Annotated in this window: 98 protein-coding genes, 1 tRNA gene, 3 pseudogenes and 1 riboswitch (2 of these 103 running past the window's edge); of the genes and pseudogenes, 45 read left to right on the top strand and 57 right to left on the bottom strand. The window is 65.6% G+C overall.

Features of this window, described 5'->3' with window-relative positions:
- Both MKP08_RS01695 and MKP08_RS01700 read left to right on the top strand, forming a co-directional pair.
- A protein-coding gene (locus tag MKP08_RS01695) for a heavy metal translocating P-type ATPase (protein ID WP_241554630.1) crosses the window boundary here: on the top strand, positions 1–2,015 show its 3' portion. 325 nt of this gene lie to the left of the window's left edge; 2,015 of the gene's 2,340 nt are visible here — the last part of the coding sequence; the start codon falls outside the window, past its left edge; its stop codon occupies positions 2,013–2,015.
- Between the two features lie 29 nt (positions 2,016–2,044).
- A complete protein-coding gene (locus MKP08_RS01700; RefSeq protein ID WP_230279358.1) occupies positions 2,045–2,536 on the top strand; it encodes a hypothetical protein in 492 nt (163 codons plus the stop codon).
- A 17-nt stretch (positions 2,537–2,553) separates the two neighbouring features.
- Here the strand turns inward: MKP08_RS01700 and MKP08_RS01705 are convergent, their stop codons facing one another.
- A complete protein-coding gene (locus MKP08_RS01705) occupies positions 2,554–4,506 on the bottom strand; it encodes a cytochrome c/FTR1 family iron permease (RefSeq protein ID WP_241554631.1) in 1,953 nt (650 codons plus the stop codon).
- A gap of 96 nt (positions 4,507–4,602) precedes the next feature.
- On the bottom strand, positions 4,603–5,220 hold the full coding sequence (locus tag MKP08_RS01710) for a cation transporter (protein WP_241554632.1): 618 nt from the start codon (positions 5,218–5,220) through the stop codon (positions 4,603–4,605).
- A gap of 75 nt (positions 5,221–5,295) precedes the next feature.
- Between MKP08_RS01710 and MKP08_RS01715 the strand changes: the two genes are divergently transcribed.
- Positions 5,296–5,694 (top strand): helix-turn-helix domain-containing protein, encoded by a 399-nt coding sequence (locus tag MKP08_RS01715; protein WP_008603824.1) that lies wholly within the window; start codon positions 5,296–5,298, stop codon positions 5,692–5,694.
- Positions 5,695–5,831: 137 nt separating this feature from the next.
- On the opposite strand, the pseudogene MKP08_RS01725 reads toward MKP08_RS01715, so the two are convergent.
- The 7 genes and pseudogenes from MKP08_RS01725 to MKP08_RS01755 all read right to left on the bottom strand — a co-directional run bounded on the left by MKP08_RS01725 (position 5,832) and on the right by MKP08_RS01755 (position 17,436).
- Positions 5,832–7,225 (bottom strand): annotated as a pseudogene (locus MKP08_RS01725) (aldehyde dehydrogenase family protein).
- A complete protein-coding gene (locus tag MKP08_RS01730; RefSeq protein ID WP_066761537.1) occupies positions 7,222–8,862 on the bottom strand; it encodes an acetolactate synthase large subunit in 1,641 nt (546 codons plus the stop codon). Before MKP08_RS01730 ends, MKP08_RS01725 begins: the two are co-directional and overlap by 4 nt.
- A 92-nt stretch (positions 8,863–8,954) precedes the next feature.
- Positions 8,955–9,353: a hypothetical protein gene (locus tag MKP08_RS01735; RefSeq protein ID WP_241554634.1), complete on the bottom strand. Its 399-nt coding sequence runs from the start codon at positions 9,351–9,353 to the stop codon at positions 8,955–8,957.
- A gap of 99 nt (positions 9,354–9,452) precedes the next feature.
- Positions 9,453–9,797, bottom strand: a pseudogene (locus MKP08_RS01740) (DUF2493 domain-containing protein); the annotation flags it as partial.
- A gap of 323 nt (positions 9,798–10,120) precedes the next feature.
- A complete protein-coding gene (locus tag MKP08_RS01745; protein ID WP_241555501.1) occupies positions 10,121–12,094 on the bottom strand; it encodes a ParB/RepB/Spo0J family partition protein in 1,974 nt (657 codons plus the stop codon).
- Positions 12,095–12,198: 104 nt separating this feature from the next.
- Positions 12,199–16,446 (bottom strand): strawberry notch family protein, encoded by a 4,248-nt coding sequence (locus tag MKP08_RS01750; protein ID WP_241554635.1) that lies wholly within the window; start codon positions 16,444–16,446, stop codon positions 12,199–12,201.
- Positions 16,447–16,521: 75 nt separating this feature from the next.
- Positions 16,522–17,436 carry a toprim domain-containing protein gene (locus MKP08_RS01755; RefSeq protein ID WP_241554636.1) on the bottom strand — a complete coding sequence of 305 codons (915 nt, stop codon included), beginning with the start codon at positions 17,434–17,436 and terminating at the stop codon, positions 16,522–16,524.
- A gap of 138 nt (positions 17,437–17,574) precedes the next feature.
- On the opposite strand from MKP08_RS01755, the gene MKP08_RS01760 reads away from it, so the two are divergent.
- From MKP08_RS01760 to MKP08_RS01770, 3 genes are all read left to right on the top strand, one after another.
- The gene (locus tag MKP08_RS01760) at positions 17,575–18,159 is read left to right on the top strand and encodes a lytic transglycosylase domain-containing protein (RefSeq protein ID WP_089217359.1); all 585 of its coding nucleotides are present in this window, start codon (positions 17,575–17,577) and stop codon (positions 18,157–18,159) included.
- Positions 18,160–18,223: 64 nt separating this feature from the next.
- A complete protein-coding gene (locus tag MKP08_RS01765) occupies positions 18,224–18,775 on the top strand; it encodes a thermonuclease family protein (RefSeq protein WP_241554637.1) in 552 nt (183 codons plus the stop codon).
- Positions 18,766–18,960 (top strand): hypothetical protein, encoded by a 195-nt coding sequence (locus MKP08_RS01770; RefSeq protein WP_241554638.1) that lies wholly within the window; start codon positions 18,766–18,768, stop codon positions 18,958–18,960. The genes MKP08_RS01765 and MKP08_RS01770 overlap by 10 nt, the downstream gene beginning before the upstream one ends.
- Before the next feature lie 136 nt (positions 18,961–19,096).
- On the opposite strand, the gene MKP08_RS01775 is transcribed toward MKP08_RS01770, so the two are convergent.
- Positions 19,097–20,320, bottom strand: coding sequence for an integrase arm-type DNA-binding domain-containing protein (locus tag MKP08_RS01775; protein ID WP_241554639.1), 1,224 nt, complete (start codon positions 20,318–20,320; stop codon positions 19,097–19,099).
- Positions 20,321–20,485: 165 nt separating this feature from the next.
- Positions 20,486–20,572 (bottom strand) — tRNA-Leu (locus MKP08_RS01780).
- Positions 20,573–20,742: 170 nt separating this feature from the next.
- Here MKP08_RS01780 and MKP08_RS01785 point away from each other — a divergent pair.
- A complete protein-coding gene (locus MKP08_RS01785; protein WP_241554640.1) occupies positions 20,743–21,702 on the top strand; it encodes a complex I NDUFA9 subunit family protein in 960 nt (319 codons plus the stop codon).
- A gap of 18 nt (positions 21,703–21,720) precedes the next feature.
- On the opposite strand, the gene MKP08_RS01790 is transcribed toward MKP08_RS01785, so the two are convergent.
- The gene (locus tag MKP08_RS01790) at positions 21,721–22,191 is read right to left on the bottom strand and encodes an NfeD family protein (protein WP_241554641.1); all 471 of its coding nucleotides are present in this window, start codon (positions 22,189–22,191) and stop codon (positions 21,721–21,723) included.
- Positions 22,192–22,206: 15 nt separating this feature from the next.
- Positions 22,207–23,199: an SPFH domain-containing protein gene (locus MKP08_RS01795; RefSeq protein ID WP_241554642.1), complete on the bottom strand. Its 993-nt coding sequence runs from the start codon at positions 23,197–23,199 to the stop codon at positions 22,207–22,209.
- Positions 23,200–23,373: 174 nt separating this feature from the next.
- Between MKP08_RS01795 and MKP08_RS01800 the strand changes: the two genes are divergently transcribed.
- Entirely contained in the window at positions 23,374–24,582 is a 1,209-nt protein-coding gene (locus MKP08_RS01800) for a GGDEF domain-containing protein (RefSeq protein WP_241554643.1), read from the top strand.
- 15 nt (positions 24,583–24,597) lie between these two features.
- Here MKP08_RS01800 and MKP08_RS01805 read toward each other — a convergent pair whose 3' ends face one another.
- From MKP08_RS01805 to MKP08_RS01815, 3 genes are all read right to left on the bottom strand, one after another.
- Positions 24,598–25,506, bottom strand: coding sequence for a dienelactone hydrolase family protein (locus tag MKP08_RS01805; protein ID WP_241554644.1), 909 nt, complete (start codon positions 25,504–25,506; stop codon positions 24,598–24,600).
- A 63-nt stretch (positions 25,507–25,569) separates the two neighbouring features.
- A complete protein-coding gene (gene purU, locus MKP08_RS01810; protein WP_241555502.1) occupies positions 25,570–26,424 on the bottom strand; it encodes a formyltetrahydrofolate deformylase in 855 nt (284 codons plus the stop codon).
- A 5-nt stretch (positions 26,425–26,429) separates the two neighbouring features.
- Positions 26,430–27,446: a nitronate monooxygenase family protein gene (locus MKP08_RS01815; RefSeq protein ID WP_241554645.1), complete on the bottom strand. Its 1,017-nt coding sequence runs from the start codon at positions 27,444–27,446 to the stop codon at positions 26,430–26,432.
- Positions 27,447–27,518: 72 nt separating this feature from the next.
- Here MKP08_RS01815 and MKP08_RS01820 point away from each other — a divergent pair, with 72 nt between their 5' ends.
- Positions 27,519–29,000 (top strand): aldehyde dehydrogenase family protein, encoded by a 1,482-nt coding sequence (locus tag MKP08_RS01820; RefSeq protein WP_241554646.1) that lies wholly within the window; start codon positions 27,519–27,521, stop codon positions 28,998–29,000.
- 52 nt (positions 29,001–29,052) lie between these two features.
- Positions 29,053–30,483: a DUF2252 domain-containing protein gene (locus tag MKP08_RS01825; protein ID WP_241554647.1), complete on the top strand. Its 1,431-nt coding sequence runs from the start codon at positions 29,053–29,055 to the stop codon at positions 30,481–30,483.
- Positions 30,484–30,504: 21 nt separating this feature from the next.
- Here the strand turns inward: MKP08_RS01825 and MKP08_RS01830 are convergent, their stop codons facing one another.
- The 4 genes from MKP08_RS01830 to MKP08_RS01845 all read right to left on the bottom strand — a co-directional run bounded on the left by MKP08_RS01830 (position 30,505) and on the right by MKP08_RS01845 (position 37,448).
- The gene (locus MKP08_RS01830; protein ID WP_241554648.1) at positions 30,505–32,703 is read right to left on the bottom strand and encodes a TonB-dependent siderophore receptor; all 2,199 of its coding nucleotides are present in this window, start codon (positions 32,701–32,703) and stop codon (positions 30,505–30,507) included.
- Positions 32,700–32,924, bottom strand: a complete 225-nt coding sequence (locus MKP08_RS01835) for a hypothetical protein (protein WP_241554649.1) — start codon at positions 32,922–32,924, stop codon at positions 32,700–32,702. Before MKP08_RS01835 ends, MKP08_RS01830 begins: the two co-directional genes overlap by 4 nt.
- On the bottom strand, positions 32,921–34,102 hold the full coding sequence (locus MKP08_RS01840) for a PepSY domain-containing protein (protein ID WP_255750337.1): 1,182 nt from the start codon (positions 34,100–34,102) through the stop codon (positions 32,921–32,923). The genes MKP08_RS01835 and MKP08_RS01840 overlap by 4 nt, the downstream gene beginning before the upstream one ends.
- A 73-nt stretch (positions 34,103–34,175) precedes the next feature.
- On the bottom strand, positions 34,176–37,448 hold the full coding sequence (locus tag MKP08_RS01845) for a type ISP restriction/modification enzyme (RefSeq protein ID WP_241554651.1): 3,273 nt from the start codon (positions 37,446–37,448) through the stop codon (positions 34,176–34,178).
- 89 nt (positions 37,449–37,537) lie between these two features.
- Between MKP08_RS01845 and MKP08_RS01850 the strand changes: the two genes are divergently transcribed.
- Positions 37,538–37,825 carry a hypothetical protein gene (locus tag MKP08_RS01850; RefSeq protein ID WP_256969987.1) on the top strand — a complete coding sequence of 96 codons (288 nt, stop codon included), beginning with the start codon at positions 37,538–37,540 and terminating at the stop codon, positions 37,823–37,825.
- A 261-nt stretch (positions 37,826–38,086) separates the two neighbouring features.
- On the opposite strand, the gene MKP08_RS01855 is transcribed toward MKP08_RS01850, so the two are convergent.
- The gene (locus MKP08_RS01855) at positions 38,087–39,370 is read right to left on the bottom strand and encodes an aspartate kinase (RefSeq protein ID WP_215229743.1); all 1,284 of its coding nucleotides are present in this window, start codon (positions 39,368–39,370) and stop codon (positions 38,087–38,089) included.
- A gap of 73 nt (positions 39,371–39,443) precedes the next feature.
- Between MKP08_RS01855 and ubiG the strand changes: the two genes are divergently transcribed.
- Positions 39,444–40,202 carry a bifunctional 2-polyprenyl-6-hydroxyphenol methylase/3-demethylubiquinol 3-O-methyltransferase UbiG gene (gene ubiG / locus MKP08_RS01860; protein WP_241554653.1) on the top strand — a complete coding sequence of 253 codons (759 nt, stop codon included), beginning with the start codon at positions 39,444–39,446 and terminating at the stop codon, positions 40,200–40,202.
- Between the two features lie 4 nt (positions 40,203–40,206).
- Here the strand turns inward: ubiG and MKP08_RS01865 are convergent, their stop codons facing one another.
- Positions 40,207–41,250 carry a glycerophosphodiester phosphodiesterase gene (locus MKP08_RS01865; RefSeq protein ID WP_373418060.1) on the bottom strand — a complete coding sequence of 348 codons (1,044 nt, stop codon included), beginning with the start codon at positions 41,248–41,250 and terminating at the stop codon, positions 40,207–40,209.
- Positions 41,244–41,588 carry an ArsC family reductase gene (locus MKP08_RS01870; protein ID WP_241554654.1) on the bottom strand — a complete coding sequence of 115 codons (345 nt, stop codon included), beginning with the start codon at positions 41,586–41,588 and terminating at the stop codon, positions 41,244–41,246. Before MKP08_RS01870 ends, MKP08_RS01865 begins: the two co-directional genes overlap by 7 nt.
- A 187-nt stretch (positions 41,589–41,775) precedes the next feature.
- Positions 41,776–41,883: riboswitch (yybP-ykoY riboswitch) on the top strand.
- 91 nt (positions 41,884–41,974) lie between these two features.
- On the opposite strand from MKP08_RS01870, the gene MKP08_RS01875 reads away from it, so the two are divergent.
- A complete protein-coding gene (locus tag MKP08_RS01875) occupies positions 41,975–42,544 on the top strand; it encodes a TMEM165/GDT1 family protein (protein ID WP_241554655.1) in 570 nt (189 codons plus the stop codon).
- 20 nt (positions 42,545–42,564) lie between these two features.
- Here the strand turns inward: MKP08_RS01875 and MKP08_RS01880 are convergent, their stop codons facing one another.
- The 8 genes from MKP08_RS01880 to MKP08_RS01915 form a co-directional block, all read right to left on the bottom strand.
- Positions 42,565–43,401 carry a hypothetical protein gene (locus MKP08_RS01880; RefSeq protein WP_241554656.1) on the bottom strand — a complete coding sequence of 279 codons (837 nt, stop codon included), beginning with the start codon at positions 43,399–43,401 and terminating at the stop codon, positions 42,565–42,567.
- Between the two features lie 69 nt (positions 43,402–43,470).
- Entirely contained in the window at positions 43,471–43,941 is a 471-nt protein-coding gene (gene ruvC / locus MKP08_RS01885) for a crossover junction endodeoxyribonuclease RuvC (protein ID WP_241554657.1), read from the bottom strand.
- A gap of 13 nt (positions 43,942–43,954) precedes the next feature.
- Positions 43,955–44,305 (bottom strand): DUF3147 family protein, encoded by a 351-nt coding sequence (locus MKP08_RS01890; RefSeq protein WP_241554658.1) that lies wholly within the window; start codon positions 44,303–44,305, stop codon positions 43,955–43,957.
- Positions 44,305–45,051 (bottom strand): YebC/PmpR family DNA-binding transcriptional regulator, encoded by a 747-nt coding sequence (locus tag MKP08_RS01895; RefSeq protein WP_241554659.1) that lies wholly within the window; start codon positions 45,049–45,051, stop codon positions 44,305–44,307. Before MKP08_RS01895 ends, MKP08_RS01890 begins: the two co-directional genes overlap by 1 nt.
- 344 nt (positions 45,052–45,395) lie before the next feature.
- Positions 45,396–45,743, bottom strand: a complete 348-nt coding sequence (locus tag MKP08_RS01900; protein WP_306300109.1) for a heavy metal-binding domain-containing protein — start codon at positions 45,741–45,743, stop codon at positions 45,396–45,398.
- 16 nt (positions 45,744–45,759) lie between these two features.
- Entirely contained in the window at positions 45,760–46,575 is an 816-nt protein-coding gene (locus MKP08_RS01905; RefSeq protein WP_241555505.1) for an SDR family oxidoreductase, read from the bottom strand.
- A 152-nt stretch (positions 46,576–46,727) separates the two neighbouring features.
- Positions 46,728–46,964, bottom strand: a complete 237-nt coding sequence (locus MKP08_RS01910; protein ID WP_215227306.1) for a DUF2312 domain-containing protein — start codon at positions 46,962–46,964, stop codon at positions 46,728–46,730.
- Between the two features lie 83 nt (positions 46,965–47,047).
- Positions 47,048–47,362: a DUF1244 domain-containing protein gene (locus MKP08_RS01915; protein WP_241555506.1), complete on the bottom strand. Its 315-nt coding sequence runs from the start codon at positions 47,360–47,362 to the stop codon at positions 47,048–47,050.
- Positions 47,363–47,420: 58 nt separating this feature from the next.
- On the opposite strand from MKP08_RS01915, the gene pyk reads away from it, so the two are divergent.
- Positions 47,421–48,899 (top strand): pyruvate kinase, encoded by a 1,479-nt coding sequence (pyk, locus tag MKP08_RS01920; RefSeq protein WP_215227305.1) that lies wholly within the window; start codon positions 47,421–47,423, stop codon positions 48,897–48,899.
- A 165-nt stretch (positions 48,900–49,064) separates the two neighbouring features.
- Positions 49,065–50,099, top strand: coding sequence for a collagen-binding domain-containing protein (locus tag MKP08_RS01925; protein WP_241554660.1), 1,035 nt, complete (start codon positions 49,065–49,067; stop codon positions 50,097–50,099).
- A gap of 22 nt (positions 50,100–50,121) precedes the next feature.
- Here the strand turns inward: MKP08_RS01925 and MKP08_RS01930 are convergent, their stop codons facing one another.
- From MKP08_RS01930 to rpoB, 4 genes are all read right to left on the bottom strand, one after another.
- On the bottom strand, positions 50,122–51,129 hold the full coding sequence (locus tag MKP08_RS01930) for a histone deacetylase family protein (RefSeq protein ID WP_241554661.1): 1,008 nt from the start codon (positions 51,127–51,129) through the stop codon (positions 50,122–50,124).
- Positions 51,126–52,460: a glutamate--tRNA ligase gene (gene gltX / locus MKP08_RS01935; RefSeq protein WP_241554662.1), complete on the bottom strand. Its 1,335-nt coding sequence runs from the start codon at positions 52,458–52,460 to the stop codon at positions 51,126–51,128. Before gltX ends, MKP08_RS01930 begins: the two co-directional genes overlap by 4 nt.
- Positions 52,461–52,706: 246 nt before the next feature.
- Positions 52,707–57,050: a DNA-directed RNA polymerase subunit beta' gene (rpoC, locus tag MKP08_RS01940; RefSeq protein WP_241554663.1), complete on the bottom strand. Its 4,344-nt coding sequence runs from the start codon at positions 57,048–57,050 to the stop codon at positions 52,707–52,709.
- A 68-nt stretch (positions 57,051–57,118) separates the two neighbouring features.
- Positions 57,119–61,285, bottom strand: a complete 4,167-nt coding sequence (gene rpoB, locus MKP08_RS01945) for a DNA-directed RNA polymerase subunit beta (protein WP_241554664.1) — start codon at positions 61,283–61,285, stop codon at positions 57,119–57,121.
- Positions 61,286–61,703: 418 nt separating this feature from the next.
- Between rpoB and MKP08_RS01950 the strand changes: the two genes are divergently transcribed.
- From MKP08_RS01950 to MKP08_RS14380, 7 genes are all read left to right on the top strand, one after another.
- Entirely contained in the window at positions 61,704–61,829 is a 126-nt protein-coding gene (locus MKP08_RS01950) for a hypothetical protein (protein ID WP_255750338.1), read from the top strand.
- A gap of 36 nt (positions 61,830–61,865) precedes the next feature.
- Positions 61,866–62,420 (top strand): DUF2975 domain-containing protein, encoded by a 555-nt coding sequence (locus MKP08_RS01955; protein ID WP_241554665.1) that lies wholly within the window; start codon positions 61,866–61,868, stop codon positions 62,418–62,420.
- Positions 62,420–62,650 (top strand): helix-turn-helix transcriptional regulator, encoded by a 231-nt coding sequence (locus MKP08_RS01960; RefSeq protein ID WP_215227298.1) that lies wholly within the window; start codon positions 62,420–62,422, stop codon positions 62,648–62,650. The genes MKP08_RS01955 and MKP08_RS01960 overlap by 1 nt, the downstream gene beginning before the upstream one ends.
- A 96-nt stretch (positions 62,651–62,746) precedes the next feature.
- Positions 62,747–63,001 (top strand): hypothetical protein, encoded by a 255-nt coding sequence (locus MKP08_RS01965; protein WP_215227297.1) that lies wholly within the window; start codon positions 62,747–62,749, stop codon positions 62,999–63,001.
- A gap of 416 nt (positions 63,002–63,417) precedes the next feature.
- A complete protein-coding gene (rplJ, locus tag MKP08_RS01970) occupies positions 63,418–63,933 on the top strand; it encodes a 50S ribosomal protein L10 (protein ID WP_215227296.1) in 516 nt (171 codons plus the stop codon).
- Between the two features lie 72 nt (positions 63,934–64,005).
- The gene (rplL, locus tag MKP08_RS01975) at positions 64,006–64,380 is read left to right on the top strand and encodes a 50S ribosomal protein L7/L12 (RefSeq protein WP_215227295.1); all 375 of its coding nucleotides are present in this window, start codon (positions 64,006–64,008) and stop codon (positions 64,378–64,380) included.
- A gap of 258 nt (positions 64,381–64,638) precedes the next feature.
- Positions 64,639–65,661, top strand: coding sequence for a PAS domain-containing sensor histidine kinase (locus MKP08_RS14380; protein WP_255750537.1), 1,023 nt, complete (start codon positions 64,639–64,641; stop codon positions 65,659–65,661).
- 340 nt (positions 65,662–66,001) lie between these two features.
- Here MKP08_RS14380 and MKP08_RS01985 read toward each other — a convergent pair whose 3' ends face one another.
- Together MKP08_RS01985 and MKP08_RS01990 are read right to left on the bottom strand one after the other, a co-directional pair.
- Entirely contained in the window at positions 66,002–67,744 is a 1,743-nt protein-coding gene (locus MKP08_RS01985) for a cation:proton antiporter (protein WP_241554667.1), read from the bottom strand.
- Between the two features lie 81 nt (positions 67,745–67,825).
- Complete coding sequence (locus MKP08_RS01990) at positions 67,826–69,427, bottom strand: alkaline phosphatase family protein (RefSeq protein ID WP_241554668.1); 1,602 nt, start codon at positions 69,425–69,427, stop codon at positions 67,826–67,828.
- A 23-nt stretch (positions 69,428–69,450) separates the two neighbouring features.
- On the opposite strand from MKP08_RS01990, the gene MKP08_RS01995 reads away from it, so the two are divergent.
- Positions 69,451–70,350, top strand: coding sequence for a GNAT family N-acetyltransferase (locus MKP08_RS01995; RefSeq protein WP_241554669.1), 900 nt, complete (start codon positions 69,451–69,453; stop codon positions 70,348–70,350).
- On the opposite strand, the pseudogene MKP08_RS14385 reads toward MKP08_RS01995, so the two are convergent.
- Positions 70,320–70,445: pseudogene (locus MKP08_RS14385) on the bottom strand (PEPxxWA-CTERM sorting domain-containing protein); the annotation flags it as partial. The gene MKP08_RS01995 and the pseudogene MKP08_RS14385 overlap by 31 nt on opposite strands.
- Positions 70,446–70,863: 418 nt before the next feature.
- Positions 70,864–71,394: a PEPxxWA-CTERM sorting domain-containing protein gene (locus MKP08_RS02005; protein WP_241554671.1), complete on the bottom strand. Its 531-nt coding sequence runs from the start codon at positions 71,392–71,394 to the stop codon at positions 70,864–70,866.
- A 310-nt stretch (positions 71,395–71,704) separates the two neighbouring features.
- Between MKP08_RS02005 and MKP08_RS02010 the strand changes: the two genes are divergently transcribed.
- The 5 genes from MKP08_RS02010 to MKP08_RS02030 all read left to right on the top strand — a co-directional run bounded on the left by MKP08_RS02010 (position 71,705) and on the right by MKP08_RS02030 (position 77,097).
- Entirely contained in the window at positions 71,705–73,114 is a 1,410-nt protein-coding gene (locus MKP08_RS02010; protein ID WP_241554672.1) for an MATE family efflux transporter, read from the top strand.
- Positions 73,115–73,252: 138 nt separating this feature from the next.
- Positions 73,253–73,540, top strand: coding sequence for a co-chaperone GroES (groES, locus tag MKP08_RS02015; protein WP_215227287.1), 288 nt, complete (start codon positions 73,253–73,255; stop codon positions 73,538–73,540).
- A gap of 56 nt (positions 73,541–73,596) precedes the next feature.
- Complete coding sequence (gene groL / locus MKP08_RS02020; RefSeq protein ID WP_215227286.1) at positions 73,597–75,249, top strand: chaperonin GroEL; 1,653 nt, start codon at positions 73,597–73,599, stop codon at positions 75,247–75,249.
- A gap of 164 nt (positions 75,250–75,413) precedes the next feature.
- Positions 75,414–75,821 carry a host attachment protein gene (locus MKP08_RS02025; RefSeq protein ID WP_241554673.1) on the top strand — a complete coding sequence of 136 codons (408 nt, stop codon included), beginning with the start codon at positions 75,414–75,416 and terminating at the stop codon, positions 75,819–75,821.
- A 262-nt stretch (positions 75,822–76,083) separates the two neighbouring features.
- The gene (locus tag MKP08_RS02030; RefSeq protein WP_241554674.1) at positions 76,084–77,097 is read left to right on the top strand and encodes a serine hydrolase; all 1,014 of its coding nucleotides are present in this window, start codon (positions 76,084–76,086) and stop codon (positions 77,095–77,097) included.
- A gap of 131 nt (positions 77,098–77,228) precedes the next feature.
- On the opposite strand, the gene MKP08_RS02035 is transcribed toward MKP08_RS02030, so the two are convergent.
- Positions 77,229–77,501, bottom strand: a complete 273-nt coding sequence (locus tag MKP08_RS02035; protein ID WP_215227283.1) for a hypothetical protein — start codon at positions 77,499–77,501, stop codon at positions 77,229–77,231.
- A 209-nt stretch (positions 77,502–77,710) separates the two neighbouring features.
- On the opposite strand from MKP08_RS02035, the gene polA reads away from it, so the two are divergent.
- From polA to MKP08_RS02050, 3 genes are read left to right on the top strand one after another with little or no spacing between them, the layout of a single operon-like run.
- The gene (gene polA / locus MKP08_RS02040; RefSeq protein ID WP_241554675.1) at positions 77,711–80,590 is read left to right on the top strand and encodes a DNA polymerase I; all 2,880 of its coding nucleotides are present in this window, start codon (positions 77,711–77,713) and stop codon (positions 80,588–80,590) included.
- A gap of 20 nt (positions 80,591–80,610) precedes the next feature.
- Positions 80,611–81,888, top strand: a complete 1,278-nt coding sequence (locus MKP08_RS02045) for a sensor histidine kinase (protein WP_241554676.1) — start codon at positions 80,611–80,613, stop codon at positions 81,886–81,888.
- Between the two features lie 32 nt (positions 81,889–81,920).
- Positions 81,921–83,006 (top strand): mechanosensitive ion channel family protein, encoded by a 1,086-nt coding sequence (locus tag MKP08_RS02050; protein WP_241554677.1) that lies wholly within the window; start codon positions 81,921–81,923, stop codon positions 83,004–83,006.
- A 27-nt stretch (positions 83,007–83,033) separates the two neighbouring features.
- On the opposite strand, the gene MKP08_RS02055 is transcribed toward MKP08_RS02050, so the two are convergent.
- Positions 83,034–85,340, bottom strand: coding sequence for a CDC48 family AAA ATPase (locus tag MKP08_RS02055; RefSeq protein ID WP_241554678.1), 2,307 nt, complete (start codon positions 85,338–85,340; stop codon positions 83,034–83,036).
- 465 nt (positions 85,341–85,805) lie between these two features.
- Here MKP08_RS02055 and MKP08_RS02060 point away from each other — a divergent pair, with 465 nt between their 5' ends.
- The 7 genes from MKP08_RS02060 to MKP08_RS02090 are packed head-to-tail and all read left to right on the top strand — an operon-like array spanning position 85,806 to position 91,667.
- On the top strand, positions 85,806–86,528 hold the full coding sequence (locus MKP08_RS02060) for a CoA transferase subunit A (protein WP_241554679.1): 723 nt from the start codon (positions 85,806–85,808) through the stop codon (positions 86,526–86,528).
- A complete protein-coding gene (locus MKP08_RS02065; RefSeq protein ID WP_241554680.1) occupies positions 86,525–87,526 on the top strand; it encodes a 5'-nucleotidase, lipoprotein e(P4) family in 1,002 nt (333 codons plus the stop codon). The genes MKP08_RS02060 and MKP08_RS02065 overlap by 4 nt, the downstream gene beginning before the upstream one ends.
- The gene (locus MKP08_RS02070) at positions 87,523–88,371 is read left to right on the top strand and encodes a hypothetical protein (protein ID WP_241554681.1); all 849 of its coding nucleotides are present in this window, start codon (positions 87,523–87,525) and stop codon (positions 88,369–88,371) included. The genes MKP08_RS02065 and MKP08_RS02070 overlap by 4 nt, the downstream gene beginning before the upstream one ends.
- Positions 88,372–88,374: 3 nt before the next feature.
- Positions 88,375–89,025 (top strand): CoA transferase subunit B, encoded by a 651-nt coding sequence (locus tag MKP08_RS02075; protein WP_215227277.1) that lies wholly within the window; start codon positions 88,375–88,377, stop codon positions 89,023–89,025.
- Positions 89,025–89,924, top strand: coding sequence for an alpha/beta hydrolase (locus MKP08_RS02080; protein WP_241554682.1), 900 nt, complete (start codon positions 89,025–89,027; stop codon positions 89,922–89,924). The genes MKP08_RS02075 and MKP08_RS02080 overlap by 1 nt, the downstream gene beginning before the upstream one ends.
- Positions 89,921–91,078: a CaiB/BaiF CoA-transferase family protein gene (locus MKP08_RS02085; RefSeq protein ID WP_241554683.1), complete on the top strand. Its 1,158-nt coding sequence runs from the start codon at positions 89,921–89,923 to the stop codon at positions 91,076–91,078. Before MKP08_RS02080 ends, MKP08_RS02085 begins: the two co-directional genes overlap by 4 nt.
- A 25-nt stretch (positions 91,079–91,103) precedes the next feature.
- Positions 91,104–91,667, top strand: a complete 564-nt coding sequence (locus tag MKP08_RS02090) for a DUF1993 domain-containing protein (protein WP_241554684.1) — start codon at positions 91,104–91,106, stop codon at positions 91,665–91,667.
- A 9-nt stretch (positions 91,668–91,676) separates the two neighbouring features.
- Here MKP08_RS02090 and metK read toward each other — a convergent pair whose 3' ends face one another.
- From metK to hisS, 6 genes are all read right to left on the bottom strand, one after another.
- A complete protein-coding gene (metK, locus tag MKP08_RS02095; protein ID WP_241554685.1) occupies positions 91,677–92,897 on the bottom strand; it encodes a methionine adenosyltransferase in 1,221 nt (406 codons plus the stop codon).
- 46 nt (positions 92,898–92,943) lie between these two features.
- On the bottom strand, positions 92,944–94,518 hold the full coding sequence (lnt, locus tag MKP08_RS02100) for an apolipoprotein N-acyltransferase (RefSeq protein WP_241554686.1): 1,575 nt from the start codon (positions 94,516–94,518) through the stop codon (positions 92,944–92,946).
- A gap of 26 nt (positions 94,519–94,544) precedes the next feature.
- Positions 94,545–95,255 carry a DUF4167 domain-containing protein gene (locus tag MKP08_RS02105; protein ID WP_241554687.1) on the bottom strand — a complete coding sequence of 237 codons (711 nt, stop codon included), beginning with the start codon at positions 95,253–95,255 and terminating at the stop codon, positions 94,545–94,547.
- A gap of 201 nt (positions 95,256–95,456) precedes the next feature.
- Entirely contained in the window at positions 95,457–96,308 is an 852-nt protein-coding gene (prmC, locus tag MKP08_RS02110; protein WP_241554688.1) for a peptide chain release factor N(5)-glutamine methyltransferase, read from the bottom strand.
- A gap of 119 nt (positions 96,309–96,427) precedes the next feature.
- Positions 96,428–97,495 (bottom strand): peptide chain release factor 1, encoded by a 1,068-nt coding sequence (gene prfA, locus MKP08_RS02115; protein ID WP_241554689.1) that lies wholly within the window; start codon positions 97,493–97,495, stop codon positions 96,428–96,430.
- Between the two features lie 85 nt (positions 97,496–97,580).
- Positions 97,581–98,837 (bottom strand): histidine--tRNA ligase, encoded by a 1,257-nt coding sequence (hisS, locus tag MKP08_RS02120; RefSeq protein ID WP_241554690.1) that lies wholly within the window; start codon positions 98,835–98,837, stop codon positions 97,581–97,583.
- A 103-nt stretch (positions 98,838–98,940) separates the two neighbouring features.
- Between hisS and MKP08_RS02125 the strand changes: the two genes are divergently transcribed.
- Both MKP08_RS02125 and ppa read left to right on the top strand, forming a co-directional pair.
- Positions 98,941–100,902 carry a M61 family metallopeptidase gene (locus tag MKP08_RS02125; protein ID WP_241554691.1) on the top strand — a complete coding sequence of 654 codons (1,962 nt, stop codon included), beginning with the start codon at positions 98,941–98,943 and terminating at the stop codon, positions 100,900–100,902.
- 126 nt (positions 100,903–101,028) lie between these two features.
- Positions 101,029–101,577: an inorganic diphosphatase gene (gene ppa / locus MKP08_RS02130; protein WP_215227267.1), complete on the top strand. Its 549-nt coding sequence runs from the start codon at positions 101,029–101,031 to the stop codon at positions 101,575–101,577.
- 20 nt (positions 101,578–101,597) lie between these two features.
- Here ppa and MKP08_RS02135 read toward each other — a convergent pair whose 3' ends face one another.
- Complete coding sequence (locus MKP08_RS02135; protein WP_241554692.1) at positions 101,598–103,004, bottom strand: mechanosensitive ion channel family protein; 1,407 nt, start codon at positions 103,002–103,004, stop codon at positions 101,598–101,600.
- Between the two features lie 38 nt (positions 103,005–103,042).
- A complete protein-coding gene (locus MKP08_RS02140) occupies positions 103,043–103,423 on the bottom strand; it encodes a hypothetical protein (RefSeq protein ID WP_241554693.1) in 381 nt (126 codons plus the stop codon).
- 151 nt (positions 103,424–103,574) lie between these two features.
- Here MKP08_RS02140 and lptB point away from each other — a divergent pair, with 151 nt between their 5' ends.
- From lptB to ctrA, 3 genes are all read left to right on the top strand, one after another.
- Positions 103,575–104,372, top strand: a complete 798-nt coding sequence (gene lptB / locus MKP08_RS02145) for an LPS export ABC transporter ATP-binding protein (RefSeq protein WP_215227264.1) — start codon at positions 103,575–103,577, stop codon at positions 104,370–104,372.
- A 100-nt stretch (positions 104,373–104,472) separates the two neighbouring features.
- Positions 104,473–105,933 carry an RNA polymerase factor sigma-54 gene (gene rpoN, locus MKP08_RS02150; RefSeq protein WP_241554694.1) on the top strand — a complete coding sequence of 487 codons (1,461 nt, stop codon included), beginning with the start codon at positions 104,473–104,475 and terminating at the stop codon, positions 105,931–105,933.
- A gap of 164 nt (positions 105,934–106,097) precedes the next feature.
- A complete protein-coding gene (ctrA, locus tag MKP08_RS02155) occupies positions 106,098–106,793 on the top strand; it encodes a response regulator transcription factor CtrA (RefSeq protein WP_215227262.1) in 696 nt (231 codons plus the stop codon).
- Positions 106,794–106,877: 84 nt separating this feature from the next.
- On the opposite strand, the gene dut is transcribed toward ctrA, so the two are convergent.
- Positions 106,878–107,336, bottom strand: coding sequence for a dUTP diphosphatase (dut, locus tag MKP08_RS02160; RefSeq protein WP_241554695.1), 459 nt, complete (start codon positions 107,334–107,336; stop codon positions 106,878–106,880).
- Entirely contained in the window at positions 107,333–108,583 is a 1,251-nt protein-coding gene (coaBC, locus tag MKP08_RS02165; RefSeq protein WP_241554696.1) for a bifunctional phosphopantothenoylcysteine decarboxylase/phosphopantothenate--cysteine ligase CoaBC, read from the bottom strand. Before coaBC ends, dut begins: the two co-directional genes overlap by 4 nt.
- Positions 108,584–108,672: 89 nt before the next feature.
- Between coaBC and MKP08_RS02170 the strand changes: the two genes are divergently transcribed.
- Positions 108,673–109,089, top strand: a complete 417-nt coding sequence (locus tag MKP08_RS02170) for a DUF4345 family protein (RefSeq protein WP_241554697.1) — start codon at positions 108,673–108,675, stop codon at positions 109,087–109,089.
- Here the strand turns inward: MKP08_RS02170 and ubiB are convergent.
- The 6 genes from ubiB to ftsE all read right to left on the bottom strand — a co-directional run bounded on the left by ubiB (position 109,086) and on the right by ftsE (position 114,464).
- On the bottom strand, positions 109,086–110,651 hold the full coding sequence (gene ubiB, locus MKP08_RS02175; protein ID WP_215227258.1) for a 2-polyprenylphenol 6-hydroxylase: 1,566 nt from the start codon (positions 110,649–110,651) through the stop codon (positions 109,086–109,088). The genes MKP08_RS02170 and ubiB overlap by 4 nt on opposite strands.
- A 110-nt stretch (positions 110,652–110,761) precedes the next feature.
- Complete coding sequence (locus tag MKP08_RS02180; RefSeq protein ID WP_241554698.1) at positions 110,762–111,493, bottom strand: class I SAM-dependent methyltransferase; 732 nt, start codon at positions 111,491–111,493, stop codon at positions 110,762–110,764.
- Positions 111,494–111,551: 58 nt separating this feature from the next.
- Positions 111,552–112,277 carry a 1-acyl-sn-glycerol-3-phosphate acyltransferase gene (locus MKP08_RS02185; protein WP_241554699.1) on the bottom strand — a complete coding sequence of 242 codons (726 nt, stop codon included), beginning with the start codon at positions 112,275–112,277 and terminating at the stop codon, positions 111,552–111,554.
- On the bottom strand, positions 112,235–112,768 hold the full coding sequence (locus tag MKP08_RS02190) for a YdcF family protein (protein ID WP_241554700.1): 534 nt from the start codon (positions 112,766–112,768) through the stop codon (positions 112,235–112,237). Before MKP08_RS02190 ends, MKP08_RS02185 begins: the two co-directional genes overlap by 43 nt.
- Positions 112,765–113,715 (bottom strand): cell division protein, encoded by a 951-nt coding sequence (locus tag MKP08_RS02195; protein ID WP_256969989.1) that lies wholly within the window; start codon positions 113,713–113,715, stop codon positions 112,765–112,767. Before MKP08_RS02195 ends, MKP08_RS02190 begins: the two co-directional genes overlap by 4 nt.
- Positions 113,700–114,464: a cell division ATP-binding protein FtsE gene (gene ftsE, locus MKP08_RS02200; protein ID WP_241554702.1), complete on the bottom strand. Its 765-nt coding sequence runs from the start codon at positions 114,462–114,464 to the stop codon at positions 113,700–113,702. The genes MKP08_RS02195 and ftsE overlap by 16 nt, the downstream gene beginning before the upstream one ends.
- A gap of 141 nt (positions 114,465–114,605) precedes the next feature.
- Here ftsE and MKP08_RS02205 point away from each other — a divergent pair, with 141 nt between their 5' ends.
- Positions 114,606–115,343 carry the 5' portion of a zinc-ribbon domain-containing protein gene (locus tag MKP08_RS02205; RefSeq protein ID WP_241554703.1) on the top strand. 105 nt of this gene lie beyond the right edge of the window, so only the first 738 of its 843 coding nucleotides appear in the window; it begins with the start codon at positions 114,606–114,608; its stop codon lies off the right edge, out of view.

Here is a 115,343-nt window from a genome sequence, read left to right on the forward strand (position 1 = left end):
CCGAACTCGTCGACATGCGGCGAAGGTTCTGGTGGAGCGCGCTCTTCACCCTGCCTCTTTTCGCCTACGCGATGGGCGACATGATCCCGTCGCGACCGTTCGATCAGGTCATCGAACCCGCTTTCGCGCAGTGGTTGCAGCTCCTGCTGGCCACTCCGGTGGTGCTTTGGGGCGGCTGGCCCTTCTTCACCCGGGCGCTGCAATCGGTCCGGACCATGAACCTCAACATGTTCACCCTGATCGGCTTCGGCGTTGCCATCGCTTATCTGTTCAGCCTTGTGGCCACCCTCGCCCCGGACATCTTCCCCGAGGCTTTCCGCGATCATGCGGGCCGGGTCGGCGTCTACTACGAGGCCGCAGCGGTTATCACGACCCTCGTGCTGCTCGGGCAGGTCCTAGAACTCAAGGCGCGCGGTTCGACATCGAGCGCCTTGCGAGCGCTTCTCGAACTCGCACCCCCGACCGCGATGAAGATTTTCGGTCGCGGAGACGAGCGCGAAGTACCGCTCGATGAATTGACGTCTGGGGACCTGCTGCGCGTGCGTCCGGGCGACAAGGTCCCCGTCGATGGCACGCTCGAGGATGGAAGCAGCGCCATCGACGAGTCCATGATCAGTGGCGAACCCATTCCCGTCAAGAAAAGCGCGGGCGATCAGGTAATCGGGGGCACTGTCAACCAGACCGGCAGCTTCACCATGCGCGCGACGCAGGTCGGCGCGGACACCATGCTCTCGAAGATCGTGCAGATGGTGGCGGAGGCGCAGCGCAGCCGGGCACCGATCCAGCGGCTCGCCGACCAAGTCACCGGATGGTTCGTGCCCATCGTCGTCCTTGTCGCTATCGTGAGTTTTGTCGTCTGGGCCATCTGGGGACCGGCACCGGCCCTTGCCTACGCGCTCGTCAACGCGGTCGCCGTTCTGATCATCGCCTGTCCCTGCGCGCTCGGACTGGCGACGCCAATGTCGATCATGACCGGCACCGGCAAGGGAGCCCAGCACGGCATCCTGATCAAGAACGCCGAAGCGCTCGAAACGCTGGAAAAGATCGATACGCTGGTTGTCGACAAGACCGGCACACTGACCCGGGGCAAGCCCGATCTTGTCGACGTAAAACCGCAGTCAGATTTCGACGAGCAGGAGTTGCTGAGCCTTGTCGCTGCCGTTGAGAGAGGAAGCGAGCATCCGCTCGCCCACGCGATCGTGGAAGGGGCTCAAAACCGGGGCGCTGCCATTCTCGACGCTTCCGATATCGAGTCCGTGACCGGCGAAGGCATCCAGGCAAATGTCGACAAGCGCAGGGTCGCGATCGGGAATGAAAAGATGATGGAGCGTATAGGGGCGCTCGAAGAAGGCTGGCGGTCAACGGCGGACGAAGGCCGAAGCCTCGGACAGACGGTGATGTTCGTGGCCGTGGACGGGGCACCGGCAGGCCTTATCGCTGTCGCCGATCCGATCAAGGAAACCAGCCGCACCGCTATTGCCGCGCTGCATGAGCGCAGCATCAAAATCGTAATGCTTACCGGCGACAGCGAAGCCACCGCGCGTGCGGTAGCAAGCCAGGTCGGTATCGACGAAGTCGAAGCGAACGTCTCGCCCGAGGACAAACATCGCAAGATCGAGCAGTTGAAGAGCGAGAGTCGCCGGGTCGCTATGGCCGGCGACGGCATAAACGACGCACCCGCGCTTGCCGCTTCGCATGTCGGCATCGCGATGGGAACGGGTACCGATGTCGCGATCGAAAGCGCGGGCGTGACATTGGTGCGCGGCGACCTGGTCGGCGTTGTTCAGGCGCTCGTCCTGTCTCGGGCCACTATGCGAAACATCAGGCAGAACCTGTTCTTTGCCTTTGCGTATAATGCGCTCGGCATACCGGTCGCAGCAGGTGTCCTCTATCCATGGACCGGGTTGCTTTTGAACCCGATGATCGCGGCCGCAGCGATGAGCCTGTCTTCGGTATCGGTGATCGGCAACGCCCTGCGCCTGCGCGGCCTCGCTCTTCCCAAATTCGATACCTGAGCGATGGGGACGGGACGGAGATCGCAGGAGTGACGAATCAGACGATGCAGGATCAGGACCAAATCTCTGAGGAATCGCGCGAATGGCGCGGTGCTCATCCAGCCCTCTGGATCGCGATATTCGGAATTCTTATCGCATTCGCCTGGGAGATGCTTCAGCTTCCTTTCTACCAGTCGGGAGGTCTGTCGCCTGCCGAGGCAGCACGTCGCTGCGGCCTGGCCTCGTTCGGCGATGCCGGGATCATGGTGGCCGCTTATCTCGGCGCCTCTGTCGGCAGTGGTAAAACGCCGTGGCTCGTAGACTGGCCGATCTCGCGTTTGGTCGTGTTCCTGGGAATCGGCCTGGCCATTACTGCCATGGTCGAAGTGCTGGCTGTCGGTGCCGACTGGGGGTGGTCCTATAGTGCAATCATGCCGCTTGTGCCCGGGACCAAAATCGGCCTGGTACCGATCGTGATGTGGGTCGCGGTTCCCACCGCCACCTTGTGGCTCGCGCGCCGTCTCGGCACCGGACCCCGCTGATCGCAAACCGGGATCTCCTATCCCTCGACAGCTGCCGGCTGCGGTCCCGATGGTGATCGACTTACCCGAAATCCGGCAATCAGGGCCAGCAGCGTGAGCAATTGCGCGCCGATCGTCTCGACAGTCGGGAAGAAGCCGAGTTCGGCGAGGCGCGGCAAGCCGGCGATGAAAGTGGCGGAAAGAACTCCGGCCTCCTGGAAAGCGCCCACGCCCTTGCCCGCGAGAATGACCGCAAGGATCGCAATCAGGATAGCACTGTAGCGGAAGAACTGGGTGATCGGCAGTTTGCGGCTGTAGCGCAGCATGGCCCAAGCAATGAGCGCCAGCAGCGCTACTGCCGACAAGGCACCTAACAGTATGATGCCGCTGCTCTGCGGGTTCCACAGGGCAGCGTAGAACAGGATAGTCTCGAAAGCTTCGCGGTAGACCACGACAAAGGCGAGCCCGAAGAGAAACCATGCCGATCCGCGCGAAAGCGCCTTGCCCATTTTTTCCTGGATATAGCGCCGCCACTCCTCGGCCTGGGATTTGCCGTGCATCCAGATCCCGACCGATACGAGAATGACAGCCGCAAGCAGCGCGCCGATCCCTTCGGTCATCTCGCGGCTCGCCCCGCTGATGCTTACGAAGTAGGTTGCTACGACCCAGGTGGCGACACCTGCGAAAAGAGCAGCGATCCAGCCACCATGGATATAGGGCAATACCTCGGAGCGCTGCGACTTTTTCACAAAGGCGATCATGGCGATCACAACCAGAAGTGCTTCGATCCCCTCGCGCAGCAGGATGGTGAACGCCCCGAGAAAGGTCGAGATTTCGCTGGCCGCCTCAGGAGCCAACGCTCCCTCGGCTCTGGCCAGCAGACTATCGATGCGAGCCCTTAGTTGCTGTAGTTCGGATGGATCCGCACCGGACTCTATTCCGGCCCGAAATTGCCCGAGCGCCTGTTCTACCTCGCGCATCAAACCGCCATCGCGCGTTGCAAGGAGGGCCTCCAGGGGTTCGAACCCGTCGAGATAGGCAGACAGGGCAAGCTGCCGCGCTTCTTCACGGTCGCCAGCCCGATAGGCTGACAGGCTGCGATCGAGCGTATCGCGAACGAAGGCGAGCGAACCTGTGTCATTTGCCTGTCCCACCGCATTGGGATTGGCGCGAAGATAGGCCATGACGGCGAGCGCACGGTCCTCGCCGATCTCCTCGGCCAGACTTTCCGGTGTGAGCGCGGCGAGCGTCTCGAGATCGGGGACAAGCTGGCGTATGCCATCATCTTCCCGCCAGATACGCTCGCCTTTGGCCACATCTTCAAAAGCAATGCTGCCGGCATAGAATGCAAGCGCCCAGCGATCCTCGTCGGATAGCGATGCGAAGCTGGCCATGGACGTTCCTTCAAGCCCCTGCGTGATGACCTGGTAAAGCCCGAACGCACTGCGCTGCCGTGCCCGGTCGATATCGGTAAAGTCTATCGGCGGGGGATCGAGCGCCTGCATTGCGGCCGGTGGCGCACTTCCGGCGGCGCCGTGACACGATGCGCAGTTCTGCGCGAAGAGAGTGCGGGCGCGGACAAGGTCGGGCGCCTGCGAAGGGGCGAGCGGAACCGGGTAGGCTGTCAGCAACGAGGCTGCCAGCGCGCGCGCGAAGCGCCCAACTCGCTCGGCAGGTTCCTTGTTGGCGATCAGAGCTCGCAGCTGGTCCGATCGGCGGATGAGTGCTTGATTGTCTTTAGTGTCCGGAAATGCAGCGACCTGCCGCGCCACGACATCGGAAAACTCCACCATTTCGCGATATTCGAATTCGTCGGCAACACGTCCCTCGGAAACCGCGGAGGCGTAGTCGACCGCGATATAATCGAGCAGACGCCAGGTGGTTCGCACATCGGGTTCTTCCGCGTTCGCGGTGACGGACAGACACAGCGCAAGCGCCAGCAGAATGAGCCGCAGTGCCGGATGGACGGTGGCGGAGACGATGCGATGCATGAGGGGTCTCTATATCTGTTGCAATTAATTCGCAATAGCAGGGTCAAGACGGAAACGTATTTCCCTCAATCCGCAATCGCGGGCATATTCTGGAGTTTAGGTAGAGCGCAGTTCGCCACGTGCCTGTTTGAAGACTTCGGCACTTCCCCACACCGCCAGTCCTGCCATGATGCTCGCCACAACCAGATCGGGCCACGCACGGCCGGTGCCGAAAACGCCAATCGCTGCCGCCAGCACGGCGATATTACCGATCGCGTCGTTGCGCGAACAGATCCACACCGAGCGCATGTTCGCATCGCCCGAGCGATACCGGAACAGCATCGCGGCGACGGCGAGATTTACCGCCAAAGCAAGAGAACCGATGGCGCCCATCGTTCCCGGGTCGGGCGACGCCCCGACAAAAAAACCCCAGATGGCCGAGCCGAGCACCCACAGGCCGAAAGCCAGCATGGTCGCCGCCTTTACGAGAGCCGCACGCGCGCGCCAGACGAGCGCCATGCTCGCTACGCCGAGACTGATAGCATAGTTTGCCGCATCACCGAGAAAGTCGAGCGCGTCGGCCTGCAAGGCGCGCGAATCCGCAGCAATGCCTGCCACGATCTCCACACCGAACATGATTGCATTAAGGCCCAGCGCGATCCACAGAATGCGCCGCCATGTCGGATCGTTGTTGTTTGCACCGCCCTCATCGGGACCGCAGCAGGTCTTTCCCATTTACTCGACTCCTTGCGTCGATCCGCCCTATGCACCTTGTAGTAACTACAAGGTCAAGCCGCAGGAGCCTTTGTCATGAGAATTGGTCAACTTGCCCGGATAACCGGCGTCAAATCCGAAACAATCCGCTTCTACGAGCGCGAAGGTATCCTCGCTGCCCCTCCGCGCACGAAGGCCAATTATCGCGACTATGGACCTGCAGAGGAAGCGCGCCTTAACTTCATACGGCGCGCGCGTGATCTCGGCTTCTCGATGGCACGCATCAGGGAATTGCTCGATCTCTCCGATGATGCCGACCGGTCCTGCGCGGGCATTGACGCTCTGGCCAGAAGCCATCTCGGCGAAGTCGAGCGCAAGATCGCCAGCCTGGAGGCGTTGCGGACGGAGCTTGGGCGCATGATCGCTGCCTGCGAGCAAGACACGGTAGGCGATTGTCGCATCATCGATGCACTTGCCGGTACCACCGAGCCTTGATGCCCGCGCCTCGTGCGCCAGTTCGGTCAGGCTCGCCGATGCACGGCTTTTGTCCGCCGCCCCTAAGAGACTTAACTTCGGGAAAGGCCGACGAGTGCGAAGCTGCCCGTGTCGCCATCCCGGGTCTGTCGAACGGGTTATGATGCTGCTGTCGGCCAGTTCCAGACGGCCATTTTTTCAATGCTCATATCCTCCATCGTGTAGGCGATCCCGCCGACGCCAAGCCCGGAGCGGCGCAGCCCTGCAAAAGGCATCCAGTCGACGCGGAATGCCGTATGGTCGTTCACCATCACCGCCGATCCCGTCAGAGACCTGGTGCAATGATTGGCGATTGACAGCCGATCGCTGAATACAGCGGCCTGAAAGGCGTAAGGCAGGGCATTGGCCTGCTCGATAGCCAGGTCGATATCGTCATAGCCATACACGCAGATCACGGGGCCGAAGATTTCTTCCTGGGATACCTTGGCGCTTTCCGGAGGATCAACAATGACGGTCGGGGAGAAAAGAGTGTCACTCAGACGGCTTCCCCCGCACACCAGGGTGCCTCCTGCTGCGATGGCTTCATCGACCCAGCGTTCGACGCGGTCAACTTCCTCCGTTCGGATCAGGGGTCCGCATTGGTCTCAGCATCGGCGGGATCGCCCACGACCAGCTTTTCGGCAGCTCGCCCTAAGTCATTGGCGAAGTCTTTCAATTCTGCAGCAGGGACGAATACGCGCTGCACGGAAACGCAGACCTGACCCGAATGATAGAACCCGCCTTTTAGCAACGAGGCGATCACTGCTGCGCGCTCCACGCCGCTGTCCACGATTACCGGCGCCGCACCGCCGTGCTCGAGAGCAATGCGGGTTCCCGGCGCCAGCTTCGAGCGAAGCATCCAGCCGATTTTCGCAGAACCGATGAATGAGAAGAACGCCGTGCGCGGATCGGTTACCATTCTTTCGGCGACATTGTTGCTGCACGGAGCGAACCGGCACCAGGCCCCGGGCAGGCCGGCTTCATGGAGAATGCCCACGAAGCTCTGGCATGAAAGAGGCGTTTCCAGCGCAGGCTTGATGAGAACGGGGCACCCGGCTGCTACCGCCGGTCCAACCTGATGGACGATCAGGTTGAGCGGGTGATTGAATGCCGAGATCGCCACGACAGGACCGATCGGCTCGCGGAAGGTATATGCCGTCCTTCCCGCACCCGCTTCTGTCAGGTCCATGGGGATCTCGTGACCGCCGCCATCGCTGAGCGCCTGAACGCACAAGTCGACGCTGTTGATCGCGCGACCGGCTTCCACGCGCGCATCGACCAGGGGTTTGCCGCCCTCCCTGACGATCTGGAGAGCCAGATCCTCGGCTCGTTCGCGCATGATATCCGCAGCCCGCCGGAGGATGGCGACACGCTCGTGCACGGCAAGCCAGCCATGGCGGTCGCGGTGGAGCAACTGCGCTTCATTCAGCCATTCATCGATTTGAGCCCAGCCAACAAGCGGTACTTCTGCAATCGGCGAGCGGTCGAAAGGATTGTGAACGATCGTTTTCATAGCTCACACACCTTTGCGCCGAGTTCATCAATCAGCACCTTCTTGTTTTCGGAATAGTCGACGGGCAGATCGACAAGGTGCACGCCGCCAGCCTCGAATGCGGCGTTCAGGACCGAAACCAGATCCGCACTTCGCTCGACACGGTGGCCGGTCGCTCCATAGCTTTGTGCGTAGGTGACAAAGTCGGGATTGGAAAAGGTCAGGCCGTAGTCCGGAAAGCCAAGCTGGTCCTGCTTCCAGCGGATCATCCCGTATGCTGCATCATTCAGAACGAGAACGACAAGGTTCAGTCCAAGCCTGACGGCCGTTTCCAGTTCCTGCGAGTTCATCATGAACCCGCCATCGCCGCATACCGCGAGCACTCTGCGCCCCGGCGCCAGCATCGCAGCCATCATGGCGGATGGAAGGCCAGCACCCATCGTCGCCAATGCATTGTCGAGCAGGATGGTGCCAGGCTCGTGGGCGATGTAGTTTCTGGCGAACCAGATCTTGTAGATGCCGTTGTCGAGCGCAACGATATCATCGCGCGCCATTACGCTGCGTACGTCGGCAACCACGCGCTGGGGGACCATTGGAAAACGTTCGTCGTCGCTGGTCTCGGAGATGTGCGATGCAATCTCGTGATGCAGGGCGGTATAATAGCTGCGGTCGCACTGCAGCTTGCCATCCAGGCGGTTTCCCAGCCGCTCGACCGATCCGGCGATGTCGCCGATGACCTCGAGCTGCGGGAAGTAGACCTGATCGACTTCGGCTGCCTTGTAATTGATATGGATGACGGTCTGCCCGCCCGGCTCCATGAAGAAGGGCGGCTTCTCCACCACGTCGTGACCGATATTGACGATCAGATCGGCCTTTTCGATTGCGCAGTGAACATAATCGCCCGACGATAGCGCCGCGGTGCCCAGATAGAGCTCGCTATCTTCATCGACCACGCCCTTGCCCATCTGGGTGTCGAAGAAGGGAAAGCCGGTATCAGACACGAATTTGCGCAACGCTTTCGAAGCGCGGCGGCGGTTCGCTCCGGCACCGATCAGGAGCAATGGCCGCTCAGCCGCGATGATGCGCTCGGCCGCTTCGTCGAGCGCAGCATCTCCGGCGACCGCATAACGCCTGTCATGCGGCGGTATGACCGGTTCGATCGTTTCCTCTTCAGCGATATCTTCGGGCAGTTCCAGGAGGACGGCTCCGGGTCTTTCTTCCTGCGCCAGGCGGAAACCTTCGCGAACGAGAGAGGGGATGCGGTTGCCGTTCACAATCTGGGTCGAAGCCTTGCAGAGCGGAGTGAACAGGGAAACGACATCGACGATCTGGAACTGGGCCTGTTTCGATGTCTTTATCGGCTTCTGTCCGGTAATGATGACAAGCGGAAAGGCCCCGAGCGCGGCATAGGCCGCCGGTGTGGTCAGGTTCGTCGCCCCAGGCCCGAGAGTCGCCAGGCACACACCTGCCTTGCCGGTCAGGCGGCCATAGGTCGTCGCCATGAAGCCAGCGCCCTGTTCGTGACGGGCCAGAACCAGCGTGATGGCGGAAGTTCGCAGCGATTCCAGAAGATCCAGGTTTTCTTCGCCTGGAACGGCGAAAACATATTCGACGCCCTCGGCTTCGAGTGCGGCGACCATGAGATCGGATGCTTTCATTCCTTGGTCCTCATTTTACGAGTTGCAGGGCGGTTCATGTCGTGCGCTGTCAAGCTGCTTGCCCACAGCGACCGACCCGATCGCCGCGCTTGTCAATGGTCGTGGTCATGGTTGTGGTGATGGTTCTTCTCGACCTGATGGTCCGGGATCATGTCGGGATCACAGTTCGCCGCGAGACAGGCTTCGAACGTAGCATGGGCGATGGCGTGCTGCGTCTCGAGCATACCGCGAGCCCGCGCCTTCACATCCTCGAAAGCCTGCAGCGAAGATTCGGCAGGAACGATATGCGCCTCAAGCGCGCGATAATGCTCACTGATGCTCCAGACATGGACGTGATGGACGTCGGCCACGCCTTCTGTGTCACGCAGGTCGCTCACAATGCGATCGAACTCGCTTTCGTCCGGCACCGCACCCATCAAGAGCCGCACCGTGCGAGGCAACAAAGTGACGCCCTGCCAGATCACATAGGCAGCAATGACCACACTTTCCAAGAAATCCCTCCTTGAAACGAAAAGGCAATCGACGTCGATTGTCTGAGATGGTCGCCGCAGCCAACCGATCATAGAAATGCTGCGGCGACCAACAGACTATTATCCCTTAGTCTTGGATCGGGACGTGACGGCCCTGCGATCGACCACGGTGATCCGGCGCGTCTTGGCATCGATCACCAGTCGTTCGGTGACGCCATTCCCCGGAAAGGCGACGACGTAACGCGGATTGAGCGAGAGCATCTGTTCGTTGCGCTTGAAGCCGGCGCGGGCACCAAGCCGACGATCGAGCGAATAGGTCAACTGCTGGACTTCGCGGCGCTCGGCCCAGCTCGCTGCCAGACGATCGGCCCCCTTGCCGTCGCCGCCATGGACCAGAAAGAGATCGGGAACCGCATCGCGAACCTTGTCGAGCGTCGCCCAGATATTTTCGGCGTATATCGAGGCCGTCTATCTCGCCCTTCGAGATGGTCGAATGAGGATTGATGATGAGCGCTGTGAGGCGGTTGCAAGGTTGATCGGATTTGAACGCGCCGTCGCGTGCAATAGCCTTCCGGGGTTCAAGAGTCGGAAGGGTTCTTGGGAAGCCAAATGACCAGCATTCTTGCGTGCTCTTCCCCAATCGATGATGTGGACGAAAGGGCAGCTTTGCTACTCGTTCTTTCCCAAACGAGACGGTCAGCAAGTGGCCCAAAATCTTACATTGAAAAGGCGGCCCGTCCCGGAAGGGACGGACCGCCCGCCGAGTGACCTGGACCTGTCAGGAGGGGTCAGGCAGCCTGCTCGGCAATCTCGTCAGTTTCTACTGCGTTGACCGCTTCGTCTTCTTCGTGGTCGGACAATTCGCCTTCTTCGGAACCGGCGAAACGCATGATCGGCGGAACCCAAGCCTGCGCCCGCTTCTTGACCTCAGACTCGCCAATGAAGTTGCCGGAGAAGATGCGCTCGGCAGCGCTCGCCAATTCGGCCTTCTTCGATGCAGCGTAGCGACTGACCAGTTCGGGACCACCGGCAGCATCGAGTGCCTCGAGCGTGCGGGCCTTGGCCACGCGGTCGAAATAGTTGGCCGCCGTGGGACGCCACCAATGCGCGGTCTCGATTTCCAGGAGCGAGCCCAGAGCCTCATGCATAGGTACCGAGCGCTCGCCTTCGCAGGCCAGGCTCGCGACAAGCGTGCGCGAGACGACATGACCAAGCCAGGCCGAGCGCCCCTCGTCGGATAGTGCCCGGAACCTGGCAAACCGCTCAACATCGCTTTCGCCAGAGCGCCAGCTTTCATCGAGCGACCCGGCAAACTCGGCCAAAGCAGCACTCGCGGGCGCATCCTTGGCCTCGAACCCGGTAACCGGGCCGGAAGCAACCGAGCCGACCAGTGTCGACGCTTTCTTGGCGCGCCAGTCATGCCCATCGGCATCGGCGAGCGTGAAGACCAAGAAGTCGAGCGCCAATGCCGGATCGTTGGCGAGATGGATCGCCAGGATGTCGCGGCGCTGCATGGCCAGTTCGTCGAGCAGGCGCTGCGACAGCGAGCTCCCTTTAGTCTTCACCGTTCCAATGTTCTCGACTGCCTCGACCACACCTTCGTCAGCGATGACTTCGGTCTGAGTATAGAACTGCAGGACCAAAGTCGGTTCGCCATTGCGCGAGAGGACGAGGAAAGCTCCAGCCTCGGATTTCAGCTCATCGGCGAGTACTGGCGGCCGATCATTGAGCGCGCACATGGCGCGGTCGATCACCACGAGTTCCTGTTCGGCCTTGGCGACCTCGTCTTCGTCGCTGTCTTCGTCTTCGAGCACTGCGGCGACGCGGTCGTAGTCGGCCTCGAGCTCGCCAAGTTCCTTCGCTTCCTGTTCGGTCATCGGCGCAGGCTCGCATGGCAGACGGCCGAGACCTTCGACGAGGTCATGGCTGACGTAGTTGCCAAGCGTCGGGCGCACCCAGGCAAGGCCATATTCGAGCGCGGCCTTTTCTGCTGCTTCTTCCATGGCTTTGTGCGCGAGGTCTTCGAGCAGCGCGACATCGATCCAGCTCTCGCTGGCATCGTCGTCGAACAGTTCGCGTTCGATCCGCCCACCTGCGGCGAGGTAGGCATCGCGTCCGACGAGAACCGCTCGCGGATCGGAACCGCGCACCGTGGCATCAAGCACCATGCGGCGGATCGTATCAGGCGTGATCTGATACCAGGCATCCTGCAACTCGGCATAGACATGCGCCTGCCGCTCCACGTCGGAGATCGCGCCGTAGGCCTTGGCCATGTCGAGCGTGATCGTGCCTTCGGCGAGTGCTTCGAAGACGCAGGGTGCGAGACTTGCCAAACGCAGGCGTCCTTCGACGAAGCGGACGGTGAGGCCGAAGCGGCGCGCCACGTCTTCGGAGGTAGCCCCCGCCTCGATGATGGAAGCAAAGGCCTGCGCCTCGTCGGCCGGGTTCATCGCCAGACGCTGGAAGTTTTCGGCAAGGCTGGCTTCGCGCACTTCGCTTTCTTCGCCTTCGATGACGAGGCAGGTGACCTCGTGGTTCTCGGGCAAGGCGCCATCTTCGGCCAGCGCCTGCAGTGCAGCGAGCCGGCGACCGCCGGCCTCGACCTCGAACTTGCCGCGCTTTCCTTTGCGCACGACGAGGTTCTGCAGCAGGCCGCGCGCGGCGATGTCTGCCCGCAGCTGGAGGTCGGCCAGCACGTCGCTCGACTTGCGAACGTTGCGCGGGCTCGGGACGAGCTTCTTCAAGGGAATCGACTGGATCATGGGTGTTCTCCTGATGGAATGAAGGCGCAGGTGAGGATCACGAGGCCCACAAGCCCAAAGGGCTCCCTCCACTCTCATTCTGAGATTGGGGTCTGCCCGAGGGATCAGGCGGCAAGCGCGGGGAGAACCGACGAGGCATTCGACACCGGGACGAACAGGCGCGTGCGGTAGCGGATGATCTCGGTGAAGCAGCCTTTGCCCTTGTACCAGTCGAGCCGATCGGGCGAGAACCCGGTCAGTTCAAGCCGCTGTTCGCCGCCGACCAGCGATCGTTTGACGGTCAAGGCATCGTGGCTTGCGAGGCCCAGCGGCTTGCCGCTGGCGATGACGAGGTTGCCGATCTGCTCAGGCGCCGGTCCGGTAAATCCGGAAAGACCAAAGGTCTCGGCGATTGCGGCGAGATCGATATCGAGCACTTCACGCCCAATGATCGACTGGCCGTCCTCGGCAACGAGCCGGGTGACCCGAACATGATCGCCGGGCAGGCGCTTCCAGACCGGGAGCAATAGGCCGGTAGCAAGATGGACGCGCTCGGTCACCGGTGACTTGGCCGCTTCCTCTTCCTCGGCACGCCAGGCCCTCGTGAATGCGGTGACGCCAATTTCTTCCCAATGGCTTTCAGCGAGTGCCTCAAGCGTGCAGTTTGCAGACTTGAGCGGGCGCAGCAGGCGCCGACGTTCGATCACGGCGCCGTCGTCGGCGATGAGCCGTCGGGCCGGAACCGACAGTGCGACCTTGCCCGAGCGCGCATTTCGCATCGGGATCGCGCGCGGGCCGCCGATCTCGTGCATGCGTACGAGGCGCTGCAAGCGTAGAGGCCGAAGGTGCCTCGTTACTTCGAGCGAGACGAGGCGTGTCTCGGCTCCGGTCACGGGGTCGGTGCGGAGAAGTTCGTCGGCAAGGACCGTGAAGCGATCGACCCTGACGGTTTCCAGTCCCTGGTCGAGCGTTCCGGCTTCGCGTGCGGCTTCGATCCGCGCCTCTACCAACCCGAGATATTCGTCGAAGATTCCGTTCTGGAGCGCGATCGGCAGGGCGAGGATGCGGTTGAGCCAGCGCTGGATCGTGGGGAGATTGTCGGTCAGCCCGCCATCGGGGTTTTCGAGCCGGAGGCCGGTGCGCTCGACAAAGTTACTGAAGCTCGTGGCCTCGAGCTTGCCGTCATAGAGCAGCTGGAACCAGCGGCTGAGCGCGTTGCGCGCGTAATCGCTTTCGAGATTGTCGGCCGGGTCGAACAGGTTCTGCCCGCCGGTCTGGCGCTGGCCGCGCGTCAGCGCGCCCAATGCGTCGAGCCTTCGCGCAATGGTCGAGATGAAGCGGCGTTCGCCCTTCACGTCGGTGGTTACCGGCCGGAAGAGCGGGGCCGAGGCCTGGTTGGTGCGGTTGGTACGTCCAAGACCCTGGATAGCGTTGTCGGCGCGCCAGCCCGGCTCGAGCAGGAAATGAACCCGGCGCTGCTGGTTTCGGCAGCCAAGGTCGGCATGGTAGGAGCGCCCCGTCCCGCCCGCATCCGAGAAGACCAGGATGCGCTTGGTCCCTTCCATAAAGCTTTGCGCTTCGGCAACATTGGCGCTGGGGCTACGCCGTTCGAGGCGCTGCTGGCCATCGCGGCCCGATACCAGCCTTCGGGTCCGGCCCGTAACCTCGGCCACAGCCTCGGTTCCGAAATGCTCGATAACCGCATCGAGTGCTGTTGCGATGGGCGGCAGCGCGCAAAGCTGTTCGATCAGCGCATCGCGCGCGGCCACGGCGCGCGGACAGAAGACGGGATTGCCCTCCTCGTCGCTCATTGCCTCAGAGCGGAGATTGCCGTCGTCGTCGGCGAAGACCTGCATCAGGCGCACCGGGAAGCTCTTCGAAAGGTAGTCGATGACATATTCACGCGGGGACAGATCGATATCGAGCGCTTCGCGTTCTTCGTCGGACAGGTCGGCAAGGCGCCGGTCGAGCATGGCCTCGGCGGTCGAGACCAGCTGCACGACAACCGAATGCTCTTCGCCAAGCGCCGCTTCCATCGCGGGGATCAGGCTCGGCAGTTTCATCGAAAGCAGGAGCTGGGCAAAGAAGCGCTGCTTGGTGCCTTCGAAGATCGACAACGCTGCCGCCTTAGCGTTGCGATTGAGCGTATCGCCGCTGTCCTCGTCGACCACGCGGGTTGCTTCGAGCGCCGCTTCGAGATTGCGGTGAATGATTGCCCAGGCCTCGGCATAGGCATCGTAGATCCGTACCTGCGCTTCGGTCAGGCTGTGTTCGAGGATTTCGTACTCGACCCCGGCGAAGGACAGCGCACGGGCAAGGTAGAGGCCCTGGGCCTTGAGGTCGCGGGCGACGAGCTCCATCGCCGCGACGCCGCCAGCGCGGATCTCGGTCATGAACGCCTCGTGGGTCGGAAAAGCGGTCTCGGGTCCCCAGAGACCAAGCCGTGAGGTGTAACCGAGGTTGGCGATATCCGAAGCGCCAGTGGCAGACGCGTAGAGCACGCGGGCGCGCGGGAGATGGTTCTGCAGCCTGAGGCCCGCCATCCCTTGTTCGGAGCCCTTGACCTTGCCGCGGATTGAAGAGCCCCCGAGCGCATTGGCCATGGCGTGGGCTTCGTCGAAAGCGATCACGCCATCGAAATCCTCGCCCGCCCAGGCAAGGATCTGGTCGAGCCGCGTATCCTCGGCGCGGCCCGAGCGCAGCGTCGGATAGGTGACGAAGAGAATGCCTTCGGACATCGTTGCAGGGTGGCCAAGTTTCCAGCGGGAGAGCGGCTGGATGTCGAGCGGCAGCCCACCAAGTGCTTCCCAGTCGCGGCGTGCATCTTCGAGCAGCGCCTCGTTCTTGGTGATCCAGATATGGCGACGCTCGCCGGCGAGCCAGCGGTCCATGATGACCGCGGCGATCTGTCGTCCCTTTCCCGCTCCTGTCCCGTCGCCGAGGAAGAAGCCTTGGCGGTAGGCGTGGCCGTCGTTGGCAAGCTCAAGCGAGGTGCCTTCCTGGCTGACCTTGAATTGACCCGGAAGATCGCGCGCAAATGCCTGGGTAGCGTAGACCAGTGTCTCGCATTGCGCTTCGGACAAGAGGCCATTGGCCTGACAGCCTGCGGGAAGGCGCGGGCGAACGTCCGGCTGGGGCGCCGCGACCGAGCCCATGGCGACCGATTCCACGAGCGGAGTGGGATGGACCGGCGCGCCTTCGAACGTGATGCGACTGGGCCGGTAAGGTAGGTAGATGCCGGTCTGTTCGGGTACCGGCGCGGGGTCGGCCAAGACCGAATAGGCAAGATTGGTCGCATTCGCCCTGGCTGCTGGTGTCGCGGCGAACGGCGCCACCGGCCGAACCGGCGCGCTTTGGGTCGAAGTCTTGCAAACGAGGCGCACTGGCTTGCCGAGCGGCAGGCGATTGATGTTGGCGGAGGTCTGTACGCGCGGCGGAAGCGCAGTGATAAGCTCGTGGAGCGAGATGAGGTCGGCAGTATCTTCGGTGATCGCAGGCGAGGACGCAGTCGGCGTCTTATCGAACACAACCAGACGAACGGCGATCCCCGTCCCTGTCCGACGAAACATCTGCTGCAAGCGGACATTGAGCAGGAGCGATGCTTCGTCCTGTTCCTTGGCGAAGGTTGAAGCGTCGAAGCCTTCGGGCATGATCGCGACTATCCTCGCCCCAGCGGCTGACGCCCGAATTGCACTGCGCAGGTGGCGCTGCGCCGTCTCACCATCCCTGCCGCGTTCCTGGCTGCGGGCGAATGGCGGGTTCATCAGCACGGCCGACGGAACAGGGCCGCGAAGCAGGTCGGCGATCAGTTCCCCGTCATGCGCGGTGATCGGGGCCGCAGCGAAGATGTGGCCTAGGCTGTCTCGTCTTGCCGGATCGATCTCGTTGAGGAGCAGCGAGGCCTTCCGGACGCTGCCCCATAGGGCAAGCGCACCATTGCCGGCGGACGGTTCGAGCAGCGTGTCGTGCGCAGAGATAGCTGCGGCCCCTGCCATCAGCCAGGTCAGCATTGGCGGGGTCGAGAACTGCTGGAGCTCGACCTGTGCCTCGCTGCGAACATGCCGGGGCGGTAAGGCTGCTTTGAGCCAGTCGAACCGCGCTTCGGCTTCGTGCACGTTCGTCGCCAGATCGATCCGTGAGGACTCTCGCAGCCAGAGCAGTGCGCCGATCTCGACCGCGTTGTTGTAGTCATCGATGGTCCAGGCGCTTCCCCAGTCCATGACGCCGGTTTCCTCGGCGAACAGGCCGGCGATATCGGCGCGGGAAAGGTGACGTCCCGAAGCGAGAAGCTCGGCAATCCTGGCGCCGACGGCGTAAGCCAATGGCACTGACGACTGTTGCTCGCCGGCGGGAAACAGGTCTGATTGAAACATGGCGATTCGTCCTCCTGATGAGGGCATCGGGACACGCCCTCTGCCGGATCAGGAATTCGAGAAGCTCTCTCTCCTCTACCGCGCCGCTTTGCGGCGCAGCCATGCTGTAAGTTCATCGTTCCAGTCGGTGTCGCGTGAGTGTGGTTTGCGAACGTGGATCGTCCGCCCATCGCGGGCATAAGCGGCCAGGCCACGCGACGCGGCCAGCTCGCCGCCAGCATCGTGATCGACGAAGAGGTGAAGCTCGGTCACGCTCTCAGGCACGCTGACGAGACCGAAGCGCTCATTACCCAGGGTCGCCCAGACGGGGATGCCGGTGAGGGCATAAGCCGACATCGCGCTCTCGATACCCTCGGCGAGGCCGAGCTTCCCGGATGCCGGAGCGAAGAGGCGGACAGCAGCTTCACCAAGCGCGCCGAGCGCGCGCTTCGGCTTGTCGAAGCCAGCCTTGGTTGAGGCCTCGCTCGACAGGAACGTGCGGTGGATGGCGATCGAGCCCTCGTCGAGGCTGACTGCCGCGATCATGGCGGGCAGAAAGCGAGTGCGTCCCTTCGGACCAAGCGGCGTTCGTGGATGGAAGCGGAGCGCCGGAGATGCGGCGAGGATGCCGCGGCTTTCAAGATATGCCTTTGCCGGACTGGCACGCAGTGGCTGTGCATCGCGCCAGATCCTCAGCGCTACCGCCGAGGGTTTGCGGGTGCTGGTCGATTCGGGTTCGTTGGTGATCGCAGAACCTGAAAAAAGCGCCGGTGCCTCGAAACCTTCACGCGCCAGAGCAGCCAGCACGCTCTGCTGATCGCATCCCGCGAAACAGTGGAAGAGGATGGCCTGTCGGCCGAGCGACACACCGAGTGACGGCGTGCGGTCATCATGCGCGGGGCAACAGGCCATGCCCTTTGTGCCGGACCATTTGCCCCCTCGCGATTCGCAAATGCGACGGGCGGTCTCGGCAAGCGACCGGTTGGGATGAGTTTGGACAGATAGGGACATGCGAGCTCCTCAGCATGCAAAGTGGCCCCCTCATCAGCGTTCCTCTCCTCTCCCGAAGGCAGGCATCCACAGGTTTCCTACAGGCATATGTTCTCTTTATGTTCCATTGTGATTCGAATCAATGGAGCACCACTCGAGATGACCTCTCTCAATTGTCGGACCGCGATAGCGGTCGCCTGCCTGGGGATGATCGCGACCTCCTCCCAGCAAGTCCGCGCCCAGGATTTCACCCTGTTCGAGCACGCGATCGTTCCGCCGAAGACGGACCAGCAGCCGGCTAGACAATATCTTCCTGCAATCTACCCGGCCGGGCCAGCAGACGTATCCTACCGGGAAGGCCTGTATATAGCGGCGATAGCCGAGGCTGAACGCCGCTACGGGCTTCCGACCAACCTGCTTCGTGCTCTTATCTGGGCTGAGTCCCGCTTCAATCCGATGGCTGTGAGTCCAGCTGGTGCTGCCGGGCTTGCTCAGCTTATGCCAGCCACGGCGCGAGAACTGGGCGTCCGGAACCGTCATGACCCTCTTGCATCGATCGACGGTGGCGCCAGGTACCTTCGCGACATGTTGGACCGGTTCGACGCGGTCCACCTGGCCTTGGCTGCTTACAATGCGGGCCCTGGTGCCGTCTCCCGATCACGCGGCATTCCGAAAAATGGTGAAACGCCGCAATATGTCCGGACTGTGTTGGGACGTTGGCAAGCAATTGGTACGTACAATTGACGAAACTACCTGATTTCCGGCTATTGTCTGAAATCATGTGCCGGAATGAAGACGGACAACGCTAGTGAGTGAGACCCCCGGTGAGCCGTTCGACTTTCGCAAGGCGTTGAAGGCACAAAAGCGCCGGAAGCTGAGAAAGGAGATCGCATTGGGTTTGGGAGCATTCGCGATTGTATTTGCTGGAGGGATGCTGGCATTCACCTGGCCAGTCCATGATGCCAATCTTGCTAACGACGATCAGCAGCCGCAGGCTTTATTCCAGCAAGCGAGCTCCCCACAATTCGACATCTGCGGATCGATCCGGCGCACATGCGTCGTGGATGGAGATACTTTCTGGCTTGATGGCGTGAAGATCCGCATTGCCGACATCGACACTCCCGAGATCAGCGAGCCTCGTTGCGACTATGAGTACCAACTCGGCATGCGTGCGACGCACCGCCTTGTCGAGTTGCTGAATGCCGGGCCCTTTGAACTGAGGACCATCGGGAACAGAGATGAGGATCAGTACGGTCGCAAATTGCGGGTTGTTACGCGCGGCGGCCGCTCGCTTGGCGATCAGCTGGTCAGCGAAGGCTTGGCGCGAACCTGGACCGGGAGACGTGAACCATGGTGCTGAACCGCGACCAGGAATTGTGGGCGGTCGCGCTCTGGGTCGAAAAGAACCATGGCAAAGAGGGACCCGCGTATATCGCGCAGCAAATCGAGCGGCTATTCAACGAAGGGGACGAAGCAGGCATAGCAACGTGGAAGACTGTTGCTGAGCGCTTCGATCAGCTTAGCTGCCAAAGCCCTACGAGCTGAGGCTCAGCACGATGCGGAATTGGCTTAAAGTCTGGGGCATCAGAATTGAGTTCGCCTTGCTCGCGTCAGTGTCCCTGATAGGGCTAGTCCTGAGCCTTCGGTCCTGCATTGGCTGAGAAAAAATTCCTTCTTCCGATCAACCCTTCGCAAACTTTCCCACGATGACCTTTCCTCCTGTCCGGAGCTCATCGAGGTAGTCGCTCCACCATTGAGCCATGCGCACCCGCTCGTCCCAATGTTTGCCGCGATGGTAGATGCCACGCACGACATTGCTGTCGCCATGTGCCAGGGCGCGCTCGATCGCATCCGGATTCCAGAGTCCCGACTCGTTCAGGAATGTCGATGCTGTCGCCCGGAGTCCGTGCGCGGTGACTTCTTCCTTCGAATATCCCATGCGACGGAATGCGGCATTGAGCGTGTTTTCACTCATGGGACGCTTGGAGCTGCGCGCAGACGGGAAGACATAACCTTCGCGGCCGAGCATCTCGGCCAGATCAGTAAGATAGCCTCTAACCTGCTTGGAAAGCGGGACAGCATGCGCTCGACGCGCTTTCATTTTACCGGCAGGAATTTTCCAGACCCCATCGACAAGGTCGATCTCATGCCATTCGGCGTGCCGGAGTTCGCCGGGGCGCACGAACACATGCGGCGCGATCTGCAAAGCTAACTTCGTCACCATGTAGCCAGTGAAGTCGTCGATTGCGCGCAGCAGCCCGCCTAACTCGGTGGGCTCAAGGATGGCTGCATAATGCGTGGCTCTCGGCGTTACGAGAGCACCCTTCAGCATACTGGTCGGATCGGATTTGCAGCGGGTAGTAGCGACACCGTAGCGAAACACGCGGCCTGCGAACGAGCGGCATTTCTTCGCAGTCTCGTGCTTGCCAGTGGCTTCCAGTCGTTTGAGAGGAGCCAGGACTTCGAACGGCTCGATCTCGTTGATGGGTCTGTTCCCGATGGCAGGCGCAAGCTTGTCGAGGAAATAATTGGCCTTGACGATCGTGCCATCGGCACGGCCATTCTGGACCATCATCTGTTCGATATACTCACGTGCGACTGCCTCGAACGTCTGTGCAGAAAGGAACTCGGCGCGGATTTTCCGCTTCCGCTTCTCAAAGGCCGGGTCGCCGCCAGAAGCAACAGTTCGTCGTGCCTCGTAGGCTTCGTCTCGCGCTTGCTTGAGACTGATGTCTGGATAGCTGCCGATGCAGAGCTTCTTTTGTGCGCCGCCGATCCGGTATCGGAATCGCCAAAGTTTGCCGCCGGTCGGCGTGACCTCAACATATAGGCCGCGCTCATCGGTTACCTTGTACGGCTTATCCTTGGGCTTGAGTGCGCGGAGGCGAGTATCTGTCAGCGGCATGTGGGGGCCTTTTCATCTGGGCCTTTGCGAAACGGCCTCAAAAGGCCCACAAAAGTGTCTGGAACCCCCGAGAACAGGCGGGACGATCCGGAACGATCCAAGGGCCAAATCCCTAGGATTTCTGCGGGTTTTATAGATTATTTGGGAGAACGTGAGAAGAACAAATGGTGCCCAGAAGAGGACTCGAACCTCCACGCCCTTGCGAGCGCCGCCACCTGAAGACGGTGCGTCTACCAATTCCGCCATCTGGGCACGAAATCGCGATCCGGTCTTCCAACGCCGATCGCGGGTAGGCGCGGGCCACTAGCGAAGGTGACCGGGGGCTGTCAACGGACTTCGACGCGGTTGCCGCAGGTGCTTGCGAGCGGCGACGCCATGCGGCATGGCGCGCAGGCACTTACCGCAGCACGCAGGACCGGCCCATGCCCACACGCGATCCCCTTTACGGCCAGCTCGTCACCGTCTTCGGCGGTTCGGGCTTCATCGGTATCCACCTCGCCCAGCAATTGCTGGAGCGCGGCGCCCGGCTACGCGTGGCCAGCCGGCATCCCGAAGAGGCCTGGTCGCTGAAGCCGCTCGCCAATCTCGGCCAGCTGCAGTTCGTGCGCTGCAACGTGCTGGACGAACGCAACGTGCGCGCCTGCGTCGACGGGGCCTATGGCGTGGTGAACCTGGTCGGCAGCTTCGAGGGCAATCTCGAAAAGCTGATGGGCGATGCCGCCGGAATGATGGCGCGCGCGGCGAAGGAAGCGGGCGCGCGGGCGTTCGTCGAGGTCAGCGCGATCGGGGCCGACCTCGAGGCCGAGAGCGAATATGCCTATGCCAAGGGGCTGGGCGAGGAAAAGGTGCGCGCGGCGTTTGCCGAGGCGACCATCATGCGTCCTTCGGTCGTGTTCGGCGAGGATGGCGGGATCGTGAAGATGTTCGCCGACCTCATCCAGATGATGCCGGTCCTCCCGGTGTTCGCGCCCGAAGCGCCGATGCAACTGGTCCATGTGGACGATGTCGCGGAAGGGATCACGGCGGCGCTGGTCGATCCGGGAACGCATGGCGGCAAGATCTACGAGCTGGCGGGACCGGAGAAGGTCACGATGATGCAACTCAACCGCCGCATCGCCGAGGCGCAGCGCCGCAAGCGGCTGTTCGCGCCGATGCCCGATGCGGTCGGCAGCTTCTTCTCCGCCCTCCCCGGCTCGCCGATGGGACCGGATCAATGGAAGCTGCTGAAGGCGGGCAATGTCGCCAGCGGCCAGCATCCCGGCCTGGCGAAGCTGGGGGTGGAGCCCAAGCCGCTGTCGCTGTTCCTCGACCGGATGATGGTCCGCTATCGCAAGCACGGTCGTTTCGCCGACCGGACGGGGATCGCACCCGGCACGAACTGAGAGGGTGCTAGCCGGCCGCTAGACCTGCGGCGCCTCCCCCTGGGTGATGAGGTTCACCGGCTCCACCAGCAGCACGGAGCCTTCCGTTCCGGTGATCCGCACGCGCTCGCCCGGCTCCATGTCGACGCCGCGCGCCATCCATTCGCCGTCGGCGTAACGCACCCGGCCGCTGCCGCCCTCGATCGCCTGAGTGACGACCGCGGTCTGCCCCACCATGCGTCCGGTCGGCTTGTTGAGCAGCGGGTCCGAACTGACGATGGGGCTGTCCGACAGGATGCGGCGCGCCGAATAGACGGAGATCAGCGCCAGCGCGACGAACTCCACCACCTGTAACGCGAGGCCGACATCGTAGATGAAGGCAAGCCCGCCGGTGATCAGCGCCGCGACGGCAAGCCAGATCAGATAGACGCCGGGCACCACCAGCTCCAGCGTGGCGAGTACCAGCCCGATCACGATCCAGACGATATAGGGTTCGACCCCGTCGAGCATGGCCGCTTGCCTTTCCTAGCCCCGGTCGCCGGTGCGCGGCACGCTCGCCCGCTCGCGCCCGCGCGGCAGCGGCGTTCCCACATCGGCGCGGGTCGTAACGTCGCTATCGCCGGTGATCCCCTTCACCAGTTCCCCGATGCCGCCCAGCGAACCGATCAGCTGCGTCGCCTCCACCGGGAACAGGATCGTCTTGGCATTGGGGCTGTCGGCGAACTTGCCGATCGCTTTGGTGTATTCCTGCGCCACGAAGTAGTTGATCGCGCCGTTCCCGCCCGAAGCGATCGCATCGGACACGACTTGCGTCGCCTTGGCTTCCGCCTCGGCGGCGCGTTCGCGCGCCTCGGCATCGCGGAACGCGGCCTCGCGCTTGCCCTCCGCCTTCAGGATGGCGGACTGCTTGTCGCCCTCGGCGCGCAGGATGTTTGACGCCCGGTCGCCTTCGGCCTCGAGGATTTCGGCACGCTTCAGCCGCTCCGCCTTCATCTGCCGCGCCATCGCCTCCGATATGTCGATCGGCGGGCGGATGTCCTTGATCTCGACCCGGGTGATCTTGACCCCCCAAGGGGAGGTGGCGTGATCGACCACGGACAGCAGTCGCGCGTTGATCTCGTCGCGCTTCGACAGGGTTTCGTCCAGGTCCATGCTGCCCATCACGGTGCGCAGATTGGTGGTGGTGAGCGCCATGATGGCGTTGTTCAGGCCTGAGACCTCGTAGGCCGCCTTGGCCGCTTCCAGCACCTGGAAGAACACCACCGCGTCGACGCCCACCATGGCGTTGTCCTTCGTGATGATCTCCTGCCCCGGAATGTCGAGCACCTGCTCCATCACGTTGATCTTGTGACCGATGCGGTCGATGAACGGGGTGATGATGTGCAGGCCCGGTTCGGCCGCCTTGGTGAACTTGCCGAAGCGCTCGATCGTATAGACGTAGCCCTGTTTCACGACGCGCACCGCCATCAGCAGGAAGATGACCAGCAGCGCGACCAGCGCGATCAGAATATATTCCATTGGAAACCGTCCCTTCTCTCCTTCGCATCGTAGCGCCGGGGGGCGGGCGGGCAAGGAAAACCGGGCCGCGCGACACGCAAAAACGCCAGCCGGATGTAGGGAGATGTTAAGCCGCCCCGTCTAGGCGCACGCGACGCGCGTGATGTGCGCCGCGGCGGAAGAAAAAATGATCTGATGGGTCGGGTGTTGCAAATCGTGGACAGGCTGTGGCGCACCGTGTCGATCCCGCGTGCCCTGGCGAGCGACTACGCCGGTTTTCGCGCACGCATCCAGGGCAGCACGGCATTGCCGAAGATGATCATGGCGACGCTGGTCATGTGCGGCCTGGTGCCGATCGACCTGATTGTCATTCCCGACGTGTCCTGGCTTTCGCTTATCGTGCGGTTGGGGATCGCCCTGCCGCTCGGTATCGCCGCATGCATCCTCGTGAACCGGCACCGGCGTTCGCTGGCGATCGTGCAGTCGACCTACTGCGCCGTCTCGATCGCCTACGGCACGCTTGCCTGCATGCTGGTGACCGCTTCAGCCAGCCCCCTCGCCCCGGTCTACATGACCGCCAACAACCTCACGATCGTATTCGCGCTCCTGATCCTGGGCCTGCCCCCGCGCTGGGCGACCGCGCTGGCCGCGTCTATCGTGCTGACCCAGAGCATCGCCCTCGCCCTCGCCCCATTCACCACGCCGAAGCTGTTCCTGTTGGTCACCGGGCTGTCGCTTACCATGGTGGGAGTCGGGCTTTTCGGAAATGTGGTGCTCGATCGCGGCCAGCGGCTGCGCTTCCTCTCCCGCCAGCGCGACGAGCGGCGGCTGCACGCGCTGGCATCGCAGAACGCGCTGCTGGAGCGACTTTCCGCTCTCGACTTCCTGACGGGCCTGTCCAATCGGCGTGTGTTCGACGCCGTGCTGGCTTCCGTCATGGCGGAGACTCCCGCAGGCGAGACGGTCGCTCTGGCCATGATCGACATCGATCATTTCAAGGCGTTCAACGACACGCTCGGCCATCAGGCGGGCGACGAAGCGCTGAAGCATGTCGCAGCCGCGCTCGAGCGGGTTTCGCGCCACAACGACCTGGTCGCCCGCTATGGCGGGGAAGAATTCGCGGTCGTCATACCCGACACGCCCCCGCATTCGCTGGATCTGATCGGTGCGCGGCTACGCGCGGCGGTGGAGAACGCCGCGATCGCCCATCCGGCGAGCCCGTCGGCCCAGTACATTACGGTTTCGGTCGGGATCGCCTATTGCGACGCGCGCGGATCGGTCGCGGCGCTGGTCAGTGCCGCCGACCGTGCGCTGTACCGCGCGAAGAAGGAGGGGCGGAACCGCGTCGCGATCGCTCACTGCGACGGCAGCGAGGCGGCATCGCCGATCCAGCGGCTCGCCTGAGCGGCGCTTGCCGCATCAATCGCTGGCAATGGTCCCGCCGTAGAGGGCCATCAGGCGCGACCACGCCTTCTCCGCTGCCGATTTATCGTAGCTTGGGCTGTCGATCACGGTCCAGCCGTGGTCGGCGGGGTAAACCTCGATCTCGGCCGGCACGTTCGCGGCGGCCGCCGCCTCTCGCAGCGTGGTCTTTGCCTCCGGATCCTTTGCATCGTCGTTCTGCGCAATGGCGAAGAGATAGCTCGCCTGCGTGCGGCCCAGCATGTTGTGCGGGCTTTTCGCACCGTCGCGCACCAGTCCGCCGCCGTGGAAGCTGGCGGCGGCGCGGATCCGCTCGGGCACGGCAGCGGCGCTCCACACGGTGAACGGTCCGCCCATGCAATAGCCCTGCGTCCCCACGCCCTTGCCGGTATCGACCGCGTCCTGCCGATCGAGCCACGCGATGTACGCACTCGCATCGCGCATGATATTGTCGGCGGTCAGCTTCTCGCGCCACGGCCCGACCTTCTCGAACCCGTTGTCGCCGGCAAAGGCGGAGAAATCGGCGAACTGTTCGCCCGATACGTCGCGGTAATAGGGATTGACCGCGAGCACCGCGTAACCCTCGCCTGCCAGCCGCGCGCTCATGCGGTAGAACGCCTCGCGCAGCCCCGCGATATCGGGCCACAGCAGCACCGCCGGATGGTTGCCCGACGCGGGATGGACGAAGAAGGCGTCGGCCTTCCCGTCGGGCGTGTCGATGGTGACGTTGGAACGGGTGAGTCCGTCCGAACCGCCTGCAGCGGTGCTTTCGCCGTCACCACCCGATCGGTCGTTCATCCCGGTGCAGGCGGCCAGCGCCGCAGTGCCGCCCAGAGCCATGGAACCGGTGCCGAAACGGCGGCGATCGAGTCCCTTCAGCCGGGCAAGATCGGTCTGGTCGCACATGCTCGTCTCTCCTTCGCCTCGTCCGCGCCAGAGCATAGGGACAGGTGCGAACGGCGCAAGGCGTCAGCCGCGAAAGACGACCGTGCGGCTGCCGTTCAGCAGCACCCGCTCCTCCAGATGCAGCCGCACCGCCTCGGCCAGTACGCGCCGCTCTATGTCGCGGCCCTTGCGGACCAGTTCGTCGGGCGTGTCGGCGTGGTCGATCGGTTCCACGTCCTGGTGGATGATCGGGCCCTCGTCGAGATCGGCGGTGACGTAATGCGCGGTCGCGCCGATCATCTTCACCCCCCGCGCGTGCGCCTGATGGTAAGGCTTCGCGCCCTTGAACCCGGGCAGGAAGGAGTGGTGGATGTTGATGCAGCGCCTCGCGAGATGCGCCGCCTGTTCGTCCGAGAGGATCTGCATGTAGCGCGCCAGCACCACCAGCTCGGCCCCCGTCGCCTCCACCAGAGCGCGCACCCGCCCCTCCTGCTGCGCTTTCGTCTCGGCGGTCACGGGCAGGTGATGGAACGGGATGTCGCCGATATTGGCGTGGTCGAGCGCGCTTGCCGGGTGGTTGGAGACGATCGCGACCGGCTCCATCGCCAGCTCCCCGATGCGCCAGCGATAGATGAGATCCGCCAGGCAATGATCGAACTTGCTGACCATCAGCAGCACCCGGCGCGGGCGGTCGCGCCCGACCAGCCGCCAGCGTGCGCCGATCCGGTCCGCCAGCGGGGCGAAGGCGGCGCGCATCGCTTCCGCGTTTCGCTCGCCCGGGTCGAACTCGACCCGCATGAAGAAACGGTCGGCGGCGCGGTCGTTGAACTGCTGCGCCTCCAGGATATTGCCGCCGCGTTCGAACAGGAAGCCCGCGACCTCGGCGGTCAGGCCCGGCCGGTCGGCGCAGTCGAGCGTCAGGATCAGCGGGCCCGCCATCGCCATCAGCGCCGGGTGAGCGCGTCCTCGCTTTCGCGCATCAGCGTGGCGACGATGTCGGCGACCGGCTCCTCCGCCTTGACCATGCCGACGCTCTGCCCCGCCATCAGCGATCCGTTCTCGACATCGCCGTCGATCACCGCGCGGCGCAGCGCCCCGGCCCAGTAATGCTCGACCTGCAATTGCGCCTCGGCCATCGCGATTTCCTCGCGGTCGAGCCGTCCGGCGATCTCGCGCTGGGTGCTGGTGAACGCCTCGGTCCCCTTGTTCTTGAGGGCGCGCACCGGGATCACCGGCAGACGCCCGTCGACCTGCACGCTGGCGATCGCGTCGCGGGCATTGGCGCGGAAGAACGCCTTCTTGAAATCGGGATGGGCGATGCTCTCTGTGGCGCAGGCGAAGCGGGTGCCCAGTTGCACGCCGCAAGCGCCCATTTCGAGATAACCGGCGATCGCCGAACCGCGACCGATGCCGCCGGCGACGAAGATCAGGTGCTCTTCGGCCAGCTCGGGCAGCATTTCCTGCGCCAGCACGCTGGTGGAAACCGGGCCGATATGGCCGCCCGCCTCCATCCCCTCGATCACCAGCGCGTCGGCCCCGGACCGCAGCAGCTTCTTCGCCAGCGCCAGCGTCGGCGCGAAGCAGATCACCTTGGCCGGGTTCTCGCCGCCCTTGATCGCTTCAACGCTGCCCTTGGGCGGAATGCCGCCCGCCAGCACGACGTGGGTCACGCCATGCCGCTCGCACACCGCGATCAGGTCGAACAGGTCAGGATGCATGGTAATGAGGTTCACGCCGAACGGCTTGTCCGTCCGCGCCTTCGTCTCCGCGATTTCCGTATCGAGCAGGTCGGGTGTCATCGCGCCGCAGGCGATCACGCCGAAGCCGCCTGCGTTGGAGATGGCGGAAACGAGATTGCGCTCGCTCACCCAGCTCATCGCGCCGCACAGGATCGCGTGCTCGCTGCCGAGGAATTCCACGCCGCGCGCCATCAGCGCGTCTGTCTTGGGATAGGTGCTCATGGGGTCGCGCCCTATTACGCAGGGCTGCACCCGGCAAGCGGAACCCGCCGCGATGCGCCCCGTTCGAACGGCATGACCCAGCCCTACGAAACGCTCGACCGCCTGTTCCTCGCCGGTGAATGGACCGCTGGCGAAGGCGACGAAATGACCAATCTGTGCCCGTGGGACGAAAGCACGATCTTCACCGTGAAGGGCGCGAGCGAGGCGCAGGTCGACGCCGCCTGCCGCGCCGCCGCCGAGGCGCAGGCCGAATGGGGCGCCACTCCGCCCGCCGCGCGGGCCGAGGCGATGCAGAAGATCGCCGGCATTCTGGAGGCGCGCAAGGACGAAGTCGCCCAGTGGATCGTGCGCGAGGTCGGCGGCACCCGGCTGAAGGCCGCGCTGGAGCTGCAACTGGCGACCGCGGTGGCCAAGAGCGCGGCGGCGCTGCCCTACATGGTCGAGGGCTCGATCCTGCCCGAGGACATTCCGGGCAAGGAATCGCGCGCCTACCGCCAGCCGGCGGGTGTGGTTGCGCTGATCTCGCCCTGGAATTTTCCACTGCAGCTGACCGCGCGCACGCTGTTCCCCGCGCTCGCCGTGGGTAACGGTGTGGTCGTGAAACCCGCGAGTGACTCGATTGTCACCGGCGGCACGATCTTTGCCGCGATCTGCCAGGAAGCGGGCCTGCCCAACGGCCTCGTCAGCGTGCTGCCCGGCGGCGGCTCCACGGTCGGCGAAGCGCTGGTGAGCCATCCAATCCCCGCGGTCGTCTCCTTCACCGGCTCCACCCCGGTCGGGCGCGGTGTGGGCAAGGCGGCGCTCGATTCCAAACGGATCAAGCCGGTCGAGCTGGAGCTGGGCGGCAATTCGCCGATCGTCGTGCTGGACGATGCCGATCTCGACCGCGCGATCGAGGCGAGCGTGTGGGGCAAGTTCATGCACCAGGGCCAGATCTGCATGATCGCCAACCGGATAGTGGTGGAAGACGCGATCTACGACCGGTTCGTGGAAGGGTTCGTGGAGCGGGTGCGGCAACTGCCGGTCGGCAAGCGCGAGGACCCGGCCTGCTTCATCGGCCCGATCGTCAATCGCGACCAGTTCGACAAGGTCACCGACCTGATTGCCAAGGCGAAGGAAGAGGGCGCGAAGCTCGCGCTGGGCGGCGATGCCGACGGGCTCGTCCTGCCGCCGCACGTCTTCACCAACGTGCCGGAGGACAGCTGCCTCGTCACCGAGGAAATCTTCGGCCCCGTCGCCCCGATCCAGCGAGCGCGGGACGAAAAGCACGCGCTCGAACTCGCCAATGCCACCGGTTACGGCCTGTCGAGCGCGGTCTTCAGTGCCGACGAAGGTCGCGCCTTGGCCTTTGCGAAGCGGGTCGAGGCGGGAATGACTCACATCAACGACCAGACGGTGAACGACAGCGCCTTCGCCCCGTTCGGCGGGGTGAAGAATTCGGGCATCGGGCGCTTCAACGGTCGCTGGGCGATCGACGCCTTTACCACCACGCGCTGGATCTCCGTCCAGCACGACCCGCGCCCGTACCCCTTCAGCGCGGACGATCTGGGCTGACGCCACATCACTCGCCGGGAACGGGGTCGCGGCGAAGCGCGTATCTGTTCTCATGGCTGGCAAGCAAAACGGCACCGGCGACGCCGAAGACACCGCGGGTGGCGACGATCACGCGCTCAGCCCCGGCAAGCCCGGATCGCGCCACGACGCCTATGCCCAGCTGGCGGATCGCTTCGCCAGCGGCGCGGCGATCCCGCTGCCCACCTTCCTCCACGGCCAGGCCCGGCGCGAGCATGTGCGCGCCTGCATTCTGGAAGATCACGCCACCCGGATCGACGCGCGCGCACAGGGGACGCAGGAGAAGTTCGAGGAGCTGGCAGGCGACCTCTACAAATATTTCCGCGGTACCGCGCTCGGCTTCTACCGGGACATGGCGGGGATGGACGCGGCGCGGCCCAAGGTGCTGCTGCTGGGCGATGTGCACCCGGGCAATTTCGGCGTCATGCCCAATGCCGACAACGTTCCGATATTCTCGGTCAACGATTTCGACGAGGTCGCCTACGGCCCCTATAGCTGGGACCTGAAGCGGGGGGCGGCGGGCTTCATCCTGGCCGCGAAATGCGCCGGCGGGCTGAAGCGCAAGCAGCGCCGCCGCGTCGCGAAATGCTTCGCCAAGGGCTATATCACCGGGATGAAGCACTTCGCCGACGGGGCCGACCCCAACGACGACGTGTTCCGCATGGACAATGCGCCGCCCATAATCTGCGACCTGTTCGACGACGCGATGGAAAACCGGGCGGACTGGCTCGCCGACGATCACCAGAACGAGACCCGCAAGGGCTTCTCACCGAGCAGTTCGCGCGAGCCCGTCACCAGCGGGCGCGACGAATTCCAGGGCTATCTCGACGAGCTGGCGGAGCGCAACGGCATCGAGCCCGGTGGCCGCTTCGGCGAATTACGGGTGAAGGACGTCGCGCATGTCTACGGGAAAGGGTGCGCCTCGCTCGGCCTGACGCGGTTTCACATCATGATCGAGGGGCCGGAGAAGGACGGCACCGACGACCTCATCGTGGAATTCAAGCTGTCGCGCCTCTCCGCGCTCGACGGGCTCGCCCCGCACGGCGATCTCGATACCGGTGCGCGGGCTCACCGCGTGGCCGAGGGGCAGCGGATCCACATTCCCAATGGCGACGTGTTCTACGGCGCGGTGGAGATCGACGGCGAGAGCTACATGACCCGCGAACGCGCGCCGTTCCGCGACGATATCGATCAGAGCGATCTCGATTACGACGGCTGGCGCGACTACGCCCACGCCTGCGGCCGCGCCCTTGCGCTCGCCCACGCGCGCAGCGACGATGCGGGCGCGATCGATTACGACATAGAGCCCGCCATCCTGGAAGACATGGCACCCCACCACCTGTTCATCCACGACGTCGCCTGCTTCGCGGAAGAAGCGGTCGACCGGATGAAGCGCGACTGGAAGGCCTATCGCAAGGATTACCGGCGCGGCGCCTTCACCCGCCGGTTCGAGCGCTATGGCTAGCGCCTACCGGCGAGCCGTCGATCAGAAATCGACTGTGACCGATCCCCGGTAGGTGCGCGGCCGCCCTTGCAGAAGGCGCGCGGTGTCGCCCGATGCGAAGGCGCTGTAGGACGAGCTCCAGAACCTCTCATTGGTCACGTTGTCGACGCCGAAGCGCAGGGTGAGCGGGACGCCGCCCGTCGCCAGCACGTATCGCGCGCCCAGATCGAGCGTGGTCCAGTCGTCCAGATAGCTGGTATTGGTCACGTTCGCCGCCTGCTCCCCGGTGTGGATCACCCGGCCGGTCAGCGTGAAGCCGGGCACGAAGGGCAGGTCCCATTCGACATTGGCGTTGAGGGTATAGTCCGGCACGCCCAGCGCATCGTTTCCTTCGTTCGCGCCGCCCGGCGTGCGGCGCAGCTTCGCATCGACCACCGATCCGCCCGCGATCAGGCGCAGGCCGTTGACCGGCTGGGCGGTCACGAACAGCTCGATCCCGCGATTGCGCTGTTCGCCATAGCTGCCGAAGCGCAGGCTGCCCGCAACGTCCGGATCGGCCGCGAGGTAGAAGCTGGGCTGCTCGATCTGGTACAGCGCGAGGCTCGCCTGCAAGCGGTCGAACCCGATCTTGCCGCCGACCTCGTACTGGACCGAGCGCGCAGGCGCGAGCACCTGGCCGCCATTGGTCACCGGCAATTGCCCCGCCCCAGGATTGTCGGGATCGATCCCGCTCACGGGCGCGGGCGTGCCGGGCTGCAGCCCCTCGATCCGGTTGGCGAACAGCGAGATGCGCTCGGTCGGCTTCACCACCAGGCCGATGACGGGGGTCACCGCGTCGCTGCTCAACCGGCTGGTCAGGTCGCCGTTCGCGACGTTGTAGCTTTTCTGCGTGATCTCCTGCAGGCGCAGCCCGCCGGTCAGCAGAATGCGGTCGTCCCACAGCCCGATCGTGTCGGAGGCGAAGGCGCTCAGCTGGATCGAGCGCGCGCTGGGGTTGGGATCGTCCAGATCGCCGCTGAAGAACGTGCTGGTGCCGGAAATCGGCGCGTCGACCGGCGCGTAGAGATTGGTCGCGTAGCCGCTGCGGAAATCGTAGGCGGTGCGGAACTGCTGCCAGTTCATGTTGCCGCCGAAATTGAACTCGTGCGTGATCGCCTCGCCCAGCCGGACGCGCAGGCCCGCCTCGACCGCCTCGTTGTTGATGCGCGCGGGAATGATGGAGGGGCTGATCGTGGCCGCGCCGGTCGCGGCGTCGGTCACCGTGATACCGGCATAGGTCCCCTGCTCGTTGCCATCCAGCGCGCCGCCGGTGACGTAGAGCATGGCGTTGTCCGCCACGTCGTATTCGATCCGCGCCAGGCCGAAAATATCGCGCAGTTCGGTGCTGGCGAAGGACGGGCCGTAATTGAGATCGGCCTCCGGCACCTCCGGAATGGCGCCGTTGCCGATCACCACCTGCGGGCGCAGCCGGTTCACCTCGTAGCGCTGGTACGCCCCGTCGAGCGTCACGCGCAGATTGTCCGTGCTCCAGTCGAACGACGCGCCGCCCACTATGGTGCGGCGAAATTCGTCGTCCACCGCCACGTCGCCGCTGCGATAGGCGCCGTTGACCCGCACGCCGAACTGCCCGTCCGCGCCGAAGCGGCGGGCGACGTCCGCACTGCCGCCGAAATGCGCGCCCGAGAGATAGCTGGCGGTCAGGCGCGTGATCGGGCGCTCGCCCGCGCGCTTCAGCTGCAGCGTCACATTACCGCCGATCCCGGTGCCGCCCGGCGCCGCGCCGTTGAGGAAGGCGTTCGCCCCGTTCAGCACCTGCACGCCCGAATAGAGCTCGGGCGCGACCAGCTGGCGCGGGGTGATGCCATAAAGGCCGTTCATGCCCACATCGTCGCCGTAGAGCGGGAAGCCGCGGATGACGAACTGCTCCGCCGCATTGCCGAAGGCGTAGGTGGTGCGCACCGAAGGATCGTTCTCCAGCACCTCGCCCAGCGTCAGCGGCTGCTGGTTGAGGATCAGGCTTTCGTCGAAGGTGCGCACGACGAAGGGCACGTCGAGCGAATCCTTGTCCCCCAGCACGCCCAGATCGCCGCCGCTACGCACCTCGGTCGCATTGATGCGCTGCGCGATGACGACGATCTCGTTCGGGGTCAGGCCCGGCTCCAGCGCCTCCTGCGCCTGGGCGGGCATGGCGAGCGCGGCGGCGAGGATCGGCAGCGGCAGGGCGTAACGGTGCAGTTTCATCGGTCTCTTTCGGTTTGTAGGGAATGGCGGGGTCGGTCGCGCCGCAGCCAGGCGGCGGCGATGGCGAAGGGGGCGGCGGCGAGCAGGGCGACGGCAAGCACGTCCTCCCACCCGTCTCCGGTCAGGCCGAGCACCAGCCCGGCGAGGCTGGCGGCGAACAGCGCCAGCGGCCAGGCGAACACGCGGGCGAGCGATTGCGGGGCACGGCGGACGCGGCTCATGCGGGCGCACTCGCCAGCGCGCGCCAGGTGCGGATACGATGCTCGCGCCCGCCGCGCCGGGGGCGCAGCCACAGGGCAAGGCCGCTCCACAGCACCCAGATCAGCGCGAGCGTGAGCGCCGCCCATACCAGCTTCAGCGGCAACCCGCCGTAATCGCCGAAATGCAGCGGCTTCGACAGCATCAGCGCCTGGTTGAGGGCGGGCATGGTCCGCGCATCGGTCAGCCGCCCGGTGCGCGCATCGACCAGCGCGGGCGTCAGCAGGCTGCGCGTCAGCGGGCGGTCGCCCTGGAAGAAGATCGCGTAGTGATGCCCGCTCGACCAGCCGCCGCCGGGGAAGCCGATGAACTGCGGGGATCGCCCCGGCAGCGCGGCCCGCGCGCTCGCCATGGCGGTGTCGAGCGAGCCGTATTCGGCGGGGGCAAGCGGTGCCTCGGCCGCATAGGCGGCGGTCATCGCCGCGACCTCGCCATCGCGCCAGCTGTCGGTCAGCGGGTCGGCGAAGGCGTTGATCGCGCCCGTCACCCCGATCGCCAGCGCCCAGCCGAGCGTCGCGATCCCGACGAGGTTGTGCCGGTCGAGCTGCCGCTTCGCACTGCGCCCGCCCGGGCCGCTCCCGCGCAACCGCCCGAAGCGCAGCCGCCGCATGAACGGCGCGTAGAGCACCGCGCCCGAGATCAGGCTGACCACGAACAGCACGCCCATCGCGCCCAGGAACCACATCCCCCACTGGCCCAGCAGCAGGTCTGTGTGCAGGCCCAGGATCACGTCCATCACCCCGTCCCCATCGATCGCGCCCAGCGCGCGGCCGGTGACGCGGTCGTAGCTGAGCAGCGTCATCTCGCCCGCGCCCGCATCGGGCCGGGGGCCGAGCGTCACGGTGGTGAGCGGGCTGTCCTGGCTGAAGGCCATGAACAGCGGCACCTGCCCCGGATGGCTCGCCAGCGCGCGGTCCATGATCGCATCGAGCGGCAGGCCGACGCCCCCTGCATTCGCCGCCATGTCGGCCGATGGCGGCCCGGCCAGCGTCGCATCGTAATCGGTGCCGAAGGCGGCATCGATCTCGTCATGGAAGATCAGCGGCAGCCCGGTCAGACTCAGCAGCAGCAGGAAGGCGGTGGGCACGAGCCCGCTCCATTTATGGAGCACAAACCAGAACCGGATTCGCCGCGGAGACATGCCCCGCCGCCTAGGGAGGGAGCGGGCACGGTGTCAATGATAATCATTCGCAATAGCGTAGGTGGAGATGCAGTCAGCCCTGGCTGGCGGTGTCGCGGGGCGGATCGATCAACGGCCCGTCCTCTATTTCCTCCAGAAGTTTCGCCTGCTTCGGCTCCAGATCGACCAGCATGGCGAGCACGTTGAGCACATTGATCAGCTCGCTGGTATATTCGGGCAGCCAGTGGTCGGGCTGGATCTTCGTCAGCTCTGAGGGCGGTCGGCGGTCGCCGATGACAGGGCGGCTGCGGTCCTTCCTGCGATAGCTGAACCATTGCCGCAGCACGTTCTTGCCCGACACCTCGTATTCCCACACCTCGGGCGGCACGTTCTCGACCCGCCCGGTTCCGACCATCAGCGTATGCGTACCCGCATCGTAGTCAAGCGTATCGGGAAAGTTCTCGGGGTCGGTCGGGATCGGATGCGCGGCCGGGATGGTCGGCGCGCGATCGCGTGGCAGGCGCGGCTCGCCTGCCGGTTTCCCATCGGCCATCCGCTCGCCGAAGGTATGGAGCCAGATCACCTCGCGCCCCAGCTTCGCCGCACGATCGAACAGGTCCCTGTCGGCGGTCAGCGGCACGCGCAGGCCGGGGCGCACGAGATCGTCGCGGTGCGTGGCGGTGAAGGCGGGATGCGCCAGGACGCCCGCGACATAGGCGAAGACATCGACCGGATCGATGGCTCCACCGTGCGCGGCGGAGAGCGCCTTGACCGCCCGCGCCGCGATATTGGTCCGGGTAGCATCCGCGTCTTGCCACAGCGGAAAGACGCGACCGCCGCGACCGTGAAAGTGGTCGAGGTCCGGAATGTGGCCTAAGAATGAGATCGCCGGTCCATTTTGCGGAGATAGCCTAGTAAGAGCAGTGAGAATTGTTTGGTTCTTACTAAACCCCTCCCACAATCCTGGGTTTGGCCGGTTGATGACGCGCTTGTCCGGGATGATCCATTGGCGATCGAATGAGCGAAATCCGTACCGAATGCCCTGCCTGACCCGCAAGGCCGCCTTTGCATTGGAGGCGAAGGCGGGGTCCGAGCTTCCTCTATGCTCAATTCCATATTCGATCGAAGACAGTTCCTCGTGCTGACCCGGCAGACCTCTCTTCTCCGCCTTGTCCAGCGTACGGTCACCGCCCTCGTGGGGGTGAAACAGGTCGGATCGTTTCGCCTTGTCCTTCTCTCCGACCAGCCGCTCCCACCGCCGCTTCAGCGATTCCGCATCGGGGGCGATCACCCATGTCCGCCCGGGCATCACGCCCGATCCGGCATCGCCGATCACGCTATCGAGCGGCCAGAAATCGGCCCAGCTTCCACCCCGAGCGGGCAGGAACGGGGCCTGCCAGTTGGGCGAGCACTCGGCCCATTCCGCGCCTTCCAGTGTCACCTTTGCCAGTTCGGCGAACTTACCCTCGCGCGGGCCCGCCCGCAGCGCGCGATAGCGCACCGTTGCCGGCGTCTTCCCATCCGTATCGGGGGAGCGCGAGGCCAGCACGATGCACACCGGTTGCTGCACCCCCTGGAAGATGCGCGTCGCCACTGCGGGCTGGTGGCCTTCCGGCGAACAGTCGATCACCCAGATCTCGTCGCATTTGGCGCGCAGGTCCGCCCGCATCTGCTGAAAACCGGGGCCGTTCAGGAATCCGGCCACGGTGATGTAGCAGACGATCCCGTCGCGCTCGCCCGCATCGCCAGCGCCCTGCTCGAACACCTTCCACGCGGCCCAGCGCCAGAAATAGACATAGAGATTGCGCAGATGCTTGGCATGCGCGCCCACGCCCCATTCGGCGGGCGGCTGCCAGTCGGCCAGCTTGCCGGGCTCGTTGCCACTGCCATTCTCGATCCACGCGCCCTTGCCGTTGGCCTTGTCCTTGTAGGGCGGGTTGCCGATCACCACGGTAATCGGGGCCTCGCGCTTGACCTTGGCGGCTGCCAATCGCGACTTGCTGATTTCCTTGTAGATGCCCTGCCCCGTCTCCTTGTCGGCGAACGGATCGGCCAGCGTATCGGTGACGAACAATTGCGGAGCGCCGCTGGCCCCCAGCGTCTGCATTTCCGCCAGCAGGCGGAGCTGGGCCACGGCATAGGGGCCGAACTGGAGTTCGAAGCCATACAGCCGCTTCGCCGCCTCGGTGATCGCGCCGGGCACGGCACCGGCGGTGTCGAAATGCTCGACCGTAGCGGCGATGCTGCGCAGGATGGCGAGCGGGAAGGTGCCCGACCCCACCGCCGGATCGGCGATATGCACGGCGGTGTCGGCCAGCCCGCGCGCGAGGCCATAGCGACCCGGTGCCTTCAGCGCCTCGTCGGTCAGCCGCACCATCGCCTGCACCACTTCCGGCGGGGTGTAATAGGAGCCGGTCTTCCTGCGCAGCGCATTGTCGTAAACGCTCAGGAAGTTCTCGTAGAAATTGATCCACGCCTCGGGATCGCCCCTGGACACCTGCGCCCACGACACCGCGTCGAGGACCCGGGCCAGCGTTTTCAGCGCGGGGCTGTTGCGGAGGGTCTGTTCGGTCAGCAGACGCAGGGCGGTGCCGATCAAGGTCGCCGACTGGCTCAGCTCCCTCGCCGCATCGTCCAGGTCGGGCGTAAGGGCGATATCCCGCGAGCGCGCCATGAGCAGGCCGAAGGTGACCGCCTGCGCATACCCGTCGGCGAATGTCGGATCGTCGGCATCGGGAAACAGCAGCGTGCGCCAATCCTCGCGCAAATCGGCGAGGGCGACGTTGTCGTTCCCGAGCTGCTCGAGCACTTCGTCGCGCAGGAACCGGCACAGCCGCGCCGCCGTCTCGGCCAGCTGCTCCGGGTTCTTCGGCGCGATCGGCTGCCAGGTGAGGAAGTCGTTGACCAGCGCCAGCAGTTTTTGCGGCGCGCTCAGCTTCGCCCCGGACGAGCGCACGTCGCCATCGAAATGGACGATATCGCCCACGCGCTCCCCATTGCGCCACAGGCTGACGGCGTTGCCGTCGGTATAGATCAGGTTGGGGAGCGATTTCAGCCGCTCCCACTGAGCCTTGTCATGGCCATCGGTGAAATTTCGCGGATCGGCGCCCTTTCCCGGTGCCTTGACCTCGATGAAGCCGACCAGCGCCTGCTGCACCTCGACCCCGTAATCGGGCCGTGTGCGCAGATCGGCGAGCGACTTCTCGCCGGTCATCACGAGCGCACCCTTCGGCAGGCCAGCGAGTTCGGCCAGGCTATGCATCAGGTTTTCCAGCGGGCCGCGAAGCTGGTCTTCCGGCTGTCCGCCAGCCGCCAGTTTCGGCTTCGCCGCTGCGCCGAATTCCCCCACAAGTTTTTGCACAGACATGGCTTGTAACGCGCGCCCCCTCCCGGATACCACTCTGGTATCGCGCCAGCCACTCAATGCAACTGGCGCAGGCGGAATGCGAAGCGAAAATGGACGAAACTTCAACCGGTCCCGCGCAGCTCGGCTTCGGCTTTGCCGAGGAAAAGGCCGAGGAAAGCTGGCTCCCCCACCCGGACGAGGTGCGCGAGGATGCGCAGGCCATCCTGGCCTCGGCGCGCGCGGTGACGGCGCAGAATCTGTGGGATCAGCGCACCTATCGCTACAACAAGGTGGTGTTCCCGCAGATGACCCGCTGGCTGCCGGACGACGAGCGTGACCAGCTCTGTTTCGAATTTTTCCGTGAGCTGGAGCGGATCGAAACGCTGATGGCGGCCTGAACCGCGCGATTTTCCTACTCGCCCGCCGCGCGCTACCAGCGGGGGGATGACGGGTTCGCCCCCTCCCCTCGCACATGATGCGATCGGTGCTTTTGCAGGCGCGCGCCTTCGCACAGGCGTGCGTCCGCGCGCCGCCCACCTGTCCGTCCGGGGGGCGTGTGCGGGGAATTGTCGCCTTATGTCAGGTAGATACACGCCGGCGGCGAAAGTGACGCACTGTCACCTTCGTCACCCTGATGGCGAATTTCTTAGGGGTTCGGCCTACGCCGCCTCGTCGGCCCCGGCGTCGAGCCCGTATGCGGTGTGGAGCACGCGCACGGCCAGCTCGGTCTCGTCCTCGTCGATCATCACGCTGACCTTGATCTCGCTGGTGGAGATCGCCTGGATGTTGATGCCGCGTTCGGACAGGGCGCGGAACATGGTGCTGGCGACGCCCGCGTGGCTTTTCATCCCCACGCCCACCACGCTGATCTTCGCGATGTGGCTGTCGGTGATGATGCGGTTGAAGCCGATGGTGGGCCGCCGGTCCTCTAGCAGCGCCTGCGCGCGCGGCAGATCGGTCTGCGGCACGGTGAAGGTGACGTCGGTCTCCCCCTTGTCGCGGCCCACGTTCTGGATGATCATGTCGACATTGATGCCCGCGCCCGCCAGCGGCTCGAAGATCTCGGCCACGGCGCCCGGCTTGTCGGGCACGCGGGTGAGGATGATCTTAGCCTCGTTCTTGTCGTGCGCGATACCGGTGACCAGCTGGCGTTCCATTTCGCCTCCTTCGATGAGTTCTTCCATTTCGGCTTCCGACACGATCATCGTGCCGGGCAGATCGTCCGCCGGGACCGCGTCTTCCCCCACGAAGCTGGAGAGGACCTGGACGCGCACCCCCTCCTTCATCGCGAGGCCGACCGAGCGGGTCTGCAGCACCTTGGCGCCGACGGATGCGAGCTCCAGCATCTCCTCGTACGTCACCGCCTTCAGCTTGCGCGCGCGGGCGACGATGCGGGGATCGGTGGTGTAGACGCCGTCGACGTCGGTGTAGATGTCGCACCGGTCCGCGCCCACCGCCGCCGCGATCGCGACCGCGCTGGTGTCCGATCCGCCGCGGCCCATGGTGGTGACGCGGCCCTCGCCCGATAGGCCCTGGAACCCGGGGATGACGGCGATGGAGCCGCGGCCCATGCTGTCGAGCAGGGCGGCATTGTCGATCGCCTCGACCCGCGCCTTGGCATGGGATTCGATGGTGCGGACGGGGAGCTGCCAGCCGAGCCAGCTGCGCGCCTCCAGCCCCAGGGACTGGAGCGTAAGGGCGAGGAGGCCGGCGGTCACCTGCTCTCCGCTGGCGACGACGACGTCGTATTCCGCCGGGTCGTACAGCGCGTGCGCCTCCCGCGCGAAATTGACGAGGCGGTCGGTCTCCCCCGCCATCGCGGAAACGACCACCGCCACCTCGTCGCGCGTACCGTCGGGCCGGGGCGCGGCCTGGCGGCGCACGATCTGCGCCACGCGGCGAATGCGCTCCGTCCCCGCCATGGAGGTGCCGCCGAATTTCATCACGATGCGGGCCACGGTCCCTCCGTCATCCTCTCCGCTGGTGCGAGCGCGCCCGCGCTGTTACGAAGCGCGCATGGGCGATGCAACATCTGCTGCGAATAGCAAATCTTCGGACGGCGCAACCATCCGCGCCAGCGAGGCCGCACATTTCGGTCGGCTGGCGGCGGACTGGTGGGACCCGCGTGGCAGCTCCGCCATGCTCCACCGGCTCAACCCGGTGCGGCTGGAATTCGTGCGCGCCGCGATCGATCGGCACTGGGCGAAGGACGTCGCCGGGTTCCACCCGCTGGCGGGCAAGCGCGCGCTCGATGTGGGCTGCGGTGCCGGTCTGCTCGCCGAGCCGCTGGCACGGCTGGGCGCGGAGGTGACGGGCGTCGACGCGGCGGCGGAGAACATCGCGGTGGCGCGCGACCACGCGGCGAAGGCCGGGTTCGACATCGCGTACCATGCGGGCGAACTGGGCGAACTCGAGCTCGGCACATTCGACCTCGTCACCTGCATGGAAGTGATCGAGCACGTGGCATCCAAGCCTGCGCTGATCGCGGCGCTGCGGCTGGCGCTGGCGGACGAGGGGCTGCTGATCCTTTCCACCCCGAACCGCACCCCGCAATCGAAGCTGCTGCTGGTCGAGGGGGCGGAGCTGACGGGCTTGATCCCGCGCGGCACCCATCACTGGGACGACTTCGTCACGCCCCAGGAACTGACCGACCTGCTGACCGCAGCGGGGCTGGAAGTGACCGAGACCCGCGGCATCGCCTGGCGTCCGGACAAGGGGCTGCACCTGTCGGACGACAGCTCGCTCAACTACATCCTCGCCGCGCGCCGCGCCTGAAACGCTACTTCGCGGCCCGCGCGGCGATCGCCTGCCCTGGTACGTCGGTGAAGATGCCATCGACGCCGGCCGCGATGAGCAGCTTTTGCAGCGCTGCCATATTGCCCGGCGCGGCTTCACCCCTCGGCTGTTGAAGCGCGGGCGGGAGGAAGGCGTTCTCGGGCCGCAGTGTCCAGGCATGGACCCTTAGCCCGGCCGCGTGCGCAGCGGCGACGACGGGCGTCGGGCTGCCGCCGTCTGTGAGCAGCACCCGGATTTCCGCACCTATGCCATCCGCATATTTCGCGATGTCGGCAAGGCCCGCCGGGGTCAGCATCTCGGCATAGGTCGTACCCGGCATGTCCGCCGGGCCACCGTCTGCCGAGGCGAGCTGGACCAGCCGGTAATCGCTGCGCTGCGCCAGCCGCCGAAGCGGCTCGACCTCGAAGCACTGGATGAAGATCGGGTCGGCGGGTTCGATCCCCTCCTTCTTCAGGGCCAGCAGCAGCAGGTCGACTGTGTCGATGCCCGCATCCTGCAACAGGAATTGCGGGTGCTTGAGTTCGGGATAGAGGCCGATCTTGCGCCCCGTTTCCGCTTCCTTCGCGCGGACCAGCTTCACGATCTGGGCGAATGTGGGAATGGAGTAGAGCCCGTCGAACCGCGCATTGGCGGGGCGCAGACCGGGCAGCCGCTCGCGCGCGTGGAGCGTCTGCAGCTCGGCCAGCGTGAAATCCTCCACGAACCAGCCATTCACCAGCTCGCCATCGACCGTCTTGGCGCGGCGGCGATCCGCGAATTCGGGATGATCGGCGACGTCGGTGGTGCCGGAAATCTCGTTCTCGTGCCGCGCGACCAGCACGCCGTCCTTGGTCGGCACCAGGTCGGGCTCGATATAGTCCGCGCCCTGATCGATCGCCCGTTCGTAGGATGCGAGCGTGTGCTCGGGCCGCTCCCCGCTCGCACCGCGATGGGCGATGACGATCGGTGCCCCGCCCTGCCCCTGCGCCTGGGCGGGCGCGACTTGCGCTGTGGCGAGCAGGGCCAGCGCGACCAGCCATTTCAGCACAGCGCGGACTCCCACCGATCTTCGGAGAAGCCGACCAGCAGCCCGCCGGAATGCTCGACCACCGGGCGCTTTATCATCGCCGGATTGGCGGCCATCACCGCTGCCGCTCCCCCGCCGTCGATCTCCGCCTTCTGCGCGGGGCTGAGCTGGCGATAGGTCGTCCCGCGGGTGTTGAGCACGGTGCCCAGGCCCTTCTCGTCGACCCAGGCATGGATCTTGTACCGGTCCGCGCCGTCCTTGCGAAAATCGTGGAAGTTGTAGGCGAGCCCCTTCGCGTCGAGCCATTTGCGCGCCTTGCGCACGGTGTCGCAGTTGGGAATGCCGTAAAGGGTGATCATGCGGAAAATCCTACAGGATGGAACACATGGAACAGTGTCCTGGCGGCGAAAGAACCGCCGGTTGGCGGTGCATCGGCCGACGGGTTAGCGGGTTGATGTTGCGCGGTCATGAACCCGCCCTAGCGCCTCGGCGGGACGTAGGACAGGTGCGCGGCGCATTGCGCCACGCGGCCTGGCCTGCTAGCGCCGCCCCGTCATCTGGGGAGTAGCCCGCCACCCGATCATCGGGCGGTGCGCCCGCGTCAACATACTTGGCCGAGAGGTCATGGCGCGGCGGGGACGGTCGGACCGTCCCGGGCGAGACCAATGACATCGCGCTTTCGCCCGGCCGGGCGGGAGGTGCGATGTCGTTGCCGTCTCGTTTCGCCCGGCCCGGAGATCTGTTCATGGAACCCATCCTTACATCCGCCGCGGTGGTCGCGCTCGCCGAGATCGGCGACAAAACGATGCTGCTGGCGATCGTGCTCGCCACCCGGTTTCGCAAGCCCGTGCCGATCATCCTCGGCATCCTGTTCGCCACGCTCGCCAACCACGCGATTGCCGCCTTCCTCGGCCATTCGATCGCGAGCCTGCTGGAAGGGGCGTGGTTCCGCTACGCCGTAGGCGCCAGCTTCGTCGCCATGGCAGCGTGGACGCTCGTTCCCGACAAGCTGGACGAGGACGAGGCACCCAAGCCGTCGCGCCACGGCGCGTTCCTGACCACGCTGGTCGCGTTCTTCCTCGTGGAGATCGGCGACAAGACGCAGGTCGCCACCATCGCGCTGGGGGCGCAATTCGCCAGCGTGACGCTGGTCACGATCGGCACGACGCTGGGCATGATGCTGGCGAACGTGCCCGCGGTGTTGCTGGGTCACGCCATCGTGGAACGCGTCTCGCTCAAATGGGTGCGCGCGATCGCCGCGCTGCTGTTCCTGGCGATCGGCATCTGGGTGATCGCGGATACCGCGATGGGCTAGGACCTACGCGCCCGAGGCACTCAGCGGGGGTCGTTGACGCACCCTTCGAAGCCGCCTTCTACCTCTTTCGCGGTCCAGCGCTCGCCCGACATATCGACGGTGAGCGCGGACTGCGCACGATAGCGTGCCATCCCCATACCGCGATCGGAAAAGCATACCCGCATGCGATTCCCTTCACGGGCGAGGATGCGGACCGACATCAGCCAGCCGAAGTCGGGTTCGTAAAGCGTAGCGCCGTTCGCTTCCTCCTCCACCCGCGTGAAGCCGTAATCGGCGAAACTCGTCTTACCCGCTTCCCGGCGCGGACCGGTGGAATTGCGGAAGGAAGAAAGGTCGAGATGCCGGATCAACCCATGAATCTGGTGAAAAGTCTCGTCTTCGATCGGCGGAATGACCGTTGTCCCGCCCGACCCGCGACGCCTTACCGCTGGCGGGACGCTCGGGTTGGTTGGATAGCTTGCCCCATCGTACCGCAGCCTGACATCGTATCCCGGCAGGATGCCGCCACCCGCGATATGAACGCCGAGATCGTGCCAGCCATTGCTCGTCTCCGGCAGCACGCGGATCGGCGCCCAGGTGATCGTGGTTTTCGTTACAACACGATAGTTGCTGGCATCGTGCGCGAGCACGAATAGCGTGCATCCGCCACTACCACAGAAAAGGCCGTCTCCGTCGCTTCCTTGATCCTCGGCGTAGATCAGCGTCTCGTCGCTGCCATCGTCGTTGAGATCGGCGTGGGCGATACGATAACGGGTCAGGTCGCGATCCCGGATGAAGGCCTGGTCGCCGGAGAAGGCGTACCCCTGCGCGGTCGAGGCCGAGAGCAGGATGGCGAGTGGCAGGGCGGGTTTCATCATGGGGCATGACCTGCGGCAGGGAATCTGGCAGCTCTGCCTAGCACATCGGCGCGCGAGCTGGCCACGGACCTAGCGGGGGGCTAGGTGCGCATCCGCGATGGCGACGGCGAGCGCGTCGGCGGCGTCGGTGCCGGCTACCTTCACCCCGGGCAGCAGGACCTTCAGCATCGCCTGCACCTGCGTTTTGTCCGCACCCCCGGTGCCTACCACCGCCTTCTTCACGAGGCGTGCGGCGTGTTCGCGGACGTCGAGGCCGGCCGTGCCGCACGCGGCTAGTACCGCGCCGCGCGCCTGCGCCAGCTTGAGCGTCGATTGCGGGTTCTTGTTGACGAACACCTCCTCCGCCGCCGCACGGTCGGGCCGGTACTCGGCGATCACGGCGCCGAGCGCCGCTTGCAGCGCCGCGAGGCGCTGCGCCATCGGAGCTTTCGCCGGCGTCGGTATCTGGCCGTTGGCGATATGCGCGATGCGGCTGCCCTCGGCGCGGATAACGCCCCAACCGGTGCAGCTGAGCGATGGGTCGAGGCCGAGTATTACCATGGCGAAGCTGCGCTCAGAGCTTCAGCCCGAGCCGCGGTCCGATCGCGCTCATGCCCAGATACAGCACCACGGTCAGCGCGCATCCGGCCAGCAGCGCGATCCAGAAATTGGTCCCCGAGCGAAGGAGGACCGGGATCAGCAGGAACATCGGCAGACTGGGCAGGACGTACCAGAAGGTCGCCTGTGCATGGACCGCCATATTCTCCGCATCGGGTCTTGCGTGCCACAGGAAGATCATCCCCAGCACCGACACGAGCGGCAACGACGCGACGATCGCCGCGGTCGCGGGCAGGCGTCGACCGATCTCAGCTATGGCTGCGATCATCACCCCGGCGAGCGCCGCCTTGGCGATGAAGCTCCACATTACCCCTCCACCTTCTCCATCACATCGTCGGAGATGTCGTAATTGCCCCATACGGTCTGCACGTCGTCGTCATCGTCGAGCACGTCGATCAGCTTGAGCAGCGTGGAGGCACCCTGTTCGTCCATGTCGACGGTGAGGTTGGGCTTCCACGCGAGCTTGACCTCCTGCGCCTCGCCCAGCGATTTCTCGAGGTCGGAGGCAACCTGGTGCAGGTCCTCCGCCGCGGTCCAGATCTCGTGGCCATCCTCGGTGCTGGTGATGTCCTCCGCGCCTGCTTCCATCGCGGCTTCGAGCACCTTGTCCTCGCCGCCCGCATCGGCGGGGTACATGATGTAGCCCAGCCGCTCGAAGCCGTGGACCACGCTGCCCTCGGTGCCGAGATTGCCGCCGTGCTTGCTGAAAGCCGTACGAATCGAGGTAGCGGTGCGGTTGCGGTTGTCGGTCAGCGTCTCGACGATGATCGCGCTGCCGCCGGGACCGTAGCCTTCGTAGCGGACCTCCTCGTAATTGTCGCCGTCCGCCGCGCTCGCCTTGTCGATCGCGCGCTGGATGTTGTCCTTGGGCATGGACTGCGCCTTGGCCGCGTTGACCGCCAGGCGCAGGCGCGGGTTCATGTCGGGATCGGGCATCCCCATCTTCGCCGCGACGGTGATCTCGCGGCTGAGCTTGGAGAACAGGTTGGAGCGCTTCTTATCCTGCGCCCCCTTGCGGTGCATGATGTTCTTGAACTTGGAATGGCCTGCCATGATTACCCCAAAAAGTGGTACTTTTTGGGGACCCCAACGCGGGGTCCCGCTGTGCGGAGCGCCTTACACCGGGTGATCGGTTGGGGGCAACTACGAGACTATCAACGAATCCAGCGATGCCCGCTCGGTTAATTTCTCAGAGCGAGAAAAGGAGAAGAAAAGGACCAAAAGCGCGACCACCGGCCACTCAAGCAGCGCGGTGATAAATGCGCCGAGACCCGATTGGCCATCTTATGGCGCTCCAGCATATTCGAGTCCGAAGCCAACCAGGAAGATGGCGGCAAAAGTCACGCCGAAAGCTAGCGCACTACGCGGGATAGCCACGCCCAAGCGCTTGGCAATAGTCAGACCCGCACAGCCGTCCCGCTCGCGCTCACCATCAGCATCGAACCGGTATCGCCGATAACCTCGTAATCGAGGTCGACGCCCACCACCGCGTTGCCGCCGCGGCTGCCGCATTCGGCCTGCAGTTCCTGGATCGCCTGTTCGCGCGCGTCGCGCAGGATGCGTTCGTAGCTCCCTGATCTGCCACCCACGATGTCGCGGATATTGGCGAACAGGTCGCGGAACAGGTTCGCGCCGACGATAACCTCGCCGGTCACGATGCCCAGATAGTCCTGGATCGGCTTGCCCTCGATCGTGGGCGTTGTGGTCACGGTGATGTCGCGCGCGTCTTTCCAGGGGCCTGCCATGGTGGCTCTCTCCTTCTCAGCCGTTGATCACGGACCCGCCATTGGGATGCAGGACCTGCCCCGACATATAGGACGAGTCGTCGCAGGCAAGGAAGAGGAAGGATGGGGCGACCTCGTTCGGCTGGCCCGGGCGGCCCATCGGGGTGCTTTCGCCGAAGTCGGGGATGTTCTCCTTCGGCTGCCCGCCCGAGGGGTTGAGCGGCGTCCAGATCGGCCCCGGCGCGACGGCGTTCACGCGGATGCCGTCCTCGATCAGGTTCTCCGACAGAGAGCGGGTGAAGGCGGTGATCGCGCCCTTGGTGCTCGAATAGTCGAGCAGGATCGGCTGCCCCTGGTACATCGTCACGCTGGTGCAGTTGACGATCGCCGCGCCCTTCTTCAGATGCGGCCGCGCGGCCTGGACCAGATAGAACTGCGAGAAGATGTTGGTCTGGAACGTGCGCTGCAGCTGCTCGGCGGTGATGTCGCGAATATCCTCGTCCGGATGCTGCTCGCCCGCGATGTTCACCAGCACGTCGAGCTGGCCGAACGTCTCGATGGTCTTCTCGACCAGCTTGGCACCGGTTTCCTGCTTGCCCAGATCGCCGCGGAAGGTGAAGGCACGCGCGCCTTCCGCCTCGCACAGCTCGCGGGTTTTCTCGGCATCGTCGTCTTCGCACAGATAGGCGATCGCGACATTCGCGCCCTCGCGCGCGAACAGCACCGCGGTGGCGCGCCCGATGCCGCTGTCGGCGCCGGTGACGATCGCCACCTTGCCCTCCAACCGTCCCGAGCCCGGATAGCGCGGGCGCCAGTCGGGCTTGTCGTCCATCTGCGATTCGTGCCCCGGCATGCGGGGCTCTTCGCTGATGGGTTGGATGAAATTCGCGTCGGCGCTTCCGGTAGCCTGTTCAGTCATGGTCGGTCCTTCGATTTTAGGTTCGAAAGATCAACCACTTGGCCCGCGCACCTGTTCCGATGCGCCCGTCGCGGCGGGGCAACAGCTCAACCCATGCCGAGCGCGGCCTTGTAGGTGTCGAGGATCATTTCCTGCTCGCTGCGATCGTCCGGCTTCATCTTACGCAGGCGCACGATCTGGCGCATGATCTTCGGGTCGTAGCCGGTGGCCTTCGCCTCGGCATAGACGTCGCGGATATCGTCGGCGATGCCCTTCTTCTCTTCCTCGAGGCGTTCGATACGCTCGATCAGCAGGCGCAGGCGGTCGTCGGTGGCTTCGGCCATCTTGGGTGTTCTCCGGCAAAAATCAGAATCGGTTGGCGGCTCGATAGCCAGCCGCGCGCGGGTGGTGAACCCTGGCGCAAAGATTAATTCGCCGCGTTCTTCGCGACGCTGGCCTTCATCCGCTCCAGCTGCTCCTGGGTGGCGGGCGACTGGTGCCGCTCCTTCCATTCATCGGCTGGCATGCCGTGGATCAGCGCCCGCGCCTGGGCCTTGTCGCCTTCGTACCCGGCATCGCGGATCCAGTCGGCAAGGCAATTGCGGCAGAAGCCGGAAAGCCCCATCAGATCGATGTTCTGCGCGTCGTGCCGGTGGCGCAGATGGCGCACCAGCCGGCGGAAGGCGGCGGCGGCGGTCGCATCGTCCAGCGTATCGAGCGGGTCGGGTGCATTCGTATCCATTCGGGGTCCTTCGGCTTCGTCCTTGAGTTGCAACGCGCCTGTGCCATAGCGTTGCTCCATGCAAAAGCTCGATCCGCCCAAGTTCGACCCGAGGGGCCGCAAGGTCAAGATCCTCGCCACCACCGGCCCCGCCAGCCGCTCCCCCGAAATGCTGCGCAAGCTGTACAAGGCCGGGGCCGACGCCTTCCGCGTCAATATGAGCCATGGCGATCACGCGACGCACGCGGAGACGATCCGCGCGATCCGGCAGGTGGAGAAGGAATTCGGCCGCCCGATCGCGATCTTCTGCGACCTGCAGGGGCCGAAACTGCGCGTCGGCACGTTCAAGGACGGCAAGGCGGTGATCCGGCATTCGGGCCACTTCACGCTCGACCGCAATCCAGAACCCGGCGACGAAACCCGGGTCGAGCTCCCCCATCCCGAACTGTTCGGCCTGCTGGAGAAGGGGCAGCGCCTCCTGATCAACGATGGCAAGATCAAGCTGCGTGTGATCCGCGCGGACGAGAACGAGATCCTGTGCTCGGCCGAGGTCGGCGGGGTCATCTCCGACCGCAAGGGTGTGAACGTGCCCGATGCCGAGATTCCCATTCCGGCGTTGACCGAAAAGGACCGGCGCGACCTCGCCTTCGCGGTGGAGCAGGGCGCGGACTGGATCGGTCTCTCCTTCGTCCAGCGGCCCGACGATCTGGCGGAAACGCGCAAGCTGATGGGCGGCGGTGCGCAGATACCCGCGCTGTGCGCCAAGATCGAGAAACCCATGGCGGTGCGCCGCCTGGCCGAGATCATCGAGCTGTCCGACGGCGTGATGGTGGCGCGCGGGGACCTTGGCGTCGAACTCGATCCCGAAGAAGTCCCGCCGCTGCAGAAGCGCATTGTCAACGACACGCGCTTGGCGGGCAAGCCGGTGATCGTCGCGACGCAGATGCTCGAATCGATGATCGAGAGCCCGACCCCGACCCGCGCCGAGGTGTCCGACGTCGCCAATGCGGTTTACGATGGCGCCGATGCGGTGATGCTGAGCGCGGAAACCGCGGCGGGCGACTGGCCGGAGGAAGCGGTCACGATCATGCACCGCATCGCTCGGCAGGTGGAAAACGACGATGCCTATCTCGGCCGCGTGCGCTTCCTCGAAACCGCGCCCGATCCGACCACGGCGGATGCCCTCGCCCATGCCTGCATGACCATCGCCGATACGGTGCCGATCGGGGCCGTCACGGTGTTCACGGGATCGGGCAGCACGGCCCGGCGCGTGGCGCGCGAACGGCCCAAGGTGCCGATGCTGGTGCTGACTCCATCGACCCGGATCGCCCGTCGGCTGGCCCTGCTTTGGGGCGCACACGCAGTGGCGACGCGCGACATCGGCAGCTTCGAGGAGATGATCGCCAAGGGCAAGCGCATGGCCTTGCGCCATGGGTTCGGCCAAGCCGGCGCGAAGCTGATCGCGCTGGCGGGCGTTCCCTTCGGTACGCCGGGCAGCACCAATCTGCTGCACGTCGTCACCCTGACCGGCAACGAGCTGGACCAGCACGCGGAATAAGGAACGCGCGCCCATCGGCGGGCCGGATACGATACCGCCCGCCTTCGAGCCTTGACAACTGTGCCATTCCGGGATCGGCGGCGTTCACGCGCTTGCCGAGCTGGCCGCGTGGATGTAATTGCGCGCGCATCTATGGTTAGCGGGTCGTTCAGGGAGTTTCCAAGCATGCGCAAGATCGCCTTTTCGGCCATGGCGTCCGTCGCCGTCACACTGCTCGCTACGCCAGCCGCCGCAGCCCCGGTCATCACCGGCACCGATGCGATGCGCGAATGGAACCTGATCGTTCTGGGCGACCTGAAGTCCAGCTCGGAAGTCGAAGGGCGCACCTTCGTCGGCGGAAACCTCAACGGAAACTCTTCGAACTATCAGATCAAGCAGGTTGCGCCGTCGAGCAATGGCACGCCCGGCCTGACCGTAGTCGGCGACGTCAATGGCGGCACCAAGAACCTGCAGGGCGGTGCCAATGTCGGCGGAACGGTGAACAGCGGCTTCAACCTGAACGGTCCGGCGCAGACGGTGAACGCGGGCGGCGCGGTCAAGAACACCAACGTCAACCAGAACACCGTGAACCAGAATCTGAACGGAACCAATCCGGCCTTTGCCGCGGGCCTCGCGGCGCAGGGCAACGCGCTGACCCAGTCGCTAGGCGCGCTTTCGACCGACCTGTCCGGCATGACTGCGACCAATATCGCCGATTTCACCTTCAATCGCGGTACCTTCAACGTGCTGCCGGATTCGATGGGGCAGGCAGTCTTCTCGATCACGGGCGATCAGCTCAATTCGATCGGCGAAATCCAGTTCAACCTCAACGGTGCGAAAACCGTCGTCATCAATGTGGCCGGCAAGGACATCGTGTTGAACGACAACTTCCTGGGCAATTCGAATGGCCTGGGCACCAATGTGCTGTGGAATTTCTACCAGGCCACCACCATTCGCAACAGCACCGCCTTCTACGGCTCGGTCCTGGCCCCCAATGCCGCGGCGACGCTGGGCAATTTCATCCAGGGCAGCACCGTCGTGAAGAGCGCGGTGCAGAACGGCGAAGTCCATCTCGGCGTGCTAGGCGGCGAATTCAATCCGGCCGCCGGCGGCGTGCCCGAGCCCACGACCTGGGCGATGCTCGTCCTCGGCTTCGGCCTCATCGGCGGCATGATGCGCTCCGCCAAGCGGCGCCCGCGGAACGCTCCGCTGACCGCCTGATCGGTTCGCTATCGCGGCGTTCCTAGCCCAATCCGGCCAGGAATGCCGCCACGTTCGATCCCAGCGCGTCGACCGCGTAGCCGCCTTCCATCACGATAAGCGTCGGCACGCCGAGGGCAGCGATCATGCCGGCCATCGCGGTGTAATCATCGCGGTGCAGGCGGAATTGCGAGATCGGGTCGCCGGCGAAGGTGTCTGCGCCGTAGGAGATCACCAGCAAGTCCGGGCCATGTGCGCGGACCGTAGCTAGCGCCTTCTCCAGCGCGGGGGCGTATCCGCTCCATTCGGTGCCCTGCGGCAGCGGCAGGTTGAGCGTCGCGCCCTCTCCCGCACCCGCGCCCCGTTCGTCCGCGTGGCCCCAGTAGAACGGGAAGTCGGTCTTCGGATCGGCATGGATGGAGGCGAACAGCACCTCTCCATCATCGTAGAAGATGTCCTGCGTGCCGTTGCCGTGGTGATAATCGACGTCGACGATCGCCACCCTGCTTGCGCCCCGCGCCTGAGCAGCGCGGGCGGCGACAGCCGCATTGTTGAGGTAGCAATAGCCACCCATGTAATCCGCCCCGGCATGGTGGCCTGGCGGGCGGCACAGCGCGAAGGCGGCGCGGTCGCCCGTCAGCACGGCGTCCATCCCGGTCAGCGCGCTCTGCGCCGCGCCATAGGCGGCGTCCCACGTACCAGCCGCGATCGGGGTCGACGCGTCGGTGGAATAGGCACCGATCTTCGCATCGATCCGTTCCAGCTCCAGCTTTCGCCGTGCGACGATGGGAAAGACGTATCCCATCGCATCGCCCTCCCGCCCGGCGGCGCGCCACTGGCGGTACGCATCGCGCAGGAATGCGACATAGGCGGGATCGTGCGCCGCCAGGATCGGCTCGATCCCGAAATCGCGCGCCGGTTCGCCCGGACCGCAGGCATCCAGCACCGAGTTGAGCCGCGCGGGCACCTCCGCATAGTCCATCCATCCGCCATTGTGCAGCTCGCGCGTAGGCGCATGCTCGGCCTGCGCGGGATCGGAGAACACTCTCATCGGCCGCCTCCCGCCGCGCGGGCGAGCCGCGCGCGCGCTTCCTCTTCGCCGATCAGGGGGACCAGTTCGCCCATGTCGGGACCGTGATCCATGCCGGTCAGCGCCTGGCGCAAAGGCAGGAACAGCTGCTTGCCCTTGCGTCCGGTGCGCGCCTTCAGAGTGGCGGTGAGCGCATGCCACGGATCGTCGGACCACACGAGGGCAGCGGCTGCTTCCGCCAGGTACACGCGGTCCTCGTCGGAGAAATCGGGTTGCTCGATCGGTCCGGTGACGAGCCGCCACCAGTCGCCCGCCTCGCCGACATGCGACAGGTTGGGCCGGATCGCATGCCAGCCCGCTTCGTCCATCCCGGCGGGCAAGCGGTCGGCGACCTCGGCGAAATCGAGCTGATGCACGATCGCGGCATTGATCCGATCGAGCTCGGCATCGTCGAACTTGGCCGGTGCGCGCCCGAAGGTCGACAGATCGAAGCTGTCCAGCAAGCGCGCACGGTCGGCGATCGGTTCGACCGGCTGGCTGGTGCCGAGCCGCGCCAGCAGCGCGACCAGCGCCTCGGGCTCGATCCCCCGTTCGCGAAAGGCGTCGCAGCCGAGCGAGCCGAGCCGCTTCGACAGCTTGCCCTCGCTCCCGACCAGCAGCGCCTCGTGCGCGAAACGGGGCGGGCGCGCATCCATCGCCTCGAACATCTGGATCTGCGCGGCGGTGTTCGAGACATGATCCTCGCCGCGCAGGACATCGGTCACGCCCATGTTGATGTCGTCGAGCACGCTCGGCAGCATATAGAGCCACGAGCCGTCGGCACGGCGGATCACCGGATCGGACAGCTGCGCCGGATCGAATTTCTGGGCCCCGCGCACCCCGTCGTCCCATTCGATCGGGCGGTCGTGATCGAGGCGGAAGCGCCAATGGGGCGCGATCCCCTCCGCCTCCTTCGCCGCGCGCTCGTCTTCGGTCAGCGCCAGCGCCGCCCGGTCGTAGATCGGGGGCAGGCCGCGGCCCAGCGCGATCTTGCGCTTAAGCTCCAGCTCCTGCGCAGTCTCGTAGGCCGGGTAAATCCGCCCGGCGGAGCGCAGCCGCTCAAAGGCGACGCTGTACATGTTGAGCCGCAGCGACTGGCGCTCCTCGCCATCGGGCGTGAGGCCGAGCCAGGCGAGATCGGCGCGGATGGCATCGACATACTCCTCCCGGCTGCGCTCCGCATCGGTATCGTCGATCCGCAGCATGAACCGCCCGCCATCCTTTCGCGCCAGCATCCAGTTGTGCAGCGCGGTGCGGATGTTGCCGACATGGAGGCGCCCCGTGGGCGAAGGGGCGAAGCGCGTGATGGTCATGCCACGTCGCTTAGCGCGGCGCCCGCTTCATTGCGAGAAGAGCGTGACCGAATGCCCTCGCCGCGCGGCGATCGCGCGAAATCGCGCGAGCCGGAGGTGAGCAACGCTCCGGTCGACGGCTCGGGAACGCCGAGTGCGGGGCATTGCGCCAGCCGTAGCGTGTTGACCGCTCCGTATTGCGCAAGAAAAAGCCCCGCCGGATCGCTCCGGCGGGGCCTTTCATTTCGGTTCGACGGATCGAACGGCTCAGCTGGCGGGGTCGCTCGCTTGGCCCTCGTCGGAGGTCTGGAGGTACTCGCCCGCATCGGCATCGGTGCCGTGCGTTTCGCCCTCCATCCGCGCGATCGGATCGTCGCCGGTGGCCGCTTCCGGCCCCTGCTCCAGCTCCGCCTCGTGCTCTTCCGCGGCGGTGTTGGCGGCGATCAGGTCTTCCTGCGCCTTCTTCCACTGCGCGCGCAGCGCGGCGTCGCGGCTGGAGGCGGTGATGCGCACCCGGTTCATCGCCGCGCCGGTACCGGCGGGGATGAGACGGCCCACGATCACGTTCTCCTTCAGTCCGATCAGCGTGTCCTTCTTCCCTTCGACCGCCGCCTGCGTCAGCACGCGGGTGGTCTCCTGGAACGAAGCCGCCGAGATGAACGAACGGGTCTGCAGCGAAGCCTTGGTGATCCCGAGCAGGATCGGTTTGCCCTGGGCCGGGCTCTTGCCCTTGCCCAGCTTCGAGTTGACCGCGTTCATCTCCTCCAGATCGACCTGTTCGCCCGGCAGCAGCACGGTGTCGCCGCTGTCGGTGATCTCGACCTTCTGCAGCATCTGGCGAACGATCACCTCGATGTGCTTGTCGTTGATCTTCACGCCCTGCAGTCGATAGACTTCCTGGATTTCCGTGCAGAGATATTCGGCCAGCGCCTCCACGCCCAGCACGTCGAGGATGTCGTGCGGGTTGGGCGAACCGGAAATCAGGGTATCCCCCTTCTTCACGAAGTCGCCTTCCTGCACGTCGATCACCTTGGTCTTGGGGATCAGGTACTCGACTGCCTCGCCCTCTTCCGGAACGATCGCGATCTTGCGCTTGGCCTTGTATTCGCGGACGAATTCGATCTTGCCCGAAATCTTGGCGATGATCGCGTTGTCCTTCGGAATACGCGCTTCGAACAGCTCGGCAACACGCGGCAGACCGCCGGTGATGTCGCGCGTCTTGGCAGCTTCGCGGCTGGCACGGGCAAGGATGTCGCCCGCGTCGACCTGCTGGCCGTCCTGGACCGACAGCGTGGTGCCCGGCGCCAGCATGTAGCGCGCGGCCTCCGTCTCGTCGTTCGCATCGTTCAGCAGGGTCAGGCGAGGCCGCAGGTCCTCGTTCTTCTTGCGACCCGTCGCCCGGTTCTCGGTCACGACGCGCTGGGCGATACCGGTGGCATCGTCCACCCGCTCTTCCAGCGTGGTGCCTTCGAGCAGGTCCTGGAAGCGCACGACACCCGACTGCTCGGTGATGATCGGCAGGCTGAACGGATCCCATTCGGCCAGGCGATCGCCTTCCTTCACCTTCTCGCCGTCCTTGTGCATCAGGACGGTACCGTAAGGCACCTTGTGGATCTCGCGCTCGCGACCTTCCGCGTCGATGACCGCCAGTTCGCCGTTGCGGGCGAGCGACAGGATACGACCCTTCTTGTCGTTGATCGTCGGCATGTCGCGATAGACGACCTTACCGTCAGAGACCGACTCGAGGTGGCTCGTCTCGTTGATCTGCGCCGCGCCGCCGATGTGGAAGGTCCGCATCGTCAGCTGGGTGCCGGGCTCGCCGATCGACTGCGCCGCGATGACGCCGACGGCTTCGCCGATATTGACCGGCGTACCGCGAGCGAGGTCACGGCCGTAGCAGGTGCCGCAAACGCCCTGCTCCGCCTCGCAGACCAGCGGCGAACGGATCTTCGCCACCTGCACCTCGGCCTCCTCGATGTCCTTCACCATCGGCTCGTCGATCAGCGTTCCCGCCTTCACGATGACCTCGCCGGTCGCGGCGTGAACGATGTCCTCCGCCGTGGTCCGGCCCAGGATACGCTCGCCGAGGCTGGCGATAACCGAACCGCCCTGCACGATCGCGCGCATTTCCAGCGCGTTCTGCGTCTTGCAGTCTTCTTCGACGATCACGCAGTCCTGCGACACGTCGACCAGGCGGCGGGTCAGGTAACCGGAGTTCGCGGTCTTCAACGCCGTGTCCGCCAGGCCCTTGCGCGCGCCGTGGGTGGAGTTGAAGTATTCGAGGACGGTCAGGCCTTCCTTGAAGTTCGAGATGATCGGCGTTTCGATGATCTCGCCCGACGGCTTGGCCATCAGGCCGCGCATGCCGGCGAGCTGCTTCATCTGCGCGGGGCTACCACGTGCACCGGAGTGGCTCATCATGTAGATCGAGTTGATCTGCGCCTGCTTGCCGTCGTCGTCGATCGGCTGCGACTTGATCTTCTCCATCATCGCGTCGGCCACCTGATCGCCGCAACGGCTCCAGGCGTCGATCACCTTGTTGTACTTTTCCTGCTGGGTGATCAGGCCGTCCTGGTACTGCTGCTCGTAACCGGCCACCAGTTCCTTGGTCTGCTCGATCATCCCGTCCTTCTCGTGCGGGATGATCATGTCGTCCTTGCCGAACGAGATGCCGGCACGGAACGCGTGGCGGAAGCCCAGCGTCATGATGGCGTCGGCGAACAGCACCGTGTCCTTCTGACCCGTGTGGCGATAGACCTGGTCGATGACGTCGCCGATCTCCTTCTTGGTCAGAAGGCGATTGATGATGTCGTAGGGAACCTTGTGGTTCTTCGGCAGGCATTCGCCGATCAGCATGCGGCCGGGGGTGGTCTCGAACCGCTTCATCACGGTCTTGCCGTCCTCGTCCGCCTGCGGAACGCGGGCGATGATCTTGGAGTGGAGCGAAACCGCCTTCATCTCGAGCGCCTGGTGCACTTCGGCCATGTCGGCGAAGCGCGGCAGCTTCTCGATCTTCGTGCCGTCCTTTTCCTCGATATATTCGGGCGTGTGCTCCTGCCGTTCCATCGACAGGTAATAGATGCCCAGCACCATGTCCTGCGAGGGCACGATGATCGGCTTGCCGTTCGCAGGCGAGAGGATGTTGTTGGTCGACATCATCAGCACGCGCGCTTCGAGCTGGGCTTCCAGCGAAAGCGGAACGTGGACGGCCATCTGGTCGCCGTCGAAGTCGGCGTTGAAGGCCGAGCAGACGAGCGGGTGCAGCTGGATCGCCTTGCCCTCGATCAGCACCGGCTCGAACGCCTGGATGCCGAGGCGGTGGAGCGTGGGCGCGCGGTTCAGCAGCACCGGATGCTCGCGGATCACCTCGTCCAGGATGTCCCAGACTTCCTTGCGCTCCTTCTCGACCCACTTCTTCGCCTGCTTCAGGGTCATGGACAGACCCTTGGCGTCGAGGCGGGCATAGATGAACGGCTTGAACAGCTCGAGCGCCATCTTCTTGGGCAGGCCGCACTGGTGCAGCTTGAGTTCCGGACCGGTCACGATGACCGAACGGCCCGAATAGTCGACGCGCTTGCCGAGCAGGTTCTGACGGAAGCGGCCCTGCTTGCCCTTGAGCATGTCGGACAGCGACTTCAGCGGGCGCTTGTTGGCGCCGGTGATGACACGGCCGCGGCGACCATTGTCGAACAGCGCATCGACCGCTTCCTGCAGCATGCGCTTCTCGTTACGCACGATGATGTCGGGCGCGCGCAGTTCCATCAACCGCTTCAACCGGTTGTTGCGGTTGATGACGCGGCGATAGAGGTCGTTGAGGTCGGACGTCGCGAAGCGACCGCCGTCCAGCGGCACCAGCGGGCGCAGCTCGGGCGGGATCACGGGGACGACTTCCAGGATCATCCACTCGGGGCGGTTGCCCGAATCGATGAAGCTTTCGACGACCTTCAGCCGCTTGATGATCTTGGCCGGCTTCAGCTTGGACTTGGTGGTCTCGAGTTCTTCGAGAAGGTCGGCCTTCTCCTGTTCGAGGTCCAGATCCATCAGCATGAACTTGACCGCTTCCGCGCCGATCCCGGCGGAGAAGGCGTCCTCGCCATACTCGTCCTGCGCCTCGAGCAGCTCGTCCTCGGTCAGCAGCTGGAACTTCTCCAGCGGCGTCAGGCCGGGCTCGGTGACGATATAGGCTTCGAAATAGAGCACGCGCTCCAGCTGCTTGAGCTGCATGTCGAGCAGCAGGCCGATACGGCTCGGCAGCGACTTCAGGAACCAGATATGCGCGACCGGCGCGGCCAGCTCGATATGGCCCATGCGCTCGCGGCGGACCTTGGTCACGGTGACCTCGACGCCGCACTTCTCGCAGACGACGCCCTTGTACTTCATGCGCTTGTACTTGCCGCACAGGCACTCGTAGTCCTTCACGGGGCCGAAGATGCGCGCGCAGAACAGGCCGTCACGCTCGGGCTTGAACGTGCGGTAGTTGATCGTCTCCGGCTTCTTGATCTCGCCGAAGGACCAGCTGCGGATACGCTCCGGCGATGCCAGACCGATCTGGATCTGGTCGAAGGTTTCCGGCTTGGCCAGCTGGTTGGTGAATTTGGTCAGTTCGTTCATGTCTCAAATCCCTTGGGGGGAGAAATCCTGGGCGAAGGTGCGGGCGACCGGAGCCGCCCGCGCCATCGTCATTCAGCCGCTATCGCGAGGCCGTCGCCGTCCTCGTCGTCCTCACCCAGGCTGGTGAGTTCGACGTTGAGGCCGAGGCTGCGCATTTCCTTCACGAGCACGTTGAAGCTTTCCGGAATTCCGGCCTCGAAGGTGTCGTCGCCCTTGACGATCGCCTCGTAGACCTTGGTCCGGCCGACCACGTCGTCGGACTTCACGGTCAGCATCTCCTGCAGCGTGTAGGCCGCACCGTAGGCCTGGAGCGCCCAGACCTCCATCTCGCCGAAGCGCTGGCCGCCGAACTGCGCCTTGCCGCCCAGCGGCTGCTGGGTGACGAGGCTGTACGGCCCGATCGAACGCGCGTGGATCTTGTCGTCGACCAGGTGGTGCAGCTTCAGCATGTAGATGTAGCCGACGGTGACCTGCCGGTCGAACGCCTCGCCGGTGCGCCCGTCGAACAGCGTGACCTGGCCCGATCCGGGCAGGTTCGCCTTCTCGAGCTGGTCGGTCACGTCGCTCTCGCGCGCGCCGTCGAACACCGGAGTGCCCATCGGTACGCCCATGCGCAGATTGCCGGCCAGCTCCACGATTTCCGAGGTCGAACGGGCGTCGATGTCGGCGTGGTACTGGTCGCCATAGACCTCCTTCAGCTTGGCCTTGACCGCTTCGGGCGGCGCGGCGGCTTCTGGGTCCGGATTGGCGCTGCGCCATTCGTCGAGCGCCGCCGTGACCTGCTGGCCCAGACCGCGTGCGGCCATGCCGAGGTGGGTCTCGAAGATCTGCCCGACGTTCATGCGCGAGGGCACGCCAAGCGGGTTCAGCACGATGTCGACCGGGGTCCCGTCCTCGAGGAACGGCATGTCCTCCTGCGGCAGGATGCGCGAGATGACGCCCTTGTTGCCGTGACGGCCGGCCATCTTGTCGCCCGGCTGCAGCTTGCGCTTCACCGCGACGAAGACCTTGACCATCTTCAGCACGCCCGGGGCCAGCTCGTCACCGCGTTCGAGCTTCTCCTTGCGGTCCTCGAACTTGTGATCGATGCCCTTCACGGCCTCGTCGTACTGGGTCTTGACCGCTTCCAGCTGGGCCTGCCGGTTGTCGTCGGCCACCGCGAACTTGAACCATTCGTGGCGGTCGATGCCGTCCAGCAGCTCTTCGCTGATCTCCGTGCCCTTCTTCACACCCTTGGGCGCAGCCGAAGCGGTCTGGCCGATCAGCATGTCGCGCAGCCGGTTGTAGGTCGCCCGGTTGAGGATTGCGCGTTCATCCTGGCTGTCTTTGCGCAGGCGCTCGATTTCCTCGTTCTGGATGGCGCGGGTACGATCGTCGATCTCGATACCGTGACGGTTGAACACGCGCACCTCGACCACCGTGCCGGCAACGCCGGGCGGCAGGCGGAGCGAGGTGTCGCGCACGTCACTGGCCTTCTCGCCGAAGATCGCACGGAGGAGTTTTTCCTCCGGCGTCATCGGGCTTTCGCCCTTCGGCGTGATCTTGCCCGCCAGGATGTCGCCCGGGTGCACCTCGGCACCGATATAGACGATGCCCGCCTCGTCGAGGTTGCGCAGCGCTTCCTCGCCCACATTGGGAATGTCGCGGGTGATGTCTTCCGGGCCCAGCTTGGTGTCGCGGGCCATCACCTCGAATTCCTCGATGTGGATCGAGGTGAACACGTCGTCCTTCACGATGCGCTCGGAGATGAGGATGGAGTCCTCATAGTTGTAGCCGTTCCAGGGCATGAAGGCGACGAGGCTGTTCTTGCCCAGCGCCAGCTCGCCCAGATCGGTGCTGGGACCGTCCGCAATCACGTCGCCCGGCTCCACCGTCTCGCCCACCTTCACCAGCGGACGCTGGTTGATGCAGGTGTTCTGGTTGGAGCGCTGGAACTTCTGTAGGGTGTAGATGTCGACGCCGGACTGGCCGGCCTCCACATCGCCCTGCGCACGGATCACGATACGGGTCGCGTCGACCTGATCGACGATGCCGCCGCGCTTGGCCGTGATCGCCGCGCCGCTGTCACGCGCCACGGTCTCTTCCATGCCGGTGCCCACGAACGGCGCCTCGGCGCGAACCAGCGGCACCGCCTGGCGCTGCATGTTCGAACCCATCAGCGCGCGGTTGGCGTCGTCGTTTTCGAGGAACGGGATCAACGAGGCCGCGACCGAGACGAGCTGCTTGGGCGACACGTCCATCAGCGTGATCTGCTCGCGCGGGGCCATCAGGTTGTCGCCCGAATGGCGCGCCGACACCAGCTCTTCCACGAAGCTGCCGTCTTCGGTCAGCTCGGCGGAAGCCTGCGCGACGGTGTGCTTCTGCTCCTCCATCGCGGAGAGGTAGATCACGTCGCTGGTGACCTTGCCGTCCTTCACCTGGCGATACGGCGTCTCGATGAAGCCGTACTTGTTCACCCGGCTGAAGCTGGCGAGCGAGTTGATCAGACCGATGTTCGGGCCTTCCGGCGTCTCGATCGGGCAGATGCGGCCATAGTGGGTCGGGTGAACGTCGCGGACTTCGAAGCCTGCGCGCTCACGCGTCAGACCGCCCGGCCCGAGCGCCGAGACGCGGCGCTTGTGGGTGACTTCCGACAGCGGATTGGTCTGGTCCATGAACTGCGACAGCTGGCTGGAGCCGAAGAACTCGCGCACCGCAGCGACGGCGGGCTTCGCGTTGATGAGATCGTTCGGCATCACGGTCGACACGTCGACGCTGCTCATGCGCTCCTTCACGGCGCGCTCCATGCGCAGCAGGCCGACGCGGTACTGGTTCTCCAGCAGTTCGCCGACCGAACGCACGCGGCGGTTGCCGAGATTGTCGATGTCGTCGACTTCGCCCTTGCCGTCCTTCAGGCCGACGAGCTCCTTCACCACCGCCAGGATGTCTTCCTTGCGCAGCGTGGTGACGGTGTCTTCGGCGTCCAGTTCCAGACGCATGTTCAACTTCACGCGGCCGACGGCCGACAGGTCGTAGCGGTCGCCATCGAAGAACAGACCTTCGAACAGCGCCTCGGCGGTTTCCTTGGTCGGCGGCTCGCCCGGGCGCATCACCTTGTAGATCGCCTCCAGACCTTCTTCACGGTTCTCGGCCTTGTCGGCCTGCAGCGTGTTGCGGATCCACGGGCCGGTGTTGACGTGGTCGATGTCGAGCAGCTGGATGCGGTCGATCCCGGCATTGTCGAGCGCCTCGAGGTTTTCGGGCGACACTTCCTCGCCCGCCTCGATGTAGATGCGGCCCGTCGACTCGTCGATCATGTCCGCCGCGGCGTAGCGGGCGAACACTTCCTCGGTCGGCAGCAGCAGCGTGGTGAGGCCGTCCTTGGCCTCCTTGTTCGCAGCGCGCGGGCTGATCTTGTGGCCGGCGCCGAACACTTCCTCGCCGGTGTCGGCATTGACCAGCGCGAAGCCCGGCTTCACGCCGCGCCATTGCTCGGGCACGAACGGGATCTTCCAGCCGTCCTTGGCCCGTTCCCACGTCACGGTGTCGTAGAAGTGATCGAGGATCGCCTCGCTATCGAGACCCAACGCGTAGAGCAGGCTGGTGACCGGCAGCTTGCGCTTGCGGTCGATGCGGACGTTGACGATGTCCTTCGCGTCGAACTCGAAATCGAGCCACGAACCGCGATAGGGAATGACGCGCGCGGCGAACAGCAGCTTGCCGGACGAGTGGGTCTTGCCGCGGTCGTGGTCGAACAGCACGCCGGGCGAGCGGTGCATCTGCGACACGATCACGCGCTCGGTGCCGTTGATGATAAAGGTGCCGTTCTCGGTCATGAGCGGCATGTCGCCCATGTAAACGTCCTGCTCCTTGATATCGAGCACGGAGCGGGTCTCAGTCTCCTGGTCCACTTCGAACACGATCAGGCGCAGCGTCACCTTCATCGGGGCCGCGTAGGTGATGCCGCGCTGGCGGCATTCGGTGGTGTCGTATTTCGGCGGCTCGAGCTCGTAATTGACGAAGTCGAGCTCGGCGGTGCCGGCGAAGTCGCGGATGGGGAACACGCTGCGCAGCGTCTTCTCGAGGCCGGAGACGTAATCGATCTCCTTGTCGGAACGCAGGAACTGCTCGTAGCTCTCGCGCTGGACCTCGATCAGGTTCGGCATCTGCACCACTTCGTGGATGTCGCCGAAAATCTTGCGGATGCGCCGCTTCGCGGTGCCGGTGTTGGCCCGAGCCTTCGCCTTGGTCGCCATGGAGGAGAGTACCTCTTTCTTCGTGTTCCCGGACGCCGCGGGACGCGCGCGCCGGATCGCCGTGATGTTCGCGTGTGGGACAGGCTCCACCGCAGACGCTGCAAGGCCGCAGCGAATCGCCCACCGGTCCGGTGGACAGCTGCAGCCAGTCAGAACGTCGCGATTATGGAGCGCGCCGCTTCCATTCCTAGGTCGATCCCCGCGCAGGACCGTCCTTGCTCGAAGCCGGCGGTTGGGTGCGAGATAGGCGGGAGGCCGCGCGAAGTCAACGGGTGAGGGCGGACACGGGGCGGGCAAATGCGAGCGGTATCAATGGATTATCGTTTTTCGATATTATCGATTGACGATATGGGCGGTTCTGTTTATCGATTAGCGATATCGACATCATCGTGATTCGATACATGGAAGGAACACAATCATGACCGCTCGCCTCTTCGCATTCGCCACCGCCGTGCTGCTGACCTTCGCCACGTTCCAGCAGGTGGCCGCGATCCCCGCCGCGCCTGTCGCGAGCCAGCCCGCCGCCGCCGCGCAGCTTGCCTGAGCCCGCCCGCCCCGCCTTCACCCGGAGTTCGCCATCATGAAAGCCACCAAGTCCGATCCCCTGCTCACCATAGCGCGCATCGTCGTGGTCATCGGGGAAACCCTGATGGCGATCGCGATCCTCGCCATGGGGGTGGTCGCGGCCATCCTGCCCTTCGTCGGCGACACGGTGGAGGAAAAGCTGCGGACCGCCTCCGGCGTGCCGACCGCCGATTTCCCCCTGCTGCCCGCCATCGCCGTGCTGCTGCTGGCGCTGGTCGCGTTCGTGCTGCTCTACCTGTTCCTGCGCAATCTGCGCCGCATCATCGACACGGTGGGAGAGGGCGATCCGTTCCTGCCCGTCAACGCGACGCGCCTCACCAATATGGCGTGGCAGATGCTGGCGGTGCAGTTGCTTGCCCTGCCGATCGGTGCGATCGGAATGCTCTTCGCAGGCGACATGCCCCAGCCGGAGGGTTCGCAGACGGACTGGATCCATGTCGATGCCAGCCTGGATTTCAGCGGTATCGTGATGGTCGTCGTCCTGTTCATCCTCGCTCGCGTGTTCCGGCAAGGTGCCGCCATGCGCGCTGATCTGGAAGGAACCGTGTGATGCCCGCGGAGGAAGGAGCCAACATCATGGTAAAGCTCGACGACCTGCTGCACGAGCGGCGCATGACCCTGACCGAGCTGGCCGATCGCGTCGGCCTGACCCTCGCCAACCTCTCGATCCTGAAGACCGGCAAGGCGAAGGCGATCCGCTTCTCCACGCTCGAGGCGATCTGCCGCGAGCTGGAATGCCAGCCCGGCGACCTGCTGGCCTACGGCCCGGAAAAAGCGTAACCAACCTTTCCATCGGATGAATTTTTCGCTCCCAATTCGGAACGAATCGAATTATGGCCGCATTGAGGCATTGAAACCTCACCTAGGAGATTCGTTATGAAGAAGCTTTTGATCGCCGCCCTGCCCGTCGCCTTCGCCCTCGCCGCCTGCGGTGAGAAGCCGGCCGAAGACACGACCGCGATGGACGACACCACGATGGCGACCCCGACCGAGACCGCGATGCCCGACGCCACGATGACCGACGGCACCATGACCGACGGCGCGATGACCGACACCGCGACCCCGACCGACGGCGCGATGACCGACGGCGCGACCCCGACCGACACGGCTTCGACCGACGCGGCGATGTAAGCCATTCGATCCTTCCCCGCCCCAGCGGCGGGGATCGATTGTTCGGAGAAGGCCCGCCCAACGGCGGGCCTTTTTCGTATGAGGGAACGACAGGTCCGGGCGGCGCATGCCCGCGCCCTGCCTTGACATTCCCCTGCCATTGCGCGAAAGGCGCGCCCGATCGCTTCGGCGGTCATCCGTCCGAGACAGCTGGTGAGGGAAATCTGTCCCTCTTAATTTCCGGCCTAGACGGGGAAACGAGATTTTAGGCCCGGCCCGCCCGGTGCCACCGCGCATCCCTCGGCCATGGCCCGGGATCGCATCCCTCCTTCCCTGATCGAACGGACCAAGCCCCGTGCCGGCTACGGCGCGGGACGTGTGAGCCGGTCGTGCGTGCCCATGCCGGGCAGGTGCGGCCATTAGTGAAGGAGTACGGCATGGATCGTTCGCAGAAAACCGAAGCGGTCGCCCAGCTCAATGCGGTCTTCAAAGAGGTCGGCGTGGTGGTTGTCACCCGCAACCTCGGCCTGTCGGTGGCGCAATCCACCGATCTGCGCAGCAAGGTCCGCGAAGCGGGTGCGACTTACAAGGTTGCGAAGAACCGTCTTGCCACGCTCGCCCTGAAGGACACCGATTACGAAGGGCTGGAGGAGTATCTCTCCGGCCCGACGGCGCTGGCCTGGTCGGAAGACCCGGTCGCCGCGGCGAAAGCTACGGTGGATTTCGCCAAGACGAACGACAAGCTCGAAATCGTCGGCGGATCGATGGGCGGGCAGATGCTCGACGAAGCAGGGGTCAGGGCGCTCGCCGCACTGCCCAGCCTCGACGAGCTGCGCGCAAAGCTGGTGGGTCTCGTCAACGCCCCGGCGACCAAGGTCGCCCAGGTGGTCAACGCCCCCGCCGCCAAGCTCGCCCGCGTGTTCGGTGCCTATGGCGCCAAGGACGCGGCGTAAGCGGTTTTTCCAATACGCAAACATTCAACTGGGGCGCAGCATGCACCCCGCCTAAATTTGGAGTAATGCATCATGGCCGATATCAAGGCTCTCGTTGAAGAACTGTCGAAGCTGACCGTCCTCGAAGCCGCCGAGCTCGCCTCGGCTCTCGAGGAAGAGTGGGGCGTGTCCGCCGCTGCCGCGGTGGCGATGCCTGCCGCCGGTGGCGCGGGCGATGCGCCCGCCGCCGAAGAGAAGGACGAGTTCGACGTCATCCTGACCGGTGACGGCGGCAAGAAGATCCAGGTCATCAAGGAAGTCCGCGCCATCACCGGCCTGGGCCTCACCGAAGCCAAGGGTCTCGTCGAAGGCGCGCCGAAGCCGCTCAAGGAAGGCGTCAACAAGGCCGAAGCCGAAGAGATCAAGAGCAAGATCGAAGCCGCTGGCGGCACGGTCGAGCTCAAGTAACGGGTTGGCGGGCCCCCGGCTCGCCACCGTTATCCCGGATCCGATCCGGGTCTCGAACAAACGAAAGGGGCGGTACCGCGAGGTGCCGCCCTTTTTCGTGTGGCGTCGAATATCGATCCGACATCGCAGGCCTTCATCATGTAGCGATCGAGAAACTTCGTCACATTGTCATGACTTTGGCAGCACATTGCGGTATTGTCGCAAGGTTGAAGGGATCACGATATCGCACGTTCCGAACCAGAAGTCCGGCCGGAGAGAATTTGGGACGTGGCGCCCGACCTGTTCGGCATCCTCGACAAAAGCGGGCGCTTTCAGCGTACCAATCCGGCATGGCTCTCCGTTCTGGGATGGAGACCCGACGAGGTGGAAAGTTGCAGCTTCACGGACTTTCTGCACCCCGACGATGCGCAGGCAAGCATGAGCGCGTTTCATGACCTGCAAGCTGGCAAGGCCGCGCTGCACTTCGAGAACCGATATCGGCACAAGAACGGAAGTTACGTCTGGCTGTCGTGGAACGCGATCCCGGAAGGCGCGACCTATTATTGCACCGCGCGGGACATCAGCGACGACAAGGAAACCAAATCGTCCCTGGATACCAGCGTCGAGCAGGCGGAGCTGCGCGAGCAATTCATAGCCGTCCTCAGTCATGATCTGCGCAACCCACTCGCGGCGCTTCGCGCGGGAATCGGAATGCTGTCCCGCGAACAGCTCGGCGATCGCGGCAGATTGGTGATCACCGAAAGCGAAAAGTCCATCAAGCGGATGTTCGACATGATCGACGACCTGATGGACTTTGCACGGTCGCGGCTCGGAAGCGGGGTCTCGCTCGAATTGGAGGACAGCGCAGACCTGTCGGGCGCGCTTGAGGCAGTCCTGCAGGAAATCGCCGTGGCCCATCCCGAGGCCCGGCTGCGGTCCGACATTGCGATCGACACCCCGGTTCGCTGCGATGTCGCTAGAGTGAGTCAGCTCACATCCAATTTGCTCGCCAATGCCGTGACCCATGGCGACGTCAGTGCGCCCATCACCTTGAAGGCTCGCGGCGGGGGCAACCGATTGGAAATCTCCGTAAGCAATTCGGGGGAGCCTATTCCCGAAGCCGTTCGGGAAGGTCTCTTCGAACCATTCGTGAGGGAGGAACGGCGACCCTCGCAGGAAGGGTTGGGCCTCGGGCTCTTCATAGCAGCCGAGATCGCGCGCGCGCATGGTGGTACCATAGCGGTGAAGTCGGATGCCGATGGAACGCGTTTCACGTTCCAGATGCACCAAGTACCGGCCTGACCGCTTTCCCCTTTTCATGGCCGGGGCAACCGGGGCCCGCGTGGCCGCATTCTCCGGTTCGGGACATCTTGCCTTGGCCCCGTATTTTCCTACCTCGCGCCAATCGGCTACCCTGGCGCCGCTCTTTCAAATCGTCTGCCTGGCTCGCCGCCTGCGATAACGTTGCCTTCGGTTGCGGCGCGCATGTCGCTCAATCGCATCTCTCTGCACCGGGAGCGCGGAAGTTGACACGCAAACAGGCCCATTGGGCGGTAAACATCTGAAATCGCGATTGTTCGCGGCCGCTTGCTATTTTTCAAAACACCCGCTTCGGTGTTCCACCAGCAGCGTCACTGGGCCGTCATTCCGGGGCCATCACCCGCAGGGTCCGCTCGTTGCCCGCATGCATGTCGCCCGCCTCGATCTGGGCCGTCAACCGAGCGGCGTCGTTCTCGCGGAAGGTCTCGACCAACCGGTCGATCTGCTCCCCGCCCAGGCCCAGGCAGTCGAGCGCGGCGCGGCCCATGGCGATGGAGCCCTCGCGCACCTCGCGCTCCACATGCGCCACCTCTACCGGGGCGAGGCGGATCAGCGTGCGGCGGTCGAAGGCGCGCACCATGATCGCCGCGTCCGGAAACGCCTCCTTCACCGAGGCGAGGAAATCGGGCTGCAACTGGTCGCCGTCGATGCAGAAGCAGATCAGCGCCGCTTCGTCGGCACCCGCTTGGCGCAGCAGGTCCATGCGCAGGCCGTCGCCGAAGAACACCCGGTGGCCGAACTCTTCCGCGACGTCGATCTGGTCCACCTGCCGGTCGATTAGGGAGACCCGGATGCCGCCCAGCAGCAGCATCTGCGCCACCGTCTGCCCGAACCGGCCGAAACCGATCACGAGCGCCCGCGCGCCGTCCGCGCTCGGCCCCTCACGCGTGCGCTCGTCCGCCCCAGCCCGGCGCAGCGGCGCGGTGACCATCATCAGGAACGGCGTGGTCGCCATCGACAGGGTCACGATCGCGCCGAACAGGCTGGCGGTGTCGGCATCGATCACCCCGCCCGTGCGCGCCTGCGTAAACAGGACGAAGGCGAACTCGCCGCCCTGGCTCAGCAGCAGACCCAGCGCCAGCGCGCTGCGCCAGCTCATCTTCAAGACCAGCCCGATCGCGGTGATGATCGCGGTCTTGGTTGTCACCAGCGCCACCGCCATGGCGACCACGAACAGCGGCTCGCGCCCGATCGCGGCAAGGTTGAGCATCATGCCGATGGAAAGGAAGAACAGGCCGAGCAGGATCGACCGGAACGGCTCGATATCCGCCTCCAGCTCGTGCCGGTAGGGCGTGCTCGCCAGCATGACCCCGGCGACGAAGGCCCCGAGCGCGGCGGAAAGGCCCAGCGCCTCCATGATGGCGGCGGCGGCGACCACGGTGAAGAGGCCCGCGACCACGAACATCTCGCGCTCGCCCAGCCGCCCGATCAGGCGGAACAGCGGGCGCAGCAGGTATCGCCCGGCCAGGATCAGCACCGCGATGGCGACCACGCTTTCCACCGCCAGCAGCCAGCCCGGCGGTCCGGTCTCCGCCCCCTGCGCCCCCAGCGCGGCGACGATGGTGATGAGCGGAATGATCGACAGGTCCTGAAACAGCAGGATGGCAAAGGCGCGCTCGCCGAACGGGGTCCGCAGCCGCCCCGCGCTTTGCAGCATGGGCAGCACCTGCGCGGTGGAGGAGAGGCCCAGCGGCAGGCCCAGCGCGATCGCCGACGTCAGCGGGTAGGCCGCCGCGAGCCAGATCACCGCGACCAGCGCCACGCCGCACAAGGCCACCTGTGCGAGGCCGAGGCCGAAGATCGCCTCCTTCATGCGCCACAACCGCTTAGGCTCCAGCTCCAGACCCACGATGAAGAGGAGGAGGACGATGCCGAGCTCAGCAAAGCCGATCATGTCTTCGCCGTCACCCGCCAGGCCCAGCATCTGCGGGCCGACCACCGCCCCAGCGACGAGATAGCCCAGCGTCGCGCCCAGCCCCAGCTTGCGGAATAGGAGCACGAAGACCAGCGCTGCCGCCAGCAGCACCAGCCCGCTCGCCAGCATCGATTGTTCGCCGTGTTCCATGCGTGCTCTTTCGCCGCTACCCCGCGCCCCGCGGTTTGGCCTTCCTAGCGCGACCCCGTGACGAGGCAAGCGCGCCCGCGTCTAGCGAGCTATCGGCTTCGCCATGCGCGCCTGTGCCAGCTGGGTCCAGGCGGCGCGGGCCTGCGGATGGTCCGGCATGATTGCGAGCAGGCGCGCGAGCAGGGTTTCCGCCTCGTCCGCATCGGGCAGTTCCGTGGCCAGCAGGGCCTGCAGTGCGGCGGCATTGTAAGGCGCTTCGTCGAGCACGGCGCGGAACAGCCCAGCCGCGCGTTCGCCCTGACCCAGCATCAGCCGCGCGAGACCCACGCGCAGGCGATCGTCGGGAGAGGGGCTTCGCCTCGCCCGGTCGAGATGGGGTTCCGCGCGGCGCGCATCGCCCCTGGCCGCGTAATAGGCCCCTTTGATCAGGTCGGCCCAGACATGGTCGGGTGCCTGTCGGGCGATGCGTGCCGCCAGCTCCGGCAATTCAGCCACGCCCTCTTCCAAGGCGACGAGGGCGGAGGCGAGGATGCCGCAGGCGAGGATGTTGTCCGGCTCTTCCGCCAAGATGGCGCGCGCCAGCTCCGCCGCCCGCGCCGGGTCGCGCGCCAGCGCCAGCTCCGCTTCGGCAAGGCGGTAGCGCATATGCCACGCACGCACCTGGGACTGATGCAGCGGGGCCAGCGCGAGCAGATCGTCGAGGCTGCGGCTGGTGATGGGGGCAGCCGCGCTCTCGTCGGCCCCGGACGAACCGCCGCGCGATGCGTCGAGACCGAACTCGGCAAGGACCAAATCCGGAACCCCCAGCGTGGAAAGACCTGCCGCCCGCGTTCCCTGGGGAAAGCGCTCTCCACGCGCGATCAGGAAACCGGCCGATCGCGCTCCGGGCGACAGCACCATCACGGTGCAGTCGTCCGGCACCAGGCGCAGAATCTGGTCCAGCGTCTGGTCGAACAGCAACCACGCCGCGGGCGGGAGATCGGCGGGGCTGTCGACGCCCAGCGCGGCGCATGCCGCCTCGAACCAGTCCTGGTACAGGAAGATCGCTTCGGCCCCCGCCGTATCCAGCAGTTCGGTCGCGACCGGATGGAGGGACGCCAGTCGCGCGATCGCGAGCGCCACCTTGCCCGCGCCCGCCGACCGTTGCTCGGGATCGCGGCCCACTTCCGCCAGCATCGGCGCGAGGAGCTGGCGAGGCAGCTCCGCCGGGTGGACGCGCAATTCGCGCAGCGTCTGGCGAAACGAATCCGGCGCGATGTCCAGCGGCAGGGGCCAGTCGTCGCGTCCCAGCCCTTCCGCCTCGCCGAAGCGCGGGTCGATATGCGTCCCCGTCCATGCCGCACCCGGCAGCGTGCCGGGCCAACCGAGGCTGGCGGTCTGCATACCCGCATCGGACAGCCGCTCCCATACAGGCGCGATCCGCCAAGAAGCCTTGCCAGCCGGCCTGAGCCCGGAGGGACCGGGTTCTTCGGTCAGGAGCAGGCCGTGTTCGTCCGGCATGACGCCGCTCGACAGCGTGGCCCACGCGGCGATCGAGAGCGGCGGGACGGGCGATACCAGCGGTCGCACCTGCGCCCGCCCGGCCAGCCGGGCCAGGGTGGGCAACGCCCCGCGCCGCATCGCCGCGTCGAGCGTATCGAGATCGAGCCCGGCGAGGCCCAGAACGAGGAGTTTTGCGCTCATGACAACCGTGATAGCAGGCGGCAATGAACGATGTCTCGATCGAACGCGCGGGCGATGCTCAGATGCCGGAGATCCTGCCCCTGCTGGCACCGCTTGCCGGAACGCAGATCGTCGCATTCGTCGCGCGCGACGGAAATGGCGCGGTGCTGGGTGCTGGCGGCATCGGCTGGCAGAGCTGGGGCGACCCGCCCGGCTTCCCGGCGTGGATTCATGTCATGCCCGATCATCGCCGGGCGGGCGTGGGCCGCGCGCTGGCGCGTGCGCTGATCGAGCGGACGCAGGGGGAGGCACCGGCGCTGTGGGCGATCCGCCCGCTGGTTGAGGGGGAGCCCGCCCCCGCCTTCGCGAAAGCCATGGGGATGGAGCCCCGGTATCGCCAGTTGCGCTTCCGAGGCGATGCGCAGAGGCTGTACGCGCATCTCGTCTCGATTCTCGATCGCCTCCGCCGTCACGACCGCATTCCCGACGGAGCGACATGCGTCCGGCTGGACGGAAACAATGCGGCGGCGGTCGCGGCGCTGGTGCGGCGCGAGGTGCGCGGCGCGTCCCCCGCGATCGGCGGATGGATTGCGCAAGCGCTGAAGGACCCCACGCGGCGCTCGGCGATCGATCTCGACCGCAGCCGCGTACTCGAAATCAACGGTGTGGTCGCGGGCGCGGTGCTCACCCGGCGTCTTGCCGACGGGGACAATAGCGAGATCATCTGTACCGTCGTGTCACCCGAAGTGCGAGGTGGCTGGGCGAATGTCCTGGTGCTGACCGAAACCACCCGCACCGGCGCGGAATCGACCTGCGACTGGTACCTGTTCGATTGCGCGCACGACAACCGCGACACGCTCGGCCTGGCCCGCAGGACGGGGGCCGAGCATCTCGGGACGGAGGAGAATTACTATTACGCGATCGTGGGGCGCGGCGCGGCCTGACGGCGACGGCGCATCGCCGCACCCGCGGCCCCCAGGCCCAGGATCATCAGCGCCCAGGTCGCCGGCTCCGGCACGCCGCCGCCCGCGTTCAGCGCCTCGTAGCTGATCTGGGTGACCTTCCTGCCTGTCGAATCTACCGTGGCAGTACCCGAATAACGAGAATTGCCGATATCGAAGAGGAGCGAGTAGTCCTGATTGCCTTCGGTATCGACGCCGTTCGCGGTAGCCGGTTGCCCTGGCGCGCCTATTCTAGCCGTACCGTTTGCCCTCAGATAGGGCTTGGTGTCGACGAGATAGAAATCATCGAAGTAAATGTCTCGCAGCCCGAACGTGTACTGTGGAGAGGAGGCAGCCCCGATCGTTATCGGAGTTCCATCATAGTCCGCGTCGTAATCCACGTCGATGGTGGTCGTGGCATGGGCCTGGCCCGCCATGCCCGCGAATGCGAACAAGGCGGCCGGTTTGGCGATCGTCGAAGCTTTCATGAAACGGTTTCCCCTCAATCCAATGTCGTTACGCGATCGCGGGGCGCGGAGCGGCCTGATTGCGGCGGCGCATCGCAGCGCCGGCGGCACCCATGCCCAGGATCATCAGCGCCCAGGTCGCAGGTTCCGGCACGCCGCCTGCACCCAGCGCCTCGTAGCTGATCTGCGTTAGATGGTAACCACTCGGATCGACTGTAGCGGTTCCCGAATAACGCGTGTTGCCAATATCGAAGAGAAGCGAGTAATCGCCTCCCGTGGGCGGTCCCGAGAAGTTACTCTGTGTATTAACACCGGTTTGGGTAGCAGGCTGTCCGGGTTCGCCAATCCTCGCTGTCCCGTTCGCATTGAGGTAAGTTTTCCGAAAGACGTTTTCGCCGTCAAATGAGAATTCGTTCAGAGTGAAAGTATATTGCGGACTGGACGCGCCTCCGATCGTTATGGGCGTTCCGTCAACGGTCGGTTCGTAATCGACGTCGATCGTGGTGGCGGCGTTTGCCGACCCCGCCATACCGACCAAGGCAAACAGAGACGCAGGTGCGGCCACAAAAGTACGCTTCATTTCGTTTCCCCTCATTCGCCCGATACCGCCATTCAGCGAGGTCGGGAAAAGCCGTCCCAGCGCGGCAGTATAGTTAAATGACGTTTAACCAATAGACGAGTTTGCGACAGCTGGATACGTTTTTTTGGGGGTCCGCCAAGAATTGTTCCAAAACAATACATCGAACCGGACGGGCCCAAGAAGCGAGGCAATTCGCCTCGCGAGAAACGCCGGTTTGAGGGTTCTCAACGTCGCCAGCGCGTCCTACCGGCCCGCAGCGACGCGCCTTCCTTAGCGGGAACGGACTGCCCAGCCGGTATCGGATCGACCAATGCGACCTTCTTCATCCGTCGTGGAGACGCCTTCATGGCGCGGCGAGCTCGCTGCGACGCTGCGCCTCGGCTGGCCACTGGCGGCGGCGAACCTGCTGCAGATGCTGACCTATGCGGTCGACGTGATCTTCATCGGTCGGTTGGGCGAAGCGCCGCTGGCCGCATCGGCGATCGTGGTGGCACTGTTCGGCCTGGTGCTGTGGGCGCTGTCAGGCCTGACCGGCGCGGTCGCGCCGCTGATTGCGGAGGCGCTGGGCGCGCGCGCGCCGGCGCTGCGCATCGTGCGCCGGGCGACCCGCATGGCGCTGTGGCTGGCTGTCATCACCGGTGCGCTGGGGATGGCCGCATGCCTGGCACTGCCCACCCTGATGCGCGCGACGGGGCAGGAGCCCGCGATCATCGCGCTGGCGAACGAGTACAACCGCGTGCTGATCTGGTCGATGATCCCGATGCTGATCGTCAACGTGCTCAGGACATTCGTCTCCGCCCTGGGCCGACCGCTATTCGCGACCGTCATCACCGCGGGCGGGATCGGGGTGAACGCGCTGGCAAATTACGCCTTCATCTTCGGAAACTGGGGCGCCCCGACACTGGGGCTGGCGGGAGCGGCGGTGGCAACCATCACGACCGGTATCGTGACCGCACTTGCCTACATCGTCGCCATCCGTCTGGATCCCCGGCTGCATGTCTATCACATTTTCGGCAATGTCTGGCGGCCCGACTGGCAGCGGTTGCGCCAGATCGTGGTCATCGGGACGCCCATCGGGTTGACGATCACGGCGGAGGCGGGGATCTTCGGCGCCGCCGCGTTCCTCATGGGCCGGATCGGCGCGACCGAGCTCGCCGCGCATACCATTGCCCTGCAGATCGCAGCTCTTGCCTTCCAGGTGCCGTTCGGGATCGGCCAGGCGGCGACCATTCGCGTCGGCTATCATTACGGGGCGCGCGATCCGGTCGGGATCCGGCGCGCCGGGTGGAGCGGGATCGCGCTGGGAGCGGGCTTCATGGTGGCGACCGCGCTGGCGATGCTGCTGGCGCCCGTGCCGCTGCTGGCGATCTATATCGACCCCTTCGCAGCGGCGAATGCGGGCCTTGTGGTCTTTGCGCTGCGATTCCTCAAGGTCGCGGCCGCGTTTCAGCTCGTCGACGGTATCCAGGCGGTCGCCGCCGGGGCGCTGCGCGGCCTGCAGGACACGCGCGTACCGATGGCGATTGCCGCCTTCGCCTATTGGGTTCCGGGGTTCGGCACGGCGCTGTTCCTCGGCTTTTACACGCCATTGCGTGGTACGGGCGTGTGGATCGGATTGGCGACCGGCCTGGGCGTCGCGGCCGCATTGTTGCTATGGCGCTGGGCGCGACGCCGGGACCTTGGACTGACCGCGACGGACGCGCCCGCCGACCCGGCGTAGAGGAGGCACGACCGGCCCCTAATTTCTTGATGAACACAGCTTGACGACCATGTGGGTCGCACACATATGCGCCCTGCTGGCACTCTCCACCGGTGAGTGCCAACGGATATTCATCAACGTAATCTGAGAGGTCACAACATGGCATTTCGTCCGCTGCACGACCGCGTACTGGTCCGTCGCATCGAAGCCGAGGAAAAGACCGCCGGCGGGATCATCATTCCCGACAGCGCCAAGGAAAAGCCGAGCGAGGGAGAAATCGTCGCCGTCGGTTCGGGCGCCAAGGCCGAAGACGGCAAGGTCACTCCGCTCGACGTCAAGGAAGGCGACCGCATCCTGTTCGGCAAGTGGTCCGGCACCGAGGTGAAGCTCGACGGCGAAGACCTGCTGATCATGAAGGAAAGCGACATCATGGGGATCATCGGCTGAGCCGATCTCTCCGTCTGTACTTCCTCAACTAAACTCAAATTCCAGGAGAAACGAAAATGGCAGCCAAGGACGTGAAATTTTCGCGCGACGCGCGCGAACGCATCCTGAAGGGCGTGGATACGCTCGCCAATGCGGTAAAAGTGACACTGGGGCCGAAGGGCCGCAACGTCGTGATCGACAAGAGCTTCGGCGCGCCGCGCATCACCAAGGACGGCGTTTCCGTCGCCAAGGAAATCGAGCTCAAGGACAAGTTCGAGAACATGGGCGCGCAGATGCTGCGCGAAGTCGCCAGCAAGGCGAACGACAAGGCCGGTGACGGCACCACGACCGCGACCGTGCTGGCGCAGTCGATCGTCAAGGAAGGCATGAAGTCGGTTTCCGCCGGCATGAACCCGATGGACCTGAAGCGCGGCATCGACATCGCGGTGGGCAAGGTCGTCGAGGACCTCAAGGGCCGTTCCAAGGACGTCTCCGGCTCTTCCGAGATCGCCCAGGTCGGCGTGATCTCCGCGAACGGCGACAAGGAAGTCGGCGAGAAGATCGCGGAAGCGATGGACAAGGTCGGCAAGGAAGGCGTGATCACCGTCGACGAATCGAAGGGCCTCGAATTCGAGCTCGAGACCGTCGAAGGCATGCAGTTCGATCGCGGCTATCTCTCCCCCTACTTCATCACCAACCCGGAAAAGATGCAGGTGGAGCTCGATAACCCCTACATCCTGATCCACGAGAAGAAGCTGTCGAACCTGCAGTCGATGCTGCCGGTGCTCGAAGCGGCGGTGCAGAGCGGTCGTCCGCTTCTCATCATCGCCGAGGACATCGAAGGCGAAGCTCTGGCCACGCTGGTGGTCAACAAGCTGCGCGGCGGCCTGAAGGTCGCGGCGGTCAAGGCTCCCGGCTTCGGCGATCGTCGCAAGGCGATGCTGCAGGACATCGCGATCCTGACCAAGGGAGAGATGATCAGCGAGGATCTCGGCATCAAGCTCGAGAACGTCACGCTGGGCATGCTGGGCGAAGCCAAGCGCGTCACCATCGACAAGGACAACACCACCATCGTCGACGGTTCGGGCTCGGCCGAGGACATCCAGGCCCGGGTCGGTGAAATCCGCACCCAGATCGACAACACGTCGAGCGACTACGATCGCGAGAAGCTACAGGAACGGCTTGCGAAGCTGGCCGGCGGCGTTGCCGTGATCAAGGTCGGCGGTGCCACCGAAGTCGAGGTGAAGGAGCGCAAGGATCGCGTCGACGACGCGCTGCATGCGACCCGCGCCGCGGTGGAAGAAGGCATCGTCCCGGGCGGCGGCACCGCCCTGCTCTATGCCACGAAGGCGCTGAGCGGTCTCGAAGGCGAGAACGACGATCAGACCCGCGGCATCGACATCGTGCGTCGCGCGCTGCAGGCACCGCTTCGCCAGATCGCCGAGAACGCCGGTCACGACGGCGCGGTCGTCGCGGGCAAGCTGCTCGATGGCGAAGACCAATCGATGGGCTTCAACGCGCAGACCGACACTTACGAGGATCTGGTCAAGGCCGGCGTCGTCGACCCGACCAAGGTCGTGCGCACCGCGCTGCAGGATGCAGCCTCGGTCGCCGGCCTGCTCATCACCACCGAAGCGGCGGTGAGCGAGATCCCGGAAGAGAAGTCCGGCGGCGGCGGCATGCCCGATATGGGCGGCATGGGCGGAATGGGTGGAATGGGCGGCTTCTAAGCCGACCGTTCATCCGGCCTACCAGCCGACAGACAAGAAGGCCCGGCGGAGCGATCCGCCGGGCCTTTTTTCGCGTTCTTCCGCACATCCGAACCGCTCGCATGGACCCGCGGGGCGTTTCACCCGTTTCCACGACATACCATCCAACAAGAGAGGAGACCTCGATGAAACTACCGCAGAATGCCCATGTCGCACTGGTCGATGGCCAGCGTTTCGTGATGTTGCGCAACAGCGGCGCGATCTTCGAACCCAAGCTTACCGCGACCGATACGCCTGAAATCGAAGGCACGAACTTCAGCGCCGGGGTGCGACATCAGGATTCGGCCAGCCAGCGGACCGGTGAAACCGATCTGAACGAACTGGCCCATGGGGCAGCTGCGGCCGAATGGCTTAACGGGAAGGTGCTCGAGAACGAGATCAAGGATCTGCTCGTGATCGCCGACCCCAAGACGCTGGGCGAAATGCGCCGCCATTATCACAAGGAACTGAAAGCCCGTCTGGTCGGAGAGATCGACAAGGCGCTTACCAGCGAACCCCTTGCGAAGATCGAGCAGGCGATCGTCGCCGCCTGAGCCGATCGATGATTGATCGTGCCGCCGACGTCTGAAAAGGGCGGCAGATCGAACCCCATAAAGTTCGCATATTTCGGCGGCTCGCTCCCATCGGAGCGGGCCGTTCGATCGCCATGGTCGCACCTGTTCCGGCAGTTCGTCGCGTGTATGGAGTCGCCTGTCGCATTGCGGTTGGCCATCCGGTTAAGGAGGCAAAATGATGCGCCTACGGATCGCGGGGCCGTTAAGGCTCTGACAACCATGCAGGGGTTAGACGGGGATTATGGTTTCGAAATTCTTTTCGCTCGCGGTGGCCGGGATCGCCCTCGCTATCGGGACAGTACCCGCAGCAGCGCAGACCACCAATCTCGAGGCGTCGTTCGACAGCATGCTGGGAACCGAGGTTCGCGCTCCGCGCAGCTTCGAGGCCGTCTACGATACCGATTTCGCGCGTCGCATCGCTCAGCTGGCGAATGCGTCCGACGGGCGTATCGGGGTTGCCGCGGTCGATCTTTCCACGGGCGAGCAGATTTCCGTTCTGGGGGAGCAACGCTTCCCGATGGCGAGCACCAGCAAGATCGCCATTGCTTGCACTTTCCTGGAAGGTGTGGAGCAGGGCAAATGGACGCTCAACAGCGAATTTCCGATGCTCTATCCCGTCAGCTCGGGCAAATATTCCAGTGCCCGCGCTCCCGTGCGCGAGGGGAAGGCCATGCCCGCGATCGACCTGATCGAACAGATGATCACCCGGTCGAACAATTACGCGACCGATGGGCTGTTGCGCGCGGTTGGAGGGCCCGAAGCGGTCAACGCCTGGGTCCGCCGCAACGGGATCCGCGAGTTCAACCTGACGCGCGATATCGCCACGCTGGTACGCGACGACGGTGAATTCGATCCCGCCTACCAGATCGATGCCCGGGACAGCGCCACCCCGCTTGCCATGATCGATTTGTTGACAGGGTTGCAGCAGGGACGCTTCCTGTCCGACAAGAGCCGCAAGGTATTGCTCGGGGCGATGAGCCGCACGCGCACCGGTACGCGCCGCATTCCGAAGCTGATCCCGTCCTCGGCGCAGGTGCTGCACAAGACCGGCTCGCTCAACAATACGTCGAGTGATGTCGGGATCATCCGCATGCCCGACGGGCGCGCCTTCGCGCTGGCGATCTACGTCACCGGTCAGGGCTCGCGTTCGGCGCGGGAGGCGAAGATCGCCTCCATCGCCCGGGCGCTCTACGATGGCTACGCAGCCCGTTCTCCCGCAACGCACTATACCGCAGCGACTTACGGCGGGCATTGAAACCGGCCTCGGTTCCGCTCCGCGAACCCTGCCAAAGGCGTCAAAAGACAACCGGACATAAGAAAAGGGCGCGGCCATCGACCGCGCCCTTTCTTTTTGTCGTTCGCCATCCTGCGATGGCGGCAACCGAATTAGTCGGCCTGCGCTTCCGCGGTCGACTCGTCCTGCACGGTCGCCTCTGCAGCGGCACCGGCGTTGTCGGCGGCAGCGGCACCGGTTTCGACGGCTTCGCCGGCATCGGCAGCGGCGTTGTCGACGGCATCACCGGCGGCTTCCATGTTGGCGTTGGTGTCGGCAGCAGCCGAATCAGCGGTCGTTTCGGCGGCGTCCTGGGTCTTTTCCGAGCAGGCTGCGAGGCTGAGAGCGGCGCCGGCAACGGCGGCGGCGAGAACGATCTTACGCATAAAGGCAGTTCCTTGATTGTGAGAACCAAGCCTGGCCCGGGGGCCGAGGCGAAACCCCCTCTCACGGGTCGGCTTCGCAGTCACAAATAATGGCGAGAATGTGGCAGGGCAAGAACTATCTGCCCAATTTCGCCTTAATTATGCGAAGCCCCCAGCTACCCTTGTAAACAAGTGGCTGTCTTTGCCGCCCGCCGCTGCTAGCAGGACGCATGGCCGATAAACAGCATCTCTACCTGGTGGATGGCTCCGCCTATATCTTCCGCGCCTACCACCGCCTCCCCCCGCTTACGAACCCTCAGGGTACGCCGGTCGGGGCGGTCTATGGCTACACCACGATGCTGTGGAAGCTGGCCGACGATCTCGACAAGGCGGAAGGGCCGACACATCTGGCCGTGGTGCTGGACAAGTCGAGCCACTCCTTCCGCAACGAGCTGTACGACCAGTACAAGGCCAACCGCCCCGAACCGCCTGAGGATCTGGTCCCGCAATTCCCGCTGATCCGCGACGCCACCCGTGCCTTCAGCCTGCCGATGATCGAGGAACCGGACGTAGAGGCGGACGACATGATCGCGAGCTACGCCCGCGCCGCGACGCGCAAGGGGTGGGACGTCACCATCGTCAGCTCCGACAAGGATTTGATGCAGTTGATCGGCCAATGCGCCGACGACGAGCTGGAGGACGGCGTCAGCGAAGGCGGCTGCATCGACATGCTCGACACGATGAAGAACGCGCGCATCGGGCGCGACGAGGTGATCGAGAAATTCGGCGTCCCGCCCGAGCTGGTCGGCGACGTGCTGGCCCTGATGGGCGATAGCGTCGACAACATCCCCGGCATTTACGGCATCGGGCCGAAGACCGCATCGAAGCTGATCGCGGAGAACGGCTCGCTTACCGCGGCTCTCGATTCGGCTGCGGACATGAAGAAGTCCAAGCTGAAAGAGCGGTTGCTGGAAAACCGCGCCGATGCGGAACTGAGCCGTGTGCTGGTCACGCTGAAAGAGGATTGCGGCCTGCCGATCCTGCTGGAGGATATGGCGCTGAAATCGGTGCCGCCCGAGCCGCTCGCCGCGTTCCTCGAACAGCACGGGTTCACCAGCCTGCTGCGGCGGCTCGATGCGGGCAGCGGCAGCCCCGACCGGCCGACCCAGCTCAATCCGGCGAAGGCCGAAACGAAGGGCGCGAACGCCGCGCCCGGCGGCGATCGCCAGCCCCTGCCCGATTTTCCAGCGGTCGATCGCAGCGCTTATGAATGCGTCCAGACGCTCGACCGGCTGGAGGCTTGGGTCGCACGCGCCTTCGCCGCGCGCCTGGTCGCCGTCGATACCGAAACCAGCGCGCTCGATGCGATGCAGGCTGACCTGACCGGCGTCAGCCTGGCGCTCGGCCCCAATGATGCGTGCTACATCCCCTTCCTCCATTTTAACGTCGGCGGGGGCGGCGACGACATGTTCGCCGAGCGCCCCGAGCAGATCGCGCGCGAAACGGCGCTGGCGGTTCTCAAGCCGCTGCTGGAAAGCGACGCCGTCCTGAAGGTCGGCCAGAACATCAAATACGACCTCACGATCCTCGCCCGGCACGGCATCCACGTCGCGCCGATCGACGATACGATGATCATCAGCTTCGCATTGGACGCCGGGCGCAGCCTCGACGGGATCGGTGGAGGGCACGGGATGGACGAGCTGTCCGAGCGACATCTCGGCCATACCACGCTGACCTTCAAAGATATCTGCGGGACGGGCAAAAAGGCGATCCCCTTCGGCGAGGTGCCGCTGGACCGCGCGACCGAATACGCGGCCGAGGATGCGGACGTGACCTGGCGGCTCCACGCCAATCTCCATCCGCGCCTCGCGCTGGAGGGTGGCACGCGCGTGTACGAGCGGGTCGACCGGCCGCTGATCCCGGTGGTCGCGCAAATGGAACGACACGGGATCAAGGTCGACCGGGCACGTCTCGCCAAGCTCTCGGAGGAGTTCGCGGCGGAAACCGCGCGGCTGGAAGGCGAGATCCACGAGATCGCGGGGCAGGAATTCACGGTCGGCAGTCCCAAGCAACTGGGCGACATCCTGTTCGACAAGATGGGTTACAAGGGTGGGCGTAAGGGTAAGAGCGGCCAGTATTCGACCGACCAGGCGGTGCTGGAAAAGCTGTCAAACCAGGGCGCGCCGATCGCCAACAAGGTGCTGGAATGGCGCCAGCTGGCGAAGCTCAAATCGACCTATACAGACGCGCTGCAGCAGGCGATCGACCCCGATACCGGACGGGTCCATACGAGCTACAGTCTGGTGGGCGCGCAGACCGGGCGGCTGTCTTCGACCGACCCGAACTTGCAGAACATCCCGATCCGCACCCAGATCGGGCGACAGATTCGCGAGGCTTTCGTGGCCGAGGAGGGTAACGTCCTGCTGGCCGCCGACTATTCGCAGATCGAGCTGCGCCTTGCCGCGCACATGGCGAATGTCGATGCGCTGAAGGAGGCCTTTGCCCAGGGCGAGGACATCCACAACCGCACCGCGCGCGAAATGTACGGGGAGGTGATGCGCGATACCCGCGCGCAGGCGAAGACGATCAACTTCGCCATCCTTTACGGGATCAGCCGCTGGGGCCTCGCCGGGCGCCTGGGGGTCGAGCCGGACGAGGCGCAGGCGATGATCGATCGGTATTTCGAGCGCTTTCCGGGTATCCAGCGCTACATCGTGCAGACTCTGGAGACGGTGCGCGAGCGCGGCTATTCCGAAACGCTGTTCGGACGCAAGACGTGGTTCCCGCGCATCGGATCAAAGAACCAAGCGGAACGGCAGGGCAGCGAGCGCGCGGCGATCAATGCGCCGATCCAGGGGACCAGCGCCGACATTATCAAGCGGGCGATGGTGCGGATGGGCCCGGCGCTGTCCGATGCCGGACTGAAGGAAGTCCGCATGCTGCTCCAGGTGCATGACGAGCTGGTGTTCGAACTGCCCGAAGCCGATATCGCCGCGGCCAGCCCGATCATCGAACGGGTAATGGCCGAGGCCGCGCTGCCTTCCGTCGAGCTCAGCGTTCCGCTGGGTATCGAGATCGGCACCGGCTCCAGCTGGGATGCGGCACACTGATCGGCAAAACATCCCTCGCGATGACCGGGCGGTCGACCCGCTGGCTGGTGCTGGCGCTGGTGGCGCTCGCCCTGTTCGCGTCCGTCTGGCTTATTTTCCAGACCGTTTCTGCCGAAAGGATGGAGCGCGCCCAGGTCGAACGCACGACTCAGACGATGAACGACCTGCGCGACATCGAGCGATTGGCCCTTGCCGCGGAAACGGCGCAGCGCGGCTATTACATCACGCTCGACCGCCGCTATCTCGAACCGTGGACGGGCGCACATGATCGCGCTCGCACCGCCCTTGGCCGGCTGGAACGGCGGATCGGCCCCACGGCCACCGAACCCGAACGCGAACTGCTGAATCAGATCAGCCTGTCGCTGGACGATAAGTTCGCCGAACTGGACGAAACCATCGGCAAGATGCGCGATCGGGAATTGGCCGACGCGCGCACGCGCATCCTGACCGGCGACGGTATCGAGGCGATGCAACGCCTCGAAAGTGCCATCGGCCAGTTCGAGCGGATCGAAGCGCATGCTTTGGCAGTGCGGGCGGAGAAGACCGCGCAGGTGGAGGCGCGCATGCTTCCGCTGATCGGCGGTCTGCTGGCCTTGCTACTGGTCGCATTGCTGCTGGGCATGCGGTTGCTGGCGCGCGTCGCCGGGGCAGAGGCCGAAGCGGCGCAGGCCCAGGTGCTGGCCGAAGCACGCGATCGTGCCGATCTGCTCGCGCGCGAACTCAATCACCGGGTGAAGAACATTTTCGCCATCGTCCTCGCTCTGGTGCAGATGAGCGGTCGCGACTCGCCGGAGGCGAAGCCGGTGCTGGAAAAGGTCGGCAATCGCGTTCGCGCCCTGCTTTCCGCGCACGAGGTGACCCAGGGCCGGCCGGGGCATCGCCGGGCGTCCTTGCGCGACCTGCTCGAAGTGACTTTGAAACCCTATCGCGACGAGGCGGACCAACCCACGCTGGATGGGCCCGACGTCAGGCTGTCGCAGCAACAGGTAACCCCGCTCGGCCTGGTACTGCACGAGTGCGCGACCAACGCCGTCAAGTATGGCTGCTGGGCCAGCGAGGGAGAACTTTCGGTTCGCTGGTGGATAGATGGCGAGACCGTACGGATCGAATGGCTCGAGGAATGCGGCACGCCGGTCGAGCCGTCGGAGCGCAAGGGCTTCGGCGGAACGCTGATGGAAGGCTCCGCGCGCCAGTTGGGCGGTACTATCGAGCGCACTTTCACCGGCACCGGCATGTCAATTGCAATCGCGTTCCCCAACGCGGCCGAACACGAACAGGCTGGCACCGCCACGACTTGATCGGGGGCATCGCCATTCGATAGAGGCGCACCATGCTCGACGGTATCGACCCCCGCAACTGGAACGTCTCGCCCGAACAGGGGGCGATCGCCGCACTGGCGCTCGGGATCGCGGTGGTCGTGGTGCTCGCCCTGCACTGGCTGGCGTTCTCGCTGATGCGGCGTGTGGTGCGAGGGACCCATACTCAAGCCGACAATCTGATCATCGAACGGCTTTACAAGCCGACCCGCTGGCTTGGCGTGGCGATCGCGGTCGGGATCGTGGCACGGCACGACCGCGTGGTCGCCGTGCCGTGGGAAGCGTTCGCCCGCTTCGTCGTCCCCGCATTGCTCGGCTGGCTGGCACTCGCCGTGGTGCGCGGGCTGGCGGACGCGATGGAACAGCGGCTGGACGAGCGGGAGGATCCGATCGCGGCGCGCAGCCGCAAAACGAAGATTTCGATCTTCAGCCGGGTCGCGTCGGTGGTGGTCATTATCATCACCCTCGCGCTAGTGCTCATCGGCATACCGGGCGTGCGTCAAGTCGGGGTCACCCTGATGGCGTCGGCCGGCCTTGCCGCGCTGGCCATCGGCGCGGCGGCGCAGCCGGCGCTCAAGTCATTGATTGCAGGGCTACAAATGGCGTTGACGGAGCCGATCCGGATCGGCGACCTGGTGGTGATCGACGGGCATACGGGGCGGGTCGAGGAAATCCGCATGAGTTACGTGCTGGTGCGGACCTGGGACGAGCGGCTGGCGGTGGTGCCGACCAACCGGTTCCTGGAAAACACCTTCGAAAACTGGTCGCGCAGCAGCGAGAAGCTGACCGCGCCGATCTTCCTCTATCTCGATCCGATCGCCGATATCAATCCGATCCGCGAGGAATTCCTGCGCTGGGTCGCCACGCACGAATTGTGGGACCAGCGCACCGCGAAGGCGGTGATCAGCGACGCGCGGGCGGAAACGGTCACGCTACGCCTGTCGGTCAGCGCGCTGACGATCGGCGACCTGTTTCAGCTCGGCTGGGACCTGCGCGAACACATGCTGCGCTGGCTGCGCGAGAACCAGCCCGAGGCGCTGATCCGCCGCCGGATGGAAGTCGAACACGCGAACGAGCGGGCGGACGGGCCAACCATCTAGCAGGCCCGCCCGCCGGTCTACGGCCCGTCAGCCGTGCTTCTGTTCGCGCGTGGGTTCCACCATGCCTTCCTGAATGAAGCCGATCGGCATCGCTTCCGCCGCGCGCTTTTTCAGCTCGCCGCGCATCTTCTTGTATTCCTCTTCCATCTGCACGGTGACGGTCGCGCGCGAATCCTCCAGCGCCGCGGCAAAGTCGGCCGCGTTCACCTCGCGCACATCCGCCCCCGCGCGGTGCAGCGCGTTGAGCCCCGCCCGGCGCACCACATCCTCCAGATCGGCCCCGGTGAAGCGCTCGGTCTTCTGCGCGATCGATACCAGCGACACGTCGTCGGCCAGCGGCATCGCATCGGTGTGGATTTCCAGGATCTGCTCGCGCCCCGTCTGGTCGGGCGTGCCGACATAGACGAGTTCGTCGAACCGGCCGGGCCGCAACAGCGCAGGGTCGACCAAGGTCGGGCGATTGGTCGCGCCGATCACGACGACCGACTGTAGTTCTTCCAGCCCGTCCATCTCGGCCAGGATGGTGTTGACCACCCGGCCCGTCACCTGCGGCTCGCCAGCACCCGAACCGCGCGCCGGGACGAGCGAATCGATCTCGTCGATGAAGACCACGCACGGTGCCACCGACCGTGCCCGGCGGAACATCCGGGCGATCTGCTGCTCGCTCTCGCCATACCATTTGGACAGCAGATCGGAGCTTTTCATGGAGATGAAGTTCGCTTCCGCCTCGCGCGCGACCGCCTTCGCCAGCAGCGTCTTGCCGGTCCCCGGTGGGCCGTAGAGCAGGAAGCCCTTGGCGGGTCGAATACCCAGCCGATGGAACGCCGCGCGGTTCTTGATCGGAAGCTCGATGCCTTCCTTCAGCTTCTCGATCGATTCGTCGACGCCGCCGATATCGTCCCAGCCGACATCGGGCACCTGCACCATGACCTCGCGCATGGCGGAGGGCTGGACCCGCTTGAGCGCGGAGAGGAAATCCTCGCGCCCGACATGCAGATTCTCCAGCACTTCGGGCGGCACGGTCCGCTCGTCGAGGTCGAGCATGGGCATGATGCGACGCACCGCGTCGATCGCCGCTTCGCGTGCAAGGGCGGCGAGATCGGCCCCGACGAAGCCGTGCGTGACCTTGGCCAGCTCCTTCAGATCGACCTTATCGCCCAGCGGCATGCCGCGGGTATGGATCGCCAGGATCTCGCGCCGCCCGTTCTCGTCCGGCACGCCGATCACGATCTCCCGGTCGAAGCGGCCCGGACGGCGCAGCGCTTCGTCGATCGCATCGGGCCGGTTGGTGGCGGCGATCACGACCACGTTAGCGCGCGCTTCCAGCCCGTCCATCAGCGTGAGGAGTTGGGCGACCAGGCGCTTTTCCGCTTCACCGGTCACCTGATCCCGTTTGGGGGCGATCGAATCAATCTCGTCGATAAAGATGATCGCGGGCGCGTTCTGGCTTGCCTTCTCGAACACCTCCCGCAGCCGCTTCTCGCTCTCGCCATAGCCGGAGCCCATGATCTCCGGCCCGTTGATGATCGAGAATTCCGCATCGGACTCGTTGGCGACCGCTTGCGCCAGCCGCGTCTTGCCGGTTCCGGGCGGGCCGTGCAGCAACACGCCCTTGGGCGGATCGACGCCGAGCCGGGTGAACAGTTCGGGGTAGCGCAGCGGCAGCTCGACCATTTCGCGCAATTGCTGAATGGTCTCGTCGATGCCGCCGACATCGTCGTAATTGACCACCGCGCGGCCCGACTTGGGCTCCTCGAACTCGGCGCGCAATTCGACTTCGGTATTCTCGTCGATATGGACGATGCCCTTGGGCACGGTCGACATCACCCGCAGGCGGATCTGCGTGAGCGCATAGGCCGGGGCGTTGAACATGCGGCGCACCTCCGGCGGCATGTTCTGGACCGGCTGCTGGCCGGTCGTCGCGACCAGATCGCCTGCCATCAGCGGCTTGCGGAAGAAATTGCGCTTCAACGCCTGCGTCGGCCCCTGCAAGCGCATCTCGCGGCTGGCGGGGGCGAAGACCACGCGCGTGGCAGGGCGCGATTGGGCGGCGACGATCTTCACATGCTCGCCCGATCCCGCTTCGGCATTGCCGCGCTGGAGCCCGTCGAGGCGCACCACCGACAGCGCCTGATCCTCGTCATAGGCGCTCATGGCGATGGCGGCGGTGGTCCGCTTGCCCGTGATCTCCACCACGTCGCCTTCGGTCACGCCCAGGGCCTGGAAGGCGGCGCGGGGCATGCGGGCGATACCCTGCCCGCTTTCCTCCTGCCGGGCGGCCGCGACCTGCAATTTTACGGTTCGCTCTTCGGTGGCGACGTCGGCTTCGGCCATGGGCGGGAAAACTCCTCGTGCTTGAATGCCATATCGGCTGGGACGAGGTAGGGAGCGCCCGTCCACCATTCAAATGAGCGAGAATGGACATGGGTCCGGCATGGCCGACGATACGGCATCACTTCGCACGTCGCTTGGGCGAACGCGGCAAAGAAAAAGGCCCGGCTGGATAAACCGGCCGGGCCTGAAAAGTTTGGGAGAGGATGCCTGAAAGGCACGCTCTAAGTGCACTGCACAACCGCATCTCGCAAGTGCGAAATAGACACGGAACCTTGCAAGAAACGCAACATAAACGCAAGGCATTGATATTGGTAGTCATATTTTCCGGATAGCGCTACCATTGCCATGTTGCGACGCACAAATATGGTCGTTGGCGGACCCCGTATGAAGGCCGGATGCGGATGACAGATGCGTCGAACGGTCCTAAGGCACTCCCGACCAGCCGAACCATACCGATGGAGTCCCATGCAGAAACTCTATTCCGACGCCGCCGCCGCCCTGGAGGGGCTGCTCCATGATGGTCTGTTGATAGCGTCGGGCGGGTTCGGCCTGTGCGGCATTCCCGAACGCCTGCTGACCGCGATCCGCGAATCGGGCGTGAAGGACCTGACCTTCGCCAGCAACAATGCCGGGATCGACAACGAAGGCATCGGCATGTTGCTGCGCACGAAGCAGGTGAAGAAGATGATCAGCTCCTATGTCGGGGAGAACAAGGAGTTCGAGCGGCAATTTCTCTCCGGCGAGCTGGAGGTGGAATTCTGCCCGCAGGGCACGCTGGCCGAGCGGATGCGCGCGGGCGGCGCGGGCATTCCCGGCTTCTACACCAAGACCGGCGTCGGCACCCAGGTCGCCGAGGGCAAGGAAGTGAAGCAGTTCGCCGATCGCGATGGGCGGATGGAGGATTACATCCTCGAACACGGCATCTTCGCCGATCTTTCGATCGTGAAAGCATGGAAGGCGGACGAGACCGGGAATGTCCTGTTCCGTAAGACCGCGCGCAATTTCAACGTACCCGCCGCGACCTGCGGCAAGGTGTGCGTGGTGGAGGTGGAGGAAATCGTGCCGGCGGGCGAGCTCGACCCCGACGAGATTCACTTGCCCGGCGTATTCGTGAACCGGATGATCGTGGGCGCGCCCTACGACAAGAAGATCGAGTTCGTGACCACACGCGAGCGCGAGGCGGCATGATGCGGCGCGCGGTCGTCGCGGCGCTGCTGGCGAGCGCAGGCCTGTCGGGCTGCGTCTCAACCAGCGACAGCCTGATGGCCGATGCGCGCGCGGCGGCGAGCCAGCCGGTTGCGAGCCTGCGCGGGGACGACGCGCTGGGTGGGACGACCGATGGAGCCCGTCCGGAAGCGATGATGGCGACCGATCCGCTCGACCAGCCCGCGCCCGATTCGATGCGCTGGCTCTATGGTTCGGGCGAAGCTGCCGGGGCCTCCATCCAGGCCTATCGCATGCTTGCCGATTACGCGATCGGCGCTGCTGCGGCGAAGCCAACGCGGTCGGTCGAGATGGGTCTGCCAGATGCCGATGGCGGAACCGGAACGGTGGATTGCCGCATGCCCGACGGCTCGGCCAAGCAGCCCGCCGTGGTGTTCGACGTGGACGAGACAGTGATCCTCAATAGCGGGTTCGAATACTGGACCGCGCTCGGCCATCCCTATGACAGCAAGTCTTGGGATGAATGGGCCGCCAACGGCGCGCCGTTCGTGGCACCCGTCCCCGGCGCGGTGACCGGTCTGCGCCGCCTGCGCGATGCGGGGATCGCGCTTGTCTACAACACCAATCGCGATGCGCGATATGCGAAGGGAACCGCCGCCGCGATCGCCGCCGCGGGCCTGGGCCCGGCGACGCATCTCGACACCCTGTTTCTGAAGGGGGACGATGCCATGGGCGGGCGCAAGGACGGTCGCCGCGCCACGATCGCCGCGCGCTATTGCGTGGTGGCGCTGGCAGGCGACAATCTCGGCGACTTCGCCGACGTCTTCAACGACAGCGGCCTCGCCCCGCAGGCCCGCCGCGAACTCGCCGCGCGGGGGCGCTATGCGCAGTTGTGGGGCAATGGCTGGTTCGCGCTGCCCAACCCCGTTTACGGCGACTCGATCAAGGGGAATGTGGGCGATGTCTTCCCGCCCGACGCGCGCTGGCAGCCGGGCATCGCGGGAGACGCGCCCAACCCATGAGGCTGCGCGCGTCCCTCCTCGCGCTGGCGGTGCTGCCGACGCTGTCGGGCTGCGTCGCCGCGGCGCTGATCCCGGTCGCAGCCGGGGGTGCGATCGCGGGGCGCGAGACCGGCCTGCTCGACGTCGGAAGCTCGACCCGCTCGGCTCCCAAGACGGAGCGTCCGCGTACCGCTGATAAGGTCGGCCTGGACGAGACTGTGCCGGAGACGCGCATTCCCGCCGTCGCGCCGGGCGGCGCGGGGGCGAGCGACGCGCGACCTGCCATGGCGCAGCCGGTCGGCGGTCGGGCGGATTATGCCGTCCTCGACACCTATCTCGCGGCGCAGACGCGCACCGGCCCGGGCGAGGAGCGTCTGTCCGCGACCCTGGCCGATCCCGGATCGATGGGGACCGAGCGCGCCGATTGCGCATCGCGCCCGCCTGCGGTGCTGGTCGATCTCGATCCCGCAGGCGAGCCCTTGCGGATGGACCGGCCGCTGGGCGGCGACGGCGCGCTTGCCGATGTTCTCACCCATGCCCGCGACCGGGGGGCGGATATCGCCTGGATCTCGCGACTCGGCGCGGGCTTCGCGGGCGAGCTTCGCACCGCGCTCGAAGAAAGCGGCCTCGATCCCGCCGGAACCGATACGCTGCTGCTGATGCGCCGCCCGGGCGACAGCAAGCAGGCGCGGCGCGAAGAACTCGCCGCAAGCCATTGCACGGTCGCGATCCTCGGGGATACCCGCAGCGATTTCGACCAGCTGTTCGACTATCTCAAGGATCCGAACGCGGCCCATGCGCTCGATCCGCTTCTCGGGCGGGGATGGTTCCTCGTCCCCCCGCCGCTCCAACCGCAGAAAGACTGACTTATGACCGATACCGCCCCCGGCTGGACCCGCGACCAGATGGCCGCCCGCGCCGCGCAGGAATTGCAGGACGGGTACTACGTCAATCTGGGCATCGGCATCCCGACGCTGGTCGCCAACCACATCCCCGAAGGGATGCAGGTGACGCTGCAGAGTGAGAACGGCATGCTCGGCATCGGTCCCTTCCCCTACGAGGGCGAGGAGGACGCCGACCTGATCAATGCGGGCAAGCAGACCATCAGCGAGCTGCCGCACAGCGCCTATTTCGACAGCGCGACCAGCTTCGCGATGATCCGCGGGGGGCATATCGACCTGACCGTTCTGGGCGCGATGGAAGTGGCCGAGAACGGCGACATCGCCAACTGGATGATCCCGGGCAAGATGATCAAGGGCATGGGCGGCGCGATGGACCTTGTCGCCGGGGTCAAGAAGATCATCGTGGTGATGGACCACACCGCCAAGGACGGCAGCCCGAAATTCATCCCCGAATGCACCCTGCCGCTGACCGGCACCAACGTGGTCGACATGATCGTGACGAATCTCGCGGTATTCCAGCGGCCCGATCACGATAGCCCGTTCGCGCTGAAGGAGCTGGCCCCGGGCGTGACGGCGGAGGAGGTCGCCGCGCAGACCACCGCGCACTACACCGCCTGATGCGCGGGCGGATCGCGCTCGCGGGCCTGGCGATCGCCGCGCTGGCGGTGGGCGCGGTGCTGGCGACCACCTCCCCGCCCAGCCTGCTGTCCGGCTACGACTGGGCATGGGGCGGCGATCGCGGCGCGACCAAGGTGGCGAAAGCGGTCCCCTTCGGCAGCCACGGCCAGACGCTGGATGTCTGGCGGCCCGAAGACGCATCTGCCTCCGTCCGCCTGCCGGTGGTGATGTTCTGGTATGGCGGTGGCTGGGTGAAGGGGGACCGGGCCGCCTATGCCTTTGCCGGGCGGGCGCTGGCAAAGGCCGGGTTCCTCGTCGTCATCCCCGATTATCGCAAGGTGCCCACAGTGCGCTTCCCCGCCTTCCTGCAGGACGGGGCCGAGGCGGTGCGCTGGACGCGGGACAATGCTGCCCGCTACGGCGGCGATCCCGACCGTGTTGCCCTCGCCGGGCATTCGGCAGGCGCATACGAGGCGATCATGCTGGCGCTGGACGGGAAATGGCTGCGCGAAGTCGGAGTCGATCCCGCCATCGTGAAGGCCGCCATCGGCCTGTCCGGCCCATACGACTTCTACCCCTTCGACACGAAGCGTTCGATCGATGCCATGTCCCGCTGGCCCCGCCCGCTGGAAACGCAGCCGATCACCTATGCCCGCGCCGACGCTCCGCCGCTCTTGCTGGTAACCTCGAACGGTGACGAGACGGTGCGGCACCGCAATGCCGACAGGCTTGCGGCGCAGCTGCGCGATCTCGGCGCACCGGTCGAGCTGAGGAATTACGGGCCGATCGATCACGAAGAAGTGGTGATGGCTCTGTCGACGCCGTTTCGCGACAAGGCCCCAGTGCTGGCCGACAGCGTGGCGTTCCTGAAACGCAATCTGGGGCAGGTTTCGCAATGAGCATCGAATGGCTGGACAATCCGCGCAATCCGCAGTCACCGCTGGCCGGATTGAAAGTGCTGGAACTGGCGCGGGTACTGGCGGGCCCCTGGGCAGGCCAGATGCTGGCCGATCTGGGGGCCGACGTCATCAAGGTGGAAAGCCCCGGCGGGGACAACACCCGGCAATGGGGCCCACCCTATATCGAGCGCGCGGATGGCACGCCGGAGGCCGCCTATTACCACGCCTGCAATCGGGGCAAGCGCGGGATCGTGGCCGATTTCCGGGACGAGGGTCAGCTGGAAGGGGTCAAGGATCTGGCCGCGGGCGCGGATGTCGTGATCGAGAACTTCCTGCCGGGCAAGCTCGCCCGCTTCGGGCTCGATTACCCGGCCCTGGCGCAAGCGAACGAGCGCCTCGTCTATTGCTCCATCACCGGCTTCGGGCAGGACGGGCCGCGCCGCGACGAGCCCGGTTACGACTTCGTCATCCAGGCGATGAGCGGCTTCATGGCGCTGACGGGGGAGCCCGAGGGCGAACCGATGAAGCACGGGCTCGCGATCTCGGACCTGTTCTGCGGCATCTACGCGGCGAACGCGATCCAGGCGGCGCTGCTGATGCGGACGCGCACCGGCACCGGGCAGCATGTCGACATGGCGTTGCTCGATTGTTCGGTGTCGCTGCTCGCCAATCAGGCGATGGCGCTGTTCGCCAGCGGCGCAAACCCGCCGCGCATGGGCAACCAGCATCTGCAGGTGAGCGCCTATGGCGTCTATCCGGTTGCCGATGGCGAGGTCGTGCTCGCCCCCGGCAATGACGGCCTCTTCCGCAAGCTGCTGGACGTGCTCGATCGGTCAGACCTGCTCTCGGACGAGCGTTTCGCCACCAACGCCGCCAGGCTCGCCAACCGCGACGCGCTGAACGCGATGCTGGCGGGCGAGACGCGCGGCTGGAAGCGCGCCGAGCTGCTGCGCGCCTGCGCCGCCGCGGCCATCCCCGCCGGACCGATCAACCAGCTGGACGACGTCTTCGCCGATCCGCAGGTTCGCGCGCGTGGGCTGAAGGTGGAGCTGGACGGCATTCCCGGCGTGCGCAATCCGTTCCGGTTCTCCGACGCCGAACTGGCGCTCGACCACCCCTCGCCCCGGCTGGGCGAACACGAGGATAACGGCTGAAGCCCGAGCAATGGAAAGACCTGCAATGAAACCGATCGAATGGCTGGCCCCGACCTATCGCCAGATGCTGACCGCGCTGTCCCAATGGCTGGCGAAGGTGGAACAGCAGTCGGCAGGCGATCAGGGCGCGGCCCTCCTCGCGGCGCGGCTCGCGCCGGACATGTTCCCGCTCGCCACGCAAGTCCGCTTCGCCTGCGTGCAGGCCTATGAAGGGGTGTGCCGCCTGCTGGAAACCGATTTTCCGCCGGTGGTCGATGTGCTGCTGAACGAAGGGCGCGAAGCGGGCGAGCGGCCCGGTACGCTTGCCGAAGCGCAAACCCGCATTGCTGACACGCTCGCTTTCCTGGACGAGGCGGTGCCGGACAGCGCGCCCGATGCACCCGCCGAAATCGCGCACGCCCTGCCCATGGGCATGATCTTCGACCTGACGGGCGAGCAATATGCGCGCGACTGGGCACTACCCCAGTTCTACTTCCACCTGATGACCGCATACGCGATCCTGCGGAAGGAAGGCGTCGAACTGGGGAAGGCCGACTACGTCGCCCACATGTTCGCGTATCTGCGCCCCGGAACCGCGCCCGGCGGCTGACGGGCTCACCTAAGCGAGCGCCGCCTTCAGGTCGTCGGCGAGGTCGGTCCGCTCCCACGGGAAGTATTCGCCGGTCACATCGCGGCCGAAATGACCGTAGGCGGCGCTCTTGCGATAGATCGGCTTGTTGAGGCCCAGATGCGTGCGGATCGCACGCGGGGTCAGCCCACCCAGCTTGCCGATCCTGCGGATCGCCGCCTCCAGCGCGTCGTCCTCGACCGTGCCGGTGCCGTGTGTGTCGACATAGAGCGACAGCGGCTCGCTGACGCCGATCGCGTAGGCGACCTGGATGGTGCAGCGCTTCGCCAGCCCGGCGGCGACCACGTTCTTCGCCAGATAGCGGGTAATGTAGGCGGCGGAACGATCGACCTTGGTCGGATCCTTGCCACTGAACGCGCCGCCGCCATGCGGGGCCGCGCCGCCATAGGTATCGACGATGATCTTGCGCCCGGTCAGTCCGGCGTCGCCGTCCGGCCCGCCGATCTCGAACGTGCCGGTGGGATTGATGTGCCACTTCGTCTCGTCCGACAGGAAGCCGTCGGGCAGGATATCCGCGACCACGCCCTTCACATAGTCGCGCAGCTGGGCTTCCTTTTCGCCCTCGTCGAAGCCGGGCTTGTGCTGCGTGCTCACTACCACCGCGGTGCAGGCGACCGGCTTGTGATCCTCGTAGCGCAGCGTGATCTGGCTCTTGCTGTCGGGCTCCAGGAACGGTGCTGCGCCGCTCTTGCGGTCCTGCGCCATGCGGTGCAGGACCTTGTGGCTGTAATCGAGCGTCGCCGGCATCAGGTCGGGTGTCTCGTCGCAGGCGAAACCGAACATGATGCCTTGGTCGCCCGCGCCCTCGTCCTTGTTGGAGCCGTCGCTGCCCGCATCGACGCCTTGCGCGATATCGACGCTCTGGCCGTGCAGATGGTTGTCGAAGGTGAGCGTTTCCCAGTGGAAACCATCCTGCGCGTAGCCGATGTCGCGCACCACCTCGCGCACCGTGCGCTCGATCTCGTCCTCGATCCCGGGGGCCCAGTTGCCGTCCGTGTCCATGATACCCTGACCGCGGATTTCGCCGGCCAGGATGACGCGCTGCGTGGTCGTCAGCGTCTCGCAGGCGACGCGCGCCTCGGGATCCTTGGACAGGAACAGGTCGACGATGGCATCGGAAATCTGGTCCGAAACCTTGTCCGGATGGCCTTCCGAAACGCTTTCGGAGGTGAAGATGTAATTGGCGCGCATGGGACCTCTTTGGAGGGATATAAAGAAAGCTTTATGTCCCCGTCTGTTAGCGCGGCCTCCGGCGCATGGCAACCAGCGAGGCGAGCAGGAACGCCGCCGCCCATGCCAGTGCCAGCGCGTTGCCGAAGCGGGCGAAGAGCGTGGGTGCCTTCGCCGCGGGGACGAGCCCCGTCAGCCGCCCGGCGACGCCATGCGGCAGGTGCTGGCGGACCACGCCGTTCGCGTCGATCACGCCGCTGATCCCGTTCACGGTGGAGCGCAGCACCGGCAGCCCCTCCTCGATCGCGCGCATGCGGGATTGCGCGAAATGCTGGGGCGGGCCCCAGGCGCCGAACCAGCCGTCGTTCGACGGGGTGAAGATGTAATCGGGCCGGTGGGCACGATCGACGACCTCGCCGGAGAACACGATCTCGTAGCAGATCTGCACCCCGACCTTCCCGTAGTCGCCCAGGTCGATCGTACGCGCGCCCGGCCCGGCGAGGAAATCGAACGCCCCCGCGACCAGCCGCGATGCGCCCAGCGGCTCCAGCAGCCAGCGCAGCGGCAGATATTCGCCGTAGGGGACCAGATGCGCCTTGCGATAGCTGCCGACGATGTCGCCGTCGGGATCGAGCGCGGTCACCACGTTGTAGGCACCGATGGCCCGCTGGCGCGCCGGATCGATCACCAGATCGACATTGCCGGTCAGCAAGCGGCTGTCCGGGCCGATCACCTGGCCGAGCCGCTTGCGCGCGAATCGCGGATCGCGCCCGGCTGTGGTTTCGTCGTAATAGCGCTGCGGATAGCCGGGCCGCAGATAGTCGGGCAGGCCGCTTTCCGGCCACAGCACGATCCGCCGACCGTCATCCTGCTGCCGCGCGGAAAGCCCGGCCATGGTCAGGAAGGCGGGCTCGTATTCGCGCGGATCGACGAGCTGGTCTTGGCTGAGATTGGGCTGCACCAGCGTATAGCGCAGGTCCGTGTCGCGCTGCGCCGGCGCAGGGAAATACATGCCCAGCGCCACGGCGGCAAAAGCGCCGGCACCCGCAGCCCAATGGCGCCGCTCCAGCAATTCGAAAAGCAGCCGCCCGAGGAGGACGGCGCAGGCCGACAGGGCGTAGGTCCCCATGAACGGCAGCAGCGCCGCCAACCCGGTCCGGTCCATCGGGCCGAGCAGCAACAGGCTGAAGGGCCCCCAGGCATAGCCGGTGAAGACCCAGCTGCGCAGCCATTCGGTAATGGTCCACAGCCCCGCATAGGCGAGCGCGAAGGGCAGCGTGCGGGTGCGCCCGAACAGCCTTTGCGCCGCCGCGGCGGCAAGGGCGGGATAGACTGCGAGATAAAGGGAGAGCAGCGGCACCGCGAACCAGCCGAGGATGGCCGGCATGTTCGACTGGTGCGTGAACGCAGTGGCGATCCAGTTGTCCGCCACGGTGAAATGCGCGACGCCGAACAGCCAGCCGAGCCAGGCGGCCCGGCGCATGCTGCCGCTGCGATGAAGGATATGGCCCGCCGCGCCCATCGCAAGCAGGGCGACCGGCCACAGGCCGAGCGGCGGAAACCCGGTTGCGGCCAGCGCGCCGAGCGCCAGCATCGACCAGGCCGGATAGCGCAGCAGAATTCGATCGGTCAGCCGGGCCATGATACGGCGCGCCTCGCGGTCGTCGCTCAGCCGACCGCGCTCATCCTGCCGTCGTCGCCCTGATCGTCGCTATCCTTGGCCACCTTGCGGGTGCGGCGCGGCTTGCGCGCAGGCGCGGCGTCGCCGTCGGCACCGATCGAGGGCGGCAGAACCGTCGCGTCGATTTCGCCCTCGACACCCTTCTCGCCTTCCTTGGCGCGAGGGGTGCGCGGCTTGCGAGCCTTGCGCGGCTTTTCTTCCCGCTCCGCATCGTCGCCGGAGTTGCGACCGCCAGCACGATCGGCCGAGCGATCGGTATCGTCGGAGCGATTGTCCTCGCCGTCGTCGCCATCCCGGTCGCGGCGCGACCGGCGGCGGGGGCTGTGCTGCTGGTCGTCGCCGTCGTCGCGGCGCTGGCGCGGCTGGCGGCGCGCACTGCGCCGATCGTCGTCCTCGTCGTCACCATCGTTGTCGTCGTTCGACTGCTCGCGATCGTCGCGCTTGGCGCGCTGTTCGTCCTGACGTGCCTTGTTGTCGGCGATCACGCGGAAATAATGGTCGGCGAACTGCAGGTAGTATTCCGCCTGCACGCGATCGCCGTGATGCTGCGCGTCCTGCGCCAGCTTCTTGTACTTGTCGAGCAGCTGGGGGGCGTTGCCCCGCGCCCGGCTGTCGATGCGATTCTGGTTGTTGCCACCGCCGCTCTGATTGCGATTGCCGCGGCCGCGACGCCGATTGTTTCGATTGTTGTTGTTCAAGGAAATATCTTCCTCACACTCGGGCTGATAGAAAAGGGGTGCCCGTCCCGACCCCTCGTCGCGCCGACACCATTCTCAGGGCGCGACCGTCATTTGCGTTGCTGACAAGCGGCTTCCGCCCGAACCTCTGCGCAAATGTTGGATCAAGACCGCGAAAGCGCCACGCGGCTTCCTGCCGGTCTTGACAGCGAAATAGCGCGCCTATTCGCCTTTGCCAAGACCCCAGCGCAGAATAAGCGCACGGTCCCTGTGGGCAAGGTCGCGTGCCACCTTTACCGTGGCAGCGGCGGAAACGGCCAGGTCGGACACCGCCCCCGCCTGCGTCGCGCCAATTTCCAGCACGGCCACGCCGCCGGGGGTCAGCAGCGATTCGAGGTGCGGCACCAATACGCGATAGTCGTCAAGCCCGTCCGCCCCGGCGAACAACGCTTCTGCGGGCTCGTGCTCGCGGACGCAGGCGTCGAGTGCAGCGTCATCTTCCACATAGGGCGGGTTGCACAAGACAAGGTCGAACGTGCCCAGATCGCGCTGCCAGTCGCCCTTGCGCCAGTTGCGCCGCAGAAAGCGGCTCCGCTCCGCCAGCCCCAGCTTCGTCGCATTGCACTGCGCCACCCGCAGCGCGGGCATCGACGCGTCCAGCGCCACCCCTTGCGCTTCGGGCCACAGCGCCAGGGCCGCCAGCAGCAGCGCGCCCGACCCGGTACCAAGGTCGAGGATGCGCTGCGGCGATTCACCATCGGCAAAATGCTCCCTTGCGGCATCGATCAGCGTCTCGCTGTCGCCGCGCGGGATAAGCACGGCCGGCGTGACCTGCAGCTCCAACCCGTAGAACTCCGCGCTGCCGGTGATGTAGGCGACCGGTTCGTGCGCCAGCCGCCGCGCGAACAGCGGCGCGAACCCCTCGGGCGGAGGATCGCGCATGTGGTGCAGCAGCATAACCGAACGCGAGACGCCCAGCGCATGGGCCATAAGCAGCTCGGCATCGATCCGCGCGGTGTCCGAGGTGACGGAAAGGCGCGCGGTCGCCTCGCGTAGAGCTTCAGAAACGGTCACGAAAACAAACCGCTCGTGCTGAGCTTGTCGAAGCACCGCCTTTCACTTCCGGTGTGCCGCTCCGAAGAAAATGCGATCCTTCGACAAACTCAGGATGAGCGGATTTGAGGATACATATCTCACCCATCCAGCGCCGCCAGCCGCTTGGCTTCGTCCTCCGCCGTCAGCGCGTCGATCAGTTCGGCGAGGCCCGGCCCGGCGATGATTTCGGGCAGCTTGTGCAGCGTCAGCCCGATCCGGTGATCGGTCACGCGCCCTTGCGGGAAATTGTAGGTGCGGATCCGTTCGGAGCGGTCGCCCGAACCCACCATCGCCTTCCTCGCCTCGGCCTCGGCCCCCTGCGTCGCCTCGCGCTGCTGCTCGTAAAGCCGCGCGCGCAGCACCTGCATCGCCTTCTCGCGGTTCTTGTGCTGGCTGCGCCCGTCCTGACACGTCACCACCAGCCCCGTGGGTAGGTGCGTGATCCGGATCGCGGAGTCGGTCGTGTTGACGTGCTGCCCGCCCGCGCCGCTCGCGCGGTAGGTGTCGATCTTGAGGTCGCCCGCGTCGATCTGTACGTCCACCTCGTCGGGTTCTGGCAACACGGCGACGGTCGCGGCGCTGGTGTGGATGCGCCCGCCGCTCTCGGTCTCGGGCACGCGCTGCACACGGTGGACGCCGCTTTCGAACTTCAATTTTGCGAACACGCCGGTGCCGGTGACGTTGGCGACGATTTCTTTGAAGCCGCCGACTTCGGACGCGCTCATGCTGACCGGCTCGACCTTCCAGCCCTGCTCGCCCGCGAAGCGTTCGTACATGCGATAAAGGTCGCCCGCGAACAGCGCCGCCTCGTCGCCGCCGGTCCCCGCGCGGATTTCGAGCATCGCGGGCTTCGCATCCGCACTGTCGCGCGGCAGCATGGCGAGCGCGAGCTGGCGCTCCTTTTCCGGCAGGCTTTCGCGGATCGCGGCCAGCTCATCCTCCGCCATGGCGCGCATCTCAGGGTCGGCGAGCATCTCCTCCAGCCCCGCAATCTCCTCGCGCGCGCTGCGCACCTCGGCGGCGATCCGGGCGACCGGCTCCAGCTCGGCATAGTCGCGGCTCGCCTGCACGAACGCGTCGCCCTCGAGCGTACCCGAAGCCAGCCGCGCCTCGATCTCGGCGAAGCGGTTGGCGATCTGGTCGAGGCGTTCGGGGGGGATGGTCACTGGTTTTCTCTAATGTCGTCATCCCGGACTTGATCCGGGATCGGGCTTACTTGGCGCGGCGCTCGAGGAATAGCACCACCCCGGATCAGGTCCGGGGTGACGATGGACCGAAAGATCGTAGCAATTTACCGATGGCAGGATTGAGCGCGCCTTCATCGGTTGCGCCCCAATAACCATCCGGCTTGACCACCAGTAAAGCTTGCGGGTTCTGCTTCACGGCTTTGTCGAAACGCTTCCGAGGGGAGCCGGTGGCAAACAGTTCAGCAGTATATCCTTCACCCCTTATTTCTCTCACGAGCCGGGTAGCACTTGCAAGATACGTCTCATCCTCGACCACGAGCATGGCTTCAACGGGCTCTTCCCCCTTCTCCCCCACCAGCATCGCCAGCCGCTCGATCCCGGCGGCCCAGCCCACTGCTGGCGTAACGGGGCCACCCAGGCTCTCCATCAGTCCGTCATAGCGCCCACCGCCCAGCACCGTGCTCTGGCTGCCGAGTTTCGCTGCTGCATCGCTGCCCTCGTCGGGGACGAATTCGAACGCGGTGTGGCGGTAGTAGTCGAGGCCGCGCACCAGGCTCTCGGCGCGGGTCCATTTCACCCCCGCCGCGTCCAAACCGCTGGTGACGGCATCGAAGAATGCACGCGCGTCGTCCGACAGGAACTGGTCGATCTTCGGCGCATCGGCCACGAAGCGCTGGTCGCGGCGGTCCTTGCTGTCGAGGATGCGTAGCGGGTTCTTCTCCAGCCGTTCCTGCGAATCTTCCGAAAGTTCGTCCTTCACGGCGCGGAAATGCTCGACCAGCGCGGCGCGCCAGGCCTCGCGGCTGTCGCCATCGCCCAGCGTGTTGAGGTGGAGCGTCACGCCGGTGATGCCCAATTCGCGCAGCAACTGGTCCGCCATGGCCAGCAGTTCCACGTCCGCCTGCGGTTCGCCTGCGCCGATGATCTCGGCGTCGATCTGGTGGAACTGGCGATAGCGGCCCTTCTGCGGGCGCTCGTAACGGAACAGCGGCCCGTGCGTCGCGAGCTTCAACGGCGCATGCTGCTGCCAGCCATTGGTCAGAAAGGCGCGCGCGATCCCGGCGGTGAATTCGGGCCGCAGCGTCAGCGAATCGCCGCCGCGATCCTCGAACGAGTACATCTCCTTGGAGACGATGTCGGTCGTCTCGCCGATCGAACGGGCGAACACCTCGGTCTTCTCGAACACCGGCATTTCGGCGCGGCGAAAGCGGTAGAGCTTGCGCACGCGCTCGAACGTCTCGACCACGAAGGCGAAGGCCTCCGCCTCTGCCCCGAAAATGTCCTGCGTGCCGCGTATGGCCTGCGGTGTGTTCCTGCTCATGCCCAAATCCTGTTCATGGGCGCGCGCTTAGCGCGGCGGGCGGCGAAGCGAAAGCATGATACCCCGTTGCATGGACGCGCCGATCCGCGCATGGGATGCGATCATGAAGCACCTCTCTCTCGGCACCGCGCTCGCCGCTGCCCTCCTCGCCCTTCCCCTCTCCGCCCCCGCATCGGCGCAGGACATCCGGCCCGCGGGCAATTCCGCGCCGGTCGAACAGCAGCTGGCCGACCAGACCCCGCTGCCCAGCGACACGGCGTGGCCGGGCGGCACGATCTCGCTCGACATCGATGCGACCGATACGGTGCGGGGCATCTACCGCGTGACGGAAACGATCCCGGTGACCGGCGGCATGCGCGAGCTGCACCTGCTGTTCCCCGAATGGCTGCCCGGCAATCACGCCGCGCGCGGCCCGATCAACCTCGTCAGCGGGTTCCAGTTCACCTCCGGCGGGAAGACGCTGGAATGGACCCGCAATCCGCTCGACGTGTACGAGATCATCGTCTCGGTCCCGCAGGGGGCGAAGAACGTGGTCGCGAATTTCGTCCACACCTCGCCGGTAGACGGCAGCGAGGGGCGGATCACGATGACGCCCGAAATGCTGAACCTGCAGTGGGAGAAGATGAGCTTCTACCCCGCCGGCCATTACACCCGCCGCATCGCGATCAAGCCGACGGTGAAGTTCCCGGCCGGATGGACCGCCTTCACCGCGCTCGATGGACAGAGGCGCAGCGGCGATACGGTCACCTGGCAGACCGTGGATTACGAGACGCTGGTCGATTCGCCGATCTTCGCAGGCAAATATGCCAAGCAGTGGCAGCTCGATCCCGCGGTGAAGCTCGACGCGATCGCCGACAAGCCGAAATATCTCGATCTCGCGCCGGAAAACCTCGCGCATTTCGAGAAGCTGATCGACGAGGCCGACGCGCTGTTCGGCGCGCGCCATTTCGACCATTACGACATCCTGCTGGCGATGACCGACACGATGGGGGGCATCGGGCTGGAGCATCACCGCTCTGCCGAGAACCAGTACGAGCCGACCGCCCTGACCGACTGGGACGCGATGGACTGGGACCACAACGTCGTCAGCCATGAACTGGTGCATAGCTGGAACGGCAAGTTCCGCCGTCCGTCCGACCTGTGGACGCCCGACTATCGCACCCCGATGCAGGACACGCTGCTGTGGGTGTACGAGGGGCAGACCCAGTTCTGGGGCTGGGTCCTAGCCGCGCGCAGCGGGCTGCAGAAGAAGCAGACCTTCCTCGATGCCTTCGCGACCTACGCCGCGAACTATGCCGAAGGGCAGCCGGGCCGCGCCTATCGCTCGGTCGAGGATACGACCCACGATCCGATCATCAATTCGCGCGCGCCGCTGCCCTATTCCTCGCTCAGCCGCAGCGAGGACTATTACGTCGAGGGCGCGCTGGTCTGGCTCGAAGCCGACCAGATCATCCGCGAAGGCACGAACGGGGCGAAGGGGCTGGACGATTTCGCCAAGGCGTTCTTCGGCGTGCGCGACGGGGACTGGGGCGAACTGCCCTACGATTTCGACGAGGTCGTCTCCACTCTGAATGGCGTTTACCCCTACGATTGGGCGAACTTCCTCACCACCCGCCTGTACGGGGTCAACCAGCCCGCACCGCTCCGCGGCCTGAACATGGCCGGATACAAGCTGGTCTGGAAGGAAGAGCCCAACAGCTACGACAAGGGGCGCATGGGCGGGTACAACTATACCAGCCTTACTTACTCGCTGGGGGTCAACCTGACGGATAACGGCACGGTCAGCTCCACGCTGTGGGACGGACCGGCCTTCGATGCCGGGCTGGTCGACGGCAGCCAGATCCTGGCCGTGAACGGCACCGCCTATTCGAAGGAAGCGATCATGGACGCGATCACCGCGGCCAAGGGGACCAAGGACCCGATCGAGCTGATGGTGAAACGCGGCGATGCCTATCGCACCGTGAAAATCGATTACCACGACGGGCTGCGCTATCCCTATCTGGAAAAGACCGGAGAGGGCGAGCACGGGCTCGACCGGCTGCTGGCACCGCGTACCGGCGGCTGAGCCCGCCCGGCGCGGCGGCGGGGCAGGCTTTGCCGCGCCGCACAAAATGCGTTGCGATGCGCGCGACGGTTGCCTAGGCCCCGTCGCGCGTCCTCGTTTCTAGAGAATACGGAAAAAAAGACCCCCATGCGTATCGACCTGATCCCCACCGGGCCCAACCCGCCCGCGGAACTCAACGTCATCATCGAGGTGCCGACCGGCGGCGAGCCCGTGAAGTACGAGTTCGACAAGGAATCGGGCGCGCTGTTCGTCGACCGCATCCTGCACACCCCGATGCGCTATCCGGCGAATTACGGCTTCGTACCCCACACGCTCAGCCCCGACGGCGATCCGCTCGACGCGCTGGTAATCGCGCGCAGCCCCTTCATCCCCGGCTGCGTGGTCCGCGCCCGCCCGATCGGCGTCCTCAATCTCGAGGACGAGCATGGCGGGGACGAGAAGCTGGTCTGCGTGCCGCTGGACACCACCTTCCCCTATTACTCCGACGTCGGCGAGACCAAGGATCTGCCGAGCATCATCTTCCAGCAGATCGAGCACTTCTTCACCCATTACAAGGATCTGGAGAAGGAGAAGTGGGTGCGGATCGGGCAGTGGGGCGATGCGGCCGAAGCGCGCCGGGTCGTGCTCGAGGCGATCGAACTGGCGAAGAGCGAGGCGGCGAAGAAGAACGGCTGAGCCGCCGCGCGACGCGGACGTTACTCGATCGGCCTGCCGCTATCGAGCAGGTCCTTGTCCTTCGTTTCCGCGCGCCGCTCCGCCGCCACCATGCCCGCGATCTCGTCGGCGGGCGTCACGTCCTCGTCCGGATGCGCTGCCGGCTTCGGCGCCGGTGATACCGGGGGCGGTATCGTTGCCGCCGATGTGGTTTCAGCCATCGCTTCGGTTTCCAGCGGCAGCTTGGCCGAGCGCGGGTCGAAGCGCAGGCGATAGATCGGCTCCGGCAGGCCGAACCCGGCCGCCTCCAGCGCGTCCTTCACCGCGGGAATGGCGTTCGATCGCGCCTTGAAAAAATCCGCCTCGGTCTGGTCGATCCAGGCGAGGAAGCGGATCACGATGTTCGAATCGCCGACCTCCTCTATCCGCGCCTCCGGGGCCGGGTCGGCCAGCACGAAGGGCAGGCCCGCCAACGTGTCGCGCCCCAGCCGCCGGGCGGCGCGCGGATCGTCGTCCGCATCCACCCCCAGCGCGAAGTCGAAGCGGCGCTGCGGATTGCGCGTGTAATTGACGATCACCGCCTTGAAGACGGTGGAATTGGGAATGCGCAAATGGTTGCCGTCCAGCGTCATCAACACGGTCGCGCGACTGGTCAGCCGGATGACGCGCCCTTCCAGATCGTCGATCAGGACGTGATCGTTGGCTCGGAAGGGCTGGCGCACGCTGAGCATGATGGAAGCGACGTAGTTCTCGATCAGGTCGCGCATGGCGAAGCCCAGCGCGATGCCGATGACGCCCGCGCCGCCCAGCACCGCGCCGAGCAGTGCGCCTGCACCGACCATGTCCAGCGCCACCACGATGCCGAGCAGGACGAACACGAAACGCACCGCGCTGCCGATCAGTTCGGCGAGGAAGCCGTTCGGCGCGATCCGGTGCCAGAGCCGCCCGAACCCGCCGAGCAGATAGCCCACCATCGCGATCAGCAGGGCCACGGCCAGCGCGAGACCGATCAGCGGGAGCATGTTCACGAGGCCGCGCAGCTTGCCCGACAGCGCTCCGATGGCGTTCAGCCCCTCCCCCAGCGAAGCGTCGCGGGTGAGACCGTTCTCCACCGTGACCACGCCTTCGACCCGGCTGGCGATCGCCTCCGCCCGGTCGATATCGGCAGCATCGGCGACGCTACCGCTCAGCGTGACGACCCCGTCGCTGACCCGTAGCTGCACATTGGTGTAGGCCGGCAGTTCCCCGAAGATACCGCGCAGCCGCTGCGCGATCCGCGTATCGGTATTCGGATCGGTGGATGTATCGATCGCGGGCGCGGCAACGGTGGGGGTCGGCGACGCACTCGCGGTCGGCAATTGCGCGCTGGCAATGCCCGGCAGGGTCACGACCGCTACCAGCGCGGCCAGTGCCGAGAGAAATGTCTTCAGGATAGACCGCGATCCCATCATCCGGTTCAAGCGGCGAACCGGCGTGGAGTTCCGCCTCAAAACAGCGTGTAGGCCAGCTTGAAGGCGAAAGTGATGACGAATGGCAGTCCGATCGCGATCACCCACAAGGTGATGGCATCGCGCACGAATGGCCCCCTCATCGCCGGGTCGGTGGCGGCGGCATCGTCCAGCTTCGCCCAGCGCCGCTCGAACGCGCGACAGGCCGGGATGATGCCCGCGACCAGGATGACCAGCGCCAGATAGGGCAGCATCGACGGCAGCCCCTCGGCCATCGCCTGCACCGTCACGAAAATCTGCAGGCCGGTATAGACGAGCAGCGCGCTGGCGACGTGATCGCTCATCTTCCTGCGCCAGTTGCGTTTCGCCGGAATGGCGGCCTCGTGCCGATTGGCGATCCTGTGCGCTTGTTGATCCATCACGCTCTTCTCCCACCTTCTCCTGGCAAGGTTTATTCCAGAGAGTCCGGTTCGACGCAAGTTTGCGACTATCGTGCGTTGCATGCACGGACCCTGCCAAATCGATCGATCGGGGGTTCAAACCGCGCGATCGGATGCTAGAGGTTGGCCCATGAGCGCACAGGATGCCGAATACGACACGCCCGCCGCCGAGGAAGTCGAGCGCAGCGCGGCCCCGCCGATCCCGCAGGGCGGGCTCGAAGTCGTGTCCATCGCCAAGAGCTACGACAAGCGGGCGGTCCTCACCGATATCTCGCTGTCCGTAGGCAAGGGCGAGGTGCTCGGCCTGCTCGGCCCCAACGGCGCGGGCAAGACGACCTGCTTCTATTCCATCATGGGACTGGTGAAGCCCGATTCGGGCCGCATCCTGATGGATGGGGAGGATGTGACCAAGTTGCCGATGTATCGCCGCGCGATCCTGGGCCTGGGCTATCTGCCGCAGGAAACTAGCATCTTCCGCGGGATGACGGTGGAGCAGAACATCAACTGCGTGCTCGAAATGGTCGAGCCCGATGCCGATACGCGGGCCGCCGAGCTCGACCGGCTGCTCGACGAGTTCGGCCTGACTCGGCTCAGGACCAGCCCGGCCATGGCGCTGTCGGGCGGCGAACGGCGCCGGTGCGAAATCGCCCGCGCGCTGGCGGCGAAGCCCTCGATCATGCTGCTCGACGAACCCTTCGCCGGCATCGATCCGCTCTCGATCAGCGACATCCGCGACCTGGTAAAGGATCTGAAGACGCGCGGCATCGGCGTGCTGATCACCGACCACAACGTGCGCGAGACGCTGGAAATCGTGGACCGCGCCTGCATCATCTATGGCGGACAGGTGCTGTTCGCCGGCACGCCCGAGGAACTGGTCGCCGACGCCAATGTCCGCCGGCTCTATCTGGGCGAGGGGTTCACGTTGTGATTATCCGGCCTCTTGCGACGCAATCGCGAGGGGCAAGGGTTGGCGGCCGGGGCCGGCACCGCGCGAGGCGACAGCTCCGCTGGAGCCGGGTCACGCACTGATGGCGCTCGCGCCCCGCCTCGACCTGCGCCAGTCGCAATCGCTGGTAATGACGCCGCAGCTGCAGCAGGCGATCAAGCTGTTGGCGCTCTCCAATCTCGAGATCGAGACCTTCATCGGCGAGGCGCTGGAGGCCAATCCGCTGCTGGAAGCGGGCGAGGTCCGGCGCGAGGATGGCGGGGACGAGCCCGGCGAAGCGCAGGCCCCGTCCGAATACGAGGCCGACAGCGCGGGTGGGGACGAGGCGCTCGACATCGATCCCGGCGCGCTCGACCACGACCGGGACACCGGCGACGGCGAATGGGGCTCGGCGCTGTCCGCCCCCGGTGGTGCCGCGGACGACCTGCCGGGGATCGAGGAAAGACACACCAGCGGCGAGACGCTGGCCGAGCATCTCGATGCGCAGGTCGGCGCGGTGGCGGGCGACGTGCGCGAGGAATTCCTTGCGCGCCACATCATCGGCCTGCTGGACGAGGCGGGCTATCTGCGCAGCGATCTCGCCGAAGTGGCGCGCGATCTGGGCGTGCCGCTGGCCGAGGCGGAACGCGCGCTCGAAGTGGTGCAGGCGCTGGAGCCGACCGGGGTCGGCGCGCGCAATCTGGGCGAATGCCTCGCCCTGCAGGCGAAGGAGGCGGACCGCTACGATCCGTGTATGGCGCGGCTGATCGACAATCTCGATCTCGTCGCGCGCGGCGAGGTCTCCCGGCTCAAGCGCATGTGCGACGTCGACGACGAGGATTTCGCCGACATGCTGGCGGAGCTGCGCGCCTACGATCCCCGGCCCGGCCTCGCGTTCGGCGCGGCGGAGGCGGGCGCGGTGGTGCCCGACATCCTGCTGACCCGCGACCGCGCCGGAAGCTGGAAGATCGCGCTCAATCCCGCCAGCCTTCCGCGCGTCGTGGTGAACCGCGAATATGTGGTCGAGCTGCGCGAGGATTGCCGCGACAAGGCGAGCCGCGGCTGGCTGCGCGAAAAGCTGGCCGACGCGCGCTGGTTGGTGAAGGCGCTCGACCAGCGCCAGCGGACCATCCTGGCGGTGGCGGCGCAGATCGTGGAACAACAGGCCGGTTTCTTCGCCAAGGGGGTCAGCCAGCTGAAGCCGCTGACCCTGCGCCGGGTGGCGGAAGAGATCGAGATGCACGAAAGCACCGTCAGCCGCGTCACCAGCAACAAGTACCTGCACTGCGAGCGTGGGACGTTCGAGCTCAAGTATTTCTTCACCAGCGGGGTCGGCAGCGCCGATGGCGACGGGGCGAGCGCCGAATCGGTCAAGGCCCGCATCCGCGCGCTGACCGAGGCGGAGGATCCCAAGAAGATCCTGTCCGACGACAAGCTGGTCGATCTGCTGAAAGCGGAAGGGTTCGACATCGCCCGCCGCACGGTCGCGAAATATCGCGAGGCCGCGGGGATAGGGTCCAGCGTGGAACGCCGACGCGCGAAAAAGCTGCGCGCGGCCGGATAATCGCCCCGCCTGAGCCGTGTGGCATTAAAGACTCATGAAAAAGCCTTAACGTGTTAAACCGCTTGTTAACCTTTTTCGGTGAGAAACGGGGTGGTTAATAGATAGCAACCGTAGCTGCGATACGGTTACCCGAGCATATCAGGGGCTAACGAAGGGGAGCGCCCATGCGCGTATTGCTGATCGAGGACGAGCCGACGACCGCCAAGGCGATCGAGCTCATGCTGACGACCGAGGGATTCAACGTCTATTCGACCGATCTGGGCGAGGAAGGCCTCGATCTGGGCAAGCTGTACGATTACGACATCATCCTGCTCGACCTGAACCTGCCCGACATGCACGGCTACGACGTGCTGAAGAAGCTGCGCGTCGCCAAGGTGCAGACGCCGGTGCTGATCCTGTCCGGCATCGCCGAGATGGACAGCAAGGTGCGCAGCTTCGGCTTCGGTGCCGACGATTACGTAACCAAACCGTTTCACCGTGACGAGCTGGTCGCGCGTATCCACGCCGTGGTCCGCCGCAGCAAGGGCCACAGCCAGTCGGTCATCCGCACCGGCAAACTGGCGGTCAACCTCGATGCCAAGACCGTCGAGGTCGACGGCGCGCGGGTCCACCTGACCGGCAAGGAATACGCGATGCTGGAGCTGCTCAGCTTGCGCAAGGGCACCACGCTGACCAAGGAAATGTTCCTCAACCACCTCTATGGCGGGATGGACGAACCCGAACTCAAGATCATCGACGTCTTCATCTGCAAGCTGCGCAAGAAGCTCAGCCATGCGTGCGGTGGCGAGAACTATATCGAGACCGTCTGGGGTCGCGGCTACGTGCTGCGCGACCCGATGGAAGAGGCCGAAGCGGCCTGATCACCTGTTAAGTGCCCGTCTCTCCTGTTGGGCCAAAGGCGGCCCGTCATCCCCACCGGATGGCGGGCCGTTTCCTTTCAGGCGTCAGGACAGCGAGGCATGCCCGCCGGTGGAGCCGAACCCGTCGCCGCCGCGAGCGGTCGCATCCAGATCGTCGGCCTCCTGCCATACCGCCCGCGTCACGGGGGCGAGCACCAGCTGGGCCACCCGGTCGCCGCGTTCGATGGCGAACGATTCGGTCCCGTGGTTGATCAGGATCGCCTTCACCTCGCCGCGATAGTCGCTGTCGATCGTGCCGGGCGCGTTCGGCACGGTGATCCCATGGCGCAGCGCCAGGCCCGAACGCGGGCGCACCTGCACCTCGTACCCCGGCGGAATGGCGATCGCGAAGCCGGTCGCGACCGCATGGCGCGCACAGGGCGGAATGATCACGTCCTCCGCACTGACCACGTCCATGCCCGCCGCGCCGTCGGTGGCATAGGCGGGCAGCGGCAGGCCTTCTCCGTGCGGCAGCCGCTTCAGCTTCACCGGGACCTCGCTCATTCGCTTTCCTCCAGCGCGCTCGCAATCCGCTGGACAAGCGCACGGGCGATATCGCCCTTCGCCGCGCGCGGCAGCTCCTCCACACCATGTTCCGACACGATGTGGACCGCGTTCTCTTCGCCGCCCATGACATCGCCGGAAACGTCGTTGGCGACGATCCAGTCGGCCCCCTTCCGCTCCCGCTTGGCGATGGCATTGGCGAGCACGTCGTCGGTTTCCGCGGCGAAGCCGATCAGCAGGCCGGGCCGCTGCGAGGACTTGGCGAGGCCGGCAAGAATATCCGGGTTTTCCGCCAGTTCGAGCGGGGGCGGCGCCCCGCCCTGTTTCTTGAGCTTGCGCGGATGGCTGTCCGCCGCGCGCCAGTCCGCCACCGCGGCCACCATCACGGCGACATCGGCGGGGAGCGCATTCTCCACCGCCGCCGCCATCTCGCGCGCGCTTTCGATATCGACCCGATCGACGCCCGGCGGCGTGTCGAGCGCCACCGGCCCGGCCACGAGTGTCACCCGCGCACCGGCATTGGCAGCGGCAGCAGCGATCGCGAACCCCTGCCGCCCGCTGGAACGGTTGGCGATATAGCGCACCGGATCGATCGGCTCGTGCGTCGGACCGGCGGTTACGAGGACGTGGCGACCGTAGAGCGCGCGGTGCCGGTCATCGGAAAAGTCCGGCTGCCCGGCCAGCGGATCGGCCCCGCCCAGCGCGCTCTCGATGGCGTTCCAGATCGCCTCGGGTTCGGGCAGGCGCCCCGCCCCGAATTCGCCGCAGGCCATCGCCCCCTCGTCGGGGTCGAGCACGGTGACGCCGCGCTGGCGCAGCGTGGCGACATTCGCCTGCGTCGCGGCGTGGCCCCACATGCGCACGTTCATCGCCGGGGCGGCCAGCACGCGCGTATCCGTTGCGAGCAGCAGCGTGGTGGCGAGATCGTCCGCGATGCCAGCCGTCATCTTCGCCAGCAGATCGGCGGTGGCGGGGCAGACGACCACCAGATCGGCCTCGCGGCTGAGCTGAATATGCCCCATCTCGACTTCGTTCTTGAGGTCCCACAGCGTCGTGTAGACGGCGTTCTCGCTCAGCGCGGCGAGCGTCATCGGGGTGACGAAGTGGCTGCCCCCCTCGGTCAGAACGCAGGTGACCGTGCCGCCCCGCTTGCGGATCAGGCGCACCAGCTCGCACGCCTTGTAGGCCGCGATGCCGCCGCCCACGATCAGCAGGATATGCGGTCCGTCGGGGGAATGGGTTGCCACGCGCCTGCCTCGCCTCTTGCCTCGCGCCCCGCCTAGCGAGCGGGCGCGCGATAGGCTAGTGCTTCACGCCAGGAGGCATCGTTTCGCCCATGCGCAATCTTCTTCGCATCCTGCTGGGTTTGGCAGGCCTGTTCTTCACCTATCTCGGCCTTGCCTTCCTGTTCGCACCCGAACAGCAGGGCGCATCGCTGGGGCTGGCGGCGGCGGGTTCGCTCGGACGTTCGACATTGCGGGCCGACATGACCGCGTTCTTCGTGCTGGCGGGCGGGGGATTCCTCTACGCCGCGATCCGTCAGCGGGCGCTCGCGCTCGCCGTGCCCATGGCGCTGTTCGGGATCGCGTTCTTCGGGCGGCTGGTCGGCATCCTGGCGGACGGCGCGACCCACGACGTGTTGTTACCGATGACGGTGGAGGCGCTGATGGTCGCGCTGGGCGCGTTCGGTGCAGCGTGGCTCGCGCGCAAACCGGTGAAGCCGGAAGCGGTCGAGCCGGTCGAGCCGCTCTAGCCTACCCAGCCCAGCGCCATCGCGCCGATCGCGGCCCCGCCGCCGACCAGCGCGGCGAGCAGATAGCCGGGCCAGCGGGCGAGCAGACCGCCCTTGCGGCGGCGGCGTTCCCAGATCAGTTCGACATCGGCCAGCGGCGGCGGCTCGGGCGCGGCCCCCTTCGCCGGGAAGGCGGCATCGATCCGGCGCACCAGATCGGGCAGGCGCAGCAGCGTCTTCGCATCCTCGCGCAACCGGTCGGCCAGCGCCGCCTCCGGCCCCAGCTCGTCGCGGATCCAGCCGCGCACGAAGGGGGCGGACACGTCCCACATGTTGATCTCGGGATCGAGCTGGGTCGCGATCCCTTCGACCATCACCATGGTCTTCTGCAACAGCAGCAGATGCGGCTGGGTCTGCATGTCGAAATCGCGCGTGATCGCGAACAGACCGTCGAGCATCTGGCCGACCGACAGGTCCTTCACCGGCTTGCCCCGCATCGGCTCGCCCACGGCGCGCAGCGCGGTCGCGAATTCGTCGACCGAGTGGTAGCTCGGCACGTATTGCGCCTCGAAATGGATTTCCGCTACGCGGCGATAATCGCCCGTGGTCAGGCCATAGAGGATCTCCGCCAGCCATTGCCGCGCGCGCCGGTCGATCCGGCCCATGATGCCGAAATCGATCGCCACGATGGTGCCATCGGGTTCGACGAACAGGTTGCCCTGATGCATGTCGGCGTGGAAGAAACCCGCGCTGATCGCCTGCGTCAGGAACGCGATCACCAGCCGCTCGGCCAGCGCGGGCAGATCGTGCCCGGCGGCGATCAGGTCGTCGCGGCGGCTGATCTTGATGCCGTCGATCCAGTCGATCGTCATCACCCGGCCGTTGGTCCGGTCCCAGTCGATCGCGGGAATGCGATACCCCTCGAACCCCTTCATCGCCTCGGCCAGTTCGCTGGCGGAGGCGGCCTCGCGCCTGAGATCGAGCTCGCGTTGGGTCCAGCGCTTGAAATTGGCGATCACCAGCCGCGGGCGCAGCCGCGACGCCTCGCCGCCCATCGCCTCGACATGGGCGGCGGCCCATTCGTAGGTTGCGAGATCGCGCTTGAAATGCTCGCGGATATGGGGCCGCAGCACCTTGATCGCGACTTCCCGGCCATCGGTCGTCACCGCGCGATGGACCTGCGCGATCGAAGCGGCGCCGACCGGGTCGGGATCGATCCGCGCGAACAGCGTGTCGAGCGGCTGGGCGAAGGTCGCCGCGATATCGGGCTCGATCTGCGAAAAGGGCACCGGCGGCAGATCGTCCTGCAGCGCCAGCAGATTGTGCGCCGCGTCCTCGCCTACGAGATCGGGCCGCGTCGCCAGCGTCTGTCCCAGCTTGATCGCCGCGGGGCCGATGGCGCGGAAGGCCCCGGCATAGTCGGGCACCGCCGGCTGGCGCGTGCCGAAGCGCGCGAGCCGGACCAGCCGCTGGACCGGCGCGGGCGTATGCGGATCGCGCTCTATCCCGCGCAACGCGCCATACCGCGCCAGCGTGCGGCCCCATTTCAGGAGCCGCCAGATATGGGTCGCGGGGCGGGTCATGTTTTTTGAAGACCCCTCAAGCGCCGGGCGCTTACATCCGTTCGCTTGGCTCTCGCCCTACCGGGCGGCGCGCAGTCGCGCTTTGGGTCGCTGCCGCTCCCGTTCATTGTTCAAATCTTCCAGCCCGAATGGATCGCGACGAGGCCACCCATGATCGGCTCCACCTTCGTCTGGGCGAAGCCGGCCTCGCGGATCATCCCCTCGAATTGGGGCATGGGTGGGAAACGGCGGATCGATTCGACGAGATAGCGATAGCTCGCTTCGTCCTTCGCGATCATTTCTCCCAACCTCGGCACCAGATGTTCGGAGTATGCGTCGTACACGTCCTTGAAGCCGGGCCACTCTACCGTACTGAATTCAAGGCAGAAAAACCGCCCGCCGAACTTCAGCACGCGCCGCGCCTCGCGCAGCGCCCGGGGGATGTCGGTGACGTTGCGGATGCCGAAGGCGATGGTGTAGGCGTCGAACACGCCGCCCGGATAGCTCAGTTCCTCGGCGTTCTGGCACGACCAGGAAAGCCCGGTGATCCCACGCTCCATCGCGCGTTCGATGCCGACGTCGAGCATGTCCTGGTTGATGTCGGCGACCGTCACCTCGGGCCTGCGCGCCGCCATGCGGAACGCGATGTCGCCGGTGCCGCCCGCCATGTCGAGTACCGCCTCGCCCGGCCGCGGTTTCACCCGGCGCACGAAGCGATCCTTCCACAATCGGTGCATGCCGCCCGACATCGCATCGTTCATGATGTCGTAGCTGGCCGCAACATTGGAGAAGACTGAGCCCACGCGCCGCGTCTTCTCGTCCGGGGCCACGTCCTCGTAGCCGAAGGAGACCGTTTCGCTCATGGTCGCGAGCTTTAGGTGCAAACGGGCGCAGCGTCCATCGGCATGGACACGCGTTTTCTCACCCGTTGAGCGCGTTGATCGCCTCCTGCACGCGCGCCTCGATCTCGGCCCGGGGCAGGCCCGGCTCGATCGGCGCGCCGAAGCGATAGGTGATCTGGCCGCTACGCTTGGCCTTGCGGTGATAGAGCGGCCCGCTGTTCACCGCGACCGGCACCACCGGCAGTCCGACCATCTTGTAGATTCCCGCAAAGCCCGACTGGATCGTGCCGCGTTGGCCATGGGGAACCCGCGTGCCTTCGGGAAAGATGATGAGCGGCCGCCCCTCCGCCGCGCGGTCGCGCGCCTGGCGGATCATGCGGCGCAGCGTCGCGGCCCCCTGGGTCCGCGCGACCGGCACCAATCCATAGGCGGACGCCGCCTTGCCCCAGCCCGGGATGGCGAACAGCTCCTCCTTCGCGAAGGGCACGGGAAGGTCGAACACCATCGGCGCATCGATCGCTTCGAAGAAGCTTTCGTGCCGGATCGCGTAGAGCGCCGGTTCGACCAGCGGCGCACCCTCGGACACGACCTCGATCCCGAGCAAGATGCGCGCGCAGCGGCGATGGAACCGGCTCCAGCCGCGAACCGCCTTCTGGAATAATTTGTCACGGCCAAGCGAGGCCAGGAGCACGGCGGTCAGCACATAGACCACGCTGCCGCCGTAGAAGACGAGGTAGAAGGCCAGGCTGCGAAGGACGGAGATCATGCGCTCGGCAGCCAGTGCGAGACCGTGCTGGCCAGCCATTTGTTGTATTCGATCATCAGGATCGCGAAGGACGGTTCGGTCGCGACCGCATCCTCCACGATCTCGACATTGGTCGGCAGGCGATAGCGCAACTCGCCCGCGGCCCGGCGCATGTGCCAGTCGGAGGTCACGATGCGCAGGCTGCGGATCTTGTTGTCCTCCACCCAGCGGAGCGTTTCCGCCGCGTTGCTGCGGGTATCGACCGCATCGAAGCCCAGCGTGACGCAGCATTCCATCACGTCCATCGGCACGCCGAACTCGGCCGCAAACTCCTTCGGCTTCACGTTCGGATCTACCCCGGTGACCAGCATCAGGCGCGCCCGGTCGGACCGGACGATTTCGAGCCCGCGACCGATCCGGCCCGCCGCCCCCGTCGGCACGATCACCGCGTCGGTCCGCTCGTCGCCCGCGGGGCGCGGCAGCGTGGTGGCGAACACGAGGAAGCCCAGCGCCCACAGCATGGCGATGGCGGCGAGAATACGACGGATCACAGAAGAGCTTTCAATGCGGCGGTGACGGTCCAGCGCGCGGTAAGCATCGCCAGCCCGATCATTGCAAGGGGGACAAGAGCAAGCAGGAGCCAGTCGAACCAGCGCAGCACGCCGCCCCCGACCAGCCCGCTGCCGAGCCCGGCGAACTGGCTGCCAAGCGTCAGCACGATGATGAGACCGACGAGGAACCCTATCGCGCCTCCGACGGCGGCGTCGATCCGTACCGAGCGCTGGAACACCCGGGCGATCTGCGTATCGGTGCCGCCGAGCAGATGCACCACCTCGATGGTAGAGCGGTTGCCCCCCAGCGCGCTGCGGGCGGCAAGGAACACCGCCGCCGCGCTGGTCGCGCCCAGCAATGCGATCAGGGCGATCGCCAGCCAGCGCAGCGATGCGATGGTATCGACGACCGGTTCCAGCCAGCGCGATGCGGCGTCGATCCGCGCGTCGGGAGCGACGGCGGCCAGTTCCACGCGCAGGCGTCGCAGCCGTTCGGGCGTGGCGGCCCCGCGCAGTGTCACGTCGATCAGGGCAGGGATGGGAACCGATTCGCTGTCCGCGCCGTCCTCGCCCAGCCAGGGGGCCAGCAAACGCTCGACTTCCTCTGCGGGCACCACATGCACCGTGGCGACCTCCGCGCTTCGCGTCAGCGCGTCGCGCGCCGCAACGGCCTGCCGTTCGCGCTGGCCCCTATCCGCCTGCACGATCTGCACCGTCGCGCCCCCCGCGAGGTCGCCGCCGACGCGGCCCGCCAGATGCGACAGGGCAAGCGCCGCAGCGGCCGCGACCACCGTCAGCGCGACCATAATGGCGATGACCCATGGAACGGGTCCGGCCAGACGTGTCCGGGGCAGCAACTGCGCCGCACGCGCGCCGCGAAACCGGGCGAGCCCGGTCACCTTGCGGGTATCGCCGGCCGGGGGCGCTTCCCTCACAGGGTATGCCACGCTTCGGCCTCCGCCTCGCGCTGCCGCCCGCCGCGCGGGGGATAGCGCAGGGCCCCAGTGGGATCCGACAGCCGCCCGCCGTCGAGCCGCATGATCATCGCCTCCGGCATGCGGGGAAGCAATTGCAGATCGTGCGTCGCCACCACGACCGTCGTTCCCAACCGGTTGAGCGATCCGAACAGGCGCAGCAATCGCTCCGACATTTCCGGATCGACATTGCCGGTCGGCTCGTCCGCGACCAACAGGTCGGGCCGGCCGATCACCGCCCGCGCGATCGCCACCCGCTGCTGCTCCCCGCCCGAAAGCGTTTCCGGCCGGGCGTCCTCGCGATGACCCAGCCCGACCCATTCGAGCATCTCGGCGACGGGCCGCGCCAGTTCGCCTTCGGGCACACCCGCGATGCGCAGCGGCAGGGCGATATTGTCGAAGGTGGACATGTGCGGCACCAGGCGAAAGTCCTGGAACACCACGCCCAGCCGCCGGCGGAAACCGGGAAGCCGACTGCGCGACAGGGTAATCACGTCGCTGTCGAACATGCGGATCGCCCCGCGCGAGGGACGCTGTGCGAGATAGAGCAGCTTGAGGAGCGAGGTCTTCCCCGCTCCGCTAGCCCCTGTGAGAAAATAGAAATTGCCCGGCCACAGCGCGAAGGAGATGTCGCTCAGCACTTCGGGGTCGGTGCCGTAACGCAGACCGACATTATCGAAAGCCACGACCGCGCGCTCCGAACCGGTGCTGTCCTGCGCCACCCGCTTTATTGCCCTGCCCGATACGCCATCGCGCGAGGGGCTATAGCGACCCTTCCATGTGGAAAAAAGGCGCGATGCGACGCGCGCGCGGTCCCCGCGACTTGCCAGCGATTCGCAGCCGGGCCTACACAGCGGCTCACCATGATCATTTCATGCCCCGCCTGTTCGACCCGCTACGCGGTACCCGATACCGCCATCGGGACGGACGGCCGCACGGTGCGCTGCGCCAAATGCCGGCACAGCTGGTTCCAGGACGGCGAGCCGTTACCTTCGCGACCAGCCGAGTCCGAAGCGTCCAGCGTCGCTCCGCCGCAACCCGAGCCGGTGCCCTCGCCCGAAACTCCGCCACCACCGAGCCCGGTGGAAGAGGATGCAGTGCCGCAGGATCCGGATTCCGGAGCGATCGCGACCTCTCGCGATCCGGACCCGCCCGTGCGCAGCGCGGCACCTGACGCTGCTTTCGGAGAGGATGATTTCGACCGAAAGGATTTCGGTCGCGAAGATTTCTCCGGGGACGAACCCTCGCCCTACGATTACGCCCCGCCGTTCCGCCCGCGCCGCAATCCGCTGAAGATCTGGACCATGGCCGCCGCGGCGTTCGCCGTGGTTGCGCTGTGCGGGATCGCCGCGATCAGCTATTGGGGTGTGCCGGACTGGATGCCGGTCAGTCGCCCGACCTTCGGTGTCGACCAGCCCGATCTCGTGCTCGATTTCCCGCCCGGCAAACAGGACCGTGGCACGCTGCCCGATGGCAGCGAATATTTCGGCGTCACCGGCTCCATCAGCAATGTCGGACGCGAGACGCGAACCGTGCCGCCGGTGCTGATCGTCCTGTACGACGAGCGCAATCGCAAGGTGTTCAGCTGGGAGATCCCTCCC

This window comes from Erythrobacter sp. LQ02-29, assembly GCF_022576075.2.
Taxonomy (GTDB): domain Bacteria; phylum Pseudomonadota; class Alphaproteobacteria; order Sphingomonadales; family Sphingomonadaceae; genus Alteriqipengyuania.

Bases quoted from the DNA above. Each gene is read 5' to 3' on its own strand.
- MKP08_RS01705 (WP_241554631.1), bottom strand. From the start codon at position 4,506: ATGCATCGCATCGTCTCCGCCACCGTCCATCCGGCACTGCGGCTCATT.
- MKP08_RS01710 (WP_241554632.1), bottom strand. From the start codon at position 5,220: ATGGGAAAGACCTGCTGCGGTCCCGATGAGGGCGGTGCAAACAACAAC.
- MKP08_RS01715 (WP_008603824.1), top strand. From the start codon at position 5,296: ATGAGAATTGGTCAACTTGCCCGGATAACCGGCGTCAAATCCGAAACA.
- MKP08_RS01730 (WP_066761537.1), bottom strand. From the start codon at position 8,862: ATGAAAGCATCCGATCTCATGGTCGCCGCACTCGAAGCCGAGGGCGTC.
- MKP08_RS01745 (WP_241555501.1), bottom strand. From the start codon at position 12,094: ATGATCCAGTCGATTCCCTTGAAGAAGCTCGTCCCGAGCCCGCGCAAC.
- MKP08_RS01750 (WP_241554635.1), bottom strand. From the start codon at position 16,446: ATGTTTCAATCAGACCTGTTTCCCGCCGGCGAGCAACAGTCGTCAGTG.
- MKP08_RS01755 (WP_241554636.1), bottom strand. From the start codon at position 17,436: ATGTCCCTATCTGTCCAAACTCATCCCAACCGGTCGCTTGCCGAGACC.
- MKP08_RS01760 (WP_089217359.1), top strand. From the start codon at position 17,575: ATGACCTCTCTCAATTGTCGGACCGCGATAGCGGTCGCCTGCCTGGGG.
- MKP08_RS01770 (WP_241554638.1), top strand. From the start codon at position 18,766: ATGGTGCTGAACCGCGACCAGGAATTGTGGGCGGTCGCGCTCTGGGTC.
- MKP08_RS01775 (WP_241554639.1), bottom strand. From the start codon at position 20,320: ATGCCGCTGACAGATACTCGCCTCCGCGCACTCAAGCCCAAGGATAAG.
- MKP08_RS01785 (WP_241554640.1), top strand. From the start codon at position 20,743: ATGCCCACACGCGATCCCCTTTACGGCCAGCTCGTCACCGTCTTCGGC.
- MKP08_RS01790 (WP_241554641.1), bottom strand. From the start codon at position 22,191: ATGCTCGACGGGGTCGAACCCTATATCGTCTGGATCGTGATCGGGCTG.
- MKP08_RS01795 (WP_241554642.1), bottom strand. From the start codon at position 23,199: ATGGAATATATTCTGATCGCGCTGGTCGCGCTGCTGGTCATCTTCCTG.
- MKP08_RS01800 (WP_241554643.1), top strand. From the start codon at position 23,374: ATGGGTCGGGTGTTGCAAATCGTGGACAGGCTGTGGCGCACCGTGTCG.
- MKP08_RS01805 (WP_241554644.1), bottom strand. From the start codon at position 25,506: ATGTGCGACCAGACCGATCTTGCCCGGCTGAAGGGACTCGATCGCCGC.
- purU (WP_241555502.1), bottom strand. From the start codon at position 26,424: ATGGCGGGCCCGCTGATCCTGACGCTCGACTGCGCCGACCGGCCGGGC.
- MKP08_RS01815 (WP_241554645.1), bottom strand. From the start codon at position 27,446: ATGAGCACCTATCCCAAGACAGACGCGCTGATGGCGCGCGGCGTGGAA.
- MKP08_RS01820 (WP_241554646.1), top strand. From the start codon at position 27,519: ATGACCCAGCCCTACGAAACGCTCGACCGCCTGTTCCTCGCCGGTGAA.
- MKP08_RS01825 (WP_241554647.1), top strand. From the start codon at position 29,053: ATGGCTGGCAAGCAAAACGGCACCGGCGACGCCGAAGACACCGCGGGT.
- MKP08_RS01830 (WP_241554648.1), bottom strand. From the start codon at position 32,703: ATGAAACTGCACCGTTACGCCCTGCCGCTGCCGATCCTCGCCGCCGCG.
- MKP08_RS01835 (WP_241554649.1), bottom strand. From the start codon at position 32,924: ATGAGCCGCGTCCGCCGTGCCCCGCAATCGCTCGCCCGCGTGTTCGCC.
- MKP08_RS01840 (WP_255750337.1), bottom strand. From the start codon at position 34,102: ATGTCTCCGCGGCGAATCCGGTTCTGGTTTGTGCTCCATAAATGGAGC.
- MKP08_RS01845 (WP_241554651.1), bottom strand. From the start codon at position 37,448: ATGTCTGTGCAAAAACTTGTGGGGGAATTCGGCGCAGCGGCGAAGCCG.
- MKP08_RS01850 (WP_256969987.1), top strand. From the start codon at position 37,538: ATGGACGAAACTTCAACCGGTCCCGCGCAGCTCGGCTTCGGCTTTGCC.
- MKP08_RS01855 (WP_215229743.1), bottom strand. From the start codon at position 39,370: ATGAAATTCGGCGGCACCTCCATGGCGGGGACGGAGCGCATTCGCCGC.
- ubiG (WP_241554653.1), top strand. From the start codon at position 39,444: ATGGGCGATGCAACATCTGCTGCGAATAGCAAATCTTCGGACGGCGCA.
- MKP08_RS01870 (WP_241554654.1), bottom strand. From the start codon at position 41,588: ATGATCACCCTTTACGGCATTCCCAACTGCGACACCGTGCGCAAGGCG.
- MKP08_RS01875 (WP_241554655.1), top strand. From the start codon at position 41,975: ATGGAACCCATCCTTACATCCGCCGCGGTGGTCGCGCTCGCCGAGATC.
- MKP08_RS01880 (WP_241554656.1), bottom strand. From the start codon at position 43,401: ATGATGAAACCCGCCCTGCCACTCGCCATCCTGCTCTCGGCCTCGACC.
- ruvC (WP_241554657.1), bottom strand. From the start codon at position 43,941: ATGGTAATACTCGGCCTCGACCCATCGCTCAGCTGCACCGGTTGGGGC.
- MKP08_RS01890 (WP_241554658.1), bottom strand. From the start codon at position 44,305: ATGTGGAGCTTCATCGCCAAGGCGGCGCTCGCCGGGGTGATGATCGCA.
- MKP08_RS01895 (WP_241554659.1), bottom strand. From the start codon at position 45,051: ATGGCAGGCCATTCCAAGTTCAAGAACATCATGCACCGCAAGGGGGCG.
- MKP08_RS01900 (WP_306300109.1), bottom strand. From the start codon at position 45,743: ATGGCAGGCCCCTGGAAAGACGCGCGCGACATCACCGTGACCACAACG.
- MKP08_RS01905 (WP_241555505.1), bottom strand. From the start codon at position 46,575: ATGCCGGGGCACGAATCGCAGATGGACGACAAGCCCGACTGGCGCCCG.
- MKP08_RS01910 (WP_215227306.1), bottom strand. From the start codon at position 46,964: ATGGCCGAAGCCACCGACGACCGCCTGCGCCTGCTGATCGAGCGTATC.
- MKP08_RS01915 (WP_241555506.1), bottom strand. From the start codon at position 47,362: ATGGATACGAATGCACCCGACCCGCTCGATACGCTGGACGATGCGACC.
- pyk (WP_215227305.1), top strand. From the start codon at position 47,421: ATGCAAAAGCTCGATCCGCCCAAGTTCGACCCGAGGGGCCGCAAGGTC.
- MKP08_RS01925 (WP_241554660.1), top strand. From the start codon at position 49,065: ATGCGCAAGATCGCCTTTTCGGCCATGGCGTCCGTCGCCGTCACACTG.
- MKP08_RS01930 (WP_241554661.1), bottom strand. From the start codon at position 51,129: ATGAGAGTGTTCTCCGATCCCGCGCAGGCCGAGCATGCGCCTACGCGC.
- gltX (WP_241554662.1), bottom strand. From the start codon at position 52,460: ATGACCATCACGCGCTTCGCCCCTTCGCCCACGGGGCGCCTCCATGTC.
- rpoC (WP_241554663.1), bottom strand. From the start codon at position 57,050: ATGAACGAACTGACCAAATTCACCAACCAGCTGGCCAAGCCGGAAACC.
- rpoB (WP_241554664.1), bottom strand. From the start codon at position 61,285: ATGGCGACCAAGGCGAAGGCTCGGGCCAACACCGGCACCGCGAAGCGG.
- MKP08_RS01950 (WP_255750338.1), top strand. From the start codon at position 61,704: ATGACCGCTCGCCTCTTCGCATTCGCCACCGCCGTGCTGCTGACCTTC.
- MKP08_RS01955 (WP_241554665.1), top strand. From the start codon at position 61,866: ATGAAAGCCACCAAGTCCGATCCCCTGCTCACCATAGCGCGCATCGTC.
- MKP08_RS01960 (WP_215227298.1), top strand. From the start codon at position 62,420: ATGCCCGCGGAGGAAGGAGCCAACATCATGGTAAAGCTCGACGACCTG.
- MKP08_RS01965 (WP_215227297.1), top strand. From the start codon at position 62,747: ATGAAGAAGCTTTTGATCGCCGCCCTGCCCGTCGCCTTCGCCCTCGCC.
- rplJ (WP_215227296.1), top strand. From the start codon at position 63,418: ATGGATCGTTCGCAGAAAACCGAAGCGGTCGCCCAGCTCAATGCGGTC.
- rplL (WP_215227295.1), top strand. From the start codon at position 64,006: ATGGCCGATATCAAGGCTCTCGTTGAAGAACTGTCGAAGCTGACCGTC.
- MKP08_RS01985 (WP_241554667.1), bottom strand. From the start codon at position 67,744: ATGGAACACGGCGAACAATCGATGCTGGCGAGCGGGCTGGTGCTGCTG.
- MKP08_RS01990 (WP_241554668.1), bottom strand. From the start codon at position 69,427: ATGAGCGCAAAACTCCTCGTTCTGGGCCTCGCCGGGCTCGATCTCGAT.
- MKP08_RS01995 (WP_241554669.1), top strand. From the start codon at position 69,451: ATGAACGATGTCTCGATCGAACGCGCGGGCGATGCTCAGATGCCGGAG.
- MKP08_RS02005 (WP_241554671.1), bottom strand. From the start codon at position 71,394: ATGAAGCGTACTTTTGTGGCCGCACCTGCGTCTCTGTTTGCCTTGGTC.
- MKP08_RS02010 (WP_241554672.1), top strand. From the start codon at position 71,705: ATGCGACCTTCTTCATCCGTCGTGGAGACGCCTTCATGGCGCGGCGAG.
- groES (WP_215227287.1), top strand. From the start codon at position 73,253: ATGGCATTTCGTCCGCTGCACGACCGCGTACTGGTCCGTCGCATCGAA.
- groL (WP_215227286.1), top strand. From the start codon at position 73,597: ATGGCAGCCAAGGACGTGAAATTTTCGCGCGACGCGCGCGAACGCATC.
- MKP08_RS02025 (WP_241554673.1), top strand. From the start codon at position 75,414: ATGAAACTACCGCAGAATGCCCATGTCGCACTGGTCGATGGCCAGCGT.
- MKP08_RS02030 (WP_241554674.1), top strand. From the start codon at position 76,084: ATGGTTTCGAAATTCTTTTCGCTCGCGGTGGCCGGGATCGCCCTCGCT.
- MKP08_RS02035 (WP_215227283.1), bottom strand. From the start codon at position 77,501: ATGCGTAAGATCGTTCTCGCCGCCGCCGTTGCCGGCGCCGCTCTCAGC.
- polA (WP_241554675.1), top strand. From the start codon at position 77,711: ATGGCCGATAAACAGCATCTCTACCTGGTGGATGGCTCCGCCTATATC.
- MKP08_RS02045 (WP_241554676.1), top strand. From the start codon at position 80,611: ATGACCGGGCGGTCGACCCGCTGGCTGGTGCTGGCGCTGGTGGCGCTC.
- MKP08_RS02050 (WP_241554677.1), top strand. From the start codon at position 81,921: ATGCTCGACGGTATCGACCCCCGCAACTGGAACGTCTCGCCCGAACAG.
- MKP08_RS02055 (WP_241554678.1), bottom strand. From the start codon at position 85,340: ATGGCCGAAGCCGACGTCGCCACCGAAGAGCGAACCGTAAAATTGCAG.
- MKP08_RS02060 (WP_241554679.1), top strand. From the start codon at position 85,806: ATGCAGAAACTCTATTCCGACGCCGCCGCCGCCCTGGAGGGGCTGCTC.
- MKP08_RS02065 (WP_241554680.1), top strand. From the start codon at position 86,525: ATGATGCGGCGCGCGGTCGTCGCGGCGCTGCTGGCGAGCGCAGGCCTG.
- MKP08_RS02070 (WP_241554681.1), top strand. From the start codon at position 87,523: ATGAGGCTGCGCGCGTCCCTCCTCGCGCTGGCGGTGCTGCCGACGCTG.
- MKP08_RS02075 (WP_215227277.1), top strand. From the start codon at position 88,375: ATGACCGATACCGCCCCCGGCTGGACCCGCGACCAGATGGCCGCCCGC.
- MKP08_RS02080 (WP_241554682.1), top strand. From the start codon at position 89,025: ATGCGCGGGCGGATCGCGCTCGCGGGCCTGGCGATCGCCGCGCTGGCG.
- MKP08_RS02085 (WP_241554683.1), top strand. From the start codon at position 89,921: ATGAGCATCGAATGGCTGGACAATCCGCGCAATCCGCAGTCACCGCTG.
- MKP08_RS02090 (WP_241554684.1), top strand. From the start codon at position 91,104: ATGAAACCGATCGAATGGCTGGCCCCGACCTATCGCCAGATGCTGACC.
- metK (WP_241554685.1), bottom strand. From the start codon at position 92,897: ATGCGCGCCAATTACATCTTCACCTCCGAAAGCGTTTCGGAAGGCCAT.
- lnt (WP_241554686.1), bottom strand. From the start codon at position 94,518: ATGGCCCGGCTGACCGATCGAATTCTGCTGCGCTATCCGGCCTGGTCG.
- hisS (WP_241554690.1), bottom strand. From the start codon at position 98,837: ATGAGCAGGAACACACCGCAGGCCATACGCGGCACGCAGGACATTTTC.
- MKP08_RS02125 (WP_241554691.1), top strand. From the start codon at position 98,941: ATGAAGCACCTCTCTCTCGGCACCGCGCTCGCCGCTGCCCTCCTCGCC.
- ppa (WP_215227267.1), top strand. From the start codon at position 101,029: ATGCGTATCGACCTGATCCCCACCGGGCCCAACCCGCCCGCGGAACTC.
- MKP08_RS02135 (WP_241554692.1), bottom strand. From the start codon at position 103,004: ATGGGATCGCGGTCTATCCTGAAGACATTTCTCTCGGCACTGGCCGCG.
- MKP08_RS02140 (WP_241554693.1), bottom strand. From the start codon at position 103,423: ATGGATCAACAAGCGCACAGGATCGCCAATCGGCACGAGGCCGCCATT.
- lptB (WP_215227264.1), top strand. From the start codon at position 103,575: ATGAGCGCACAGGATGCCGAATACGACACGCCCGCCGCCGAGGAAGTC.
- rpoN (WP_241554694.1), top strand. From the start codon at position 104,473: ATGGCGCTCGCGCCCCGCCTCGACCTGCGCCAGTCGCAATCGCTGGTA.
- ctrA (WP_215227262.1), top strand. From the start codon at position 106,098: ATGCGCGTATTGCTGATCGAGGACGAGCCGACGACCGCCAAGGCGATC.
- dut (WP_241554695.1), bottom strand. From the start codon at position 107,336: ATGAGCGAGGTCCCGGTGAAGCTGAAGCGGCTGCCGCACGGAGAAGGC.
- MKP08_RS02170 (WP_241554697.1), top strand. From the start codon at position 108,673: ATGCGCAATCTTCTTCGCATCCTGCTGGGTTTGGCAGGCCTGTTCTTC.
- ubiB (WP_215227258.1), bottom strand. From the start codon at position 110,651: ATGACCCGCCCCGCGACCCATATCTGGCGGCTCCTGAAATGGGGCCGC.
- MKP08_RS02180 (WP_241554698.1), bottom strand. From the start codon at position 111,493: ATGAGCGAAACGGTCTCCTTCGGCTACGAGGACGTGGCCCCGGACGAG.
- MKP08_RS02185 (WP_241554699.1), bottom strand. From the start codon at position 112,277: ATGGCTGGCCAGCACGGTCTCGCACTGGCTGCCGAGCGCATGATCTCC.